The following is a 105497-nucleotide window of genomic DNA, read 5'->3' as shown; positions in this document are numbered from 1 at the left end:
CAAGATCCTCGGCTGGCGCACCCCCGCCGAGGTGTTCGACGAGCAGCTACGCTCGATCCAACATGCCGGTGTTGCAACGACAGGTTGAACCCAAGCAATATTGCTCGCGGGAGTTCGAGCGGGCTTGCCGCAGGCTCGGCGTCGCCCGCTCGCGCGGAGCGGTCGGCACCAGCGCCGACAACGCCTGGCCGAGTCGTTCAACGCGACCCTCAAACGCGAAACCCTTCAAGGCGCACGCCGCTGGCCCGACGCCGGCAACGCCCGCCTGGCAGTGTTCCGATGGATCACCCGATACAACACGGTCAGGCGGCACTCCTACCTCGGCCAGCTGAGCCCGATCGACTATGAGAAGACGGCAGATAGCCTGAGGTCCGTCGCCTGAGATCGGTGTCCACACTCAGGGGGAAAGGCCCCACGTCCGGTTCCGGTCGGCGGCCCGGGGAAACGGACTGGTGGCAACACCGACACGGCCCCCGGCCGACCGCACATCGTAATTGGTCCCGTCGATGCACATACGCCACGGCTGCCGGTTTCAGCGCAGCCGTACGGGCAGCGCGGTCAAACCATTCATGATCACTGATGGGATGCGGGTGAGCGATTCTGCCGGCACGTCGAGCTTGAGGCCGGGGAACCGGTCGAACAGCGCCTCAATCGCGATCCGGGCCTCCAGACGGGCAAGTGGTGCGCCGAGGCAGTAGTGGAGACCGTGCCCGAAGGCGGTGTGCGGCGTGCCCCGGCGAGTGATGTCGAGTCGGTCTCCGTGCGGGAAGTGAGCCTCGTCGCGATTTGCCGCCATCAGGGCTACGAGCACCGTCTCACCAGCAGGGATCATCGTTGCGCCGATCTCAATGGGCTCAGCGGTGTGGTACGACAGAGTGCTCTGTACAGGGCTGTCGTAGCGCAGAAGCTCCTCGATCGCGCCCTCGATCCGGTTCGGCTCGGCGCGCAACAGGGCCATCTGGTCTGGGTGGGTTAGCAGGGCCAACACACTGTTGCCGAGCAGGTTAACCATCGTCTCGTGCCCGGCGAGCACGAGCAGGAACACCATCGAGGTCAGCTCATCCTCGCTGAGACGCTCATCACCGTCCCGCGCGGCGATCAGGTCGGAGAGCAGGTCGTCCTGCGGCGCATCCCGCTTTATGTCGATCAGCCCACAGACGAAGGCGTGCATCGCGGTGGCCGCCTCCACGTAGTCCTCGACGCTGTGGGTCCCGGGGGACATGAGCGGCTGTGTCCAGGAGCGGAAGGCGTGCCGCGACTCCTCCGGGATGCCCAGCAGGTCGCAGATAATGCCGATTGGCAGAGGATAGGCGAGTGTGGTCACCAGGTCGACAACCTCGGCACCATCGAGCGCATCCAGCAGCCCTCCGGTCATCGCCTCGATTCTCGGCGCGAGCTTCTCGATCCTCCGGCGGGTGAACACCGACGCCACCAGTTTGCGCAGCCTGGTGTGGCTCGGCGGGTCGCTCGTCAGCATGTTCATGTGGAGGCCGCGGGCGAGGTGCTCGGGCAGGTCAGAGACGCGCGTTGCTCGTTGCCAGCCCAGTTTGACCAGCCGGGGGTCGGACAACAGGGCCCGGGCTTCGGTATGCCCGGTGACCACCCAGGCCGGCTGGCCTATCGGCATCATTACGCGGTGCACAGGGCCCTTTGCATTGAGCTCGGCATAAATCGCGTGCCGTTCTCCGTCGGGAACCGCAGTAAACGGGGCTGTGGTGGTGTCCTCTGACGGGAAGAGGGACATGAACACTCCTAAGTCTCAGCGCAAAATGTTCTCGAGCGTTAGTTTTGACATCGTCACCATAGACATACTGGCCTATATGGCTGTTCCTTTAGTCCTCGCCATTAGCCTGGTGCGCGTCTCGGTTTGCGGGTCTTCATCCAAACCAAAGCCAACCCGCCCCAACACGCGGGATCCCGGACCGACTGCCGCTGGTCCGGGTCAGGTTTCAATAGTTCCCTCGCGCCGCATTGCCGCGACACCGGCGTCCACGCCCGCGTCGTGGCACTGCGAGATGTTGGCATGGACCAGCACGCCGGCGGGCCACTCCGCAGCACGGTGAGCGGCGTACCGAGTCCTGGTCCATGAAGCGCCTGTGATTGAGAGATGCTCAGCGTCGTCCAGCCGGCTCATTGGAGCGGCACACAGAGTGGGTCGCCGCCCTGAGTGCCTGGCGATGGAGCGTGTCCAACCGTTCCAGCACTGCCCCCGACCCAGTGGCCAAGGCCAACTGCGTCGTGCAAGGGATGGGCTTGTCCCGCAATTCCTCGGTGTTCTTGAGCTCTTGAAGCAGGTCCGTGGTCAGCTGGTCGAGCAGCTCGCGGATCTGGCCAAGGTCGGGGCGCGTCGTGGGCGCTTCCTCCGGGTGAGCGGTCCAGTGAGCGAACAATCCCTTCTGCACGACCTTGCTCGCGGTGATCTGGTCCCGGAAGAACGCGACTGCCGCGTCCGGGTTCACCCCGGCAGCGCCGGCCTTTTTCCGGACCTGTTCCAGTACCTGTTCCTCGCGCACAGGGTCCTCGATGGGCGAGCCGGTGCCGAACTTGGACGCCGCTACGTCATCACCCACGCGAATACGCTCGATGACAAGGTCCGTCAGAGGGCCGAGCCTGCCAAGAGGCTTGGTCGTCTTGACTATGCTGCTGACGGATTCGGCGTTCATATGGGCACTCGTGGCCATGGCCTGAGGGGCGGTCAGTACTGTTGCGGCTCCCAACAATCCGGTGATCACGGCGAAGCGCCTCATTCTGTTTCGCAATTCCAATTGTCTGCCTCGGTTTCGTATTTGCAGGGAGTGGGCTGCCTGTTTCAATGGGCCGTTCACCGGGTTCAGGACCTGACCGGCAGCGGGGTCGCGCGGAAGACGTGGTCCGGATCGAAGCGGCGTTTGACTGTGAGCAGCCGCTCAGTGTTCGGGCCGTAGGCGTGTGCGATCTGCGCGACCTCATCCGGCCCGAGCAGGTTGGGGTAGCCGCCCGGCAGCGCATCGGGCTCGAGGGCGTCGGTCAGGTCGCCGGCCCAGGCGCGGTGATCCGCTGAACGGGTGTCGCCAGGTTCCCAGAGAGCGATGATCTCGATCATGAGGTGCGGGTCGCGGTTGCCGAATGCCGTCTCCGTCACGGGTACCCGTGCTGCGGCTCCGTGCAGGCTGTGCACGGATACGGCTGAATGAGGCGAGGTCAAGGTGGAGCCTGCCAGGCTCAGCATGTCACGCACTCCCGAGGTCAGTGACGGTACTGAACGAGGGCGGATCTCGACGTGCCGGCCGAAGGGGAACTGCGCGTCGATGGACGCGAGCATCTCGGGCATGGTGGTGGGGGCGACCTGGGAGACGAGGGGCGTGCCAAGGGTGTCCAGGCGCGCCAGCGCGCGTTCTCCCGCCGCAGCGTCGTCGCCGCTCCAGGTCGGCGAGAGAAACGCTGCGGGCTTGCCGCCTGGGCCGGACAGGACGCCGAACTGCACGGTCAACTCGTCTGCGCTCTCAGCCAGGACATCCGACAGCCCGGCCAGTACGATCCCGGCCTGGTCCCACGGGAACAGCACCATGCCGGACAGCAGCGTCGGCACACGGTGCAGACGCACGCGCATCGAGATGACGACCCCGAAGTTTCCACCACCGCCGCGCAGTGCCCAGAACAGATCCGGCTCCCGTTCGGCGTCGGCAGTGACGACCGAGCCGTCGGCGAGCACCACGTCTGCGGACAACAGGTTGTCCAGGGCGAGTCCGAAGCGGCTACTGAGCGGTCCGTAGCCGCCGCCGAGTGTCAGGCCCGCCATGCCCACGGAACCGGCGGAGCCGGTCACGGCGGTCAGACCGAAGGGCTGGGCGGTGGCGACGAGATCGGCGGCCGTGGCCCCACCGGACACCTCGGCAACCTCCGCCACGGGGTCCACCGTCACCCGGCGCAGGCCAGAAAGATCAATGGTCAGGCCGCCGTCGCTCAGTGACCTTCCGGCCCAGTCGTGGCCGCCGCCGCGCACCGCCAGCGGTACCCCGGATTCCCGCGCGGCCAGCACGGCGGCCCGGACCTCGGCCGGGTCGGCGCACCGGACGATGACGCCGGGGCGGGCGGACACGGCGCCGTTCCAGATGGTTCGGCCGGCGTCGTAGTCCGGCCCGGTGGTGGCCACTCGTCCTGCGCGGATGGTTCGCCGCAGGATGTCGGTCAGACGGCCGAGTTGTTGGTGTGTCGTCGTGGACATGGCACCTCTATCTTGGGGATCTTGACACGCACGAGTGAACGGCAACTCTTCGTCAGCCACTGCCGGCAGGCGTCGTGAAACGGTCCGGCCGAGGCTGCCCGCATAAAGGGCTTTGGCGGGCGGGGCCGTTCTGGGGGTGCGTTTCACCGGGTGCTGCGGGCAGCATCATCACGTGCGTGACCGTGTCGGGACGGCTGATCATCACGGCGTGGGAGGCCTTGACCTGGCGCCGGCGGCGAGCGCCACGGGGATACGGACACGCACGACAAAGTCGCCAAGAGAGAACGTTCGGTCTCGCAATTAGATCGTACTCAAAAGACCCCTGTCAAGACCGAACGTTCTATCTCCCATGCTGCCAATCTGGCGCGCCGACTTCGAAGGCGGCAGCGCCTCCGAGGCGCGAGTGCGGCTCCGGGCTGTGAAGACATCCCGGAAGGCGGAGGTGAAGAGCGGGTCTCGACCGTGGATCATGGACCGCAGCCTGGAAATACGATTACCAAGATCCATCACGAGATTGCGGGCCTGCTGCCCCGGCCACTGCTTCGAGGGCGCCAGGACAAACCTGCAGCCCGCAACCGTGTATGGAGTATTGACGCCCTTCACAGGCGCTGAGATGGTCTCCCCGCAGAACGGGCCGATGGGCCACGGGTGCAGTTTCCCGTACAACATGCCCGGCGGCCGCGAGCCGGCGGCCCTCCCAGCCGTTTCCGACAGCGTCAGCGATCAACCGCACCCGGCGCTGAGCGGACCCCCGGGCCTGGGCGGGGCTGTGGGCGAAATTCTTGCGTCTCCACACGCATCCGCCGTATATTTCACGACAAACATTGGTCAAGGCCAAAGAACTTTCAGGTGGGCGCGGCTACTCCAAAAAATTTGGAAGCGAACTCGTCCCTCACCGGAGATGGGTGATGGCATAAAAGCAGTCGGCAGCGTCTATGGAGGGGCGACCCCAGCGGTTGCCGTTGTCAACAGCGTCGGCACGGTGATTGCCTGGACCCAGGCCGCCGAGGAGCTCACCGGCTACCCCCGCCGCCGACATCCTCGGCCGCCCCATCGGTTCACTCCTCCCGCCCGCCGGCCACGACCGCGACGGCGAACGGCCCGGTGCGCACCTGCCTCGGGCGGGATTGACGGAGGTGCGACGGCGGGACGGCGAGGTGGTCATGGTGCGCGCCGAGGCCGTCCCGCTCACTCTGGGCGACGGCGCCGGGAGCCGGCAGGAATCCTGGCTGGTGTCGGCGATCCCGGCCACCCTCGACCCGTCCACCGACACCGGCGCCCTGCTGGAGTCGCTCATCAGCAGCTTCCCCGTCGCCATGGCCATCTGGGACAAGAACCTGCGCTGCGTCTGGTTCAACGAGGCGGCCGAGCAGCTCAGCGACGGCTACCCGTACTACCGGATCGGCCGCTCCCTGGCCGAGGCCATCGCGGGGATCGACACGGCAGCGCTGCAGGACACGATGCGCGAGGTGCTCGCCGAATCTCCCTAATCGAGCGTCGCTCCAATTACAGAGAGCTACTTGTCGCTTCGCCGTAGTTTCGGGAGAACAGGGCCGTGACCTACGGCAGCGCGCGCACCTCCTCATGTACCACCTGCATGAGGTTCATCGTCGGCGGCACGGGCGCGCCGGGAACGGCTGCGATGGCCGCGCAGGCTGCCTCGATGGCCGCTTGCGGGTAGGTGATGAAGCCCATGTCGCCGTGCGCGATGAAGAAGTCCGGATCTGCGCTGTCGAACACGATCACCCGGACATCGTTGTCGTGGCGCACCCGGGCGACAAAGGCACGCAGTGACGGCCCAACCGTGCCGTCTGCCAGGTTCAGCGGCGGGTTGTCGATGGGGACGGTGGCGACGCCGTCGGAGATGGCGACCCGGATTCCAGCCAGCTCTTCGTATGTCATGATCAGGTTTTGTGTGCAGGCCCGAGCGCCTGAGCAGGGCCTGATAGACGGAGTGGATCATCCGCTCACGCGACGATGGCAGCGGCGAGTTCGCGCGGCCGGGAGGCGAACGGACTGTGATCGCCGGGAAGAGTGCGCACGGTGAACGCGTTGTCGGGGAAGGACTTGTCGGCTTCCGCGATCATTAGAGCCTGCGCCGCCGGTGTCAGAGCCCGGTCCTGCGCGCATCGCAGGAAGGTCCGCGGTATCCGCCCCCAGCGTGGCGCAGTCAGGGTGATTGGAGCCAGGGGGATGGCCAGCGGCAGATCGGGGCTCAGCGCGGAGCGCCAGCGGTCGAAGCGGTCTGCAGGCGTGTCGTGGTAGTAGGTTTCCCTCAGTCCCTCTACGTAGGTGGGGTCTGGTGACAGCGGATTGATGCGGAGGGCGCCGATTGCTTCAAGATCACCGAGGTACGCGTCTTGCCCGGACGCGGTGGCGTTCTCCGGCGAGCCGAAGTAGTCAATGAACCTCGGCCGTCCGGCGGGGATGAACGCGGACAGGTAGACGACTCTGTCGACGAGTTCGGGCGCTCGCTCCGCGGCCAGGGAGGCGGGGCCGCCGCCGGCGCTGTGCGCGACAAGTACAACTGTGTGGTAGTGGCGTACCTGACGCAAGGTGGTCACGACCGCGTCGGCGCAGGCGTCCATCGTCACGCCAGCGATCGGTGACCTCTCGGTCAGCAGACCAGGCTGGCCGGGCAGCAGGTACCCGGACGGCAGTTGCGCGTCGAACCCGTGCCCGGGCAGGTCTACAGCCACGCTGGCCGCACCCAGTTCGGCGATTGCCCGCTGCGTCGGCGCCCACTGCGCTGAGCTGTGCCAGGCTCCGTGTACGAAGACGTAAACGGTGCTGTGCAAAGGAGATTTCGTCATGGCTGCACGGACCTGAGCCGGTCGAGCTTCGAAGCCCTGGTGAACATCACAAGGGCCCAGACGATGGCGAACGCGAACCGGACGAAGTACAGCCGCCTCAGATTAGAGGCCGTCCCGGTGGCATCGGACGGAGCAGCGATGGTGCTCACTTTGATCCTTTAGTAGATGTTGGAAGGCTTGCGCGAGACTGAACGTTCTGCTCGCGCAGCCTGGCAAGAACATCGCCGTCTGTCAAGACAGAACGTTCTATTCACAAAGAGCGTCATAGGATGTACGATACCGAACGTTCTGTCTCATGATGTAGCCTGTGCAGACCGCGTGGCTCGCCAACGGATCAGGACACTGATCGGGGGTGGACGAGGAGGGGGCGTAGACCTCCAGGGGATCCGGCGACTCGTCCCCCGTGCCCGGCCTGGGTGCGCGATCCTGTCTTTGCCGAACTTTCGGAATGATACGCGGATGGCTGAGGAGCTGCACCTGGCGTGGGACGAGGTCGTCGACGACCCTGGACGACGTGGACGATAAGGAGGGCGGGATCGTCATTGTCGAGGAGCGGGAACTCGCTAGCGTGTTCCCGCTCGACTTGCTCGCCGACGAGGAGTAGACGGGAAGCAGGTCGGTGTGTGGTTCGACCCGAGCTTCAGGCCGGGCGTTCCCCGGGCAGCGCCGGACTCCTGCCGGAACCTCCTGACAGCTACCCGGGCCGGACTCCAGAACCTGATGTGGAGTTCCATGTACAGGAGCCTTTGGCCGAAATCCCGATGTTCGGTTCTTGCGCTCCACCGTCAATGCCAGATGTATCAGGCGGTCAGCCCGGCGCTGACCAGCCAGATGTGTTCGCAGGTCGAGGATGCCTTTTGCAAATTCTCGCGGGACTCCTGCGAGGCGTGGTAGAAGGTGCGCTCGATCATCCAGCACAGGGCGCGTGCCATCGCCGACGCTTGTTCCGGCTCGGTGCCCGCCTGAATGCCGGCTCGCTCCAGGACAGCGGTGATGGCTGTGATGAACAAGCCAGCTGTACGGCTCCACAGCTCGCCGATCTCCGGCACGGTCAACGACAGGTCGATCGCCGTGCGAAAGACGAGGCCGTGCTCGTTCCACAGCTCGACCGTGCGCCGCATGGCCGCTGCGATGGCCTGGCGCGGCTCGTCGGTCTCTGCAGTGGCCCGGGACCGCTCCCACAGGTGCTCCACAGTCCGGGCCACGAGTGCCGTGACCACTTCCTGCTTGGAGCCGAAGTAGAAGTACAGGGCGCCGCGTGTGATGCCAGCGCCCTGAGCGATGTCGCCGACGGTCATGGCGTCGTAGCCCTTCTGCGCAAGCAGAGCTTCGCAGGTGTCCAGAATGGCCCGCTCCCGGACATCGCCTTTGCGTTCGGTGGTGCGCCGACTCCGCGCGGGGTGGTTGCCGGGCATCAGAGCTGAGCACCCTCGGCGAAGTCGGTCGTACGGGACAGCGTCTCCCATACGCGGATGTCCTCGTCCACAGCCGCGCGCGCGGCGGTGACCAGTCGCAGCGCATCCGAACCCAGGACGAGATGGGCCGGCGGCCGGTCGACCGACGCGATATGCACGACGGCCTCCCCGGCCTTAACCGGATTGCCCAACTGGTTCCCGCTGGCCTTCTGCCGCGCTTCACGGATGGGATTGAACAACTCGTCGTAGTCGTCGATGGACCGCGCGGCGCGTGTCATCGACCGTCCGGCCCAGTCGGTGCGGAAGGAACCGGGCTCGATCGCCGTGACGTGGATCCCGAACTGTGCAACCTCCTTGCCCAGCGCCTCGAGGATCCCTTCCAGCGCGAACTTGCTGCCGCAGTAGGCGGACATGCCGGGCACGGCCATGAGCCCGCCCATGGAGGTGACGGCCATCAAATGTCCGCGGCGACGCCGGCGCATGTAGGGCAGCGCGGCCTGCAGGGTAGCCACCGTCCCGAATACGTTGACCTCGAACTGCTGCCGCACCTCGGCCAGCGGGGTCTCCTCGAAGGTGCCCTCCAGGCCGTAGCCGGCGTTGGCGACGACGACGTCCAGAGGGCCGACGCTCTGTTCCACCTCTGCGACCACGCGCGAGACGGCGTCGTCGTCCGTCACATCCAGGATGCGGCCGTGAGCGTACCCGGGTTCGAGCTCTTCAAAGGCCCGCAGGTCCTTCTCGGAGCGGACCGTTCCGACGACAGTGTGCCCGGCGGCCAAGACGGCTTGGGCGAAGGCACGCCCAAGGCCCGTACTGACGCCGGTGATGAGCCACTTCTGTTCCTGCATTGCTCCTCCAGCTAGGGCTCGGAAGGAGTCTGGTTGCTCCCTCGCCTCAAACTCTACATGATGTCGATTTTTATCATCGTCATGCAGATTTCTGATGGCACCTTACGGCTCCGTCAAGCGCTCCATGGCGATCTTCCCCGGGCGAGAGCAGAGGTCGGGCCACCCGACGAGCCGGGGGCCCAATCCGGCGGGGTGTTCAGAATGAACGAGTGTTCCGTAAGTGGAGGCGTTGTTGCTGCACGCGCAACGGACGGGCGACACCGAAGCTCTGGCCGCAGCGGTTGACGCCTACGCGGAGGTGTGCGCCGAACTGTCCCCGCGCGATCGCCACCGCTACACCCACCTGGCCAACTTCGGCAGCGCACGGCGCTGAGGTTCGATGTTCGTGCTGATGCCTCATGCCTCTTTGCCGAGTTTGTTGAGCTGTCAGTTCACGGGGATGAGGGCGTGGGGTGGTTGCCCATGCCCTCATCTCATCTCGGCAACCGGGTGATCGCCGAGCACAACCCGGCCATCGGCAGGGAGGCGCCGCTCACTCGCCCTGATGAAGTCACAGTCCTGGCTGCCCCGGATCACCCCGCGTACGGGCCACCACCCGGATCTGGCCGTCCTGACGGTCTATCTGCTCGATCTCCACCGCCGCCAAATGCGGGAAGAGCACGTCCACCACGTCACGGTTGCACACCGCTCACGGTCTCATCCAGAGCAACCCTAGGTATGCGAAACAGCGCAATCCGTTACCAGGGAAATCTTGGCAGAGCCCCCGTCTATGTGTCGAGAATCCTGTCGTCAGCCCGAAACCATTAATCCGGGGCGGTGTTTCATGCTGCGAAGTCTGATTTTCCGGGCCACGGGGGAGATTCGATGGGGTGTTGGAAATTTTCAAGAGGCGGGGAATATCGAGATCGTTCACAGGAAATCACCCAATCCCGACAGGTGACCCGCGCGGGTTGATGACACTGCAGGTGAGGTCGTCGGCACTGGAGAGGGCCGGTGTGACGGCGCGCAGTTCGGCTGGCAATGCAGGCCGACCCACGAGACGTAGGAGTTGCTGTCCGTGCTGCTGATTGCCGAGAAAGCCGAGGGTGTGCTGTCCGGTGGCAGGGGCGGCGTCGAGGATCTCATGAATAGTGCGGTGCGGAACAGGTCCTGGATCCTCCATCTGGTCGAGGCTCAAGGTGCGGTGGCGAAGAGCCGGTCGAGGTGCTCGTCCAGGACGGCGTGTGCCGTCTCCGGGCTGCCGTGCCCGATGAGTACGTGCGTGCCGAGGCCATCGGCCAGCGCGAACAGCGCCGCCGCCACCCGTTCGGGATCCAGGTCGGTGGAGACCTCGCCGGCGTCTTGGGCGTGACGGATGAGTAGGACCAGCACGTCGTGCAGGGCGTCGTAGCCCGCACGTAGATGGTCGGCCAGCTTCGGGCTCACCAGCGCGCGGGCGGTGAACGCGGTCGCGATGCGCAGCTCGGCGCGGCGCTCGTCGTCGGTGGGCACCAGTTCGGCCAGGATGTCGCGCAGCACGGCGCGCGGCGGCTGCTCGCCCACGCCGAGGCTCTGCCGTACCCTCTCGGTTCCGCGCTCGCTGATGTAGTCCAGGGCGAACAGCAGCATCTCGTCCTTGCTGCGGAAATAGTGCTGGACGGCGCCCAGCGAGACCTCCGCCTCGGCGGCCACGTCTCGCAGGCTCACCGCGTCGAGTCCGTGGCGGTTGATGATCGCCAGCAGTGCCTCCGCGATCTGCCGCCGCCGATCTTCATGCCGGGCACCCAGGCCCCGCGTACGACTGCCCTTACCCACGGCACTCTCCAACATTTCAGTACAACCGACTTGGCCTGCTATCCCCGCTTATGATATTACCGGACGGTTGTATTGATTTGCTGTCTCAGGGTGCCCTGGGAGACCGGAGGATGCGACGTCATGATGATCGCGGGTGTGCTGCTGATGATCCAGGGCTTCGGCAACGCCCTGACCAGGTGGCTCTGGGGGACCGGCTGGGGACTGCTCGCGGTGGCCGAGCGCACGGCCGACCTGCCCCCATGGACCGGCGCGGCGGTGGGCCTGCTGGGCCTCGCACTGGCCGCGGCGGCCCGGCTGAAGGGCCGCCGCTCGTGAACGGGCGATGCTGGGCGGCGCTGGCCGCCTGTGTCGCGCAGCTGATCTCGGCCGCGCCTCCCGCGCCCGCCACGCCCGCCGTCTCTGCGGGCCCGCTGGTCCGCACGGATCTCGGCTGGGTGAAAGGCGCACAGGCCGACGACCACCGAGTGTTTCAGGGCATTCCCTACGCCGCCGCTCCCACCGGCAACCGGCGCTGGCGCTCGCCCGCGCCCGCCCGGCCGTGGCCCGGTGTCCGGAACGCCACCCAACCGGGCCCGCGCTGCGCCCAGCCCGCGACCCCGGGGCAGCCGACCGGCACGTCGGAGGACTGCCTCTACCTCAACGTCACCGTCCCCCGCACCCCCGGCGGGCGCAAACCGGTGATGGTGTGGCTGCACGGCGGAGGATTCATCGAGGGCGCCGGCAGCGACTTCGACGCTCACCACCTGGCCACGACCGGGAGCGTCATCGTCGTCACCGTCAACTACCGGCTGGGCGTCTTCGGACTGTTCGCTCACCGCGGCCTGGCCGGCTCCGGCGGCTTCGCCCTGGAAGACCAGCAGGCCGCCCTGCGCTGGGTGCACCGCAACGCCACTGCGTTCGGCGGCGACCCCGGCAACATCACGCTGTTCGGGGAGTCCGCCGGAGGCAAGAGCGTCTGCGCGCACCTCGCATCACCGCGAGCGGCCGGCCTCTTCCATCGCGCGATCATGCAGAGCGCCCCCTGCACCGGTACGGTGCCTGCCGGCACCATGTTCCCCGGCGTACCCGCCTTCCGCCAGTGGCCGTCCGTCGCCGACCGGCAGGCCGACGGCGCTCGGCTCGCCGCCCGGCTCGGCTGCGCTGACCCGGCGACGGCCCTCACCTGCCTGCGCCGGGTGCCCACCGCGCGTCTGCTGCCCCTGCACGACCTGTTCATCACCCCCGCGGTCGGCAGCCCGGTGCTCCCGCAGAATCCCGAACGTGCCCTGGCCACCGGCACGTTCCACCGCGTCCCGGTCATCTCCGGCACCACCCGCGACGAGATGCGCTACATGGTCGCCCTCTTCTACGAGCTTCCGGGCACGCCGATCACCGCCCGGGCCTACACTCGGTTGCTGCGGCGCGCGTTCGGCGAGCAGGCCGACCGCGTCGCCCGCCGCTACCCCCTCTCCCGGTACGCCTCTCCGGGACTGGCCTGGGCGACGCTGACCACCGACGTGGTGTTCGCCTGCCCGACGTACGAGCGGAACCGGAGCCTGGCCCAGCGGGTTCGCACGTACGCGTTCGAGTTCGCCGGGGACGACGTCCTGACCAAGATCCCGGGCTCGGACTTCCCGCTCGGGTCCGCACACGGCGCGGAACTGGCATACCTCTTCCCCAGCACCGGCCTGGACGCCCACCGGCGGCAGCTGTCCACCACCATGATCGGATACTGGACGGCGTTCGCCCGCACCGGCGACCCCAACGCGCCCGGCCTGCCTCGCTGGCAGACCTTCGACCCCGTCCGCCCCAGCACGCAGTCGCTGGCGGCCCCGCCCGACACGACGGGGCCGACCGACGTCGCCGCCGCCCACGGGTGCGCGTTCTGGGCCGGGCAGCTCGGTTGAGCAACGCCACCGGCTGCTCCTCTTCGTTGTCCGGATGCGCCTGAAGCTCCGCGACGAGCCGGTCCACCCGCGCGCATGCGTGTCCGCCGGAGCCTGACAGGCTGTCCATCGCCAGTACGGGCCATCGCCCGAATGAGGTTGTCCTTGTCCCTTTACATCATCGATGAGCAGGGCAGACAGGCCAGCAAACACCACACCCGCAAGAAGTCGATCTTCAGCACGTTCCAGCCTGGAGGCGAGCACACAGCGCTACCACTGATAACGGCGCACGCCGTTTGCTGGACAGACCCGCCAGAGCACTGGCGAGGTCTCCCGCTCGACAGGCCGGTAGACGATGCCAGGATACAAAAAGGCGAGCCCGAGCCCGAGCACGAAAATCGACAGAGCCATGGTGTCGATTTCGCCGCGCCCCGATTGTCTTAGAGACGACCATCACGCAACCGAGGAGGACACGATGAAGTACATGCTGCTGATCAGCCACGGCGACCCGGACGCGTGGGACCGCCTGTCGCAGGACGAGCAGCAGGCGATCCCCACCGAATACCAGGCGATCGAGCAGACTCCGGGTGTCACCCCCGGGCGATGGATGCAACCGCCGGAGACGGCCACCACAGTGCGGGTGCAGGATGGCAAGACGCTGACCACCGACGGCCCGTTCGTGGAGATGAAGGAGGCGCTCGGCGGCTACCTGTTCTACGAGGCCGACGACCTCGACGCGGCGATCGAGCTGGCCGCCCGCATCCCGGCGGCCCGAATGGGCGGCGCGATCGAAATACGCCCGCTGAACGAATGACCGACGTGCTGGAGCGAATCTTCCGCGAGCAGTGGGGACGCGTCCTGGCGGCGCTGATCGGCTTCCTCGGCGACTTCGACCTCGCCGAGGAAGCCGCGCAGGAGGCATTCGCGATCGCCGCTGACCGCTGGCCGCGAAACGGAATCCCGGCCAACCCGGGCGCCTGGCTGATCACAACGGCACGGAACCGGGCGATCAACCGGATCCGCCGTGATCGCACGCTGGCCGAGAAGACGCGCCTGCTCCAGGTGCAGCACGCCCGGGAGGACGAGAGGGACCCGATGAACGACGAGGTCTTCCCCGACGAGCGACTCAAGCTCATCTTCACCTGCTGCCACCCCGCCCTCGCCATGGAAGCGCAGGTTGCCTTGACGTTGCGCGTGCTCGGCGGGGTGAGCACGGACCAGATCGCACACGCGTTCCTGGTGCCCGAGCCGACGATGGCGCAGCGACTGGTCCGGGCCAAACGGAAGATCAAAGCCTCCGCAATCCCGTTCCGGGTGCCCGCCGACCACCTGCTGCCCGATCGGCTGACCGCCGTGCTCGCGGTCGTCTACCTGATCTTCAACGAAGGGTACATGGGTCGGGTCGACCTTGCCGGCGAGGCGATCCGGCTCGGGCGGGCGCTGGCCGAGCTCATGCCCGACGAGGCGGAGGCGCACGGCCTGCTGGCCCTCATGCTGCTGCACGACTCCCGTCGCCACGCGCGCTTCCAGAACGACGAACTGGTCCTGCTCGCCGACCAGGACCGCTCGTTGTGGAACGTCGCCGCAATCGCCGAAGGCCGCCGCATACTGTCCCGAGCCCTGGCCCTGCACGGCCGCGGCCCGTACGTCATCCAGGCGGCGATCGCCGTGCTGCACACCGACTGGCCCACCGACTGGCCACAGATCGCCGCGCTCTACGGCGAACTCGCGCGGCTCACTGCCTCCCAGGTGGTCGAACTGAACCGCGCCATCGCCATCGCCGAGACACACGGCCCCGAAGCCGGACTGGACATCATCGACCGACTCACCCTTCGAGATTTCCACTACCTGCACGCCGCCCGCGGCGAACTGCTATGCCGCGCCGACCGCATCCCGGAAGCCCGCACCGCCTACCAACGTGCCCTAGCCCTCGTCCACGACGATGCCGAACGGCGTCTACTACAGCGACGGCTGGCCCAGCTCTCTGAACGATCCCCACACGGGTAGCGGCGACCCGCGCGAGCACGTGCACGCCGCCCGCGGCGTCATCCGCGAGGCCGCGTTCACCGTCCTGGACTGTTTGTGCGGCCTCATCGCCGCCTGCCCCGCGCCGCCAGCCGGCGAGCGCTGGACGCCGAGCTCACCGCCCTGCTCGATCAGCAACTCGCCGGGCTCCGGCCGCGAATGGCTGCTGCGGCGCCCGGGACCCTACCGTGTGCGGCACCGGTCGCGGGTGGAAGGGCTTCTGGTTCGCCTTTCCACCCCGCGATCGTACGAGCCGGCAGCTCAAGGCAGCTCCCGTGAGGCCATGCAGTCGCGGCGCTCGGTGAGATTGCGCGCGTGGCGGCGTGATCGCCGTTGCGATGAGCCAGCGGCGATCATTCGAGCCGCTCTCCAGCTACAGAGGCGGGTGGGGACGACAGCCCTTCAGGCGTGCAGGGAGTGCATCTCGGAAGTGGCGCTCGTTCGGCGGCTGTGCTCGAGGAGTTGCTTGTAGTCGCGGGCTACGCCCCGGAGTAGCGTTTCGACTGCGTGCTCGATCTCCCTGTCGTCGATCGGGAGGTGGCTGAACAGGACGCGGTAGTACACGAAAGAGCCGAGGAGGTCGAGGACGATGGCCGGGTCGACCTCTTCGCGCAGGTCGCCGCGCTCGTAGGCTCGGGCGAGCGTCCGCTGGACGGCGGTGCGCGGGGGGTCGAACAGTGTCGTCATGAACGTCTGCCGCAACTCGGGGTCGCCGGCGCAGTCGGCGAGGAGCGGTCCGAGCACGTCTGGCGAAATGCACCGGAATGCCCGAGCGAAGAGCTTCAGGCATTCGTCGAGGTCGCAGAGCGTGCAGCCGGTGTCCGGCGCCTTGATGGCGCCGAGGCGGGAGCCGAGCGCGGCGAGTACGAGGTGCGAGCGGCCTGGCCAGCGGCGGCGGATCGCCGGCTTGGTCGTCCCGGCCTGTCGTGCTACGTCCTCCAGGCTCAGCCGGGTGTAGCCGACGCTGAAGAGTGCCGCCAGTGTCGCCTCGAGCACCGCGACGTCGATCGCGGGGTCGCGCGGACGCCCGACCCGCACGGTGCCTGGGGAGATCTCGCCTGCCGCCATCATCGCGTACCACGATACGGCAGTTTCGTTGCGGTGAGGAACGCAACTGGGCCAGTGTCGCGTCTCCGGAAGAAGCCCCGTTGCATGCCTTGAGGCATTACGTTACGTTTGGTATCGGAACATTATTCAGGGACTTCGCTGTTTCGAGAGCGGAGCGAGACCGAGGGTCAGCCGGTCTCAAGCCGGCACCGCACTCGGCCGGCCGACCGACCCCCAGGAGTGTGCCAGGTATGTCCGTCAGCGCATCGCGGCCCATCGCCATGCGGGCCGGTCCACGGGAGTGGACCGGCCTCGCCGTTCTGTCCGTGGCCAGCGTGCTGATCGCCATGGACAACACCGTGTTGTTCCTGGCGCTACCGCACGTCACCGCAGATCTCGGCGCCTCGGGACCGCAGATGCTGTGGATCCAGGACGTTTACGGCTTCCTCATCGGTGGGCTGCTGATCACCATGGGCACGCTCGGCGACCGGATCGGGCGCAGACGGCTGCTGATCCTGGGCGCGGCCGGGTTCGGGATGGCGTCGGTGCTGGCCGCGTTCTCCACCGGCGCGGAGATGCTGATCGCCGCCCGCGCCGTCCTGGGCATCGCGGGTGCGGCGCTGGTGCCCTCGATCCTGGGCATCCTGCGCAACGTCTTCGCCGATCCGAAGCAGCGCATCGCGGCCATCTCGGTGCTGATGACCTGCTTCACAACCGATGGTGCCATCGCCCCCTTGATCGGTGGTCTGCTGCTGGAGAACTTCTGGTGGGGCGCGGTGTTCCTGGCCGCTGTCCCGGTGATGGCGTTGATCCTGCTGCTCGCGCCGATCTTGCTGCCCGAGTCCGCGGACCCTGGTCCCGGAAGGCTCGACCTGCCCAGCGTGGGACTGTCGGTGGTCGCCATCCTGCCGATCGTCTACGGCGTCAAGGAGTTGGCCGGCCACGGCATGTCCTTGCCCGTGCTGCTCGGCCTCGTGCTCGGCGCCACCTTCACCGTGCTGTTCATCCGCAGGCAGAACCGGATGGACAGCCCGCTGCTGGACCTCCAGCTGTTCCGCGGCCGTGCGTTCAGTGTCGCGCTGTCAGCGTTGCTGGTGGGGCAGTTCGCGATCGGCGGAGTGTTGTTCCTGATGCCCCAGTACTTCCAGTTGGTGCTCCACGAGTCACCGATCCAGGCCGGGCTGTGGCTGCTACCGGGAACCGGGATCTTCGCGCTGATGGCCCTGGTCATCCCTCCCATCGCGGCGAGGCTGCCACGCGCATGGCTGATGGCAGGCGGCCTGATCGTCGCAGCAGCCGGGTACGGCCTGCTCGCCATGGTCGACACAGGGACAGGACACGGGACCCTGGTCGTGGCGATGGTGCTCGTCCTGGCCGGCATGGCCCCGCTGGTGCTGCTGGTCACCGACCTGGTGGTGGCCAGTGCTCCGCAAGACAAGGCGGGCTTTGCCGCGGCCATGTCGAGCACCAGCATCGAGCTCGGGCTCGCGCTCGGCGTCGCGTCTCTGGGCAGCGTCCTTGCCGCCGTCTACGGCAGCGGGATGAGCGACGTGCCGGCCGGCGTGCCCGCGGGGAGCGCCGATGCCGCACGAGCAAGCCTCGCAAACGCGACCGGCGTGGCCCAGCAACTGCCCGGCCCGGCAGCCACGAGCCTGCTCACAACGGCCAGGGAGGCGTTCATCGCCGGGTTCAACGTCGTCGGCGCGATCAGCGCCATAACCGCAGTCGGCGCGGCGGTCGCTGTCGCTTGGCTGCTACGAGACATCACCGCGACCGCTAAGGCTGAACCGGCCAAGGACCCCACACCGTGAGGTCCTCAATGGCACCCAGGCACGACGCAGAAAACGCATCATTCACGAGCTATGCCTGCATCTGCCAGCGCTACCGGACATCCCGCGGATCATATACGCGCGCTTCAACGACACCGTCAAGCGCGTGGATGGACCGTGGCGATGGAAGTCGCTGGAGGTCATACCGGACTTTGTCGGCGACACCAGTCGGCACCTTCCCCATGAACGACGGAGAACGCAGCGAGCGCAGAACTGTCCGCAGGGGAACGCCGACCGCACTCGCATGCGAGGCACCGCCTGGTGCCGTGACGACACTCTCAGCCGTGTAGCGAACGGGTCCCCAGCTGGAGACGGTAAGTTCGAGCCGGCTCTCCGAGGAAGGAGGAGGCATGATCCTCACCATCGCCAGAGTCACCGACTTCGATCAATTCCTGAAGACGTTTTCGACCAAAGGCGTCAAGAAGAGGAAGGAGCACGGGTCCAAGGGTTCTTGGGTCTTCCGCGATCCCGATGATCCCAGCCGAGTGTGGGCGGTCTTCGACTGGGAGGCTGAGGACTACGAGAAGTTTTTCTCCGATCCCGAGATCCCGGCGATCGCCGCGGAACTCGGAGTCCAAGGGCCTCCCGTGAGGGCTGAATCCATCGCCGAGTACGACTCCTGATCGACCGATCGAGCTTGGGTCAGCCGCCAGCATCGAGCTTGGGTCAACTGCCAGCGTGGAGGGGGATATTCCGCACCCCTCATTCCTTGCGCTGTGGACGGGAAGCGAGGGCCCGGGGTACGAGCGTCTCGCAAGCCGATCCCTTAACGGACAGCGTTGAAGGAAGCGCCCTAGGACAACGGGCCTCCCTTCTAGCGGTCGTCGCACCACCGCAGCGCCGGTCGGGCGCGGGCACGGTGAAATCACGCTGGAGCACGCCTCCTGGATCTCCGCCGCCGGAGACATGATCTCCACCACCAAGGATCTCCAGACGTTCTTCTCCGCACTCAACCACGGCAAGCTCATCTCGGCCCGGCTCCTGGCCGAGATGCGCAAGCCGCACCCCGACAGCACGGCACGCTACGGCCGCTACGGCCTCGGGGCGTGGGTGCAGGACATGGGCTCGGGCTGCGGCGGCACCGTGTTCAACAGCAACGGCAGCAACAACGGCTACGCGGCGCTGATGTACAGCACGCCCGACGGCAGCAAGACCATGACCGCCTCGATCACCACCGGGGACGCCGCAGTCGACACGGCAAAGGAGTTCCCGAAGGCGCTGGACAAGCTCGTCAAGGCGGTGTTCTGCGACGGGAAGGCCACGAACTGACGAGGCCAAGCCGGCTCAATAGACGGGGCCGAACACCGCCGATCCGTACACCTTGACGGTGGACCCCTCGCGGTCGTGCATCAGGAAGAGCGCGAACCGGGCCACGCCAAGTTCGCTGAGCTCAGCGTGGCCACACTTGTGTTTTCCGGCCGTCCTGGGTGCTGTTACTTCTCACCGACATTGCGTGCTGGTCATGACTCTTCCTTTCACAGCGCGTCGTCGATGCGTTCGAGCAGGGCGTCGGCGGCGGCGGCTCACTTGCGGCGCCGCTCAGCCTCGGCGTGGTGTTCGCGAGCGCGGACGGCGCCGGGGTCGGATCGCGCTTCGGCTTCGGCCGCCCAGGTGGCAGAGTCATCGGCTTCGCCGCTCTGGCGGGCGGCGAACTCGCGCAGGGCCGCCGTGAGCACGAAGTGGTGCTCGTCGTCCATCAGGTCGATGGTCACCGTGTGCGGCTTGACCAGGGCGGCGGGGGCCGGCCGCTGGCCGTACCACTAATGGCTGTCCCGTTGTTCCTCGGCCCCGGTCTTGCTAGCCGGACTCACTTCGCCGGGCCCACCGGACGCGCACCTTGGCACCGCGCCGAGCAGAACACGGCATCCGCGCGGCGCCGGCCGTGCGTGCACGGTGGAAGTCTGCGGCATTATTCCGTCGCCGCTCAACCATCCGACCGGCTGGAGTGTCCTTGGAGGCCGGAGGTATGAGTGGACGACCCGACGTTTGAGAGATTCGCGGTGCAGCGGCTGCCGGCGCTCTATCGCTACGCCATGGTCTTGACCCAGAACCGGCACGACGCTGAGGACCTGGTGCAGGAAGCGCTCACTCGAACTGGCCTGCGGTGGAACGCGATCAGACGCAAGGACGACCCGGAAGGCTATGTCCGCACCGCCATGGTCCGCATCATGGCCAACCGATGGCGGCGGCCCAAGCGCGAAGTGAGCGTGTCGGCGCCTCCCGAGCCCGCGGCGGAGGATGTGGGGCTGGAACGGCTGCTGGACGGCGACGGCATCCGCTCCAGGATCGCCGGGCTGCCGCCGCGCATGCGGGCCGTACTGGTGCTGCGTTATGTCGAGGAACGCGGCGATGAGGAGATCGCCCGGTTACTGGGCTGCAGCCGCGGGACCGTCAAGAGCCAGGCGTCGCGAGGGCTCGCCCGGCTGCGTGAGGCCGTCAAGACCGAGGAGATCGAGCATGGATGACCTGGAACGCCGTCTTGCCGCGCTGCTCAGCGAGTCTTCCCCGGGTGATCCGCCGCCCGGTCTGGCAGATCGGATCCACCGGGCCGTGGCCACGCGCCGCAGGAACAGGCGAGCCTTGGCGCTGGCCGCCGCGGCGGGTGCAACGGCGATCCTGGTGGCCGTACCCCTACCCGTACGCGGCGGGAACGGCGAGGCCGCAACCACGGCAAACCTCAGCCCGACCCCCGCATCGACCCCCGTATCGACGCCCGTATCGCCCCCGTCTTCTGAGCCGACGGTGACTGTGTCCACGCGGCCCGAGCCGACCATGACCAAGACTGTGACACCCACCCCGGACCAGGCGAACGTCAACATCCCTGCCGGCCTCGGTATCGAACAGGCCCTGCGCCGCCTCCTGAACGTGGCGAGCGTCGTGGACGTCGAGAGCCGCACGGCGCGGGGCGAGCCGTTCACGCCCGCAGCGCTGGGCAGCGACGGAACGGTGCTGGGAACGACACCTGACGGGCAAGTGGCAGAGGCGGGCGCGAGTGGCGGCACGCCCCAGGAACTCGGCTTCCCGGCGCGGTCGGGGCTGGGGACGGCCACGGACTTCCGCACCTGGACGGAGCTGAACGGCTCGTCGGCCGCCCAACGGTGCCGCACGGCGGACGGGAGCACACGCACGATCAGCCCGCAGGGGACAGGGCCCGGGGGGCAGGTCTGGGTGGACGGTGGCGTGATCGTCGGCAACGACGCCATGCGGCAGCCCTGGGCGGCCAAGGGATGCGCGCAGGTGGGTACGGTCGTCAAGGCCGGGGACCCGGCGAGTGGGGTGGCGGTGGCGTTCTCCTACCCCCACCTGTTCACCGCCGACCGGGCGAACGACAAGGTGCTGCGCATCCTCGACGTCGAGACCGGAAAGGTGACGGCCGAGCATCCGCTGCCGGAGGGGGTCCGCGCGCAGACCATGGACGCTCCGGACCAGAAGTGGTACGCGGCCGCGTCCGGCAAGTGGTTCGCCTGGGTGGCCGACGGCACGCTGCGATGGATGCCGCGCGACTCCTGGGGGCCGACGTCCATGCTGCCCGGAGTTCCCACACCGACGCAGGGGGTCTCCCCGTGGATGACGGCGGGCAACCGGCTCATCACCTACAACACCGGGGCCACCTCGCTCCTGCTCGATCCGGTCACCGGCACGCGATACAAGAGCCCGGACATCATGCTGGCGGCGGGCGACTGGCTGCTGTGGCAGAACGGCGACGGCTACCGTCTGGCCAACCTCCGTTGAGGTCTGCGGCAGGTGTCCTGCTGGTGCTCGTCATGATCCCCACGGTCGCGAACCTGGCCGGCGGCGGCCCAATGTACATCTGGACGCCGTCACTCCCCATGCCTCTCCTGCGCCTGGTCACGGAGGCGGGGCTGCTGGACGCCTGGTTGGTCGCCGACCTGCTCGCCGCCCTCGGCATGATCGGCGTACTCGCGGCGGCGGCCACGGCCGTGAGGGAGTACGCCGTGGCCGCGACACTGCTGGCCCTGGTCGCCGCCGTCAGCCTCGCCGCCACGGCGGCCGGCACCCTGCTCCCCCTCGGCTACGCCCTCCTCTACACGGCCGGACTCGTGCTAGTGGCCCGTCACGCAACCTTGGCTGGATAACTGGTCCAGCTTCGGATGGGTGAGCTGGCGGCGAAGCTGGTCTTCGGCTGGGCGCGGGCGTTGCGCCAGCGGACGTGGCCGCCGATCGCCGTGTTCTGCTCATCGTGGGTGCGGTGGTCGGTGCCGTTGAGGGCGTAGTAGCGCAACGCGGCGAATTCGGACTCGATCCAGTTCAGCCATGAGCCGTAGGTGGGCAGGAACACCAGCTCGACGTCGTTGTCGGCGGCCCAGGCTCGGACCTGGGGGTGCTTGTGCGGCGAGTAGTTGTCCATGATCACGTACAGCCGTTCGCCGGGCCACCGCGCGCGCAGGGTCTTCAGGAAGGACAAGAACTCGCGCCACCGCTTGCGCCGGCGAATGCGGTAGTACAGCTTGCCGGTGGCCAGATCCAGCGCGGCGATCATGTGCATGACGCCGCAGTAGCGGTGGTAGGTGGCCCGCAGCCGGGCCGGGCTGCGGCCCGGCCGCCACCGCTTGCCCTTGCGGGGTATCAGGTTCAGCGGGCCGAACTCATCGGCGCAGATGACTCTCCCGCCGGTGGGCGGGTGATCGTATAACTCCAGTACCCGCTGCATCTTGGCGATGAAGTGCGGGTCGTTGGACGCCTTCCAGGTCGTGGTGGTCTGCCAGCTCACCCCGTTCTTGCGCAGGATCCGCCGCAGGTGCTCGCGGCTGACCGCGACCACCACACCGCGGGCGATGAGGTGTTCGGCCAGAGTGCGCAGACTCCAGGTGGAGTGGCCGGTGATACCCCACTCGGCGGGGACCGTCCGGGCGATCAGGCAGATGTGCTCGCGCACCTGCTCACTGATCACCGGTGGCCGGCCCCCGCTCCATTTTGGGTCCAGCGCATCGAACCCCCGCTCGTTGAAGGCATGGATGACATCGCGCACATAATCATCACTGACCTGCATCAACGAGGTGATGTCCGGCACGCTCTGGCCTTGCCCGGACATCATCACCACGATCGCCCGGCGCAGCTTGACCGGGTCCTTGAGGGTCCGGGTGATGCGCTGGATCCTGCGGCCCTCCTCCATCGACAAGGGCCGGACGAACACATCCGGTGGACGAGCCACAACTACCTCCCGGTTTGCAGAGGAAGCCAGCTTTACGGGTTCACCGGTCGAGATCAATTACCCGGTCAACGTTCCGGGACGGGCTACTAGTACGGCAGGCGAGGCCCTTCTCCATCTGAGCGCGACCGGCCTTCGTGGCGTCCCGTCATACCCGGGGTCGAGGAACGACGGGATACCCATTAGCGGGACGGGCTGTTCGAGCAGGGCGGGGGCGGTGCGGCGACGAACAGCGTTGAGTCGGTCTTCGACGCCAACACGGTGGGATACCGCGATCTTGCGTGTTCCCATCTGCACTCGTTTTCAGGTCGCAGCAGAAAGCCCCGCACACGGGGGCTTTCGCGCGCAGCGTGGGAGTGCCAGCCCTAACCTGGGACTAGACCTCACCCATCCCTATTCTTGCAATAGGTCGTCTTTGTTGCGCTGATGTAGATGTGAGTGACCCTGTAACGTTCCAGAGGTATGACGTCCCAGTCGCAGAAGTCGACATTCGCTCCATTCGAGAAGAGCACCTGTCCGGACCAGCCGCCCGCCCTGAGTTCATATCCCAGCGAATTGAGGCCATAGGAGCCGCTGCAATTCCTCGACCAGGTAGCACGTCCGCCGGAGGATGTTCGATAGTCGTATTCGAGCCAGGACGTCTGACATCCCGGCATGGAGGCATTGGCGGGCGACGCAGCCGTAACCCCAGTGGATGCAAGCAACGCGACCATCGCAGCCGCGATCTTTGCCTTGAAGCGCAATTTTTCCCCTGTTCCGAAATCGGGCAGTCGATAATCGACCGAGTTTAATCCGTTGACGGTAAGGGCGTGCACGATTGCCCCGACGGTCTTTGGCGCGCGCCGTGTTCGACCGGGCGACCTTCACCCGCGACGCCGCGTTCGACCGGGCGACCTTCAGCGACACCGGGCTATTCCACGGGACAACCTTCGGCCGCGCCTGGTTCGGCGGAACGACCTTCACCGGCAGCGCCGCGTTCGGCGGAGCGACCTTCACCAGCCACGCCGCCTTCACGAGAGCGACTTTCATCGACGCCGCCTGGTTCGGCGCGGCGACCTTCACCGACGACTCCTGGTTCGGGCACGCGACCTTCACCGGCGAAGCGGCGTTCGACAGGGCGAGTTTCACGGGCGACGCCAAGTTCGGCGCGGCGACCTTCGCCGGCGACGCCACGTTCAGCAGGGCGACAGGGTTGGAGAGCGCGGACCTTACCAATGTGCGCGTGGCGCCGTCGGCCCCGGAGATGCGGCGGCTGTGGCCGCCGTGCTGGCGGGTGGCGCCGGGCGCGGATGGGTGGCAGACGCTGCGCCTGGCGGAACCCGAGCCGGCCAGCGGGGAGAGGGGCGGGGCGGCGGAGCCGGGAGCGGCCAGGGAGGCGGACAGTTGACATAAGGCTCCTTACCAGTTGCGAGCTGCGGGAAACGGCTGAGATCGCGTTATCGCCCTACCGCTCGGGGACCTGGCCGCGGTCGGCGGTGTCGCGATCGCGTTGGACCGGCTGCTGACGGATGGGGGACCGGCCGGGCTGGGTGTCTGGGCCGGGGATGAGCCGGTCCTGCTGAGCGGCGGCTTGGTGTTCGGCGCGGGCGGCCTGTTGGATGTCGCGCTTGTCCGGTGGCAGGTCGGCGCGCCGCGCTTGTTCCTGCTGGATGGCGGTGAGCTCCTCCCGGAGGCTGGCTTGGGCGGCGTGGGCTTCGTGGGCGCGCTGCTCGGCCTCGGTGACGTCCCGGCTTCGGGCGCCGCGTTGGACGGCGTCGAAATCCCGCTCCAGGTCGGCGTGCCGGCGCCGTACCAGGGGCCAGGTGACCTCGGGCGGGACCTGCTGGGCGGCCTGCTGTAGTTCGGTGCTGTGCGCGAGGGCCTGGTCGAGGTGTTCGTGCTGGTGGTCCTGCCGGGCGCGGACCTGGGGCAGTTCGGTTTCCAGTTCGCGGCGGCGGGCCCGTTGCCAGGGCCGCGGCACGGCCAGCTCCTCGATGGTGGCCTGCTCGCTGTGGCGCAGGTCCTGCAGTTGCTGGCGGGCCTGGGTGACGGCCTGGTTGGCCTGCCGGTTCCGTTCGGCGGCTTGCGCGGCTTCCTCGACCAGCTGCCGCTGCTCGGCCAGTTGCTCGTACGTGGCGAGCAGTTCCCGTTCGGCGCGGCCGCCGCCTTCGCGGGCGAAGCGGTCGCGGTCCTGTTCGGCCTGCTGGGCCTCGGCGCGGGTGGCGGCGAGCTGCTCGGTGAGGTCGCGCAGGCGGGCGGCGAGCTCGGACTCTGACAGCAGGCCCACGCCGTAGCGGGATTGTGACAGGGCGAGGAGCGCGCCGGTCCGGCGCTGGGATGCCCGCGCTCGCTGCTCAGCAGCGGGCCGGCCGGCGTCCTGCCGGTCCTGGTCCCGCTCGGGGACGGGGGCGGGGACGGTGGCTGCCGGGCGATCGGGCCCGTCGTCGTGATCGAGTTGCCGGTCGTCTTCGGCCGCGTGGTCGGCTGCGGCCCGTTCGGCCTCCCGGGCCGGTTGCGTCTGGTCGGGCGCGTCGGGTGTGTCGGGGGCGATCGGGTCGGGTTCGGGCGCCAGGAGCACATCGTCGTGTACGCCGTCCAGGGTGGCGGCATAGGCCGCCAGCGCCCGCTCCAGCTCGTCGGCCTCGCCCCGGGCGCGGCCGTGCCGCACCCGGTCGGCGTCGGTTTCCAGCAGTTCGCGCGGCAGATACAGCCGGGCGGTTTCCCGGTCGCGGGTCATCGCCGAGTACAGGGTGTGCGGGTCCAGGCCCATGCCGTAGATGAGCGCGTGGGAGGTGGTCAGCCCTTGGGCGGCCGCCACGGTCATGGCCGTCCCATACGACAGGCCGCCCTCGGCGATGTAGAACGGGCTGATCCACTTGCTGGCCAGCATCGGCCCGTCGGGGCCGGTGTGACGCCATTCCACCTGGACCCGGCCGCGCTCATCGATGGCGGTGACGCGGCCGCGGTAGCCGTTGAGCACGTCGAGGTCGCCTTCGCCGCGGCGGGTGCGGTAGTCGTTGCGGCGTACCCGCACGTGGTCGCCGACGGCCAGGTCGATGCTGCGGCCGCCGGCGATGCGGTAGGTGCGGTCGGGGCCGGTGATTTCGCCCAGTTCCCGGCGCAGGGCGCGGGCGGCGAGGTTGAGCCGGTGCACGGCCGCGTTGGTGCCGGCCAGCACCAGCACCCCGGCCAGCTCGTCGTGTACCTGCTCGGCGCCGTCGGCGGCGAGCGGGGAACCATTGTGGGTTGCAGTCGAAGCTGTCGGTGTCCGCGTGTAGTTGTCGGTGCTCGTGGCAGTGTTCACGTTGAGTTGCCGGATTCCGCCGTCGGCTCCGATCTTGGTGGTGCAGAATGCTCGGCCATGACGGCTTTGCCCATCAGTCGCACTCTCTGATGTGGTGGCGCGATGCGGCCCGCGTCGCCGCCGTCCTCGTACCGCTGGTACTGCTCATCCAGCAGGTCCCCGCGGCTGCCCCCCAGATGGGGATGTACATCCTGCGAGGACCGGAGGAAGGGGTGCTGTCGACGGGCGCCGTCGTCGAGCAGGCACTCGGGCCACTGGTCTACGTCGTGGTCGCGGTGCTCGCCTGGCATGATCACAGGTGGATCGCGGCCAGCTTGGCTTGGGCATGGACCATCTGGCTCGGCGCGGATGTGATCATCCCGAGTTCGCACACCTGGCGGTTGAGTGAGCTTCTCCCTCTTGGGCTGCTCCTGCTTCCGTACGTGACCGGAGCCGTGCTGCTCACGGGAACCGCCCATCTACGGCGCGGAGTGCAGCTGGTCGGCCAACGCAGAATGCTGGTCTGGTTCGCCGTTTTGCTGGGGGCCACCACGACCATACGGCTGTGGCCGGCCACCGGAGTGGCGCTCCTGTTGTTGTGGGAGTTCGTTCCACTCGGTCTGACGGCGATCGTCTGCGGGATGGCCGCACGATCCCCGCTGGGACGCAGGAGCATCGTGCTGCTCGCCCCCGTTTTCCTTCCCGTTGTGCTGATGCCCGTTCTCTTTGTAGCGATGTGGTCGTGGTGGGCGGAGTCATCCACGACCGGTCTCACGCAGGCGATCGTCGTGGTATGTGCGGCTCTGGCCGTCTTCGGGATCACCGTCTACCTCGCCGGCGGCAGGCGTTCTTGCAGGACTTCGAGCGAGATGACGTGACCGACGAGTTCGACGCGCTCCCGCCGGATGCCGACGAGGAGACCCGCGAGCGACTCGCGCGACACATCCTCCCGCAGATGATCGTCCTGAACGGGAAGCACCCGGCGCCGCCCCGCACCGTCGAGCACGCGGCGACCGGTCAGCAGGCGGCGACCGCCGCGGTGATCAACGCCGTGCTCGATCTCTACAACCCGGCACAGCTCGACGTGCTCACGCGCATCTGGAAACAGCTGGGCTGATCCCAGGCCATCGATCGCCCTGACGATCACCTCGCGCGTGCCAAGCAAACCCTGCCCAACGGCTACTGCGGACGTCCCCTGCAGCAGACATGTCCGCATCCCAACGCATGCTTGACCTGCGATGACTTCCTCACCGACGGCCAGTTCCTGGATCAGCACCGCGACCAGCTCGCCCGCACCCGCACTCATCGCCACCGGGCAGACCTGCGGCAACCAGCGCCTTGTCGAGATGAACCAGCGCGTCGAGATCAGCCTCATTCGCGTTGATCGACAGCATCGAGAGGCTGGAATCGTCGTGATGCCCGACAACACCCACTACCTCCGCTCTGCCGAGCAACAGCGACGAACACGACTCATCGAGCAAGCTCAACAAGCAATCCGGCGACTCGACACCGCAGGGGAGGCCATCACGGTCGCCGCGGTCGTTCGGGCCTCAGGCACTTCCAGGGCCTTCCTCTACCGGATCCCCGAACTGATCCAGGAGATCCAGCGGTTTCGCGACCTCCAGCAGCGATCCGGCCAGCGCCAGCCCGTCCAACAGCGAATGACGGACTCCTCCAAGGAGGCCCGCATCCGGCAACTCACCGCCACCAACGGCGAATTGCGCGCCGAGATTCAACGACTTCGCACACAGAACGCGTTGCTTCTTGGCCACCTACGAGAACAGTCGAGCATCCACCACCTCGACCGGCCGCCGAGGCAGGTGGACTGAACTGCCTCACCTCCTGTCGGCGTACGGGTTCCGCTGCAGAGCCAGGCACGCGCTGACGTACAAAGATCGCATGCCCCAAGGAACCGCGTGCCGTCGGCTACCCGCCCGCCTGCCAGACAACCGCGTCTCCCGTCGGCGTGCACCAATAACCGACGTGCTTGCCGTCGCGCAGGCCGACGACCAGTCCGCCGCGGGCGCGTTCCGGTGGCGGCCGAGAAGATGTCGGCCACGCCGTCGGAGTTGAAGTCCGGCGTGGCCGATCCACTCATCGCGGCTTAGCGCGGGTTATTTGCGTGGGTGAGGGTCTCCCAGGCCAGGAAGCGCGAGGCACCGACCGGGCGCTTCTGCATCACCCACTTCTCGGCATGGGGCATGTCGTATCCGAAACGCTGGTGCAGCGCGTTGTAGCCGACTTCGAGGTTCGGCCCGAGGCCGGGGGTGACCTTTCCGCCGCACAGCCACGATGGCACCGTCGCGCCCAGTTGCAGGCGAGCGTGGAAGTTCATCGCGAATCGCAGCCGGTGCTTGGCCTCGGCGTACAGGTCCACGCCCTGGTGGCGGGCCGTCTCCGCGACGTGGGAGATGGCCGCGATGCCCCATCCGGTGTGCCCGAAGTCGCGGCAGGTTTCCTGGGTAAGGCCGTTCACGAACGTGGTCTGCCCGTGCCAGTAGTCGATGATCTCGGCTTTGGTGTCGTGCTTGCTGTTCGGCGGCGCCTTGGGGTATGAGCCATCCGTCTTGAGGTAGATGTAGGCAGGCAGCCGGCCGCGCCAGGTCGTGATCGCTCGGTCGAATGAGGCGCGGTCGTCCAGGTGCACGGCGATGCCGATGGCGGCATCGGTCATGATCAGTTCCCAGTTGCCTTGATTGTTGGGCTTCCCGGCGATCACGGTCGGGAGGTACACGGTGCGCAGCTTGTCGGCGAACCGGCCGGCCTGGGTCCAGCCGGTGTAGGTGTGCTTGATGAGTTCGGCGGCGCGGGAGAAGTTGGCGCCCGCAAAGCCAATCTGTAGCGGCGCGTTGCTCCCGGTGTGTTCGGTGATCACGGCTGACCAGGCGTCCATGATCTGGATCGCCTTCTTGGCGTAACGGGAGTCCTTGGTGAGGTACCACCGCAGGGCGTGCGTGTAGGCCGCATTGGCGTCCTCACGCTCGTCCGAGCAGCCGTGGTCGGGGTTCCCATACATGCCGCACTCCACGACGGCGCGGGGCTTGGCCGCGTAGGACAGCGAGGCGTACGAACTCTTTTGCAGGGCGTTCCAGGCAGACTTCCACGGTTCGTTGCCGAGGTTGGCTCTGACGAAGTCGAGCTGAGCGCGGCTGACCAGGACGCCGGGATGCTTGAATGCGGCCGCCTGCGCGGGCTGCGGGGCGGATAAGGCGGCGGCCACGAGCATGGTGGCGGCGAGAGGGCGAGCGAGACGCACGGGTTTCCTTCCAGACGCGGACGTCTATTCCGCCAGCCGCCGACTCAGCTGTCAACATTTTCGCGCCGTGGACATCGGCCGCCATACCGCCGCATACCGTACCCACGGTTGGACACCCCGCCGGGCAATCGTGGAGGCCTAACGTGCTCCGCCGACAGCGACGGTGACGGTGACGAAAACGATGCGGTGATCCGAGCAGGATCCCGCGGGGCAGTTCTCGGTGGCTGCTATCCCCGTGCCGGTTGTGGCGATGCTGAGCGGAGGGAGGCCTCATGTAGGGGCCGGCGATCCGGTCCTGGCGCACGAAGATCATGTCGATCTTCGCCCGGTGCTGAACGGGGTCACACGGCGGGGCCGGTGACGGTGTCCCCGTTGCTGTCTATTCACCTGTACCGCTTCTTAACTCATCGCGTGGTGCTTGATCTGGGGCTTTGAGCCCCAGCCGCCGTGCGGGCAAGATCGCGGTCTGTGTCGGTTCGTCTGCTGTATCTGACCTTGATTGGGGTGTTCGGTTGGCTGGTGCTGCTGGGACGTGGTCAGGCGTCCAAGGATGTCGAGATGATGGTGCTCCGCCATGAGGTGGCGGTGTTGAAGCGTCAGGTCGTCCGGCCGAAGCCGGACTGGGCCGATCGGGCGCTCTTGGCGGCGTTGGCCCGCTTCGTACCGAAAGTGCTGCGAGCTCATCGACTGGTCACCCCGGGCACCCTGTTGGCCTGGCATCGCCGGCTGATCAAACGCTCCTGGACTTTCCCCCACCGCCCTGGCCGTCCCGGAGCAACCAAGGAGGTCCAAGAGCTGATCCTCCGGCTGGCACGGGAGAACCCGGAGTGGGGGTATCGGCGGGTACACGGCGAACTGGTCAGCCTCGGCGTGCAGGTCAGTGAGGCGACCGTGCGACGAATCCTGCGTTCACGCCGACACCGGTCGGCGCCACGAAACTTCGACACCTCTTGGCGGACGTCCCTACGGCTGCAGGCGAAAGGGCTGCTGGCCTGCGACTTCTTCCACGTTGACACGATCCTTTTGAGACGCCTGTACGTGTTGTTCGTGATGGAGGTGGAAACACGACGCGTTCACATCCTGGGTGCCACCGCCCATTCCACCGGCGCCTGGACCGCCCAGCAGGCCCGCAACTTGCTCATGAACGTCGGGCACAGGGCAAGCTCGTTCCGATTCCTCATCCGTGATCGGGATACCAAGTTCACCGCCGTCTTCGACGAGATCTTCACCAGCCTGGGCGTCACGGTGATGAAGACGCCGCCGCGTACACCTCGAGCCAACTGCTACGCCGAACGCTGGATCCGCACCGTCCGAGCCCAATGCACCGACCGCCTGCTGATCTACGACGAACGCCACCTGCGATCAGCCCTGAGCGAGTACGCCCGGCACTACAACAACCATCGCCCACACCAGTCCCGCCAACAACGCCCACCCGATCAAGACGAGTACGTCGTGGTGCCGCTGGAAGGCCGGATACGGCGCCGAAAGGTGCTCAGCGGAGCCATCAACGAGTACCGTCGGGCCTCCTGACAGACCCGAAGAAACACCAGCTCAGACCATGTCTACAAGTTTTGGAGCAGTACAGGAGAACTCCACCTCGCTGGAGCCGCATCCTTCGCCGGCCGCGAGTGGACCGACGATGGCAGCCTGCGCGAGGAACGCGCCCTCAAGCACCGCGCCAACGGCGAGACGCGCACCGTACCCTGCCCGCCCGCCCTCACCCGGATACTCCGCGCCCACCTCGCGGAGTTCGGCACCGGCCCTGGAGACCGGCTGTTCACCGGTGTGCACGGCGGCTCAACGCCGGCGTACCGGCCCCACAGGTAGCCGAATGGGCAGGTCACAGCGTAGAAGTCCTGCTCAGGATCTACGCCAAGTGCATCGTCGGCCAGGACGCGGTCGCGAGACAGCGCATCGACCAAGCACTGAGGGACGACCAGCGCGACTCGTGATCGTGGGGAGGCATTGGGGAGAGCCACCCGCGAACGATCGGTACCAGCCGTAGACAGCCGGATATGGCAGACCCCCGTCTCCGCGCGGAAGCGCAGATCAGGCGGGAGTTTTGGCTGTTCCGGAGAAGTAGGGCGGGTGGGACTTGAACCCACGACCCACGGATTATGAGTCCGATGCTCTGACCGGCTGAGCTACCGCCCCTGGATTGAGTTGTACGGCGCACGGCAAGGCGACGAGAGGATCTTGTCGAGGCTCCGTGCAAGCTAAGGCTAGAGCATCGGATCCGGTCGTGGTGCCCGGCTGAACGGGAGACAGGTCTCCGCCGACATCATTCCATGCCGAGCCCCGTGGGTGGAGCCCAAGTCGATCTTAATCTCGAAGGGGCCGGGAGCCGGCAGGAAAATGGGGTGTGGTGGGGGGAGGGCCCGGTTAGGGTTTGGGGGATTGGTCGGGTTTGGTGGCGGCACGGGTCGAAGCGGGTCGGTTATCCATCTTCCCATGGGGTGGTCGCGGGTTCGAGTCCCGCTGCGGCTTCGGCTGTGTAGCTCAGTGGCAGAGCACCGAGTGCCGGTTCGCGGTCCCATATCCGTGCCGCCTCCAGAGCCGACCGGCGAGGAAGGGGAGGCGGGCGTTTCGCGCCCGCCTCCAGAGCCGGCCCGGACCGGCCCGGACCGGCCCGGGCCGGCCCGGGCCGGACCGGGCCGAATCGAGCCGGGCCGAATCGAGCCGGGCCGAGCTGAGGCGGGTTATGGACGGTTCAGGCCCAGCGTGTACGAGCCGGAGCCGCTGTACGCGTGCACGCGATACCGGTAATACCCGGACGTACCGCTGTAGCTGATCGTCTCGTCAGGGTTCGGGCTGTCGCCCCTGGCCACCACGGACCAGGTCGAGCCGTTCCACTTCTGCAGGTAGACGTCGAAGTCCACGCCGCTGGGCCCGTCGAGGCAGGCCGCGTGGGTGCCCGAGACCGTCGCCTGGTAGTAGGAGCCGTTCGGCTGGTACGCGCTCTGATTCGAGCTCAGCGACCCACTGTACGTCTCCTCGTACCCCTGGCATCCCGGCGGCGGCGGGTCCGTGCCGCCGGCCGTCACCAGCGTCAGGCCGCCCGTCGAGAGGATCTCGCCGATGGGCTGGAAGTACGTGGTGCCGCCCACCGAGCAGTTGCCCGAGCCGCCCGACGTCATGCCCTGGGCCTGGTCGCCCGAGATGAACGAGCCGCCCGAGTCCCCGCCTTCGGCGCACACCGTGGTACGCGTCAGGCCCGACACCGTGCCCTCCGGGTAGTTGACGGTGGAGTTGAGCGCGGTGACCGTGCCGCAGTGCCACTGGGTGGTGGAGCCCGAGCGGCAGATCGAGCCCTGGGGCTGGGTGACGGCCGAGCCGCGTACGGGGAGGATGCCGGCGCTGTAGCCGTTCACCACGCCGGGGGCGGTCCAGTTGGAGTTCGTGGCCACCCAGGCGTAGTCGTTCCCGGGGAAGGACGAGATCTGGAACGTGCCCTGCGCCACCCGGTTGAAGCCGGTCGTGGTGACGCCGTTGGAGCCGCAGTGGCCGGCGGTGGTGAAGCCGAGCTGGGTGCCGCGCCTGGCCGCGAAGCCGACCGAGCAGCGGTAGCCCTCAGAGGTGTAGTAGGCGTCCCCGCCCCGGATGTCGTAGAACAACCGCGGGCGTTCGGCCGACTGCTCGAACTTCACGGCGGCGGCGTCCATGCCGCTGGCGGCCACCCAGGAGCGGGCGGCCTGCTCGTCGCTGGTCAGGACGACGACGGAGTTGTCGCGGGGTGAGACGGCCCAGCTGTGTACGGAGCCCGGCGGCGCTGTCCGGTCCAGACCCTCCTTGACCGCGGTGAGCTGGGCGAACGAGCGAGGTACGATGGCGGCCCGGGCGCCGGCGCGGGTGATCTCGGCCGTGTCCGCGGCGTCGACGCTGGCCACGACCAGCGCGCTCTCGGCGCCCTCATACCAGATTCCGGCATAGCGGTCGCCGAGCCTCTTGCTCAGACCGGGTGCGGCGGCGTTGCCGCGGGCCTCGTTCGCCAGGCGGTTGAGCGCCTGCTCCTTCGTGATGCCGAGGTCGCGCTGCACGGCGTCGACCACGCCGGACGGCGGTTTCGCGGTGGCGACGGCAGGGGTTGCCGTCATGACTAACGCGCCGATCGCGATCGCGATCAGCGCCGGGGTCCGGAGCATGATTGTCTCCTCGTTGCTGGGGGTGCCGTCACGGTAACGGCGGGCCCGGAAGCGGAGGAGTACTACTTTGCCCCTATCACCGTGTTATGGAGCGGTGCCGTAACCCGGGTTTCGTACCAGCCAGTCGTAATAGACGGGACTGCGGCGTACCGCGTCCATGTGGGCCTGCTTCGCCTGCGCCACCACCCAGGACGCCTCGGGCGCGGTGGGATGCCGGCCGAGGAGTTGCCGCCAGCGCAGTGGCGCGCCGACCAGCGGCACCATGGTCAGGCCCTGGGCGGCCTGGTGGGTGGCCTGGCAGAGCACGACGGCCCGGCCGACCTGCGCGAGGTGGGCACAGGTCGGTACGTCGGTCTCGTAGATCGTGCCAGGCGTGAAACCCGCCCGCGCGCACGCCATCGCGAAGCAGTCCGCGAAGCAGCCGTCGCCCGGCGTCACCGCCCACTGCTCCCCGGCCAGGTCGGCCAGCGCCACCTCCTTCTCCTTGGCGACGGGATGTTCCTCCGCGACCAGGCAGAAGACGGGGTCGTTGCTGATCGTCTCCCACAGGAGCGTGCCGGTGGGGGTGCCGGAGTCGCCGCAGGCGCCGGTCAGCACGTAGTCGAGGCGGCCGAGCTCGACCATGCTGTTCAGCTCGTGCGTCGACCAGGACGTGTACGTGCTGACCGTCCGCTCCGCGGCGAGCCGGTCGACCAGGCCGCCGAGTATCGGCCCGTTGGTGGCGCCGATGCGGAAGCCGGGGGAGGGGGCGTGAGCGAAACGTACGGCTTCGTCCTGCAGCTCTTTGGCTGCGGGGAGAAGCACCCGTGCCCGGGCGAGCACGAGCTCGCCGAGGCGGGTGGGCCGGGCGCCGTGACGGTCACGCTCGAAGAGGGCGCCGCCGAGCACCCTCTCGATGCGCTTGAGCTGTGCGGTCAGGGCCGGTTGTGCCAGCCCGAGCAGGGACGCGGCCTTGCTCACACTTCCCGCGTCCGCGACCGCGCGGACGATCCTGAGGTGCCTGAGCTCGAGGTCCATAACGGGAAGGTAAGGCGGCGATCTCTTACAAACAATGGCTAAATGTCAGGAAATGTGACAGATATTGTTTGAGAGTTCCTGGGGTAGGGGGAGCCCATGACGACGATGGGAATAGATGCTGCCCAGCTCAGCGACGATGATCTCGTACGCGAGCTGCGCCAGTTGCACCTCACCCGCAGCGATACCTTTTTCCACGGGTCGGACGACGCACTGTCCACGCACACCGCCCGTACGAGCGAGCTGGAGGCGGAGTATCTCCGCCGCAACCCGGATCGCGAGGTCGATCCCCTCCGGTTGAGGGAGGGAGCGAGGCAGCGCTCATGACCGAGGGTCACGATGTCCAGGCCCTGTCGGACGTGGACATCCACGTGTACGAGGCCGTGGCGTCCAAGGCGGTCGTGTCCGGCGGTGCCGGGCTGGCGGGCCTGGTGCGGGCTTCCGGGCTGACCGAGGAGGAGGTGCGGGCGAGCCTGGCCACGCTGGTCGAGCACGGGTACGTGGTGCCGAAGGGCGACGGGTACGGGCTGGGACCGCACACGTTCGAGGTCGAATACTGAGCCCGATTACTGGGCCCGATTACTGGGCCCGAACACCGGCCGTACGCGGGTCAGGCCGGGTCGGGGCCGAAGGCCGACAGCGCGCGGAGCACGCGTGCCCGGTCCGCCGTGACGCCTGCCGCCCGCTGGCCGGCCGCCTCCTCCGGCGTGAACCCGGCCGCGCACCAGGTCGCCACCTCCGCCATGGGGACGGCGCCCCACCAGGCGGCCATCACCTCCACCGCGGGCAGCCCGGTCCGCGCCGCCTCCGCGGCCGTGAACCCGAGTGCCCTGAACACCCTCGCGTCCCCCTGGTCCACCCGGCGCCGCGCCCACTCCTCGGCCTCGGCGCCTGGCCAGCCCGCGTCGGCGTACGCACGGGCCACGTCCGCGGGCACGCCGGCGCGCAGCAACCGGCGCAACGCCTCGGCCAGCGCGGGGTCGGGCTCGGCGGCCGGCTCCGGAGCGGCCAGCCAGGCCAGCCGGGCCAGCCAGGGGACCCGGCGCGGCCGCTCGCCGGCCAGGTGCCTGCGGGCCGCGTCATGCGGGGCGACGCCGAGCTCGTGCCAGCGCACCGCCTCCACCGGCGTCATGCCGGCCCGCTGCCAGACGATGACCGTGTCGGGGGTGGCGGCGGCGGTACGCCAGAGGCGGGCGTCGGCGGGCGCGGTCACACCGGCCGCGCGCCAGGCCGCCGCCTCCTCGGGCCCGAACCTGGCCGCCCGCCACCGCCGCACCTCTCCCTGGGTGAAGCCCTCCTCCGAACCGTCCCACCGTGCCACACCGAGCTCCTTCCCTATCTGCCCTGCCCTGGCAAGAGGACCGTTCGGGGTGCCCGGCCGGCGTGCTGCCGCGTCTGAGGTCGTCCGGTCCTGTGCGGCGGGGTGTTCCGTCATGCGGCGGCGTCCGTCGGGCGGGGCGGGAGGCGGACCGTGTTCGCCCAGGGCGGTGCCGCGTGGCGGTCGCCGAACAGGCACAGCACGACGTGGGGACGGGGGCGCCGGTCCGGCCACGGCGTGTCGCCGTCGGTCAGCACGATCAGCAGGTCGGCTCCGGTGGCGGCGGCCGCGGCGAATCCCGGCCGGAGGTCCGTGCCGCCACCCCCGACCGGCTCGATCCGGGCCGCGGCACGCACGCGCTGGGCCGGGTGGGCCTCGGTGTCGCAGCAGATCACGTCGACCTGGCGGTTCCCGGCCGCCCGCAGCACGCCGTCCAGCTCGCCGAGGGCCTGCGCCAGCTGGGTACGGGTGACGCTGCCCGAGGTGTCGACCAGGACGGCGATCCGGGGGAGCGGGCGTACCAGCGCGGGCAGGACGATCGACGGCACGGACGCCGCCCGCCTGGACGGCCGGGTGTAGCTGTAGTCCACCCGGCCCGCCGCCAGCGTCAGGCCTCTCCTGACGAGCCTGGCCAGCCTGGCCCGCCAGTCCACCTCGGGGCGCAGCGTCGCCTCGGCCCAGCGCCGCCAGCCGGCGGGGGCCGTGCCCCGGGCCTCGATCTCGGCGGCCACGGCTCTGGCCAGGAGCTCGCGCTCCAGGGCCGTCATCGCGCTCGGTCCGGTGAATGGGGGAGGGGCGCAGGGGGCCAGGTGAGGCGGGACGTCTATGAGGTCGAGCAGCTCGGCGTAGCGTTCGGCGAGCAGGCCGTCGGGCAGGCCCAGCGTCTCGGGGGAGATGGCGTCACCGGGGGTGTCTTCCAGGTCGCCTGCGAGATCGTCGTTGATCTCGGCGTCGGCGGCCTGGGCCCAGCGCAGGCGCGGCTCCGGCTCCCGGTACGGCTCCGCTCGGGTGTGGTGGTCCCTGAGCAGGTGGCCCACCTGGTGGAGCAGCCACCAGCCGAGCTCGGGCACGGGGGTGGCGGCGGTGGCCGCGGGGTTCACGTGCACGTTCCAGTGCTCGTCGGCGGGGAGTCGGGGCGGGGCGGCGTCGTGGACGAGGGGCGTCAGGGCGAAGAGCGCCGAGGCCAGGTACGGCGCCCGCGCGGCCGCCCACAACCGCGCCCCGGCGAACCGCTCGCCCGCCGCCCGTTCGTGCTCTTCCGGGCGGTTCATGGCATCAGCCCGGCGGAGCGGAGGATCGGGGCGAGGTCCAGGACGGTGGACGGCAGGGTCGCGCCGTGCGGGCGGCGGGCGGCGAGGGAACGGGCGGCGCTGGCGGCCACGTCGGGGGTGCGCCTGGCCACCCGCGCGATGAGCGCCCACGCCCGCTGCCACGAGTCCGCGCCTCCGTCGGCGGCCACGTGCGCCACCACCGACCCGAGCACGGCATGCACCCGGTCCACGCGGTCGGGCAGCGGGGCGGTGGGATCGGCGAGCAGGGTCTCGGGGTCGGGCAGGTCCAGGTCCCGGAGCCAGGACAGCAGCTCGAACCCGGCGGCCTCCCCGACGGCACCGACCACCAGCTCGGCCCGCACCCGCTCCACCTCGACCGGCCCCACACCGAAGGGGGTGCCCGTCTCGGAGGCGCCGGAGGTGGGGCCGGGCGCGGAAGCGCGGGTGGGGCCGGGCGCGGAAGCGCGGGCAGGGCCGGTGCGCAAGGCGGTGGGGGAGGTGCAGGCCAGGGCGGTGGCGGCCAGCTCCCACGTACGGGGACTCGGCCACGCCCGCCCCGCCCCCTCCGGTACGGCGAGCACCAGCTCGGGCCGTACCCGCAGAAAGGCACCCACCAGCGCCCGAGCCCGCCCGATCTCGCCGGCACCCAGCACGAGGTCGTGCGCCGACGGCGCGGCGAACCCGCCGGTGAACCCCTCGGCCACCGAGGCGGCGCTCACCTTCCAGTCCAGGTGGATCAGCCGGTTGGCCAGCGGCGCCGACAGGTCCCACCCGTCGGCCGCCTGCTCCGGCGGGTTCGCCGCCGCCACGATCCGCACCGAGGGCGGCAGCGTCAGGTCTCCGACCGTTCGCTCCAGCACCACCCGCAGCATCGCGGCCTGGACGGCGGGCGGTGCGGTGGTCAGCTCGTCCAGGAACAGGATCCCCGACCCCGCCGACGCCAGCCGTTCCGCCCATCGCGGCGGCGCGAACCAGGTCCGCCCGTCACGCAGCACCGGCAGCCCGGCGAAGTCGCTCGGCTCTCTGATCGAGCCCACCACGACCTCCACCGGCAGCCCGAGCCGCTCCCCGAGCGCCAGCACGGCCGACGTCTTCCCGGTCCCGGGCGAGCCCCAGAGGATCACCGGCAGGTTCGCCGCCACCGCGAGGGACAACGCGTCCACGAAACACACCCCCGTCAACTTTGATTGACCAAGCAAGAGTCAACGTAGGTTGACGCGAGGTGGATTGTCAAATCTCCAGCACGAGCTTGCCGACGAAGTCGCCACTTTCCATCAGCGCCTGCGCCTTGGCGGCCTCGGCCAGCGGGAAGACCCGGTCCACGTGCACGGCCAGCCTGCCGTCGGCCACCAGCTCGGCCAGCGCGGCCAGCCCCGCGTGGTCGGGCTCCACGACGAAGACGTTGTGCCGCAGCCCGGCCTCCGTGTACGCGGCCACGTCCTCGGGTGTCATCCCCGACACGCCGATGAACGCGCCCCCGGGCCGGATCAGCGGCAGCGACCTGGCCGGATAGTCCCGGCCCACGATGTCCACCACGAGATCCACCTCGGACACCGCCGACGCGAAGTCCACGCCGGTGTAGTCGATCACCTCGTCCGCACCCAGCCCCCGGACGAACTCGTGCTTGGCGCCACGGGCCGTGCCGATCACGTACGCCCCGCGCAGCTTCGCCAGCTGCACGGCCAGGTGCCCCACCCCGCCCCCGGCGGCGTGCACCAGTACCCGCTGCCCCGGCGAGACGTCGGCGATGTCGGAGAACGCCTGCCACACCGTCAGCCCCGGCATGGGCAGCGCCGCCGCCCGCACGTGATCGATCCCGGCCGGCTTGAGCGCGAACTGCCGCGGCCGGGCGACCACGTACTCGGCGTAGGCCCCGGCGTAGAGCGGGAAGTTGAGCATGCCGAACACCTCGTCGCCGGGCTTGAACCGGCCGACGTAGGCCCCGACCTGCTCGACGACGCCGGACACGTCCCAGCCGGGGGTCAGCGGGGGCGTGGTGTAGTCCGGCGGGTACGGGGTGCGCCGCAGCTTCCAGTCAGGCGGGTTGACCCCGGCGGCCTTCACCCGCACCAGCACCTCGTGCGCCTGCGGCTCCGGCCGCGGCACTTCGGTCAGTTCCAGCACCTCGGGCTCGCCGAACGAACGGTAAACGATCGCACGCATGTTCTCTGTCACGGGATCCATGCTGGTCACCCGAGGTACCTGTTGTGAAGAAGGCACCTGTTTGGTATTCAGGTACCTGATGGATACTACCTTTCCCGATCTCCGGAGCTTCGGCGGCGCCGACGCCTTCCTCCAGGCGTGCAAGCCCCGCACCGTGCTCGACATCTTCACCAACAAGTGGACCGGGCTCGTCATGGGAGCGCTGCTCGACGGGTCCAGGCGGTTCAACGAGCTGCGCAGGATGCTCGACGGCATCACCCAGAAGATGTTGTCGCAGACCCTGCGCACCCTGGAGCGCGACGGCCTGGTCACCCGCACCGTCTACCCGACGATCCCGCCCAGGGTCGACTACGAGCTCACCGACCTCGGCCGCAGCGCGATCGGCGTCCTCCAGGCCATCGGCGTCTGGGCGGGCGAGCACGCCGACCAGGTGCACGCCGCCCGGCAGGCGTACGACGAGCGGGCCAAGGAGCCGGTCAGAGCCGTCTGAACGCGTACGACGTGCGGCCGAGGAGCCGGTCAGAGCCGTCTGAACCGGGCCCACGCCACGAAGGCGCCGCCGAACACGGCCATGGCCAGGCCCGTCCACAGGTTGATCGCGCTGCCCAGGACGCCCACCACGATCAGGATCACGCCGTACAGCAGGAACAGCCCGCCGATCATCATCCGGATGTCGCTCACAGGATCACCCCGTACATCAAGGCCGCCAGGACGACCGCGCCGGTGCCGAGCAGCACGGGCGAGCGGTACCACCGCGCGTCCCCGGCCAGCGCGTCGTCCTCCAGGTTCACGGCGCTGAGCCCGTACACCAGCCCGCGCAGCTCCTCGGCTGGCTTCGGCGTGGTGAACAGCGTGACCACCACCGACACCACCACGTCCACGAAGAAGGCCAGGCCCGCGCCCCAGAAGCTGGCGTTCAGCTCGGTGCCGAAGTCCACTAGCCCCGCCTTGTACGACAGGTACGAGGCGAAGGCGGCCACCGTGCCGGCGAGCAGCCCCCAGAACCCGGCCCACGGCGTCATCCGCCGCCAGAGCAGCCCCACGATGAACGTCGCGAACAGCGGCGCGTTGAAGAACGAGAACAGCGTCTGCAGGTAGTTCATGATGTTGGAGTAGCCGGCCGCGATGAACGCCGTGCCCACTCCCAGCGCCACGCCCGCCACGGTCGCGATCCGGCCCACGCGCACGTAGTGACTGTCGTCGCGGTCCCGCGCGAGGTGCGCCTGCCAGATGTCGTTGGTGAACACCGTGTTGAACCCGCTGATGTTGGCCGCCATCCCCGCCATGAACGAGGCCAGCAGCCCGGTCACGGCGATCCCCAGCACCCCGTTCGGCAGCAGGTCGCGCATGAGCACCGGGATCGCGTAGTTGTACTCCCGCTGCTGGCCCCACCCGCTGAACAGCACGAGCGCGATCAGGCCGGGCAGCACCGTCACCAGCGGGATGAGGATCTTCGGGAACGCGGCGACGATCGGCGTCAGCCGGGCCGCGTTCGTGTTCCTGGCCGACAGGGCCCGCTGTACCTCGGCGAAGTTCGTCGTCCAGTAGCCGAACGACAGCACGAACCCCAGCCCGAACACGATCCCGATCCAGTGCGCCTGCATCGGGTTGTCACCGGTAGCCGTGTTCGCCCAGGTGTGCAGGCCGCCCTCGCCGAGGGTGCTCTGGCGTACCTTCTCGAACAGGCCGGAGAAGCCGCCCACCTTGATCAGCCCGAGCACGGTGAGCGGGATCAGGCCCGCGAGGATCACGAAGAACTGCAGGACCTCGTTGTAGATCGCCCCGGAGAGCCCGCCGAGCGTGATGTACGTCAGCACGATCACCGCCGACACCACCACCGAGACCACCAGCGGCCAGCCCAGCAGTAACTCGATGACCAGCGCCAGCGCGTAGAGGTTGACCCCGGCGATGAGGACCTGCGCGACCGCGAACGTGATCGCGTTCAGCAGCTGGGTGGCGCCGTTGAAGCGCCTGCGCAGGAACTCGGGGACGCTGCGCACCTTCGAGCGGTAGTAGAACGGCATCATCACGATGCCGAGGAACACCATCGCCGGCACCGCGCCGATCCAGTAGTAGTGCAGCGTCATCGCGCCGTACTGCACGCCCTGCGCCGCCATGCCGAGGATCTCGATCGCGCCCAGGTTCGCCGACACGAACGCCAGCCCGGTGATCCACGCCGGCAGCCCGCGCCCGGCCAGGAAGAAGTCCAGGCTGGAGCTGATCCGTTTTCGTGCGGCGAACCCGATGGCGAGCACGGTGGCGAAGTAGATCGCGATGAGGACGTAGTCGAGGAGGTTCACGTCGAGTCGCACGGCCACCCCGCTACCCCGAAGGTGGACCGGTGAACGCCGCTCACTTTACTGTCAGGGGGTGGATGTCGCCGATCTGAGTCCCGCCCAGGCGCGGGAGCGCTTCCGCGCCGGCGAGCGCAGGCCCACCGCCGGCTGGTGCCGGGGCTGGGCCCAGGCCAATCTCATCGCCGTGCCCAGCGAACTGCGGTACGAGCTGCTGCTGTTCGCCCACCGCAACCCCCAGGCGTGCCCGGTGCTCGACGTGGGGGAGCCCGGCGCCTGGTCCACCACGTTGTTCGCCGGCGACCTCCGTACGGACCTGCCCGGCTACCGCCTCTACCGCGACGGCGCGGCCGTCGCCGACGTCGCGGACGTGGTGGCGGAGTGGCGCGCGGACCTGGTGCCGTTCCTCATCGGCTGCAGCTTCACCTTCGAGCGGGCGCTGCTGGCCGCCGGGGTGCCGGTGCGGCACCTGGAGGCGGGGACGAACGTGCCGATGTACGTCACCGACGTGCCCTGCGAGGCCACCGGCCGCCTGTCGGGCCCGCTCGTCGTCTCGATGCGGCCGGTGCCCGGAGAGCTGGTGAAGACCGCCGTCGAGGTGAGCGGCCGCTACCCGATGGTGCACGGCGCGCCCGTGCACACCGGCGACCCGGCCGGGATCGGGATCGCCGACCTGGCGCGGCCCGACTACGGCGATCCCGTGGAGGTGCGGGCGGGGGAGGTGCCGCTCTTCTGGGCCTGCGGGGTGACCCCGCAGGCGGCGGTGCTGGCCAGCGGCGTCGAGTACGCGATCGGCCACCTGCCGGGGCACATGGCGATCATGGACGTCCGCGACGACCACTATCTAGTGACTTGACGAGATATTTCGCCGTGTAGGTGGATGCTTCGGTCAGCTCGGCCGGGGTGCCCTCGAACACCACCCTGCCCCCGTGCTGCCCGGCCTCCGGCCCGAGGTCGATCACCCAGTCGGCGTACTTGACCACGTCGAGGTCGTGCTCCACCACGATCACCGTGTTACCCTCGCCCACCAGCCGGTCGAGGAGCGCCAGCAACGTGTCGACGTCGGCCATGTGCAGGCCGGTGGTCGGCTCGTCGAAGACGTACACCTGGCCGTGCTCGCGCAGCCGGTGCGCCAGCTTCAGCCGCTGCCGCTCCCCGCCCGACAACGTGCTCAGCGGCTGCCCGAGCGTCAGGTAACCGAGCCCCAGCTCGCCCAGCCGGCCCACGCCCGGCAGGTCGAACACCGCCGCCGCCTCGTCCGCCGTCATCGCCAGCACGTCCGCGATAGTCCGCCCGCCCACCGTGTACGACAGCGCCTCCGCGTTGTACCGGCTGCCCCCGCACAGGTCGCACACCCGCGTCACCGGGTCCATGAACGCCAGGTCGGTCCTGATCTCGCCGCGCCCCTTGCACACCGGGCACGCCCCGGCCGAGTTGAAGCTGAACATCCCCGGCGCCACCCCGTTGGCCCCGGCGAACATCCTGCGCAGCGGGTCCATCGCGTTCAGGTACGTGGCGGGGGTCGAGCGGGCGGAGGCGGCGATGGCCGACTGGTCGATCAGGACGGTCCCGGGGTGCTGAGTCACCAGCTCCTGACGCATCAGCGTGCTCTTGCCCGACCCGGCCACCCCGGTCACGGCGGTGAGCACGCCGAGCGGCACGCGTACGGTGACGTCCTTGAGGTTGTGGGCGCTCGCGCCCGCCACGGTCAGCCACCCGGACGGCTCGCGCACGCGCTCCTTGAGCCCGGTCGTGCGCCGCAACATGCGGCCGGTCAGCGTGCCGCCCGAGGCCAGCCCGGCCACCGTGCCCTCGAACACCACGCGCCCGCCGTCGGCGCCCGCGCCCGGCCCCAGGTCGACGACGTGGTCGGCGAGCGCGATCAGGTCGCGGTCGTGCTCGACCACCAGCACCGTGTTGCCCTTGTCGCGCAGCTCCACCAGCAGGTCGCCGAGGCGGTGCACGTCGCGCGGGTGCAGGCCGACGCTGGGCTCGTCGAAGATGTAGGTCATTCCGGTCAGGCTGCTGCCCAGGTTGCGCACGGTCTTGAGCCGCTGCGCCTCGCCGCCCGACAGCGTCGGCGTCTCGCGGTCGAGGCTGAGGTAGCCCAGCCCGATGGCGTCGATCCGGCGCAGCGACTCCACGGCCGCCTCCGCGACCGGGTCGCCGAGGCGTTCGAGCACCCCGATGAGGTCGGTGACCTCCATCGCGGCGTGGTCGGCCAGGTTGCGGCCGCCGATCCTGGAGGCCAGGGCGGCGGCGTTGAGCCGGGCGCCGCCGCAGGTCCCGCAGGTGCGCTCGCGCACGTAGGGCCGGGCCTCGGCGTCCACCTGCTCGCGGGCCCGCTTGAGGTAGAGCCGGTCGAAGCGGACCACCACGCCCTCATAGGTGTTCATGTACTCGCCCCGCCTGACCTTGAACCCGCTCCCGTGCAGCAGCAGCTCCCGCTCCTGATCGGTGAACTCGCGCAGCGGCTTGTCCGGGTCGAACAGCCCCGAGGTGGCGTAGATCTGCCACGGCGCCGTGCCCACCGGGTGCAGGGCCAGCGCGCCCTGGTTGAGCGACAGGTCCGGGTCGATCAGCCGGTCGAGGTCCAGCTCGACCGTCCGGCCCAGGCCGTCGCAGCCCGGGCACATGCCCTGCGGGTCGTTGAAGCTGTAGGCCGTGGCCAGGCCCGCCGACGGCTCGCCGCGCCGCGAGAACAGCACCCGCAGCAGCGCCTGGACCTCGGTCATCGTGCCCACCGTCGAGCGGGCCCCGCCGCCGACCGGCTTCTGGTCCACGACGACGGCCGCCGTCAGGTTCGACATGCGCTCGGCCCTGGGCCGCTCATGCTTGGGCAGCCGGTTCCGGACGAACGCGCTGAAGGTCTCGTTGAGCTGCCGCTGCGACTCGACGGCGATCGTGCCGAACACGATCGACGACTTGCCGGAGCCCGACACGCCGGTGAACACCGTGAGCCGCTCCTTGGGCAGGCGCAGCGAGACGTCCTTGAGGTTGTTCTGCCGCAGTCCGGTGAGCTCGATGTCGCGAGACACGTGCCTACCTCCCATAGCTTTGGCTACTACTATTAGCTTAAGCTATCCGGCATGGCAGAAATTCCCGACCGCCGGGCCCGGCGGAGAGCCGAGACGCAGGCCGAGATCCTGCACATCGCGCTCGACGTGATGGCGGAGGAGGGGGTCGCGGGGCTGAGCCTGGCGACCGTGGCCAGGCGGCTGGGGGTGCGGCCGCCCTCGCTGTACAAGTACTTCCCGTCGCGGCACGCGGTCTACGACGCGCTGTTCAAGCTGGGGCAGGAGGGCTATCTGGCCGCCGTACGCGGGCCGGCGGAGCCGGGGCTGCGCGGGATGGGGGCCTCGCTGGAGGCCGGTGCCCGGTGGATCATGGACAACCAGGTGCTGGCGCAGCTCCTGTTCTGGCGGCCGGTGCCCGGATTCACCCCTTCGCCGGAGTCGTACGCGCCCGCCCTGGCCATCCACGAGCACTTCGCCACGCTGATCAGGGACGCCGTCGAGCGCGGCGAGCTGCATCCGGACGCCGCCGGCGAGGAGGGCCTGGCGCTGGCCGCGAGCCTGATCGCCGGGCCGATCTCCCAGCAGCTCGCCAACGAGCCCGACGCCACCTACGAGGAGGGGCGCTTCACCCGGCTCGTTCCCCGGCTGCCGGCCGTGTTCGCGGCGGTATACCCGCCGCCGTGAGCTGCCGCCCGACCGGCGCCGCGCCCCGCCGGTTGTCGACCTCCAGATACGGGACGGCCGGCGGCTCGTCCACCCGGATGTTCCTCAGGTAGTCGCCGAACGCCGCCAGCTTGCCCGCGTCCCTGGCCAGCCCCCTGGCCAGCAGCCGCTCCCGCAGCGTCGGCGCGTCGGAGCGGACCCACAGCAGGCGCACCGGCGGCCCGCCCAGCTCCGCCACCCACTCCGCCCACCGGGCCGCGTCGTGCACCTGCGTGGTGAACGGGCCGTCCAGCACGACCGGGCAGCCGTGCTCGCGGACCTGCCGGGCGATCCCGGTCAGGCCGGCGTACTCGTGCCGCTTGACGTGCTCGTCGTACCAGGGTCCCTCGCGCTCGCCGTCCGGCCGGCCGTGGGCGCGCAGCACCTCCGCCACGATGCCGCCGTACACGGTGTCCTTGTCGAGCAGGGCGGGCACGGGGGACAGGCGGCCGAGCAGCTCGGCCGCCACCGTCGACTTCCCGGCCCCCGGCGGCCCGCTGATCACCCAGACGGCAGCGCTCATACGATCAACCTACGGTGTGCCGGGATACGCAGATTCGCGTACACGGGTGCCTCGTCTGAGCGGACGACCCCGCCCCGGCCCTCGGCCAGACTCCTTGCCCATGCTGACCGTCTTGACGCGGGCGTTCCGAACCCCGGAGCTGCGCCGGAAACTCCTGTTCACCCTCGGGCTCATCGGCCTGTTCCGGCTGGGGCAGGTCATGCCCGCGCCGGGGGTGGACGTGCGGGCGGTGCGCGAGTGCGTCGGATCCGCCACGGGCGGCGTGTTCGACATGGTGCAGATGCTCAGCGGGGGCGCGATGCTGCAGCTCTCGGTGTTCGCGCTCGGCGTGATGCCCTACATCACCGCCAGCATCGTCATGCAGCTCCTGTCCGTGGTGGTGCCCCGCCTGGACGCCCTCAGGAAGGAGGGCAAGCAGGCCAAGATCACGGAGTACACCCGCTACCTGACCGTCGCCCTCGCCGTCCTGAACGCCGGCACGGTCGTCGCGCTGGCCCGCGCCGGCCTGCTGCTGCCCGGGTGCTCCCGGCCGCTGCTGCGCGACGAGGGCCTGCTCGCGGTGACGGTGATCGTGCTGACCATGGTGGCGGGGGCCTGCGCGGTCATGTGGCTGGGCGAGCTGATCACCGAGCGGGGGATCGGCAACGGGATGTCGCTGCTGATGTTCACCCAGGTCGTGGCGGTCTTCCCGGCGTACATGTCGAAGATCTTCGTGCTGAGCCCGGTGAGCTTCGTGGTGATGATCATGTCGGGGCTGTTCCTGGTGGCGGCCGTGGTGTTCGTGGAGCAGGCGCAGCGGCGGGTGCCGGTGCAGTTCGCCAAGCGGATGGTGGGGCGGCGCATGCACGGGGGTCAGAGCACCTACATCCCGATGAAGGTGAACCAGGCCGGGATCGTGCCGGTCATCTTCACCAGCTCGCTGCTGTACCTGCCGACGCTGGCGGCGCCGCTGCTGGGGGCCGAGGCGCGGGCGTGGGTGGAGCTCAACCTCACCTCGGGGACGCATCCGGTCTACATGCTCGTGTACGTGCTGCTCATCGCGGGGTTCGCCTACTTCTACGTGTCGATCACCTTCAATCCCGTGGAGGTGGCCGACGGCGTGCGCCGGTTCGGGGGGTTCGTGCCGGGGATCCGGCCCGGGCGGCCGACGGCGCAGTACCTGGCGTACGTGCTGTCCCGGCTGACCGCTCCCGGGGCGGCGTACCTGGCGGTGCTGGCGCTGCTGCCGCTGGTGGCGTTCGCGATCCTGAAGGATCCGGGGACGCAGCAGAACTTCCCGTTCGGGGGGACCAGCGTGCTGATCATGGTGGGGGTCGGGCTGGACACCGTCAAGCAGATCGAGGCCCAGCTCCAGCAGCGCAACTACGAGGGTTTCCTCAGGTAGCCGCTCGCCGGGTTCAGGCGGGGAGGGCGAGGCCCGCCCGCATGGCGAACACCACGAGCTGGGCCCGATCCCTGGCGTGCAGCTTCACCATGGCGCGGCTGACGTGGGTGCGCACGGTGTCGGGACTGATCGTCAGCTCCCTGGCGATCTCCTCGTTCGACCGCCCGGTGGCCACCCACGCCACCATCTCCCGCTCGCGGGGCGTGAGCGTCTCGATGCCCTCGACCGGCTCGGCGCCGTGCCGGCCGAACAGCCCGATCACCTTCCTGGTGATGGCGGGCGACAGCAGCGCCTCCCCGGCGGCGACCACGCGCACGGCGTTGACCAGCTCGTCGGGGGCGCTGTCCTTGAGCACGAAACCGCTGGCCCCCGCCTGGAGGGCGGCGAAGACGTACTCGTCCACGGCGAACGTCGTCACCACGACGATCTGGGTGCCGCGCAACCCGGGGTCGCCGGCGATGGCCCGCAGCGTGGCCAGGCCGTCCATGCCCGGCATGCGGATGTCGAGCAGCAGGACGTCGGGCCTGGTCCGGCGGATCAGCGCCAGCGCCGCCTGCCCGTCACCCGCCTCCCCGGTGCACTCCATCCCGGGCTCCCGCTCCAGCAGCGCCCGCAACCCCATCCGTACGACGGCCTGATCGTCGGCGATGGCCACCCTGATCACGCTTTCCGCCGGCTCGCTCGCGGCGCCGCGTACGCCCTCCGGCGGTCCGCTCGCGGAGTCGCGCACGCCTTCCGCCCGCTCGCTCGCGGCGCCGCGTACGCCCTCCGGCGGTCCGCTCGCGGTGTCGCGCACGTCGTCTGCCGGTCTGCTGCTGGGGCCGTTCACGCTTGGACCTGCGGGAACCTGGCCACCACCCGGAAGCCGCCCGCTTCGCCGGGCCCGGCGGCGAAGTGGCCGCCCGCCTCGGTCACCCTGGCCCGCATCCCGGCCAGCCCGCGCCCTTCGACCACACCCGCCCACCCGGGACCGGTCGGCTCGGTGCCGACCGGCTCGGGGTGCGTCCGGGCGGCGCCCTGGTCGGACACCTCCAGCACGAACTCCCGCGGATCCGCGACCGCACGCACGAGCGCCCTGGTCGGGCCCGCGTGCCGCAGCACGTTGGTGAGCGACTCGCGCACCACCCGGTAGACGGCACCCTGAAGGTGAGCGGGCACCACCAGGTTCGCGGGCTCGACGTCCACGGGCAGGCCCGCCGCCCGGACGCCGTCGATGAGCCCGGCCAGGTCGCCACCCGGCGGGTCGATCCCGTCGAGCGCGGCCCGCAACTGCGCGAGCGCCGTCGTGCTGGTCTCCCTGATCGCCCGCAGCGAGGCCCGCGCCTGCTCGGGGTCGTCGTCGAGCGTGACGAGCGCGATGCCGGCCTGCATGGCGATGGCGGCCAGCCCGTGCCCGGCCGCGTCATGCACCACCCCGGCGATCCTGGCCCGCTCCACCGCGACCGCGTCCACGGCGTTCGAGAGCGCACCACCGCCCCGCTGCGACCCACCGACCAGCCCGTCCGGCCCTGCGGCGTCCGGCCCTGCGGCATCCGGCCCTGCGGCATCCGGCCCTGTGGCATCCGGCCCGGTGGTGACCGGCCCGGTCGCCACCGGCGCTGTGGGGACCGGCGCCGTGGCGTGTGGAGCTGCGCTGCCGGGGGCGGCGGGCGGGGCGCCGGGCAGGCCGTTGTCGTGCGTGGGCCACGGCGTCTTGACCTGGACGGGCCGGACCGAGGGGATCCGCCAAGCCGCCCTCCCGTGCGCCACCCCGGCCACCGTGCCCTGCCGGGCGGCCCCGTGGCGGGCGGTCTTCGCCGCGCCCTGACGCGCGGACGACCCCTCGCGGACGGCCGGTGCGACCTCCCCCGGAGGGTGGTCGCGGGTGGCGGCGGCGGGGGAGTGGAGGTGTGGCGGCTCGGTGTCGGCGGCGGCCGCCGCGGCGGCCGCTCGGGCCTGGGCCAGGCCGCTGAAGGACCACGGGACGGCCAGCCATCCGGCCCACGCCAGCATCAGCACGACCGGCACGTCGCCCAGCCGGCTCAACCGCGACAGCGCGGTGAGCGGCCTGCGCGGACGCCCGGCCTTCCGCGTCTCCTCGGTCGCCATCCCCACCCGCCCAGGCTCGTGTAGCCCCGATCCTAGCGAGCTTTCACACCGTCCGGCTCTGCCGAGGCCCGTCCAGGCCCCACGAGATGATCTTGTTCGGGCTGATCCGGATGATCTCCCGGGAGAAGTACGGCAGGGGCGGTTCCGCGTCCGTCAGCGCCTCCGCCGTGCCCCGGATCTCGATGCCCCGCGCCACCCACGGGTCGACCGAGGCGAGGTCGTCCACGACGAGCGCGACCGTGCTGCCCTTCTGGACGTTCCTGAACTTCTTGGACTTGCCGAGGGCATGCCCGCCGATGACGATCGTGCCGCCCTCCGCGTCCACGAAGAAGCCCACGGGGTTGTTCTGCACCTGTCCGTCGGGCGTGACCGTGGCCAGGCGGGCGAGCCGCCGGCCGGCCAGATATTCGATTTCCGCTGGTGAAAAGACCATGCGGGTCAGTCTGCAACCTTGACATCGGTTGAGGTCAAGTCGCGGGACGGGCTCCGGGTCAGGCGAGTCCCTCGGTCAGCCAGCGCAGCGGGTTGTCGTGCGTGACCAGGCGGATCACGTCCTCGCCGGTGCCCGCCTCGCTCAGGCGCGGCAGCAGCTCGTCGAACAGGTGGGCGTACCCCGGCCCCTCGTACCTGCGCACCTGCGCCACCCGGCTCAGTCCCGTGCTGATCAGCAGGCGGTCGGCGTGGCCGTCCTCGACGAGGCCGAGTGCGATCCTGGACACCTGGTCCGGGCCGAGGCCGAGCAGGCCCAGGCTCACGTACGCGCCCGCCTCGGCGATCTTCCTGGCCGCGCCCAGGTCGGTGCCCGCGTAGCCGACGGCCACCCGCGAGGCCGGCAGGTTCTGGCCGAGCAGGATCTCCAGCAGCGCCAGGGCGTTCCTGCCGTGCGTGGCGACGGGCAGGCGCGAGCGCAGGGAGGCGCGCGCGGCGGCGACCAGGCAGCGCTCCTCGCCCGCCGTGGGCTCGGCGCCCCAGCTCCCGACCTCGCCGATCACGCCGGGGAACACCCCCGTGCCGTCCACGCCGCTGACGATCTCCTCCATCAGCCGGGCGGTGAGCGCGTCCACGCCCTCGTCGCCCACGTTCGTGAACGGCTCGGCGAACAGGCCGGTCGAGGCGATCACCGGTACGCGGCTGCCGGCCGCGATGCGGGCCAGGGCGGCGGCGTCACGTCCCATCCCCATGCACGTCAGGTCGACCACCAGGCCGAGCCGGCCGGACTGGCGCAGCTCCCGGAGCTCGCCGGTGACGGTGGTCTCCTCGTCGAGCCAGCGGTAGGGGTCGGAGTCGATGCCGACCGCCCAGCGCATGTCGGTACGCAGGTGCTCATGGGGAAGGACGGCACCCTCGACGGCGGCCGCGCGTACAGGGCCGGTGACGGTGCGGAGCAAAACCTCGGGCATACCAGACATTAACCGACGTTTGCCGGAAAGGTCCTGATCAGACAGGAAATTTTACTCAATATGGCGTTTGGTGATTTGCTACCCGACTGCAAGTGGGCACAGCGGCGGGAGCCGTATCCTGGGTGGCACACCGACTGCCGGGGGGAATTGTGGCGATTCAGAACTCCGACACCGGCGATGCCGACGTGATCAAGGACGAGGCCGCCGGGCACTCCGGCATGCCTGAGCGCCGCACCGGCATCCAGGGCTGGCTGGACGGGGTCCGGTCCACCCGCACCGGTGCGCTCACGCTGAAGATCGTGATCGGCGTCATCGGGACCGTCATGGTGGCGGGCGGACTGGTCATGGTGCCGTTCCCGGGGCCGGGGTGGCTGGTCGTGTTCGCCGGGCTGGCGGTGCTGGCCACGGAGTTCCACTGGGCGCACAAGACGCTGGAGTTCGGCAAGCAGACGCTGCACGCCTGGACGGAGTGGTACAAGCGGCAGGGCTGGACCGTCCGCATCATCGTGCTCGTCGTGACGGTGGCCGTCGCCGGGGTGATCGTCTACTTCGGCCTGCGCACGCTCGGCATCGATGTGATCGAGATCGCGCAGCGCTTCGTCTGACGGCCCCTTCGGGGCCCATCCAGACCCGGTCGTTATCGCGCCCGGAATCTCGGGGACCGCCCGCCTATCCTGCGGGCGTGATCGCTCACATCGCCGTCGCGCTGTCCCTGACCGTCGCCGCGCCCCTTCCCGCGCAAGCGCCCCTCCCCGTAGGGGCGGATCTGGTGCTGCCGGGCACCGGTAGCGTGAAATATCGCGAAAAAGCGGGCGATCCGGTACGCCTCGCCTCCTACGGCCTCGGCACCAGGCGCACCTACCTCAGAGCCGCCACCGGCAACGCCTTCGCCTGGGAGAAAACCCTGTCGGAGGTGTCCGTCTCGCCGGGCAACCGCCTGACGGCAGGCGTGCCCGCCGCGTACCGGTCCGGCTACGACACCCTGCTCGTCACCGACCGCACCACTGGCCGCACCTCCGCCGTCCGCACGGTGAAGAGGCCGATGACCGCCTCCTACGCCTCGTGGTCCCGCGACGCCAAGCGCGTCGCGCTCACCGTCGAGCGCAAGGTGGGCGGCAAGTGGCGGGTGCTCGGCTTCACGGTCGTGGACGTGACCGCCAAGACCGCCCGCACGGTGCGGGTCTCGGGCCTGAGCGCGGACGCGGGCTTCTGGTGGAGCCCCGACGGCAACCTCGTCACCAGGCACGGCACCGGCCTGCGCGTCCACCGGCCCTCCGACGGCGCGGTCGTGCGCACGTACGCGGGCGCCGGCCTGCCGACGGGCCCGGAAGATCCCTTCTCCCCGTCGGGCAAGAGGCTGGCCACCTGGTGCCCGTCGCGCTTCAAGGAGCAGCTCTGCCTGGTCGACCACGCCACGGGCAGGATCGCCCAGCGGGTGAGCGCGCGGCCGGAGGCGTTGTTCGGCTGGTGGGACGACAGCCACCTGGTCGCCGTCATGGCCCACCGGGGCGCCTACCGCCTGTCGGTTCTCGACCTGCGGGGCAAGGTCACGCGCGTGCTCGCCGACCTGCCCGCCGGAACGTGGGCCAAGGACCTGTGGCTCTCCTTCAGCCGGGTGACACCGTCATAGGTAGAGGCCGGTGCCGTGGTCGGTCTCCTGCGTGGCCACCGCGTGCAGGTCGCGCTCGCGCATCACCAGATAGACCTTGGCGTGCACCTCCACCTCGAACTGGTCCTCGGGGTTGAACAGCACCTTGTCGCCCACCTTGACCGAGCGCACGTTCGTGCCGACGCCGCAGACCTCGCCCCAGGAGAGCCGGTTGGCCATCTTGACCGTCGCGGGGATGACGATCCCGGAGCCGCTGCGCCGCTCCTCGGCCTCCTGCTCCAACCTGATCATGACCCGGTCGTGCAGCATCTGTATCTCGAACTTGGGCTCTACCACAGGCCCAAGTTTACGAGCAGGCGAACGCGCAGGTCTCCAGGACGGCGACGCGGGCCGCTTACACCTGTCCCGCGATCGTGGCAGGATGGCCGTCATGATCATGGCCTTCGGCGAGACCGGCTGGGAATGGCTGAACGTACCGCGCGAATGGGCCGCCGACGACGGCCTGAGCCTGTTCTGCGACCCCGGCACGGATCTGTGGCGCGAGACCCACTACGGCTACTCCTACGACACGGCCCACCTGTTCGGCCGCACGGTCCCCGGCGACGCCCGCCTGACGGTCACCTTCTCCGGCGACTACGCCGAGCAGTACGACCAGGCGGGCGCCGTGCTGAGGATCGGCCAGGACGACTGGATCAAGGCCGGAGTCGAGTACGTCGACGGCGGCTTCCACCTCAGCACGGTCGTGACCAGGGGGTTCTCGGACTGGTCGGTGCTCCCGCTGGGCCGCTCGGCGCGGCGGGTGACGTTCGGCCTGGAGCGGGCGGGCGACGCGGTGACCGTGCGCTACGGCCTCGACGACGACCCGCCCGAGACCATGCTCCGCCTGGCCTACTTCCCGCCGGGGCGGCCCGCGCTGGCCGGTGCCATGGCGGCCGCGCCCGTCGGCAAGGGGTTCGCCGTCCGCTTCAGCGACATACAGATCAGCGAGGCGCCCAGGGAATCCTGAGCCGGGCGAAGCGGGTCAGGGGAGCCTGAGCCGGGCGAAGACCGGGCGGTGGTCGGTGCGCGCCAGCGCCGCCACCTCGAAGCCGAGCACCGCCATCCGCGAGTCCGCCAGCACGTGGTCGATCGTCACGCCGGGCGAGTGCGTCCACGGCGAGCCCTGCGGCCAGGTCGCCCGGAACCCGAGCCCCATCACGTCGGCCGCGTCCCGGTATCCGGAGTCCAGCAGGTCCCGCATCGGGAGGTGGTCGAGCGTGGCGTTGAAGTCGCCCGCCAGCACCCGCAGCGCGTCGCCGCCGGCACGGGGCAGCGCGTCCAGCCCGCCCTGCCAGCACGGTTGCCGCCCGGTGCGCTTGGGCGCGCACGGATGCACCGACACGATCTCGATCCGGGCCCCGTCCGGATGCGTCAGCCAGGCCCTGGCCTGCCCGAATGAGCCCAGCTTGATCAGCCCGCCGTCCTTGAGCGGGTGCCGCGCGTACACGGCGGACCCGCCCACACCGGGCAGCGGCCGGGTCACGGCGTGCGCCAGCGTGCGGCGCAGCCCCGCCTCCTCCAGCCGCCGCATGGAGTCCGGGGTGAGCTCCTGCAGCGTCAGCACGTCCGGCTTCAGCCTGGTGACCAGCGCCATCAGCTGGTCGGTGGCCGCCTGTCCGACCATCAGGTTGGCCGCGAGCACCCGCAACTCCGGCCCCTTCGCGTCGGGGTTGCCGTCGGTGAGCGCGCGGGGCAGCACGGCCGGCACCATCGCCAGCACCGACACCAGCGCGACCGTGCCCGCCGCCCACCGCCGCAGCGCGCAGGCCAGCACCAGCCCGAGCCCGGCCGCGCACACCGCGTACGGCGTGTACGCCACCAACGGCACCCACGGCCAGTCCGGCTCGAACCCGCTCAGCCGCACCACCGCCCACAAGGCGAAGGGCACCACCACGATCCAGCTCATCCATGTACGCACGCCCCTGTATCGCCACAAGTCCTGATTCGAGTTCATGAGAAGGTGTGCACCATGCACGACGTGGAAGCCCGGGTCCTGACCGCCATCGACGAACCCGAGACCGTGAACCTGCTGGCCGAGACCGTCCGGGTCCCCAGCGTCACCGGCACCGACGCCGAGTCCGACCTCCAGCACCGCCTCGCCGGCCTGCTCACCGAGGCCGGCATGGACGTGGACGTCTGGAAGCTCGACCTCCCCGCACTGACCGCCCGCCCCGGCTTCCCCGGCACCGAGGCCCCCAGGACCGAGGGGTACGGCGTCGCGGCCGTCACCCCCGGCGGCGAGGGCCCGCCCGCGCTCGCGCTGCAGGGCCACGTGGACGTCGTGCCGACCGGGGACCTGGCCAAGTGGGAGGGGAGCGACCCGTTCGCCGCCCGGATCACCGGCGACGTGCTGCACGGAAGGGGCGCGTGCGACATGAAGGCCGGTCTGGTCGCGAACCTGGCCGTGGCCCGGGCCGTCCACAAGGCCGGGATCAGGCTGGCCAGGCCGCTGGCCGTGCACTGCGTGATCAGCGAGGAGGACGGCGGGCTCGGCGCGTTCGCCACCCTGGCCAGGGGCCACACGGCCGAGGCCGCGGTCATCAGCGAGCCCACCAGCGGCGCGGTCATCACCGCCAACGCGGGGGCGCTGACCTTCCGGCTGGAGATCGCCGGGCGGGCCGCGCACGGCGCCACCCGGTACGAGGGGGTCAACGCGATCGAGGTGTTCTGGCCGGTGTTCGAGGCGATCAGGCGCCTGGAGGCCGAGCGCAACCGCGACGTCCACGGGCTGTTCGGCGGCAACGCGATGCCGTACCCGATCGAGGTCGGGACCGTGCGCGCGGGCGACTGGGCCAGCACCGTGCCCGACCTGCTGGTCGCCGAGGGGCGACTCGGGGTGCGGCTGGACGAGGACCCGGCGGCGGCGCGGGCGGCGTTCGAGGAGGCGGTCATGGAGGTCGCGCACCCGTGGCTGCGCGGCAACCCGCCGGTGGTGACGTGGCCGGGCGGGCAGTTCGCCAGCGGCCGGCTGCCCGCGGGGCACGAACTGCTGGAGCAGGTCGGCCGGGCGGTCGAGGACACGACGGGCGCGCGGCCGGCCGAGGCGGCGGCGCCGTACGGGAGCGATCTGCGGCTGTACGCGGCGGGCGGGATCCCGACGCTGCACTACGGCCCCGGGGACGTGCGGTTCGCGCACGCCCCCAGGGAGCAGGTCGAGCTGAGCGAGCTGCGCGCGGTCACGCGGGCACTGGCACTGCTCGCTGTGCGCCGCTGCGCAGCACTCTGATCAGCGCGGCGGGGGCCATCAGCGACGGCGGCGGGTCGTACAGGTTCGTCACCCGCAGGAAGCGCCGCGTCAGCTCGGGGTCGTGCGCGGCGGCCGCGTGGAAACGGTCGAGGTAGGCGCCCACCATCCGCATCTTCGGCGTCAGGTTGCCTTCCACCCCGGGCATCCGCAGGTCGCCGCCGACCGTGATCTCCCAGGGTGTGTCCACGATCCCGGCGATCCGCCGGAAGAACGGCAGGGGGTTCAGGTCCGGGTCGAGCAGCGCCCTGGCCTCCATGGCGGCGACCGTCATGCCCTGGCCGTACAGGGGGTTGAACGCGCAGACCGCGTCCCCGGTGACCAGCAGGCCGTCGGGGAAGCGGGTCAGCCGCTCGTAGCGGCGCCGGACCGCGGCCGGGGTGCGGTAGGCGCGCGGCTCCCCGATCGGTTCGGCCAGGTTGACCAGGTGGTGCAGGTCGGGGGCCGGCAGGGTGCCGGCGTAGGCGGCGAAGCCGTCCAGGGTGAGCGGCGGGCCCTCGCCGTACCCGACCAGGGTCACGATCCAGCGGTCGTCCTCCAGCGCCAGCGCCACCCCGGCCCGCGGCGCGCCGGGCGTGGGGCCGACGATGACCACCAGGTCCCCGTTGAGGTGGTCGTGGCGGCGGCGGAACTCGTACGTCCCGTAGCGCACGTCGATCGGCACCTGCTCCTCCTGCGGCGGCCGGTAGCCCAGCTCGCCCAGCCATGACGGCATGCGCGAGCCGCGCCCGGCGGCGTCCACGACGAGATCGGCCGGGATCAGCTCGCCGTCGGCGAGCCGCACCCCCGTGACCCGGCCCTCCTGGGACAGCAGACCGGTGACGACGCGCTCGGACAGGATCCGCACCCCCGGCAGCCCGCCCACCCTGCGCCGTACCTGGCCTTCGAGCAGCGGCCGGCTCACCAGCAGCCCGGTCAGGCCGCTCTGCCCCCTGGCCAGCCGGTGCCCGCCGTGGATGTGGCGGGCCTGCTCCTGCAGGTCCCCCTTGAGCGCCCCCTGCGCGACGAGTTCGGCCGTGATGCCGGGCAGCAGCTCGTCCATGACCTCGCGGCCCTTGGCGAGCAGGCCGTGCGCGTGACGGCTCTGCCCGACGCCCCGGCGGTGCGAGTCCACCGCCGGGAGCGCGTCGCGGTCGAGCACCGTGACCCGGGCGAACAGGCGGTGCAGGGCCGCGGCGGACAGCAGCCCCGACATGCTCGCGCCGATGACGACGGCATGGTCCATTTCGATTCCCCCTGAAAAAGGTGTTCTGAGCATTCGGCAGAGGGTCTCCCGTGGACGGCCGGGCCTCCACGTCTTTTGGCACGTTCCCGGAGCGCCTTCGGCACTGCGCATTGACTAGAGTCCGGATGGTGCGGGAAACGTCGCTGGAACTGCTCATGAGCCGCCCCGTCCAGGAGCGCGCGGACGCGGCGCGCAACAGGGAGAAGGTGCTGGCCGCGGCCGCTCGCCTGTTCGCGGAGAAGGGCGTGGACGCGGTCTCGATGGACGCCGTCGCGGCGGAGGCCGGCGTGGGCAAGGGGACGCTCTTCCGACGGTTCGGCGACAAGTCGGGGCTGGCGGTGGCGCTGCTGGACTCCCGGGAGCGCGACCTGCAGCAGCGCATCCTGTCCGGCCCGCCGCCCCTCGGCCCGGGGGCTCCCGCGCGGGAGCGGCTGGCCGCGTTCGTGGCCGCGTACCTGGACTACCTGTTCGCCCACCTCGACCTGGTGCGCATGTCGGAGACGGCCAGCCCGGGGGCGCGGTACCGCATCGGGGCCTACTGGTTCTGGCACCGGCACGCGGCGATGTTGCTGGCCGAGGCCCGGCCGGCTGCGGGCTCGGCCACAGGGCCGGCCACAGGGCCGGCCGCGGGGCCGGGGAGCGACGCCGACCTGCTGTCCCACGTGCTGCTGGCCGCCATGGGCGCGGAGGTCGCGGCCATGCTCAAGGACGACTACGGCCCGGATCGCGCGATCCGGGCCGTCCTCACGGTGGCCACCGCCCTGACCTCTTGAGCTCCTCCGGGAAGGGTCAGGAGGAAGTGGCGGGCACCCGGCGCCGGGCCTCGGGGACGATGAGCGGGGTGCCCGACTGCGGGTCCTGGATGATCTCGCACCGCAGGTCGAACACCTGGTGGACCAGCTCGGGCGTGACGACCTCGGTCGGGTCGCCCTCGGCCACGATCTCGCCGCCCCGCATCACGATCAGGTGCGTGGCGTACCGGCACGCCTGGTTCAGGTCGTGCAGCACGGCCACCATGGTCCGGCCGGCCTCGTGCAGGTCGGCGCAGAGGTCGAGCACCTCGATCTGGTGGGAGATGTCCAGGAACGTGGTCGGCTCGTCCAGCAGCAGGATCGGCGTCTCCTGCGCCAGCGCCATGGCCAGCCACACCCGCTGCCGCTGCCCGCCCGACAGCTCGTCCACGATCCGGTCGGCCAGCTCCGACACGTCGGTGGCGCGCATCGCCTCGGACACCGCCGCCTCGTCGGCCTTCGACCACTGCCGCATGAGCCGCTGGTGCGGGTAGCGGCCGCGGGCCACCAGGTCGGCCACGGTGATCCCGTCGGGCACGATCGAGCTCTGCGGCAGCAGCCCGAGCCGCCGCGCGACCTCCTTCGACGGCAGCGACGTGATCACGCTGCCGTCCAGGTGCACGGTGCCCGTCCTCGGCTTGAGCATCCTGGCCAGCGCCCGCAGCAGGGTCGACTTCCCGCAGGCGTTCGGACCGATGATCACGGTGAAGGACTCGTCCGGGATCGCCACGCTCAGGTCGGTGGCCACGACCCGCTGGTCGTAGGCGAGGGTGAGATCGGTGCCGGAGAGGCGGGAGGAGGCCATCAGTGGCGGTCCTTTCGCAGGAGCAGGACGAGGTACGTGCCGCCGATGGCGGCGGTCAGCACTCCGACGGGAAGTTGGGTGGGGGCGAGGATCCGCTGCGCGGCCAGGTCGGCGGCGGTCAGCAGCACGGCGCCCATGAGCGCGGAGGCGCCCAGGGTGACGCCGGGGGAGCGGGTGAGCCGCCGGGCGAGCTGCGGCGCGGCCAGCGCGACGAAGACGACGGGCCCGGCGGCGGCGGTGGCCACCCCGGACAGCAGCACGCCGGCCGTGATGGCCATCGCGCGCACGACCTCGACCCTGATGCCCATGGCCTTGGCCGAGTCGTCGCCCATCTCGATCATGCGCATCGGCCGGGAGATGTACGCGCACAGCGGCAGCAGCACGACCAGCGCCAGCGCGACGGGCATCGCGTGGTCCCACCCGCGCCCGCTCAGGCTGCCGGTGAGCCAGGCCCCGGCGGTGGCCGCGTCGTTGATGTTGGCCCGGGTCAGGATGTACGAGTTGAGCGCCAGCAGCAGCGCGTTGGCCCCGATGCCGACCAGGACCATCCGGTAGCCCTGCACGCCGCCCCGGTAGGCCAGCGCGTAGACCAGCGCGGCCGTCACCACGCACCCGGCCAGCGCGCCGCCGGCGATCATCGCGGCGGAGCCGCCCGCGACGACGGCGATGATGCCGCCCGTGGAGGCGCCGGCGGTGAAGCCGATGAAGTCGGGGCTGCCCAGGGGGTTCCTGGTCAGGCTCTGGAAGATGGCGCCGCTCACCCCGAACGCGGCCCCGACCAGCAGCCCGGTCACCACCCGGGGGGCGCGGAGCTTGGCGACGATGAGCTCGGCGACCGGGGTGCCCTGGCCGAAGAGCGCGGCGATGATGTCGGGCACGGGGACGGTGAACTCGCCCGTGGACAGCGCCGCCACGGTGACCCCGAACCCGACCACGAGCAAGATCGCGGTGACGAGCAGGGCGCGGGGCGCGAGCCGTACGGACCAGGCTCCGACGCGGACGTTCACAGCGCCGCCACCCGCTTCCGCCGGGCCAGCATGATGAAGATCGGCGCGCCGACCACCGCCCACACGATTCCCACCTGCACCTCGCCCGGCCGGGCGATGAGCCGGCCCACCACGTCGGCCCCCAGCAGCAGCACCGGCGCGGCCAGCGCCGAGTACGGCAGCACCCACCGCTGGTCGGGCCCCACCAGCGCGCGCACGGCGTGCGGCACGATCAGCCCGACGAACCACAGCGGCCCCGCGGCGGCCGTGGCCGCGCCGCACAGCAGCGTGACGGCCACGCCGGTCAGGATCCTGGTCCGGTTCACCGCCACGCCCAGCGCCTTGCCCGCGTCGTCGCCGAGCGCGAGCATGTTGAGCGGCCTGGCCAGCAGCAGGCCGAGCACCAGCCCGGCCACCATGAACGGCGCCAGCCGCACCACCGTGTCCTCCGTCTGCCCGGCCAGCGAGCCGGTCAGCCAGAACCGCATCCGGTCGAAGGTCTGGGTGTCCATGCGCAGGATGGCCGAGGCCACCGCCGTGCACACCATGCCGAACGCCACCCCGGCCAGCGCCAGGCGTACGGGGCTGGAGCCCGAGCGGCCGGCGGAGGCCAGCGCGTAGACGGCGGCGGAGGCCAGCGCGGCCCCGCCGAAGGCGAACCACACGTACACCGTGGGGTCGGTGAGCCCGAACACGCCGAGCGCGAGCGTGACGCCCAGCGCGGCGCCCTCGTTGATGCCCAGCAGCCCGGGGTCGGCCAGCGGGTTGCGGGTCAGGCTCTGCATGAGCGCGCCGGCCAGCCCCAGCGTGGCGCCCACACCGAGGCCGAGCAGCGTACGCGGGACCCGCAGCTCGCGGATGACCGTGTGGTCGTTGGAGCCGTTCGGGGCCAGGAAGGCGTCGATCACCGTGGAGAACGACACCGAGCGCGCGCCGAGCGCCACGCTGGCCATCGCGACGAGCGCGAGCACCCCGAGCGTGACGACCAGGCCGGCGACCAGCACGGACGGGCGCCCCTTGGCCTTGCGCTCACCGCCCTCCCCGGGTGTGGCCCCCGGACCGGTGGCGGTCACCGCCATCTCCTCAGCCGGGCGCACCCGACCCCCTCTCGTAGCAAGTCAAACTTAGGCAAGGCTAATCTAATGGTCTGACAAGAAGGCAAGCCTAACCTTAGGAGATGTGCATGTCGGGACCGGTACTGGCTCGCAGGGGCTTCCTGGCGGGCGCGGCAGGACTCGCGGCGGCCCTGACACTGGCGGCGTGCGGCGGCGACGGCGGCACGGGCGCCGCCGCCCCCGCCACCTCGGGCTCGGCGGCGGCCCCGGCCGCCCGGAGCTGGACGTTCACCGATGACCGCGACAAGAAGCTCGAGCAGCCCAAGGTGCCCTCCCGGGTCGTCGCCCAGGTGGGCGCGGCGGCCGCCCTGTGGGACTTCGGCGTGCGCCCGATCGGCGTGTTCGGCCCGCACAAGCTCAAGGACGGCAGCAAGGACCCGCAGGTCGGCAACGTGGACATCACCAAGGTCACGGGCCTGGGCAACGTGTGGGACGAGTTCAACGTCGAGCAGTACATCGCGCTCCAGCCCGACCTCCTGGTCAGCAGCATGTACGTCAAGGGCGCCCTCTGGTACGTGCCCGAGAAGTCCAAGGACACCATCGAGCAGGTCGCCCCCACCGTGGGCGTCATGCTCACCGGCAAGAGCGCCACGCAGGTGATCGGCAAGTACGAGGAGCTGGCCAAGTCCCTCGGCGCGAGCATGGAAGGCGTGCCCGAGGCCAAGGCCCGCATGGAGGCGGCCACCAAGGAGCTCGCCCAGTTCAAGGACCTCAAGATCCTCATGGTGTCGGGCGGCGCGGACGCGTTCTGGGTGGTCAACCCGCCGGAGTACCCGGACATCGTGCACCTCAAGGACGCCGGCCTCGACGTCGTCACGCCCGCCAAGGTCGACGAGGGCGGCTTCTTCCAGACGCTGAGCTGGGAGAACGCCGACGAGTACGACGCCGACGTGATCCTCTACGACACCCGCACCCAGGCGCTCAAGCCCGAGGAGATGATGAAGAAGCCCACCTTCGCCAAGCTCCCCGCGGTCAAGGCCGGCCAGCTCTACCCGTGGAACGCCGAGGCGCCCTACAGCTATCAGGGCTACGCCGGCTTCCTCGAGGGCCTGGTGGCCAACCTGAAGAAGGCCCAGCCGCTCAAGTAAGGGGCCCTTTCAGTAGGCCCCGCGCACCTCGACGATCTCGGCGAGGGGGAACTCCAGGTAGTCGCCTGCCTCCTCGCACCAGGCGTCCAGCGCGCCGCCCTTGAGCTCGCCGTGGCTGATCGTGGCGGTCAGCCCGTCGGTCAGCGTGATGCCGGCCCGCACGCCCCGGTCGACGACGAACCCGAGCAGCGACTGCTGCGCGGTGGGCAGCCGGGTCGCCATCCTGCCGATGATCGCCCACGTGCGGCCGCTCTTCTCGTCGTCCGGCCGGCCGGCGGACAGCAGGCGGCGGGCGTGCTCGTAGGGGTCGGGGGCCGGCTCGGCGAACATGTAGGGGGCCGCCTCCAGCTCCTCGATGCCGGGGAACTCCGACAGCTCGGCCACCTGCCCGCCCGGCAGCAGGATGAGCTTGCCGTTGGCGGGCTCCTCGGGTCTGGCCCGGTGGATGGTGATCTCGCCGGTGTCGGCGACCGGCACGGGGGAGTAGCCGACGTCGCGCAGCGCGGCCAGCGTGCGATCGGCCGGGGCCGTGCTCACCAGCACCGTGGGGGCCAGCAGCCGCAGGCCCAGCCGGCCCAGCCGCCGGTGGGCGGCGATCTCGGCCAGCAGGGCCGGGTCGGTCGCCTGCACGACACACCCCACCGTGGTGACCGTCACCTCGCCGTGCCTGCGGGCGGTGTCGCGGACCAGGTATTCGAGCGGCTGCGGGATGGTGCCCACCCCGGCCAGCTCGTCGAGCAGGTCGTCGGCCTCGTAGCCATGGTCGAGCGCCCGCCGCACGCTCTCGGTGGTGAAACGCCACACCGAGGCCGCGCCCCGCGACTCGCGCTCGGCGGTCCGGTCGAGCAGCGCCGCCAGCTCCGCCGACGGCGGCCCCGTGACGACCGCGGTCAGGTCGGGGCCGAACAGCGCGCTCCTGCGCACGCTGGCCAGCGCCCGGGTGGCCGCCTCGGCCAGCACCGGGTCGTGCTCGACCATGGGGACGGCGTCGTCGTTCTCGTCGCCCGCCTTCGCGGACAGCCCCGCCAGCGCCCGGCCGAGGTCGGTGAGCGCGTTGTTGGCCAGCAGCCCGAGCAGCCTGGCCTCGTCGAGCACCGCGGGCGCGCACTCGCGCAGCAGCGGCTGGTCGATCAGTGGCGCGTGCCAGTGGACGTTGTTCATCAGGCTGTCGCGGTCGGCGAAGGCCGTGCCGGACGGCAGGTGGGCCAGTGCCGAGATGACGGCCCTGCGCACCTGGGCGATCGCGCTGCCGGCCGGGTCGTCGCCGAGCACGGTGCCGTATTTGCCGTCGACCTTGCGCAGCGAGGAGCGCTCCATCCGCCACCACGCCGCCAGCAGCACCCGCAGCCGGGCCGAGCCCTCGTCGAGCCGCCAGCGGTCGAAGCGCTCGGTGGGGATCATGCCGCCGGACGGCTCGTCCCAGGCCAGCAGCCGGGCCACCGTGCACACCTCGAGCAGCAGCCGCGTCTCGTCCTCGTCGCAGCCGGTCTCCTTGGCCACCCTGCGGACCTCGCGCACGCCGACGCCGCCGGTCTTGAGCAGCGGCAGGGGGGTCTTGGAGGCGTTGTCGAGCAGCGCCGCGCAGCGCTCGACCACGTGCGGCGCGGCCAGCGTCATCAGGTGGTCGACCTCCTCGGGGTCGACCGGGATCGCGGCCACCTCGGGCGCCACCGGGCGGTAGGCCGGGTGGTAGCCGGGGCCGCGCAGGCAGATCGCCACCTCGCGGGGGATCTCCGCGACGTGCCAGCTCGGCCGGAAGAGCAGGCCGTGGTCGGCGCACCACTTCTCCGGCGTGCCCGGGCTGACGAACCTCCCGCCGTCGACGTCGAGCGCGGGGCCCTCCCACGCGAACCGGTCGAGCAGCGGCACGGTGCCGTCAGGGGCGTTGCGCATCAGCGCCCTGATCCGCTCGAGGTCGCTGAGCGACTCGATGACGCGGGCGATCGTCCGGCGCTTGTTGCCGTGCGCGGGCAGCCCCAGGGCCCGGGCGAGCGAGTGCAGCGCGTCGTTGCTGATGGACCAGGAGTTGAGGTAGTGCTCCAGCGGCTCGCCCAGGCCGAGCGGCGCGGACCACCAGCGCGTGACGCCCTCGGCGAGGTGGATCACCCCGTCGTCGTCCGGCCAGGCCAGCGCGTGGTCGTAGAGGTGCTCCAGCCAGGGGGTGACGTCTTCCGGCTCCATGCTGACGAAGCGCGCCAGCGTCTCGGCGGTGGGGCGGGTCATGGCCAGGGTGGTCTCGGCGAGCTGCAGGCAGGGCAGCGGCAGGCCGCGCAGCGTCTCCATCACGGCGAAGCCGTTGCCGAGCCGCTGGGCCAGAGTGTCCAGCCGCCTGGGCCAGGGCGCGGCGATGGCGTCGGGCCGGTTGGCCAGGATGCGGCCGAGCCGGTCCTCGTCTAGTGTTCGCAGCCAGCCGAGCAGGTGATCTTCCATCTGTCAGCACTCTCATGGGGTCGCGCGCGGGACTCACCGTGAGCCATGACCATCCACGGTAATGCAGATCACCCCCGGTCAGGAGAGGACTGCCCAGACGATCTTTCCGTGGGGTGCGAGTGCGGACCATCCCCAGCGGAGGCTGAGCGATTCGACGATGTGGAGTCCGAGGCCGCCGGTGTCGAGGGGGCCAGGATATCGCAGCACCGGCACCGAGGAGCCGGGATCGGTGAAGGCGCTGGTGACGAGTGGTCCCCGCCGGACGAGGGACATGTGGACCGCGCGCTCGCGGCGCGGGTCGTCCAGGCACAGGCCGTGACGCAGGGCGTTGGTGGCCAGCTCGGAGACCACCAGCTCCATGTTCTCGGTCAGCTCGCCGAGGCCCCAGCCCGACAGGGCGCCGGCCGTGAAGCTGCGGGCCGAATGGACGGAGGACGCGGCGGGCGGGAGCACGAACGTGGCGCTCGCGGACGGGCCGGGGACCAGCAGATCACGGGCCGCCTCCGGCCACCAGCCGACTGGGGGCCACCAATCGAACGTGGTCCACTGGCCGTGTGCCGTGGTGGATTGCACGTAGATCATTCTGCGGGAAACTCTCGTGCAGTTGCAAGAGCGAATGCACGTGCAGACAACTCGTGCAAGCGCTACGGTTGCCCTCAAATGGTCAATATGGGGGAAAGGGGATCTTGTCCGCGGCCCATGATCTTTCGGCCGTGAAGTGACAGACTGTGTGGCAAGGAAACGACCAAGGAGCAAGCACGTGTCCATTGATCCGCCCGGTTCCGGTTCGACCGTTCGGCGCATCATGCTGGGGGCGAGCCTCAGGCGCCTCCGCGAGGCCAGCGGCCTCGACCGGGCACAGGCCGGATTTCACATCCGGGCGTCCGAGTCCAAGATCAGCCGCATGGAGCTCGGCCGCGTCGGCTTCAAGACACGTGACGTGGAAGACCTGCTCACCCTGTACGGCGTCGTCGACGATGCCGAGCGCCGTGCCCTGCTGGAGATGGTTCGCGAGGCCAACACCCCCGGGTGGTGGCACAAATACTCGGCCGAACTGCCGTCTTGGTTCACCACGTACATCGGCCTGGAGGAGGCCGCCAGCGTGATCAGGACCTACGAGGTGCAGTTCGTGCCCGGCCTGCTGCAGACGGCCTCGTATGCGCGTTCGGTCTTTCAGCTTGGCAACCCCGATGCGAGTCCGGAGAGAATCGAGCGCCGCGTGCATATGCGCATGCAGCGTCAGGAGCGCTTCACCCAGAAGGATGGACCCCGGCTGTGGGCCGTCATCGACGAGGCGGCGCTCAAGCGGACCATCGGCGGGCGGGAGGTCATGTCCGAGCAGCTCCAGCATCTGCTGGAAGTCGCCGCTCTTCCCAACATCACCATCCAGGTGATGCCCTTCAGGTTCGGCAAGCACGCCGCCGAAGGGGGCGCTTTCAGCATCTTGCGGTTTCCCGAGTCCGATTTGTCGGACGTTGTCTACGTCGAGCAGCTCTGGGGTGCCCTGTACCTGGACAAACGTGAGGACATCGATCCATACCTCACGGCGATGGAGCAGTTGTGCGTGGAGAGCACCACGCCAGGGGGCACCGTCGAGCTCATCGGCGGTCTTCTCAGAAAGATGTAGATGAACCAGACCTACAACGGCATGCCCGCGGCGGACCTGACGCAGGTCGCCTGGCGCAAGAGCCGCTACAGCAACTCGCAGGGCAACTGCGTCGAACTCGCGGCGCTCCCCGACGGGGGCATCGCGGTGCGCAACTCGCGTTTTCCCGACGGCCCTGCCCTCATCTATACCCGCGACGAGATCCGGGCCCTGGTGCTCGGGGTGAAGGACGGAGAGTTCGACGGCCTGCTCGTTTAACAGCGTGTTTACCTCCGGCGCGCCCGCTTAACGGGGGCGCGCCGGAGGTGTAACCGTCCGGCCTCGTGCCACGGTCAGGATCAGTCCATGCTCGACCAGATGACCCTGTATCCGATCGCCGACGACGTGCTTTTCGCACCGGGCGGCAAGGTCGTGATCCGCACTTACGGCGTGGCGCCCGCCACCACGGGAGCCTCCGTCTCCTACCGGACCTGGGTGACCGGCATCCGCGACCAGCCGCGGTACTGGCACTGGGGCCACTTCGAGGACGCCACCTCCGGGCACCGCAGGGTCCTGGAGTGGCTCACGGGACGGGGGCCCCAGCCTTCCCAAGCGCCGGCCTGATCGCTATCCTCAGGCCAAGCAACCGCTTGGTAGAGGAGGCGTGGTGCGGCGCGCGATCCACCTGATCGAGGAGGTCGACTTCAGGCCGATGAACTCCAGGCGTCCCCTGGAGTACCTCACCTGGCTGACCCGCTACAAGCGCGAGGACGAGACCCGCACGGCGCCCTCGCTCACCTCCGGCATGTCCATCAGATCCCGCGAGATCGACCTCGTGGGCGCCTTCTACGCGGTCGGCATCACCGGCCATCCCCAGTTCAAGGCCGTCACGCTGTGGGACTGCCACGGCGGCTGGGACGGCGGCTGGCGGCAGATGATGGAGATCTACCAGGGCGTGGACGAGCGCCTGTTCCTGTCCGACATCGACGACCTGCGCTTCTCGGCGTTCTCCCGGCCGCTCGGCGCCGCGCCGGGCTGCCCGCCGCTCGCCGAGGCCCCCGCCGCCGAGCTCTACCTCTTCGAGAGCGCCCGCGTACGCCCCGGCGCCGCACTCGACTACCTGGACGCCGTACGCACCGAGCGCGCCCCCTTGCTCGCCGAGCACGGCCACACCCTCGTCGGCCTGTACGAGGTGCTGTTCTGCGACACCGAGGCGGTCACCCTCTGGGCCGTCTCCCTCGACGACCACCTGGCCACCCAGCGCGCCCGCGACGCGGCCCTGGGTCTCGACGACGAGGCGACCTCCGACTCCCGGCTGCTGGACTGGGGAAAACGGGCGCGCGACTACCTGGAAGGCCCCTGGCGTGAGACGCTTCTCGCACCGTTCCCCGGTTGCCGCCTGGCGCCAGGGGGCCTGCCGGGTTAGCGTCGGCTGCGGAGGTGGCCATGACGGACTCATACCTCTACAACGGGCAGAGCCCAGACGAACACGTCGCATCGTGCCCTGACTGCACCGCGGCGATCGCGCTGCTCGACCAGCCGGAGACGGCGGTCGCGCCGCCGCCCACGCTGCGTGAGGCCGTGCTGTCCATGGCGCGCCGCCGCCGCACCCCGGCCGTGATGGCCGTGACCACCGTGGCGGCGCCGTACGCCGAGCAGGTCGCGATCATGGACGAACTGCTGGCCGAGCTGAGCGAGCCGCAGTGGGAGCTCCCGATCGCCAGGCACGGCACGGTCAGGGGGCTGGTCGAGCACCTCATGGCCAACGACTCGACCGTGGCCACGTTCATGGGGGTCCCGGGTCCCGGCGCGGCCGCCGCGCCGTTGCACCGGCGCTGGCGCGAGCAGGCCGGTTCCGTGCTGGAGCGGGTCTCGTGCAGCAGCGAGGTGCTGCTGGGCGTCGAGGTGGCGCTGGCGGGGGCCCGGCCGGCCCGCGCGCCGCTGCGCCAGGCCATGATCCAGCGCACGTTCGAGACATGGACGCACGCCGACGACATCAGGGTCGCCACCGACCGGTCCAAGGCCGCCCCGCGCCCCGAGCACGTGCACATGATCGCCGAGTTCGGCCTGGCCCTGCTGCCCCGCGCGATGAAGGGGCCGCGCCGCGACGTCTCGGCCACCGTGGTGCTGACCGGCCCGGGCGGCGGCACGTGGACGATCCCGCTCTCGCCCACCTCCGACCACCTCGCCGTGCTCATCTCGGCCGAGGCGGTGGACTTCTGCCGGCTGCTGGCCAACCGGTGGCCGGCCGACTCCTTCCCGTACGCCGCCGAGGGCGACCCCGCGCTCGCCCGCGACCTGATCCGCGCCGCCGCCACGCTGGGATGCGACTGATGAGCGACATGGACCTGTGCGCACGGCTGACGGCCGGTGACCTCGACGCGCTGGCCGACGCCTACGACCAGCACGGCTCGTACGTCTACGGGGTCGCGGTCAAGGTCACCAAGAGCCAGGCGTTCGCGGAGGAGGTCACCCAGAACGTGTTCGTCGCGCTCTGGGAGCAACCGCTGGCCTACGACCCCAGCCTCGGGTCGTTACGCGGCTGGCTGGTGAGCAGGGCCATGCACGAGGCGGCCCTGCGCACGAAGGTCGGCCAGGGGCCGTTCCAGACGCGCGTTCCAGACGGGTTCTAGACCGGGGCGTTCCAGGTCAGGAGCACCGGCTCGGCGTGCTCGAAGCCGAGCCGCGAGTAGGTGCCCGTGTCGAGCTTCAGCAGCCGGCCCTCCTCGGGCGCCAGGCCCAGCCAGCGGGCGGCCAGCACGCGCAGGAAGTGCCCGTGCGCCACCAGCGCCACCCGCCCCTCGACCCCGCGGGCCAGCTCGATCACCCGGTCGGCGCGCACGGCCACCTCGGAGGCGCTCTCGCCCGGGTGCTCGGCGTCGCCCGGGATCACGCCGTCGCGCCACAGGTACCAGCCGGGGTGGGTCCTGCGGATCTCCGGCGTGGTGATCCCCTCGTAGCCGCCGTAGTCCCACTCCCACAGATCGGCGTCCACCTCGTAGCCGGACAGCCCGGCCAGCTCCGCCGTCCGCCTGGCGCGCTGGGCGGGGGAGACCAGCACCAGGTCGAACGGCTCCTTCACCAGCGGCGCCAGCGCCCTGGCCTGCTCCTCGCCGTGCTCCGTCAAAGGCAGGTCGGTACGTCCGGTGTGCTTGCCCGCCTTGCTCCATTCGGTCTCTCCGTGCCGGAGCAGCAGCATCTCGTTCATGGGTCCCATCATCCGGCACGGCCCTCTCCCGGCCGCGGTCAGGTGGCCAGGTCCTCGACGACGGGTTCGAAGGCGGGCAGGTCACGCTCGTGATGCACCACGAAGTACGAAATATCGTGCTCGTCCCGCCAGTAGCGGAGTTTGTCGGCGATGTCGTGCCGCGTACCCAGCAGGACCTGGGGTGTCTCGTCCAGTGCGGAGCTGTCGGCCGCGCTCCACGCCTCCTCCGCCTTCCGCTCGCCCACCTGCACCACGCTGGTGCCGAGCTCCAGCTCCGGGTAGCGGTCGCCGGCCGCCGCGCGCACGGCGGCGAGCTTGCCCAGGAGCGCGGGCAGCCCCCCGTCCCGCACGTCGGGCCCGCTCCCGTCGGCCTTCACCCGCATCCCGATGTTCACGACGTCGGCCTCCTCGGCCGCCAGCCGCAACATCCGGGCCCCGCCCGCGCCGATCACCAGCGGGGGACGGGGCCGCTGCACGGGCTTGGGCTGCTGGTCGAGGCCGGAGATCCGGTAGTGCCGCCCCTCGAAGTCGAAGGGCCCGTCGCCCCAGAGCCCCTTGAGCACGGCGAGCGCCTCCCGCAACCGCTCGACGCGCACCCCCGGGGGCTCCAGCGTGAGCCCGGCGCCGGCGTAGTCGCCCGCCAGCCACCCCGTGCCGATCCCGACCTCCAGCCGCCCGCCGGACAGCAGGTCGAGCGTGGCCGCCTCCTTGGCCAGCACGGCCGGGTGCCGGAAGTCGTTGGCGAACACGAGGGTGCCGACGCGCAGCCTGGTGGTGGCGCAGGCGGCCGCGGTCAGGGCGGCGACGGGCGCGAACCTGGGCCCGACGAGGTGATCGGGCACCAGCAGCACGTCGAACCCGGCCCCCTCCAGGCGCCTGGCCTTCTCGGCCCACGCCTTCCCGGACCCGGCCTCCCGTACCACCGCTCCGAACCTGAACCGCCGCACGGCCGCCTCCTACCAAGTGCTTGGTTGGGATTGTAGCCGCCTCACGCCTTCTCGCGCGGCTGGGGCAGCGCGAGGGCGACGCCGCCCATCGCGGCGGTGAGGATGAGCCAGGCCGCGCCCGCCGCCACGTTCGACAGCTGCGCCAGCCAGGCCACCGGGATGAGCAGCGGCGCCACGATCAGGGCGATCGCCGCCCACTTTGGCGCCGCGCTGCTCAGCGCCGCGACGCCCAGCAGCACCAGCCCCAGCAGCGCCAGGAAGAACGTGAACCCGAGCGCCGAGGTCGGCAGCCCCTCGTTCACCTCGGTGACCAGCCGGTGGGTCGTGGGCACGTCGAGCCCGGCGCGGATGGCGGCGTAGATGACCTCGTCGGTGTCGATCGCCGGGAGGGTCAGGATGAAGGCGAGGATCGTGCCCACCAGGCCGAGCACGGGCCGCCCGTCCCTGGCCACCCTGCTCACCGCGAGGAGGCCGGGGATGAGGGTGGCGAAGCTCAGCACGCCGAGCCAGCTCAGCAGGGCGTAGCCGTCGAGGTGGGCGGTGAAGGCCCGGATGTACGGCTCGCCTTCCAGTGTGGCCGGATACGGGGCGAGCAGCAGCGACAGGGCGATGAGGAGAGGCGAGGCCACCGCGCAGGCGATCATCGCGGTGCGGGTGAACCCGGCCGTGGCGGTGCGTGGGTGAACTGCGGTCATGTCCCCGAGCTTCGGACGTGGCGGGCGGAGGCGCATGAGTAGGGGCTACTCAATCCACGGGGCTTACCAAGCGCTTGCTTTAGGTGCGAGACTGGGGACATGGAGATCCCCGTACGCCAGGCGACAGACGACGAGGCGGCGTTCTTCACCGAGCACGGCTGGGTGCGGCTCGGCCGGCTGATCGACCCGGACACCACCGCCGAGCTGCGCGAGCGCGCCACGGGTTTCCTCCGCGCGCGCTCCAGGAGCCACGAGACGCTGGTCGACCAGGCGTTCGGCCAGTCCAGGGACATCGCGGCGAGCGACGAGCTGTTCGGCGCCCTGACCATGAGCCCCGCGATGGGCCGCAACGCCGTGCGGCTGCTGCGCGGCGTGCGGGCCGTGCGCGTGCAGGTCACCAACCTGCTCGTCAAGGAGGCCGGGGAGCACGGCGCCACCGAGTTCCACCAGGACTTCCCCTGGATGCCCATGGACCGCTCGGCCATGCTGACCGTCTGGCTGGCCCTGGCCGACGTGCCCGCCGACATGGGGTCGCTGCGCTTCTACGACGGCTCCCATCGGTACGGCCTGCTCGGGCGCAGCTTCACCCGCCCGGGCGACGACCAGCTCAGCCAGCACCCGTGGCTGAAGGAGCTGGAGCTGTCACCGCCCCTGGACCTCAAGGCCGGCGACGCGACCGTGCACCACGCCCTGATCGTGCACGGCGCCCCCGCCAACCGCCGCGACAGCCCGCGCCTGTCCTTCACCGCCACGTACTTCGACGCCGACGCCCTCTACACCGGCCTGCCGTACAAGCAGACCGACGGGCTCGGCCTCGAGGTGAACCGGCCCTTCGAGCACGAGAGGTTCCCGTGCCTGAGACCGTGAGGGGCCCGGTCGCCGACCTCGGGGCGACGCTCATGCACGAGCACGTCTTCGGGCTCAGCCCGGAGATCCTCTGGAACTGGCCGGACATCCCCGAGGAGTGGGACCTGGAGGCGCGGGCCTTGGAGGCGGCGGGCAAGCTGGACGCGCTCAAGGCCGGGGGCGTCGACACGATCGTGGACCTCACCGTGGTCGGGCTCGGCAGGTACGTCCCCGCCGTGCGCCGGGTGGCCGAGCTGACCAGCGTGAACATCGTGGCCGCCACCGGCCTCTACACCTACGACGCCCTCCCGCCGTACTTCGCCAACCGGGGGCCCGGATCGTTGTTCGGGGGACCGGACCGGCTGGCCGAGTTCTTCGTCCGGGACATCACCGAGGGCATCGGGCGCACCGGCGTCAAGGCGGCCATGCTGAAGTGCGCCTCCGACCACCTGGGGATGACCAAGGGGTGCGAGCGGGTGTTCCGGGCGGTCGCCGAGGCCCACCTGGAGACCGGCGTGCCGATCACCACTCACTCCCACAGCGCCTCCAGGGGCGGGCTGGCGCAGCAGGAGCTGCTCGCCTCGCTCGGCGTGGACCTGGGCCGGGTGGTCATCGGGCACGCCGGCGACTCGACCGACGTGGCCTACCTGGAGGAACTGGTCGCGAACGGGTCCTACCTGGGCATGGACCGCTTCGGCATCGAGACGATCAGCTCGTTCGAGGACCGGGTGGCGATCGTGGCGGAGATGTGCGGGCGCGGGCACGCCGGGCGGATGGTGCTGGGGCACGACTCGTACTGCTTCAACGACCGGTTCGACGCCGACGTCGTACGCCGCCGGCACCCCAACTACCACCTGCTGCACATCTCCCGCGACGTGCTGCCCGAGCTGCGCAAGCGGGGCGTCACGGACGACCAGATCGACCAGATGCTCGTCGGCAACCCGCGGAGGATCTTCGCATGATCGAGGACTTCGACGTCACCTCGGACTGGCACGTCGCCGCCCCCTATGAGTTCCTGGCCAGGCTCCGCCGGGAGTCGCCGGTGTTCAGGAGCGAGCACCTCGGGGCGTACGTGCTGACCCGCTACGCCGACGTGCGGGCCGCGTACGGCGATCCCCGGCGCTTCTCCTCCAAGGGCTCGCTGACGATCTCGCGCAGCCTGACCCGCGAGACGAGGGAGAAGCTGGGCGAGCACGGCTCGTTCCTGTCCAGCTTCGTGGCCAACGTCGACCCGCCCGACCACACGCGGCTGCGCCGGTCGGTGTCCAGGGCGTTCACGCCGCGCGCGGTCGCCGCCATGGAGCAGCAGTTCCGGCGGCTCAACGAGGACCTCCTGGACCGGCTGGTCCCGCGCGGCCGGGCCGACTTCGTCACCGAGATCGGCCACGAGCCGTCGATCAAGCTGACCGCCCGCTTCATCGGGGTCCCCGAGGCGGACGAGGCGTTCGTGCAGTCGCACGTCAAGGACTGGTTCCAGCTCTTCCTGTCGCCCCAGCCGCCCGCCCGCCAGCTGGAACTGGCCGGCAGCTTCCTGACCTACCTCGACTACGTGGACCGGCTGGTGGCCGCCCGCGCCAAGGATCCGAAGGACGACTTCACCTCCTTGATGACCTCGCTCATCGGCGACGAGCTGACGCATCGCGAGGTGGTGGAGCTGATCTCCACGATTCTGCTCGGGGGCAACGACACCGTCCCGAACCAGCTCGGCAACACCGTCCTGCGGCTGCTGCGGGAGGACGCCTGGCCGGTGCCGCCGCCGCTGGTCGCCAACGCCTCGGAGGAGTGCATGCGGATCGACGGGGCCTCGCTGGGCTCCTTCCGGTACGCGGTGACCGACATCTCCCTGCACGGCGTGACGATCCCGGCCGGGGCCCTCGTCCTGCTGTCCACCGACTCCGCCGCCCACGACGAGAGCGTCTTCCCCGACCCCGACCGGTTCCGCATCGACCGGCCGAACGCCGCCGACCACATGGTCTTCGGGTACGGCATCCACTTCTGCGTCGGGGCCGCGCTCGGCCGGCTGCAACTGCGTACCGCGCTGGAGGTGCTCGGGCACCGGTTGCCGCGGCTGCGGCTCGTACCCGGCCTGGAGATCTCCTACCGCAGGTCGATCGTGGGCCGCGGCCTGCCGTCCCTGCCGGTCGAGTGGTGAACGGGCGCCCGGACGGGCGCTTCGACGGGCGCTTCGACGGGCGTGTCGCGCTCGTGACCGGCGCCGGGTCCGGCATCGGCGCCGGCTGCGCCGCCCGTCTGGCCGCCGAGGGCGCCTGCGTCGGAGTGCTCGACCTCCGTGCGGCCGCCGCGCGCGCCACCGCCGCCGGCATCCGCTCCCGCGGCGGCACCGCGATGGCGCTGACCTGCGACGTGTCCGACGAGAAGCAGGTGGAGGAGGCGGTGGCGACGCTGGTGGCGTCGTTCGGGCGGGTGGACGTCCTGCACTCCAACGCCGCTGTTCTCGACGCCGACGTGTACGGCCGGGACCGCGAGCTGGACTCCCTCGACGTGGCCGTGTGGGACCGCACCATGGAGGTCAACCTGCGCGGGGCCATGCTCGCGGTCAAGCACACGGTGCCCGCGATGCCCGACGGGGGCGCCATCGTCATCACGTCCTCGGTGTCCGCCCTGGTGGGGGACACGGTGCATGCGGCGTACGGCGCCTCGAAGGCCGCCCTGATCGGCTTCACCCGCTACGTGGCCACCATGTACGGCTCGCGCGGCGTCCGGTGCAACGCGGTGGCCCCGGCCCTCGTCCTCACCCCGAACGCGCAACGCGCCCTGACGCCTGCCCAGCTGGCCGACAAGGCGGCGGAACGGCTGCTGCCGTGGGCGTGCACGGTGGAGGACGTGGCCGCCCTGGTGTCCTTCCTGTGCTCCGACGAGTCCCGCTGCCTCACCGGCCAGACCCTCGTCCTCGACTCCGGCACCCTCGCCCACCGCCCCCAGCACGCCGTCCACCAGTCCCGCCACCCCTTCTGACCCCCCGGCCGCCACCGGCTCGCGCTGCCTGGCTCGGCCCCGCCTGGATCGCCACCGGTTCGCGTCGCCGCCGCCCCACGGTTCGCGCCGCCCGGCCCTGGCGCCGCCCGGCCGCTCCGGCGTGCGCCATGGCGCTGCCCCGCCGCGCCGGCGTGCGCCGTTCCGCCTCTCCAGCGTGCGCCGTCCCACGTGCCATCCCCCGTTCGGGTCCCAGCCCGCGAAGCGGGGCGGGAGGTGGGAGGTGATCTTTGGGGGAATGTCCCCTATGGTGTGGTTTTGAGGTGAGGAGGGCGTATGGAGCCGGTGGCGGTGGGGCTGGTCGGGGCGGGGCCGTGGGCGCGGATGGCGCACGGGCCGATGCTGGCCCGGGGGCCGCACACGCGGCTGGCCGGCGTGTGGGCCCGGCGTCCCGAGCAGGCCGCCCAGCTGGGCGCCCCCGTCTTCACCAGGGTGGAGGAGCTGTTCGACCACTGCGAGGCCGTCGCGTTCTGCGTCCCGCCCGCCGTGCAGGCCGAGTACGCCGTCCTGGCCGCCCGCGCCGGCAAGGCGCTGCTGCTGGAGAAGCCCCTGGCCGACTCCCTCGACGGCGCACGGCGGCTGGCCGATGCCGTGGCCGAGGCGGGCGTGGCCTCCCAGATCGTGCTCACCCTGCGGTACGCCCCCCAGACCCGCGCGTTCCTGGCCCGCTGCGCCGAGATCGAGCCGTTCGGCGGCCACGCCGCGAACGTCTCCGGCGCCCTCCTCGGCGACCACCCCTTCGCCACCCCCTGGCGGCTCGAGCGCGGCGCGCTGCTCGACGTCGGCCCGCACGTGATCGACCTGCTGGGCGCCGCCCTGGGCCCGGTCACCGGCGTGCGCGCGCACGGTGACCCGCTCGGCTGGACCGGCCTGCTGCTCGACCACGAGGGCGGCGCCGTCAGCGAGGCGTCCCTGTGCATGGCCACCGCCGGCGACCCGCCCCCGCCCATGTTCGCCGTGTACGGCCGCACCGGCAGCGCCGTGCTGCCGCACTTCGACGACGACCCCCTGGAGACGGTCGCCGAGGAGTTCGCCAGGACCGTGCGCGCCGGCGGCGGGCACCCCCTCGACGCCGCCCACGGGCTCAGGCTGCAGGAGATCATCGCCGACGCGGAGCACCAGCTGACCCGTTAGGCCCGGCCGGCCCAGCAGGCCCCTTGACGCGGCCGGCGCTGGGGCGATTGATAGCCTTCCCTTTACTCACGCGCAGAGCGCAGCGAAGTCCGGTGCGATTCCGGCGCTGTCCCGCAACTGTCATAGCCAGGTCGCCTGCCTCCGCGCTGACGTCATCAACCCTCGTGGAAAAGGGTGATCCGTCGCTCAACGCGGGTCTCTCGGTTCCGAACAGTGTGAAAGGACTACTCGTGAGGCCCGTACGCACGGCCTTCGCGGGCGCGCTGCTGGGAACGCTCGTCCTGGCCGGTTGCGGTCAGACCGGCACCACAGCATCCCCGTCGGCAACAGCCCCCACCTCCACCTCCGCCGCCACCGGTGGCTTCCCCGTCACCATCGAGGCGGGCAACGGCCAGGTCACCATCGCCAAGAAGCCGGAGCGGATCGTCTCGCTGTCGGCCACCCACACCGAGACGCTGTTCGCCATCGGCGCGGGCCCCCAGGTCATCGCGGTGGACGCCGCGTCGAACCACCCGCCCGAGGCCCCCAAGACGGACCTGTCCGGCTTCAAGCCGAACGTCGAGGCCATCGTCGCCCAGAAGCCCGACCTGGTCATCGTCTCCGACGACCTCGACCAGGTGGTCAAGGAGCTGGGCAAGGTGAACGTGCCCGTCCTGCACCAGCCGTCCGCCACCAAGCTCGACGAGGCGTACGAGGAGATCGCCGAGCTGGGCGCCGCCACCGGCAACAAGGCCAAGGCGGACGAGGTCGTCGCCGGCATGAAGGCGGCCATGGACAAGCTGGCCGCCGAGGCGCCCAAGGCCGGCAAGCTCACCTACTACCACGAGCTCGACCAGACGCCGTACGCCGCCACGTCCCAGACGTTCATCGGCCAGATCTACGCGATGTTCGGCCTGACCAACGTCGCCGACAAGGCGCCCGAGGCGGCGGGCGGCTACCCGAAGCTGTCGGCCGAGTTCGTGGCCCAGGCCGACCCCGACCTGATCTTCCTGGCGGACGTCAAGTGCTGCCGGCAGAGCAAGGAGACCCTGGCCGAGCGGCCGGGCTGGAAGAACCTGTCCGCCATCAAGAACGACCGGGTGGTCCAGCTCGACGACGACATCGCCTCCCGCTGGGGCCCGCGCGTCGTGGAGCTCGCCGAGACGATCGGCGCCGCCGTGGCCAAGGCCGGCGCGAGCTGAGATGGTGACGCAGGCCGGCCCGGCCAGGGCGAGACCCCTGTGGGTGGCGGGCGCCCTGGGCGTGCTGGCCGTCTCCATGATCGCCGGGCTGCTCGACGGGGCGGCCGACATCTCGCCGTGGCAGGTCGTGCTGCAGGTGGTGGACTGGCTGCCGGTCACGCGGGTGGACTCCGGGCTGGCGCCGGTCGAGCAGATGCTGCTGTTCGAGCTGCGGCTGCCGCGGGTGCTCGTCGCCGCCGTGGTGGGCGGGCTGCTGGCCATGGCGGGGGCCGGCTACCAGGGCGTGTTCCGCAACCCGCTCGCCGACCCGTACCTGCTCGGCGCGGCGGCGGGCGCCGGCCTGGCGACGACCGCGGCGATCGTGCTGCTGCCGTCCGTGGCCGGGAGCATCCCGGTGGCGGCCTTCGTGGGGGCCGTGGGCGGGGTGTTCCTGGCGTACACGCTGGGCAACACGGCCGGGCGGGCCGGCGGCACGGCCACGCTGGTGCTGGCGGGGGTGGCGGTCACGTCGTTCCTGACCGCGATCCAGACGTTCATCCAGCAGTTCAACGTCGAGGAGCTGCAGCGCATCTACTCGTGGATCCTCGGCGACGTCGGCGGCGGGTGGGACCAGCTCTGGCTGGTCCTGCCGTACGCCGTCGTCTCCACCGTGGTGCTCCTGCTGCACGGGCGGATGCTGGACGTGCTGTCCGTGGGCGACGAGGAGGCCACGAGCCTGGGCGTGCGGGCGGGCCGGGTGCGCTTCACCGTGCTGCTGGCGGCCTCGCTGGCCACCGCGGCGGCCGTGGCGGTGAGCGGGCTGATCGGGTTCGTGGGCATCGTCATCCCGCATGTCGTGCGGCGGCTGGCGGGCGGGTCGTACCGGATCGTGCTGCCGCTCTCGCTGATCGGCGGCGCGGCGTTCCTGGTGCTGGCCGACCTCGTCGCCCGTACCGTGCTGGCGCCGGCCGAGCTGCCGATCGGCGTGGTGACGATGTTCGTGGGGGCGCCGTTCTTCGTCGGCGTGCTGCGCATGACCAGGCGGACGGTCACATGATCAGCGCACGCGGCCTGTCCGTACGGCTCGGGGAGCGCGAGGTCCTGACCGGCGTGGACCTGGAGGCGCGGCGCGGCGAGTGGGTGGCCGTCATCGGGCCCAACGGGGCCGGTAAGTCGACCCTGCTCAAGGCCGTCATGGGGCTGGTCGCGCACCGGGGGGAGGTCGTGCTCGGCTCCCGGCCGGCCGGCGCGCTGAAGCCGCGCGAGCGGGCCCGGCTGGTGGCGTACGCGCCGCAGACGCCCGCCCTGCCGCCCGACATGACGGTCTTCGACTACGCGCTGCTGGGGCGGACGCCGTACATCCCGTATCTGGGGCGGGAGAGCAGGCACGACCGGGCGGTGACGGAGAGCGTGCTGGACCGGCTGGACCTGACGGCGCTGGCCATGCGCCGCGTCGGGGAGCTGTCCGGCGGGGAGCGGCAGCGCGTCGTGCTCGCCAGGGCGCTCGCCCAGGAGGCCCCCGTGCTGCTGCTCGACGAGCCCACGACCGCGCTGGACCTCGGGCACCAGCAGCAGGTGCTGGAGCTGGTGGACCGGCTCCGCCGGGCCGACGGCCTGACCGTCGTCACCACCCTGCACGACCTGACCGTCGCGGGCCTGTACGCCGACGCCCTCCTGCTCCTGGCCGAGGGCCGGGCCGCCGCCGCGGGCGAGCCCGCCCAGGTGCTGACCGAGGAACTCGTGGGACGGCACTTCGACGCGCATGTGAAGATCGAGCCCGGGCCCGACGGGCGGCCCGTCGTGCACCTGGTCAGGGGAGGATCGTGAAGCTCACGTATCGGGTGGAGGAGGGGGCCCGGCTCGGGGCGCTGCTGTGGGAGTTCGGGCCGGGGTGGCGGATGATCTCCTCGGCGATGCTGGGCGGGGGGATCGGGGCCCGGCAGTGGGTGCTGAACGCCCAGGTGGTGGCGGGCTACTCGCGGATGGACCCGATCGATCACCTCGCCTCGCTCGGGCCCGCCACGGGGGACGGGGTCGGGATGATGACCGCCGCGTCCGTCGACCGGTACGTCCGGGCGGCGGACGGGGGCGTGGAGGCGTACGCGACCGTGGGGCTGCGGGTACCCACCTGGGCGGCGGCCCCTGAGGGGCACCAGGATCCGGAGCTGGCCCCGATACGGGTGGGGACGATCAACATCGTGGTGGTCGCCCCCGTCGCGATGACGGACGCGGCGCTGGTGAACACGGTGATGACGGTCACGGAGGCGAAGTCGCAGGCGCTGATGGAGACGGGGTTCGCGGGCACGGGCACGGCGTCGGACGCGGTGTGCGTGGCGGTCGCGGCCAACGGGCCGCAGGAGGTGTTCGGCGGGCCCCGGTCGGAGTGGGGCGCCCGGATGGCGCGGGCCGTCCACGCCGCGGTCCGCCGCGGGGCCGAGGCGTGGCGGCCCGGTCACTCAAAGTGAGGGAATTCGGGGAAGTAGCATGTGGGCGAGGGCGAGACTCCCGATACTGAGCAGGTGACCGCAATGGCGATCGAACCGAAGAAGCACACGGCGCCCGCTAAAGCGCTCAGTGCGCCATTCACTGTCGATGACCTGCTCAAGATCCCGGATGACGGGTTCCGTTACGAGCTCTTCAACGGGAGCCTACTAGTGAGCCCTGCCCCCACCCCCCAGCACCAGCGTGTGATCACCAGGCTGCTTCTCATCCTCCAAAGTGCCGCGCCACCCGAGCTGGAGTGCTTGACCACAGTCAACGTCAGGTTCAGCAACGAGGACTTCTACATTCCGGACCTCGTCGTCGTGCCCGAGGAAGTGTCCGAAGGCGTAGACCTGATGTACTCGCCCAGCGATCTGCTGCTCGCCGCCGAGGTGGTCAGCCCGAGCAGCAAGGCCGTTGACAGAGCGGCCAAAGTGCAGGCCTACGCGGATGCGGGCATTCCCCTCTACTGGCGCATCGAGCCGTTGGAGGGGCCGAAGGTCTATGTCTACGAACTCGACGGTCGCACCTATGCGGGACCCGTCGTCCACAAGGCGGGAAGCGTCGCCACCCTGCCGGCGCCCTTCCCCGTGACCTTCGACCCTGCCCATTTGATGGGTCTCAGACACTGATCCCGTAGTCGTCCGCCGCGCCTCGCGCCGTGACGCGCCCGGCGTCCAGGTCGGCGGCGACCGCCTCCCGGTCCCGTTCCTCCGGCGGCCCCAGCCCGCCCCCGCCCGTCGTCTCGACGATGAACGCCTCCCCGGCCGCGAACCGCACGTTGTTCACCTTGGACGCCAGCCGCTCCACCGTCCCGTCCAGCCGCCGCCGGTAGAACCCGCCCAGCCGTCCCGGCAGCCCGCCCTCCCGTCCCGGAGGGGCCAGCCGGAGCCGGTCGCCCCGGGTGGTGACGTGGCAGTCCGCCAGGAACCGGTACACCGTCCGCGAGCCCAGCCCGCCCCGGTGCCGTCCCGGCCCGCCCGAGTCCGGGATCGTCTCGATGGACTCCACGACCATCGGGCAGCGGCTCTCCACCGGCTCTACCTGCGGCACCGAGTTGCGGCCGATCCCGAAGTGCACGCCCGTCGCGTCCGGCCCGTCCAGGCCCCGGCGCGCGCCCACGCCGCCGAAATCGTACGACAGGTGGATCCAGTACGGCGCCCCGACCGCCGCGATCGAGAACGGCTGCAGGATCCCGCTGGCCGCGATGGCCCGTTCGGGCACCGCGTCCGACATGGCCTGGAAGACGGCCTCCATGGCGGCGTAGATGGGGACGTACCGGCCGCCGCACGGGTAGGGGGAGCGGGCGTTCAGCAGGGAGCCCTCGGGCAGGTGCACGTCGATGGCCCGCAGGGAGCCGTCGTTCATGGGGATGGTGGGGTCGAGGAAGCAGCGGATCGCGAAGACGGCGGCGGCCAGGGACTGCGAGGCCGAGGCGTTGACGGCCGCCGGGACCTGCGGGTCGGTGCCCGCGAAGTCGAGCTCGGCCCGGTCGCCGAGCGTGACGGCCACCCGGATGTAGTGGGATTTTTCGGGGTTTATGCCGTCGTCGTCGATCGGGTACGCCGCCTCGAACCGGCCCCCCGGCAGTTCCTCCAGGGCCGCGCGGGTCCTGGCCTCCGTGTAGTCCAGGTAGTCGTCGACGCCCTCGGCCAGGCCGCGCTCGCCGTACTCGGCGATCAGCGACTCCAGCCGGGCGGCGGCCACCGCCGTCCCGGCCACGAGCGCTCGCACGTCTCCCATGACCTTGTCCGGGGTGCGGCTGTTGGCCTTCAGGATCGCCTCTACGGCCGGGTCGAGGCCCTGGCTCGTGGCCAGGCGTACCGGGGGGAGCTGGAGACCCTCCAGGAAGATGTCCGTGGCCAGTGGCGCCATGCCGCCGGCCGAGAGGCCGCCCAGGTCGGAGACGTGGATCATGGTGGCGGTGAAGTAGGCCGGGCTCCCGCCGACGAAGACGGGGCGGTAGACGAGCAGGTCGTTGGTGTGCACGCCGCCGCGGTAGGCGTCGTTGAGCGCGTACACGTCGCCGGGGCGCATCGTGTCCGGGGGATGGTCATCGAGCAACTCGGGAAGGGCGATCTTGAGCGCCATGCTGTTCATGAGCGTGGTGGCCATGGAGTGGGCGATCAGGCGCCCCCGCGCGTCGAGCACGGCGGCCGAGGCGTCGGAGCCCTCGACGATGAACGTCGAGTACGCCGAGCGCACCACCACGATGCTGGCCTCCTCCGCCGCCACGACCAGCGCGTTCCTGAGCACCTCGGCGGTCAGCGGATCGGTCATGCCCCGCTCCTGGTGAGGTGCACGGCGCGGGTGGCGGCCAGGGCGGCGCTCCAGCCGGGCGGCACCACGATCGTGGACTCGTCGTCCTCGACGACGGCCGGCCCCCGGAGCTCCCCGCGCAGGGTGTCCCTGGTGTGGACGGGCACCTCGGTGTGGCCCCCGCACTCCGGGAAGTACGCCGTCCGCGCCCCGGGCTCCCCCCGTCGGTGCGGAGGCGGCCCTGCGGCGGGTGGCGAGTTCTCCCCGGCCGGGCCCTCCCCGGCGGGGCCCTCCCCGGCGGGGGTGGTCACGCGGACGCGGTAGCTCACGAGCTCGACCTCCCCTCGCTGGGTGATCCCGTAGACCTCCGCGTACCTGCGGAAGAAGCGGGACTCCAGCGTGCCCCGGTCGCCGGCCCAGTCCACGGTCAGATCGTGGGACTGCCCCTTGAACCGCACGTCCACGGAGCGCAGCACCCGCACGCCGGGCGACGTGAGCGAGACGCCCAGGTCGGCGGCCGCCTCCGCGGCCAGGGAGTCGAAGACGGCCGGGGGGTCCGGCTCGTCCAGGCGCGACAGGACGCGGTCCGTCGACAGCGCCCCGGCCAGCAGCCCGGCCGCCGAGGCCACCCCGCAGTACGCCGGGACCACCACCGTCCCGATCCCGAACCGCTCCGCCACCCGCGCCGCGTGCATCGGCCCGGCGCCGCCGAAGGCCACCAGGGCGAAGCCGCGCGGGTCGATCCCGCGCTGCACCGTCACCACGTGCACCGCCGAGGCCATGGAGGCGCTGACGATCTCGTGCACGGCGTACGCGGCCTCCTCCCGGGACACCCCGAGCGGTCCCGCCAGCCGGTCCAGCGCCTTGTCCGCCAGCGCGGGCGACAGCGGGATCGACGCCGAGGACAGGTAGCCGAGCACGAGGTTCGCGTCCGTGACGGTCGGCTCGGAGCCGCCCAGGCCGTAGCACGCGGGCCCGGGGGAGGAGCCGGCCGAGTGCGGGCCGACGCGGAGCGCGCCCGCCGGGTCCAGCCAGGCCACGCTGCCCCCGCCCGCGCCCACCTCCGCCAGGTCGATGGCCGGGGTCTTGATCGGCACGCCGGTGCCCGCCCGCCGCCCGCCGAAGCTGCCCTTGCCCCCGACGTGGAACTCGTGCGTGATCTCGGGCCGGCCGCCGCGCACCACGCATGTCTTGGCCGTGGTCCCGCCCATGTCGAACGAGATCGCCTCCGCGAACCCGGCCCCGGCCGCCGCCAGCACCCCCGCGGCCGGGCCCGACTCGATCGTGGCCACCGCCCGCCGGGCGGCCAGCTCGGCGGAGATGACCCCGCCGCTGGACTCCATGACGTGGATGGGCGCGCGGATCCCGAGCTCGGCCAGCCGCTCCCGCAGCCGCGTGAGGTAGGAGGCCATCAAGGGGCCGACGTAGGCGGAGATGATCGTGGTGGTGGCGCGCTCGTACTCGCGGATCTCCGGCCAGATCTCCGACGAGACCACCACGTTGGGGATCGACGCGCGCAGGATCGCCGCCGCCTGCCGTTCGTGGGCGGGATTGGCGTAGGAGTGGAGGAGGCAGACCGCCGCCGACTCGATGCCGCGGGCGGCGATCTCGGCGGCGGCGCGGCGTACCGAATCGGGGTCCAGCGGGGTCAGCACGTCCCCGCGGGCCGAGATCCGCTCCACCACCTCGAAGCAGTCACCCGGGGCGACCGGGGGAGGGGGCGGGGTGAAGCGGAGGTCGTAGCGGTCCTCCTCGACGCGGGCGTAGCGGCCCAGGGGGAGGACGGCACGAAAGCCCTGTGTCGTGACATAGGCGACACGTACGCCCTTGCGTTCGAGCACCGCGTTGGTGGCCAGCGTCGTGGCGTGCACCACCCGCGTGACCTGCGACGGGTCGCGGTCGCCGAGCGCGCGCGTAACGCCGGTGACGATCCCCGCGATGGGGTCGTAGTGGGTGCTCAGACATTTGGCTACGGACAGCGCGCCCGACGTGCCTCGAACGACCACGTCGGTGAAGGTACCGCCGACATCGACGCCGATCGTGTAACCCATTCAGGTACGTTATGTCCCCGAGCAAGCGCTTGTCTACGAAGTGGTCTATTGACTTACGGCAGGTGATTGGGACCCTGGTCCTAGTCCTGCGTTTGGAGCGGAGATGGCGCGCCTCATAGCTCTTGCCGGTGGCGTCGCGGTGGCACTGGCGCTCACCGCGATGCCGGTCGCGGCGCACGAGCACCCGAGCGGGATCACCGACCTGGTGAGCCCGGCCCTGGTGCGCGTGGAAGCCGTGTCCCACGTGGAGATCACCCTGCTCGACCACGTCGGCGAGCTCCAGCATGTGGAGCGGTCCTACGACCTCCCGTTCGGCCAGGGCACCGGGACCGTCGTCAGCCCCGACGGCACGATCGTCGCGCTCAGGCGCCTGGCGGTGAACCCCGACGACGTGGCCGTCTACGCGGCCAACAAGATCTTCGCCGAGCACCACGACGTGAAGATCCCGGCCGACTACGAGAAGCACAAGCTCTCCGACGACCTGCTCAACCGCCACCTGCAGGCGTGCTACCCGCCCAAGTCGGCCACCGCCACCTGCATCATCGAGGTCACCACCGAGATCACGGCCTTCCCCAACGTGTCGCCGGCCAGCGCGGAGGGCTTCAAGGTCAAGTGCATCAAGGCCGGCCCCGACCCCGACAGCCCGGCGGTGCTGGTGCCGGTGACCCCCGTCGCGGGCGGCGTCGGCATGCCGACCGCGCCGCTCGCCGACAAGGTGCCCGACCAGGAGGGCGCGCCCACCAACGTGGCGGGCTTCCTGGGCCGGCCGGGCCCGACCGTCGCGCACACGGTCGCGATCGCCCACCTGGCCAAGGGCGGCGCCGCGGGCGAGAGCGGCAGGCCGTTCTCCGACCCCGAGAAGAAGGTGGACGAGCCGGTCAAGCTGGGCGGCCTGGCGGACAAGGGCCTGGTCGGCGCGCCGGTGATCGGCGACAAGGACGGCCACGTGATCGGCCTGCTGGTCGGAGGCGGCAAGGACGGCAAGATGATCGGGGTCAGGGAGATCACCGGCATCCTGGCCGCCGCCAAGGTGGTGCCGCGCAGGGGCGCGATCGACACGGCGTTCGAGGCCGCGCTGACCCGCTATCACACCAAGTACTACACCGAGGCGGCGCCCGGCTTCCAGCGCGTGCTGGAGCTCTACCCGGGCAACGTGGTGGCCGCCGCGCTGCTGAAGACCTCGCTGGCCAAGCGGGGCGGCCCGGAGGACCAGGGCACCAGGAAGGCGGCGAGCGAGCCGGCGGGGTCCACGCCGCTGTGGCCGCTCATCCTGGCGGCCGGGATACTTTTCGTAGCCGCCGCGGGTGGAGCGTATTTGTTGTGGCGTCGCCGCACTCCTGAGAAACCGACAGAACTGCCGCAACCGCTGGCGGCGGGTCCATCGTTCGACGACGGGGCCAACCAGACCGTCGCGGTACGCCGGTCCCAGCCGTTCCAAGTGGTCCCGCAGCAGCAGCAGGTGATGACCGCGCCTGACCCGGGAGTCAAATACTGCACCTCGTGCGGGATGAGGCTCGGGCCGGCGCACCGCTTCTGCGGCTACTGCGGCCACCCCATCGAGACGTGATGCCATTGAACGAAAGATCGCTCATCGGCCAGGAGGTGGCCGGGTACTACATCGAGGACATCGTCGGCAAGGGCGGCATGGCCGTCGTCTACCTGGCACTCGACCCGAGGTTGAGCCGCCGGGTGGCGCTGAAGATCCTCAACCCGGTGCTCAGCGTCGACGACCGGTTCAGGCAGCGGTTCATCCTGGAGTCCAGGACGGTCGCCAGCATCGAGCACCCCAACATCATCCCGATCTACGAGGCGAACGCCGACGCCGACGGCGTCCTGTACATCGCCATGCGCTACGTCGACGGCCTCGACCTGCGCCGGCTCATCTACGACCGCGGCCCGCTGCCGCTCGGCCAGGCGAACCAGATCTTCGCCCAGGTGGCCGCCGCGCTCGACGCCGCCCACGCGCACGACCTGATCCACCGCGACGTCAAGCCGGCCAACATCCTGCTGGCCGGGGACCACGTCTACCTGACCGACTTCGGCATCACCAAGCACCGCTCGTCCATCTCGGGGCTGACGCAGACCGACCAGTTCATCGGCACGCCCCGGTACATGTCGCCCGAGCAGATCAACAAGGAGCACATCGACGGCCGCTGCGACCAGTACGCGCTGGCCTGCGTCGTCTACGAGGCGCTGTCGGCGCGGCTGCCGTTCCAGCGCGAGAACGACATCGCGCTGCTCTGGGCCCACCTGGCCGAGCAGCCCACGCCGCTGTCGCAGCTGCGGCCCGAGCTGCCGGCCGAGATCGACGCCGTGATGATGCGGGCGCTGGCCAAGTCGCCCGACCAGCGCTACGCGACGTGCACCGAGTTCGTGACCGCGCTGCGCGACGCGATCAGCGCCCCGCAGCACGACCCGTACGCCGGGCCGGGCTCGGGCCCGCACCTGGTGCCCCGTCCGAGCCAGAGCCCGCACTCCGGGCCCTACCCCGTCCAGCGTTCGGGCCCCCGTGCCGTGCCCTCCTCCGGCCCGGGCTCCGGGCCGCACTCCCTGCCGGGGCCGGGCTCCGGTCCCCACTCCCTGCCCCAGCCGCCCCCGCAGGTCGCCTCCCCGTTCGGGCGGCCTCCGGCCACCGCCGGGGTGTCCGGGCAGCCGACGCGGGCGTCCGTGGGCAAGGGGCGGCCGGGCCGGGTCCCGATCGTGGCCGCCACGCTGGTGGCCGCCGTCGCGGCGCTCGCGCTGGTCGCGTTCGTCATCATGAACAACCGCGGCGAGACCTGGACCGACTACAAGACCAGCGCCGCCGCGCCGCTCACGTTCGAGTATCCGGGCGACTGGACGGTACGCACCCACCAGGACCTCTTCGCGGTGGCCTCGCCGCACGCCGCCGAGTTCGAGGAGCTGTTCGTGGCCGGCCCGGGCGCCGACTGGTCGAAGATCAAGGAGATCACCGACGGCGACCCCGACAGCGTCGCCGGCGTGTACGTCCAGGTCTCCGACACCCTCGACGCCAGCGGCACCTCCGAGCTGATGAAGCCCAAGATGGAGGCCCTGCTGCCCGGCCAGGTGGATCTCGGCAAACCCGTGCAGGACCAGGCGGGCAACAGCCCCGCCACCCGCTTCGACGGCACCCTGCACGACCCCGCCAGCGGCACCCGGCTCGCCTTCGTGAGCTACGTCATCGACCGCGAGCCCAAGACCATGCTGATCATGTACTTCTGCGCCAAGGCCACCTGCGACGACGCCACCCAGGCGAGGATCAGGCAGAGCGTCCACCTGTCCTGACTTGGAACTCACTTGTGTCCGGCTTGGCCACGGTGGATGGGCGGTGTTCAAGGCGGCCACCCGGCGTCTACCCTCCGGCGTGTGGGCATTCGTATAGTCATCGCGGACGATCAGGCGATGGTCAGGGCCGGGCTGCGCATGGTCGTGGAGAGCGACCCGGGCATGGAGGTCGTCGGCGAGGCGGCCGACGGGCGTGAGGCCGTCGCCGTGGCCCGGCGCACGCGGCCGGACATCGTCCTCATGGACATCTCGATGCCCCGGCTCGACGGGCTGGCGGCGGCCAAGGAGCTGCTCGACAGCCCGTCGCCGCCCAAGGTCATCACGCTGACCACGTTCGACACCGACGAGAACCTCTACGCCGCCCTGCGCGCCGGCACCAGCGGGTTCCTGCTGAAGGTGTCGCCGCCGGAGCAGCTCATCGAGGCCATCAGGGTCGTGCACGCCGGCGACGCGCTGCTCGACCCGGCCGTGACGAGCCGGGTCATCGCCACCTTCGCCGGGCGGGCCGAGCCGCGGCCGGCGCCCGCGCTGGCCGAGCTGACGCCGCGCGAGCTGGAGGTGCTGCGGCTGCTGGCGCGCGGCCTGACCAACGCGGAGATCGCCAGGGATCTGTACGTGGGCGAGGCCACGGTCAAGACGCACGTGGCCCGGGTGCTGATGAAGCTGTCGCTGCGCGACCGGGCGCAGGCGGTGGTGTTCGCGTACGAGAGCGGGGTCGTGCGGCCCGGCGCCTGACCGTCTCGCCATTCGGGAGGGATTGGCGAGGCATGCCTGACCTGTGTGTATATTTTTCGGCATAAGGCGGTAGATACAGGAGATATTTCATGCGATCGTTTCCCCGAGTGCTGTTCGACGAGGCCCACAGCGAGTCGTGGACCGTCCGGCGTGAGGTGGCCGAGGCCATCAACCCCGCCCACCCCGACGACAACAGCTACGCCCGCGCGGCCGGGCTGCTGCGGCACCTGGGGCACACGGTCACCGCCCACACGGCCGGCGCGCTCGACGCCGCCGTCCTGGCGGAGCGGGACGTGCTGGTGATCGCGCACCCGTCGGGGGAGCGCTGGGAGCGGACCACCGGGCAGGGCAGCCCCGTCTTCGCCGCTGCCGAGCTGGACGCCATCGAGTCCTTCGTGGCCTCCGGCGGCGGGCTGGTGGTGCTGGCCGAGGAGGAGCAGGACAAGTACGGCAACAACCTCGACGAGCTGCTCGCCCGGTTCGGGGTGCGCGTCGTGCACGGCACCGTACGCGACCCGAAGCACGCCCACCGGGGCGTGGCCACCTGGGTGCTGGGGGAACGTGCCACGAACTCCGGGCTGCTGGCCGGGGTCAGGACGGCCTGCTTCTACCGCGCCGGCACCCTGGCCGCCGAGGGGGCTGCCGAGGAGGCGAGCGTGCTGTTCAGCACCTCCGCGGCGGCCGACCCGGCGGGCGCGCCGCTGGCCCTGGCGGTCCGGCACGGGCGCGGGCGCGTGGTGGTGTTCGCCGACTCCGACCTGTTCGGCGACGACTCCATCGAGGACCACGACCACCGCCGGCTCTGGGAGAACGTGATCACCTGGGCCGCCCGCGTCCCCGGCGACGAGCGGGCCGGTGCGGCCCGCGACGAGGCGAAGGCGAGGCTGTTCGCCCGGCTCAAGGCGGCCGTGGAGGAGCTCAGGCCGCTCCAGGTCAAGGACGGCTCGGTGCCGGAGGGCAAGGAGCGGGGCAAGGAGCTGGTGGCGGAGATCGGGGCCCGTGTGGCCGAGATCGCGCCGTACTTCCCGCATGACGCCGCCTACCTCCAGGCCGTCCGCGACGACCTCGCCACGTGGGCCGATCAGGACCTCGGCGTGCCTGACTTCCTCGGCTCGCTCGACCGCTTCCACCCCGACACCCAGCGCCAGGACGGCCTGGAGCACGTCGTGGTCTTCCCCATGTACACGCAGAACGGCAACCCGAACCGCAACCTCGAAGCGGTCTGGATCCGGACGATCTGGCCGGACTGGCTGGCGGAGCTGGAGGCGGGCGGCTACGACAACCCGATGTTCGTGCCGATCGCGTTCGAGGACTTCACCTCCGGCTACGACACGCACTCTGCCGTGCTGTTCCCCGAGACGGTCGCCGTCCGGCAGGCGCCCGCCCGGTTCACCTGGGGCGGGATCTTCGCCGACCGCGAGGCCGCCCGGTTCAGGCGGGTCTCCAGGGCCGCCACCGAGACGCTCAAGCTGGACCTGCCGCCCGACGCCGACCGGCTGCTGGAGTCGCAGCAGCTCGCGCAGGACACGTTCGTGCTGTGGGACCTGGTGCACGACCGCACGCACAGCCACGGCGACCTGCCGTTCGACCCGTTCATGATCAAGCAGCGGATGCCGTACTGGCTGTACTCGCTGGAGGAGCTGCGCTGCGACCTGACCGCGTTCGGTGAGGCCGTGAAGCTGGCGGAGCGGGGGGTGCCGCACGCCCGTTACGTCCAGCACGCGATCCTGTTCGACCGGCTGTTCAGATTCCCGATCACCGGGGAGCGGGTGCGGAACTACGACGGGCTCGGCGGGCAGTTGCTGTTCGCCTATCTGCACCGCAACGACATCGTGCGGTGGACGGACAACCGGCTCGCGATCGACTGGGAGCGGGTGGCCGACGGGGTGGCGGACCTCCGGGGGGAGGTCGAGAAGCTGTACCGCGACAGCATCGACCGGTCCAAGCTGGCGCACTGGCTGGCGGCGTACGAGCTGGTGAGCGCGTACGTGGCGCCGCATCCGGCCTCGACCTGGGCCAAGGGGATCCAGGCGCTGCCGGAGGAGCAGAAGGCCAAGGTGGACGCGGTGCTGCCGGACGAGTTCCCCCTGAGCATGTTCTACGAGGCGCTGCGCCGTAAGCTGGCCGATGTGGTCGAATCGACTAAGGGACTCCGAGCATGATCATTGTGGTTACCGGGGCCGGAGGGCCCACGGGTGAGGCTGTTTCCGGATATTTCCGGAAAAATGGTCACACCGTGATCGGGGTCGGCAAGCAGCACGTGGACCTGCTCGACCGCGCCGCCGTACAGGCTCTCGCCGACAGCGTCGAGGGCGAGCACGGCCGCGTGGACGGCGTGGTGCACCTGGTCGGCGGCTGGCGCGGGTCCTCCTCGTTCGCCGAGACCAGCCTCGACGACTGGGACCTCCTGCACGACCTGCTGATCCGCACCCTCCAGAACGTGTCGCTGGCCTTCGAGCCGCTGCTGCGCCGCAGCGACGACGGCCGCTTCGTGATCGTCTCGGCCAAGGCGGCCGAGCGCCCGAGCGCCGGGGGCGCCGTCTACGCGGCGGCCAAGGCGGCGGCGGAGGCGTGGACGCTCGCGCTGGCCGACTCGCTGAGGGGCACCCACAGCGCGGCGGCCATCCTCGTCGTCAAGGCCCTGGTGAACGACGCCATGCGGGCCGCCAGCCCCGACGCGAAGTTCTCCGGCTTCACCGACGTCAACGACCTGGCGGCGGCCATCGGCGGCCTCTACGACCGCCCGGCCGCAGAGATCAACGGCACCAGATTGGACCTCACTTCTTGATCCCCCGGCACGACCCCCGGCTCAAGTCCTTCGCCAGCGACAACTACGCCGGGGTACACCCCGAGATCCTCGAGGCCATCGCCTCGGCCAACGGCGGACACCAGATCTCCTACGGCGACGACGTCTACACCGACGCCCTGCAGGACGTCTTCAAGCGGCACTTCGGCGAGCGCGCCCAGGCGTGGCCGGTGTTCAACGGCACCGCCGCCAACGTCGTCTCCCTGCGCGCCATGACCGCGCAGTGGGAGGCGGTCATCTGCGCGGAGAGCGCCCACATCAACACCGACGAGGGCGGTGCGCCCGAGGTGGCCGGCGGCATCAAGCTGCTGACCGTGCCCACCCCCGACGGCAAGCTCACCCCCGAGCTGATCGACCGGCAGGCGTGGGGCTTCGGCGACGTGCACCGGGCACAGCCGAAGGTGGTGTCGATCTCGAACACCACCGAGTGGGGCACCCTCTACACCCCCGCCGAGATCGCCGCGATCTGCGCGCACGCCCACGACCTGGGCCTGCTCGTCCACCTCGACGGCTCCCGCCTGACCAACGCCGCCGCCGCGCTGGACGTGCCGATGCGCGCGCTGACCACCGACGCGGGCGTGGACGTGCTCTCCTTCGGCGGCACGAAGATCGGCCTGCTGTACGGCGAGGCCGTCGTCGTGCTCAACCCGGAGGCGGCCACCGGCGTCGACTACCTGCGCAAGACGTTCATGCAGCTGTCGTCGAAGATGCGGTTCGTGTCGGTGCAGTTCGAGGCGCTGCTGTCGGGCGACCTGTGGCTGCGCAACGCCCGGCGGGCCAACACCATGGGACAGCGGCTGGCCGAGGCGGTCGGCGGCATCCCCGGGGTCGAGCTGGCCCGGACGGTCGAGGCCAACGCCGTGTTCGCCGTCCTGCCGAAGGACGTCGCCGAGCGGCTGCGCAAGCGGTTCAGGTTCTACACCTGGAACGAGGCCACCGGGGAGGTGCGGTGGATGTGCGCGTTCGACACGACCGAGGAGGACGTCGACGCCTTCGCCGCCGCCCTGGCCGAGGAGATGGCCGCCGCGGGCCACTGACGCCTCACCGGGCCGTCAGGGGGCGCGCAGGGCGAGGCGGGCGGCCTGCCAGCCGCCCATCCCGTGCGCCCCCGGCCCGGGCGGCGTCGAGGACGAGCAGAGGAACACCCCCGGCAGCGGCGTGCGCCACGGGGCCGGCGACCAGACCGGGCGGCGCAGGAACTGCCCCAGGCTCGCCAGCCCGCCCCCGATGTCGCCGCCCACCAGGTTGGGGTTGGCCGCCTCCAGCCCGGCCGGGCCCACCGCGTGCCGGGCCAGCACGCGGTCGCGGAAGCCCGGCGCGTACCGTTCGATCTGGGCCTCGATGGCGTCCGTCATGTCCACGGGCGAGCCGTTGGGGACGTGGCAGTAGGCCCACAGCGTGTGCCCGCCGCGCGACGGGTCGGCCGCGTACGGCTGGACGAGCAGCACGTACGGGCGGGGCGAGTGCCGCCCGGCGGCCGTCTCAGCCTCGCTGAGCGCGATCTCCTCCAGCGTCCCGCCCAGGTGCACCGTGCCCGCCCCGGCCACCGCCGGATCCTGCCACGGCACCGGCCCGTCCAGCGCCCAGTCCATCTTGAACACCCCGGGCCCGTAGCGGTAGCGCTCCAGCCGGTGCCGGTAGCCGGCCGGCAGGTCGGCCATCGCGAGCAACTGCCGGGGCGTCACGTCGAGCACCACGACCGGCGCCGCCAGCTCCGCCAGCCGGCGCACCCGGTGCCCGGTCACCGCCTCCCCGCCCAGCGAGCGCAGCTCGGCCACCAGCGCGTCGGCCAGCACCTGCGACCCGCCCCGCACCACCGGCCAGCCCACGAGGTGGGCCAGGGCCGCCAGCGTCAGCCCGTAGCCGGCGGTGATGGGGGAGCGCAGGTCGAGCATCGAGTGCGCGGCCATGCCCGCGATCAGCGCGCGCCCCTCGACGGTCCGGAACGCCCGCCGGGCGAACGTCGTGGCCGGCAGCGCCGCCGCCAGCCCGAACCTGGCCGCCCGCGCGAACGTCAGGGGCGCCATCGGCCACGGCCCCAGCGGCTTGAGCAGCAGCTCCATCAGCGGGAACCCGGCCTGGGCCGCCGCCCCCGCGGTCGCCAGCCACGCGCGCCCGTCACGCCCGAGCCCCTCGGCGGTGCGCCGCGCGTCGCGGTGTACCAGCACGGCGGGACGGCCGTCGAGCGGATGGGCCGCCGCCACGGGCGGGTGGGCGAACTCGACCCCCTTGAGCCCCTGCTCGCGCAGCTCGCGGAAGGCCGGGGAGGCCAGCGTCATCGCCATCACGGTCGCGCCCAGGTCGTGGATCCGGCCCGGCAACGTCAGCTCGCCGGACCGCAGCCCGCCCCCGAATGTCTCGGCCGCCTCCAGCAGCAGCACCCGGCGCCCCGCACGGGCCAGCGTGACGGCGGCGACCAGCCCGTTGGGCCCCGACCCCACGACGACCGCGTCGGCGCTCATCGGCCTATGAGGTCTTGAGGATCGAGGGAAGAGGCTGCGCCCCCCGCTGGGCGAGCAACTGCGTCATGAGCTTGATCTCCCCGCTCTGCCCGTCGACGATCTTCTGGGCCATGCTGACGACCTCGCTGCGGGTGGACAGCTGGAGCAGCCCCTCGGCCATCTGCACGCCGCCCTCGTGGTGGCGGATCATGAGCTGCAGGAACAGCACCTCGGCCTGCGTGCCCTGAGCCTCCTTGAGGCTGGTCAGCTCCTGCGGCGTGGCCATGCCCGGCATCGCGCCCGACGCGGTCGTGGCGGCCGGCGCGGTCGTGGCGGCGCCGTGCCCGTGGCCGGCCATCCAGGCCATCGGCCGCTGGTCGGTCGCCTGGCTGAGCCCCCACTGCTGCAACCAGCCCTGGAACATGCCGCGCTGGTTGGCCTGGGTGTTGATGATGTCGAAGGCCAGGCTCCTGATCTCCCTGGCGGGGCCCTTGTCCCTGATCGTGAAGGCCATGTCCACGGCCTGCGCGTGATGGGTGGCCATGTCGCGGGCGAACCCGGCCTCGGCTGAGGTGTCGGACGGCGTGCCGTCGCGGCCGAACAACACGAACGCGGCCACGGCGAGCACCAGCACGCCGCAGATGACCAGAACGGGTTTTCTCACGGGCTTTTCCATGGCCAGTCCAGCGTACCCACCTGCGGGCGGGCTCGTGATCGGACGCTTATGGGGCGCTTATTCTCCACATACGGCCGGAGGGCATAGGGTGACCCGGAGTTGGTACGCCGATGGAGGAACGATGACGAAGGAGAAGGCGCAGGCGCGGCGCGAGCATCTGCAGAAGATGCGGGCCGAGCAGCAGCGCAAACAACGCCGCGCCGCGCTGCTCATGTGGGGCACGGGCGGGCTCATCATCGTGGTGCTCGTCGGCGTGGTCGGCTTCTACCTGATCAATCAGGCGCAGCAGACCTCGCTCGACGCCGTGAAGAGCGTCAAGTACGAAGCCGGCCAGCACGTCTGGAACACGGTGGCGTACAAGGAGACGCCCCCGGTCGGCGGCGAGCACAACAACTACTGGCAGCAGTGCGCGATCTACGACAAGCCGATCCACAGCGAGCACGCCGTGCACTCGCTGGAGCACGGCGCGGTCTGGATCACCTATCGGCCCGACCTGGCCAAGGCGCAGGTCGACAAGCTGAAGGAGGTCGCGGGCTCGACGGGGCAGCAGGACTACATGCTGATGAGTCCCTTCCCCAACCTGCCGTCGCCGATCGTGGTCTCCTCCTGGGGCCACCAGCTGCAGCTGACCGACGCGGCCGACCCGAAGCTCGGGGCGTTCATCAAGCGCTACCAGAACGGCGCCGACACGCCCGAGCCGGGCGCCACCTGCGGCGGTGCCGACGCGATCACCACCACGGCCGACCAGGCGCCGCTCCCGCCGGAGCCGACGGGCCAGCAGCAGGCGCCGACGGAGACGATCGCGCCGTCGCCCACCCAGTCCCAGCAGTAGGAGCGCCCCCCGCAGGGCCCCGCCCCCGCAGGGCCCTGCGACCGTGCTCCTGTCAGGCCTCGCCGGTGAGCAGGCCGTGCCGGGCCCGGGCGTACTCCTCGAAGGAGATGCGCCCGTCGCCGTCGGCGTCCGCCCTGGCGAAGACCGCCTTGAGGTCGGTGCCCGGGCGGTTCCACAGGGAGCCGAACTCCTCGGCGTCGATCCAGCCGTCGCCGTCGCGGTCGGCCACGGTGAACGTGGCCCGCGAGATCGGCGCCAGCACCGCTTCGAGCGCGCCGGTGCGCACCAGCGTCTCGAAGGAGCGCACGTACTCCTGCCTGCTGATCCGCCCGTCGCGGTCGGTGTCGAGGGCGCGGGCGTGGGTGTCCCAGGCGTTCAGGAAGGCGTCGACGACGGCCCCGCCCTCGGGGGTGTCGGCGCGCACGCCGGTCTGCTCCAGCCGCCGCTGGGCCAGGGCCAGGTAGTCGTACCTGGTCAGGAAGCCGTCGCCGTCGGCGTCCAGGTCGTTGAAGTTGCGCTCGGCGCTCTCGCGGAAGTTGGGCTGGGACATCACCACTCCGATCGTCACGGTAAGTAGCTGATCGCAACTTAGCGTAACTGTTCGGGACGGTGATGGACAGCAGGCTCACGAAACCGGGTCAGCCGAGCAGGCCCTCCGGAGCGGTCCACTCCAGCCCGTGCGCCTGGGCCACCGGCCGGCTGGTCAGGTGGCCCTCGTGGGTGTTCAGGCCGAGCGCCAGCGCCGGGTCCTCCCGCATGGCGCGCCGCCAGCCCAGGTCGGCGATGGCCAGCGCGTACGGCAGCGTGACGTTCGTCAGGGCGAACGTCGAGGTGTGCGGCACGGCGCCGGGCATGTTGGCCACGCAGTAGAAGATCGAGTCGTGCACCCGGTAGGTGGGCTCCTCGTGCGTGGTCGGGTGGGAGTCCTCGAAGCAGCCGCCCTGGTCGATGGAGATGTCCACCAGCACCGAGCCCGGCTTCATCCGGCTGACCAGGTCGTTGCTCACCAGCTCGGGAGCCTTGGCGCCGGGCACCAGGACCGCGCCGATGACCAGGTCCGCCTCGACCACCGCGCGCTCGATCTCCAGCGTGTTCGAGGCGACCGTCTGGCAGTGGCCCTGGTAGATCATGTCGGCCTGGCGCAGCTTGTCGATGTTCTTGTCGAGCAGCACCACCTCGGCCTGCATGCCCAGGGCGATGGCGGCGGCGTTCATGCCCGACACCCCGGCTCCGATCACCACGACATGTGCCGCCCGTACCCCGGACACGCCGCCCATCAGCACGCCCCTGCCGCCCGCCGAGCGCATCAGGTGGTAGGCGCCCACCTGCGGCGCCAGCCGGCCCGCCACCTCCGACATGGGCGCGAGCAGCGGCAGCGCGCCGCCCGGGGTCTGGACGGTCTCGTAGGCGACCGCGGTGCAGCCCGACGCCAGCAGCGCCCGCGTGCAGGCGGGCGAGGCGGCCAGGTGCAGGTAGGTGAACAGCACCTGCCCCTTGCGCGGCCGGTGATATTCCTCCGCCACCGGCTCCTTGACCTTCATCACCAGGTCCGCCACGCCCCAGACCTCGTCGGCCTCGGGGACCAGCACGGCGCCCGCGGCCGCGAAGTCGTCGTCGGGAATCGAGGAGCCTGCGCCGGCATCGCGCTCGACGAAGACCCGATGGCCGTGGCGCACCAGCTCGTGCACCCCCGCCGGGGTCAGCGCCACTCGATATTCGCTGTTCTTGACCTCTCGGGGTACACCGACCTTCATGGTCAACTCTTCTCGGCTATCTGCGATCCTGCCTCCATTCTTCCTCTCGTCTCACGGTTGAGTGTGGATTGCCGCGCTGATTACCCCGGTGCGGCTTCTCCTCGATAGGCTCACCGGCAGTCCGAACGTCAGGATGGGATCGTCATCGATGGACAAGCCGGAAGAGCCGCCACCCGCGGACCCCGGGGAGCCGAAGGCCAGCAGACTCACCACCATCGTGTTGCTCGTCTCGCTCGTCCTCGTCGTGCTCGTCGCAGGCGTGCTCGGCACGGTCGCCGTCCTCATGACCAGGAGCCCGGACACGCCGCTGTTAGGCGGCACACCCCCGCAGCGCCTGGCCGTCCCGATCCACTTCGCCCCGGTCAGGGAGACCAAGCAGGCACCCTGCCCCGGTGACCAGGCCGTGCTCGACGAGCAGCAGACCACCTGCTACCTGCTGGAAGACGGCGTCACGGTCGCCTCCGTGCAGGAGGTCGAGCCGCTGCGCGAGAACGACGGGCAATATTCCGTGCGCATCGCGATCGCCCCGGCGTTCAAGCAGCGGCTGGTCGACCTCATCGACGAGCTGGTGCCCGACCAGCGTGCGGTCGCCATCGTGCTGGCCCCCGAGCAGGCCGACCAGCCCAAGGTCGTGCTGGCCGCACCCATCGTCACCCAGCCGATGGACGGCGACAGCATGAGCATCGCCGGCTTCACCAAGGAGGACGCCGACGCGCTGGTGGCCCGCCTGGTGGGCAGCACCACGGGAGGCACGACACCCCCGACCGGAGCACAGACGGGAGCCCCGACCGGCACCCAGACTGGAGGCCCGACCGGCACTCAGACCGGCCCGGCCACACCCCCCGCCGGCCAGCCGACCACGGGCCAGACCAACCCGCAGCCGGTCAACCCCGGCACGACGGGCGGCACCACCGGCAGCACGGGCGGCGCCCAGCGCCCCGTCGACAAGCGCTACGCGAGCTGCAAGGAGGCCGTGGCCGCCGGCGACGGGCCCTACTCCAAGGGCACCCACGAGGAATACACCTGGTACGTCGACGTCGACGGCAACGGCGTGGCCTGCAACAGCGGCGACCTGCGCTAGCCGAACAGCTCCTCCAGCCAGTCGATGGCGAAGTACGCCAGGAAGATCAGCGAGACGATCCAGAGCAGCCAGGGGATCTCCGAGAACCGCCCCCTGACCGCCTTGACCAGCGTGTAGACGATCACGCCGGCGCCCACCCCGTTCGTGATCGAGTACGTGAACGGCATCAGCGCGATCGTCAGGAACGCCGGGACGGCCAGCTCCAGGTCGTCCCACGGCACGTTCTTGCACTGCATCATCATCAGCGCCCCGACCAGCACCAGCGCGGGCGCCGCGGCGGCGGCCGGCACCACGGCGGCCAGCGGCGTGAACAGCAGCGTCAGCCCCAGCAGCGCCCCGGTCACCACGCTGGCCAGCCCGGTACGCGCGCCCTCACCGACACCCGCGGCCGACTCCACGAACACGGTGTTGGCCGAGGAGCTCACCGAGCCGCCCACCACCCCGGCCACGCCGTCCACGGTCAGGACCCGGCCCAGCCGGGGCACCCGGCCCTGCTGGTCCACCAGCCCGGCCTCGTCGCTCACACCGATGATCGTGCCCATCGCGTCGAAGAACCCCGACAGCACCAGCGTGAACAGCACCACGGTCGCCGTCAGCGCCCCCGCCCTGGCGAACCCGCCGAACAGGTCGAACTCGCCCACCAGCCCGAAGTGCGGCGCGGAGACCAGCGACTCGGGCACGCGCGGCGTGACCACTCCCCAGCTGCCGGGAGCGACCGTGGCCAGCGAGTTCACCAGGATGGCCAGGACCGCGGTCGCGGCGATGCTGATGAGGATGGCGGCCGGGATCCTGCGCACGTACAGGAGGATCATCAGGAGCAGGCCGAAGCAGAACACCGCGACCGGCCAGCCCGTGAGGTGCCCGGTGGCGCCGAGCTGCACCGGCGTGCCGGAGCCGGCCGCGACGAAGCCGGCGTCCACCAGCCCGATCAGCGCGATGAACAGGCCGATCCCCACGCTGATCGCGTGTTTGAGCGCCAGCGGGATCGCGTTCATGATCAGCGTGCGCAGGCCGGTCACGGCCAGCACGATGATCACCAGACCTTCGAGCACCACCAGGCCCATCGCCTGGGCCCACGTCATGTGCGGGGCGGCCTGGTAGGCGACCACCGCGTTCAGGCCGAGCCCGGCGGCCAGCCCGAAGGGGGCGTTGCCGACGACGGCCATCAGCAGCGTCGAGATCGCGGCGGCCAGCGCGGTGGAGGTGGTCAGCTCGGCGATCGAGAGCCGGGCGCCGGTGACGTCCTTGGCGCCGGCCAGGATGATCGGGTTGAGCAGGATGATGTAGGCCATCGCCACGAACGTGGTCAGCCCGCCACGCACCTCGCGGCCGACGGTGCTCCCCCGCCCGGTCAGCTCGAAGAATCTGTCGAGCACCGGCAATCCCCCCTCTTGATCAGGGGGAGTGCCGGGTGCCTACCCCGTCGGCGAGGAGGTCAAGCCTTCTCGTGGCGGCCGTGGCCCACCAGGGCGACGAACTCGTCCAGCTTGACGGTGCCGTCGCCGTCGCTGTCGGCGGCCTCGATGAACGCCTCGATCTCGCTCTCCGACGCGCCCTGCCCGCCCAGCGCGTCGTTGGCCTGCCTGATCTCGTCGGCCGTCAGCAGGCCGTCGCCGTCCGTGTCGAAGCGCCTGAACTCCGCCTCAGCCGCCTCACGCGCGGTTGCCATGAATGCCCCCTAGTCGAGCCTGTCGAACAAGGCGATATCTTCCGGCCTAATCGGAACGCGAGTCAACCGAAGCCCGGTAGCCGCTCTGACGGCGGCGGCGATGGCGGGGGTGGAGGAGAGCGTCGGCGGCTCGCCGGCGCCGCGCAGCCCGTACGGGGCCGCCGGGTCCGGATTTTCCAGGATCTTCAGCGTCATGGGCGGCATATCCAGGATGGTGGGGATGAGGTAGTCCGTGAACGACGGGTTCAGCACCTGGCCGTCGCGGACCTGGACCTCCTCCATCAGCGCCAGGCCGAGGCCCTGGGCGGACCCGCCGTGGATCTGACCTTCCAGCGCCTGCGGGTTCAGGATCCGCCCGACGTCCTGCACCGCCGCCAGCTCGACCACCTTCACCAGGCCCAGCTCCACGTCCACGTCCACGACGGCCCGGTGCACGCACAGCGCGAGCTGCGTGTGCGAGTCGCCCTGGCCGGTGTGCGGGTCCAGCGGGTAGGTGGGCCGGTGCCGGAACTCGCGCGTCTCCTCGATCGGCCCGAACCGTGCCAGCGCGTCCCTGGCGGGCAACCCCTTGAACCGCTCCCGCACGGCCTCGCAGGCGGCCTTGACCGCGCCGCCGGTCACGTACGACTGGCGGGAGGCCGACGAGGAGCCCGCCGAGCCGACCGAGGTGTCGGCGGTGGCCACGGTGACGTGCTCGACGCCTAGCTCGGTGCGCGCGATCTGGGCCTGGATCGTCACCAGGCCCTGGCCCACCTCGGCAGCCGCCGTGTGCACGGTCACGTGCGGCTCGCCGCCGACCAGCTCGGCCCGCACCCGGGCCGTGGAGTAGTCGTCGAAGCCCTCGGAGAAGCAGATGTTCTTGATGCCCACGCCGTAGCCGACGCCCCGGCGCACGGACTCGCCGTGCGTGGTCTGTGAGACGCCGCCGGGCAGCGCCCGCAGGTCCCGCCCGGCCCGCCCCGGAGGCATCGGCATCGCCTCCAGCTCGCGCAGCATGCCGGCGAGCGGGGCCGGGGAGTCGATCACCTGGCCGGTGATCAGGTGGGAGCCCTGGGAGACGGCGTTGCGCACGCGGATCTCGACCGGCGACAGCCCGCACGCCTCGGCCAGGCGGTCCATCTGCGACTCGTAGGCGTAGCACGCCTGCACCGCGCCGAAGCCGCGCATCGCCCCGCACGGCGGGTTGTTGGTGTAGACGCCGATGGCGTCCACCCGCACGTTCGGCACCTCGTATGGGCCCACGCCCAGCGACGCCGCGTTGCCCACGACGGCGGGGGAGGAGGAGCAGTACGCGCCGCCGTCCAGCAGGATGTCGGCCTTGACGTAGACCAGCTTGCCGTCGCGGGTGGCGCCGTGCTCGTAGCGCATCCGGGCCGGGTGGCGGTGCACGTGCCCGAAGAACGACTCCTCCCGGCCGTACACGATCTTGACCGGGCGGTCCAGCCGCAGGGCCAGCATGCAGGCGTGGATCTGCATCGACAGGTCCTCGCGGGCGCCGAACGCGCCGCCGACGCCCGACAGCGTCAGGCGTACCTTGTCCTCCGGCAGGCCCAGGCAGGGCGCGAGCTGGTCGCGGTCCACGTGCAGCCACTGGGTGGCGATGTACAGGTCGACGCCGCCGTCCTCGGCGGGCACCGCCAGGCCGGACTCCGGGCCGAGGAAGGCCTGGTCCTGCATGCCGACCTCGTACTCGCCGGTGACGACGACCTCGGCCTCGAACGTGTCCCCGCGCCGCACCGGCTGGTGGCGGACGAAGTGTTGCGACAGGCGGGGGTCGGTGATGGCCTCGCGGGGCTCGTACTCGACCACGATGGCCGCGGCCGCCCTGCGGGCCGTCTCCGGATGGTCGGCCGCCACCAGCGCCACCGGCTCGCCCTGGTGGCGGACCTGGTCGATGGCCAGCACCGGCTGGTCCTTGTGCTCCAGGCCGTAGAACTTCGCGCCCGGCACGTCCTCGTGCGTCAGCACGGTCAGCACCCCCGGCATCCGCAGTGCCGGGCCCACGTCGATCGAGCGGATCCACGCCGACGGGTGCGGGCTGCGCAGCGTCACACCCCACACCATGCCGTCCAGCCACAGGTCGGAGGAATAGGCGAACTCGCCGGTCACCTTCAGCGTGGCGTCGGGCCGCCGGGCGCTCTCTCCGACCCCGTACCGGGTCGCGTCAGCCGTCTCCGTCATCTTCCGAGTAGAGCACCGCGACCCCGGCCGCTCCTATGCGCCCGACGTGAAATCCAGGTCAGCGGTTGTCATATCGGGCTTGTATATTCCTCCAAGTGCGCATATCTGACCTGCTGGCCATCGACGATCTGCGCCTGACGCTGCTCACCGGCGATCCCGCGCGCGAGTTCGGCACGGTGCACATCACCGACCTGCCCGAGCCGGGCCGCTACCTGGGCGGTGGCGAGCTGGTGCTGACCGGGCTGATGTGGTGGCACGGGCCGGAGGACTCCGCGCGCTTCGTGGCCGCGCTGGCCGAGGCCGGGGTCGCCGCGCTGGGGGCCGGGCAGGCCTGGCTCGGCCACGTGCCCCCGGATCTGGTGGACGCGTGCCGGGCCGCCGACCTGCCGCTGGTGGAGGTGCCGGTCGAGGTGTCGTTCCGCACGGTGGCGGAGCTGGTCCTGCCCCGGCTGGCCGGCGACGTGCGCGACGCGCTCGGCCGCCACCGCAGGCTGGTCGCGGCCATCGCCGAGGGCGTCGATCTGCAAGAGCTGTTCGAGCTGACCGCCGCCGAGCTGGGCGTCACCGGCGCCGTCCTGTCCGCGTCGGGCGAGGTGGTGGTCGGCGCGGCCGAGGATCCGGTACGCCTGGCGAAGGCGTACCTGACGGCCCCGCGGCTGCCGGTCCTGGTCGGCGAGCACACGATCTTCGCGGTCGGGCGCGGGCACCGTGCCGCCGGCTGGGCGCTGGCCTGCGACGGCGACCTGATGGGCCGCGCCGACCTCGGCTACGAGCTGGCCGCCTGCGTGGGTCTCGAACGCAGCCGCATGGAGGAGGGGCGCAGGGTCGAGCGCCGCCTGACCGAGCAGCTCATCATGGGCGCGCTGGCCGAGGCCGACGCCGCCGAGCTCAACGCCAGGCTGCGCACGTGCGGGATCGACGCGGCGGAGCCGTACGCGATCGTGAACGTCACCGCCCCCAGGCCGGGCGCCACCCGCGGGCCCGACCCCGCCACGCTGGGCGGCCAGGTCGTGGAGGAGCTGCTCGGCCGCGAGGTCGTGGCGGCGGCCGGCGCCGACGGCGCGGTGGCCGTGGTGCCGCTGCGCGAGCGCACCACCGCCGAGCTGGCCGGCCTCCTGCGCGCCGGCGCCACGGTGCTCGCCGCGCTGCCCGACACCCGCCTCTGCGTCGGCCTGAGCGGCGCGCTGACCGGCGCCGCCGCCGTCAAGGGCGGCGTGGAGGAGGCCGGGCACGCCCGCCGGCTGGCCGAGGCCCGCGGCGGCGGGGTGGTGACCAGCGACGAGATCTACACCCACGCGCTGCTGCTGGCCACGGTGCCGGGCGACGTTCGCCGCTCGTTCGCCGCCCGGCTGCTGTCGCCGCTGCTCGACTACGACCGCCGGCACCAGTCCGACCTGGTGCGCACGCTCGGCATCTTCCTCGACTGCGCCGGCTCGTGGAACGCCTGCGCCGAGCAGCTCCACGTGCACGTCAACACCGTGCGCTACCGCATCCGCCGGATCGAGGAGCTGACCGGCAGGAACCTGGCCACGATGGCCGACCGGGTCGACTTCTTCCTGGCCCTGAGGGACACCGGGACGCCCCGCTAGCCGTCACGCCCTGGCCGCGCGCTCGCGGGCCGCCCGCACGGCCGCCTGCTCCTCCCTGAGCTCCTGCTCCCAGCGGACGTGGCCGTGCCCCCCGCCGCCGAAGGCGGCCTCGGACAGCCACGACTGCGCCTGGGCAAGGTCTCCCAGCGTCCGGTACGCCCGCGACAGTCTGATCAGGCAGCGGACGAGCGCGATCCGGTAACCCGTGAGCTTGAGCAGGTCATGGGCGTCCAGCAGATGGGGCAGGGCTTGCCCGGGGTCGTCCAGGTCGAGGTGGCACTCGCCGATCGCCAGCTGGATCTGCCCCTTGTGCCCGGCGTCGCCCACGTCGTCGGCGTCGGCCAGCCCTTCGTACAGCGGCTTGAGCGCCTCCTCTGCGCGGCCCGCCCCCCGCAGGGCGTTGCCCATGGCCATCATCGCGTACCGCACGCCCACGCGGGCCCCGATGCTCCTGGCCAACGGGAGCTGGCGCTCGGCCCAGGGCAGCGCCTCCGCATGGCGCTCGGCCGTGTTGTAGGTGGTGGCCAGGTTGCCGAGCGTACGCATCTCGCTGAAGGCGTCGCCGAGCCGCCTGGCCAGCTCCAGCTCGGCGTGGAGATGCTCGACGGCCTCGTCGATGCGTCTCAGCATGCGCAGGGAGTTGGCGAGGTTGTCGTGCGCGAGCAGCACGCTCGCGTGGTCCTCGAGCCGCAGGGCGACCCGCAGCAGCTGGGTGTCCAGCTCCAGCGCCTCGGTCATGTGGTAGGCCCGCTCCAGGTGCCAGTGGAGGCCGAGGGCGATGTTGGCGCCGAGCGCGGCGACCGCGTCGTCGGGGGACCTCAGCGCCTGCGCGGCCGCGGCGAGCAGGACGCTCTCCTCCTCGAACAGCCACGCGACCGCCTCCTCGCGGTCGGCCACGGCGTGCGGGACCGCGTCGACCGGGGCCGACATCTTCGTGCGGTGCGGCTCGCTGACGTGACTGGCCAGGCGGGTCGAGGCGGCGTAGTAGGACAGCACGCGGATCAGCGGCTCCCGGGCGTCGTCCGGGCGCAGCTCGACGGCGAACAGCCGGACGAGGTCGTGCAGCCGGTAGCGGCCCGGGGCGCCGCGTTCGAGGAGATGGGCGTCCACCAGCCGCTCCAGGGCCGCCTCGGCCTCCGGCACCGGGGCCCCGAGCAGCGCGGCCGCCGGCTCGGCGGTCACCTCGGGCACGTGCAGGACGCCCAGCAGCGCCAGGGTGCGCGCGGCCAGCCGGTCCACCGGGCGCGAGCCCCGCTCCAACGCGTTGAGGCTGGCCGCCAGGCTGGAGCGGACGGCCAGGTCGCCCACCGAGAGCTCGTGCAGGCGCCGCCGCTCGTCGCTCAGCCGCGTCGCCAGCGCCGACACGCTCCAGTCCGGGCGGCTGGCCAGGCGGGCCCCTGCGATGCGCAGGGCCAGCGGGAGGCCGTCGCACAGCCGTACGAGCCTGGCCGTCTCCGCCTGGTCGGCCGCGACCCGGCCCGCGCCGGCGAGCTTGGCCAGCATCGTCGCCGACTCCGCGTCGGACATCCTGCGCAGCTCCATCTCGAAGGCGTCCTCGCCCCAGATCATGCTCTCGCGGCTGGTCACCAGCAGGGTGCTGCCGGACGGCACCGACAGCAGCGGCCGGATCTGCGCCAGGTCCGCGGCGTCGTCCAGGAGCGCCAGCACCCGCCGGCCGTGCAGCCGGGTGCGCCACATGGCCGCCGCCTCGTCGAGGTCGGCGGGCACGGCCTCGGCCGGCACGCCGAGGCCCCGCAGGAAGCGGCCGAGCACGTCGAGCGCGGTCAGGGCGGACAGCTCCGGGGTGGCGCCGTGGCAGTTGACGTACAGCTGGCCGTCGGGGAAGTGGTCCTTGACCTGATGGGCGACCTGCGCGGCCAGCGCCGACTTGCCGACGCCCGGGGGCCCGGAGACGATCACCAGGGGTCCCGGCGGGGCGGCGTCCCAGGGGGCCAGGCGCGCCTTGAGCCGTACGCACTCGCGGGTCCTGCCCACGAACTCGGTGAGCGGGCGGGGGAGCTGGTGCGGCACTCCAGAGGTCCCGGGCTGCGTTTCCGTGGAGGTTCCGGCGGACGTCTCACCGGACGTCGTCGCTTGGGTTTCCGCAGTCGGCGCTTCGGTCGTCGCCTCGTGGGTGGCCTCTGGTGTGGCGGGGGAGACGGTGTCGGCGCGCAGCACCATCTCGTGGCAGCGGCGCAGCCCCTCGCCCGGTGACAGGCCCAGCTCCTCGGCGAGCAGCACCCGGCCCCGCTCGTAGACCTCCAGCGCCTCCGCCCGCAGGCCCGAGTGGAACAGGGCCGTCATGAGCAGCTCGCGCACCCGCTCGCGCAGGGGATGGCGCCGGGTCAGGTCCCGCAGGTCGTCGGTGACCTCCTGGTGGCGGCCCAGCCGTAACAGGCTGTCGGCGCGGAGCTCGAGGGCGGCCAGCCGCAGGTCGTCCAGGCGGGCCCGCTCGGTCTCGGAGAAGGGACCCGACAGGCCGCTCAGCGCGGTGCCGCGCCACATCGCCAGGGCCTCGTCGAGCTGCCGCACCGCCTGACGGTCGTCGCCTTCGCCCTGCGCCAGCCGGGACCGCCTGACCAGGTCGGCGAAGAGCAGCGCGTCCACCTGCGTGGGCTCCAGGCGCAGGACGTAGCCGGCCGTGGTCCCGGCCAGCACCCGTGACGGCTCGCGGTGGCCGCGATCGGGCTCGAAGGCGCGGCGCAGGCCCGCGATGTAGGTGTAGACGCTCTGCTCGGCGTTGCGCGGGGCACCGTCGCCCCAGATCCCGGCGACCAGGCGGTCCATCGGGACGGGACGGGCGGCCGATGAGGCGAGGACGGCCAGGACGGTCTGCTGACGGGGCGGGCCGACGTCGAGGGGCCGGGAGCCGCGGGTGGCCGTGACCGCGCCCAGGACGCGGATGAAGATCT

Annotated in this window: 103 protein-coding genes, 1 tRNA gene and 2 pseudogenes (1 of these 106 only partly in view); 55 read left to right on the top strand and 51 right to left on the bottom strand. The window is 70.9% G+C overall.

Annotated features, from left to right (window positions below; genetic code table 11):
• Positions 1-95 precede the first annotated feature (95 nt).
• Positions 96-382 (top strand): annotated as a pseudogene (locus AB0J69_RS07375) (integrase core domain-containing protein); the annotation flags it as partial.
• 150 nt (positions 383-532) lie between these two features.
• Here the strand turns inward: AB0J69_RS07375 and AB0J69_RS07370 are convergent.
• From AB0J69_RS07370 to AB0J69_RS07360, 3 genes are all read right to left on the bottom strand, one after another.
• The gene (locus tag AB0J69_RS07370) at positions 533-1744 is read right to left on the bottom strand and encodes a cytochrome P450 (protein ID WP_364113869.1); all 1212 of its coding nucleotides are present in this window, start codon (positions 1742-1744) and stop codon (positions 533-535) included.
• 367 nt (positions 1745-2111) lie between these two features.
• Positions 2112-2732 carry a chorismate mutase gene (locus AB0J69_RS07365; RefSeq protein WP_364113867.1) on the bottom strand — a complete coding sequence of 207 codons (621 nt, stop codon included), beginning with the start codon at positions 2730-2732 and terminating at the stop codon, positions 2112-2114.
• 98 nt (positions 2733-2830) lie between these two features.
• Entirely contained in the window at positions 2831-4204 is a 1374-nt protein-coding gene (locus tag AB0J69_RS07360; RefSeq protein WP_364113865.1) for an FAD-binding oxidoreductase, read from the bottom strand.
• 1136 nt (positions 4205-5340) lie between these two features.
• Here AB0J69_RS07360 and AB0J69_RS07355 point away from each other — a divergent pair.
• Entirely contained in the window at positions 5341-5694 is a 354-nt protein-coding gene (locus AB0J69_RS07355; protein ID WP_364113863.1) for a PAS domain-containing protein, read from the top strand.
• Positions 5695-5764: 70 nt separating this feature from the next.
• On the opposite strand, the gene AB0J69_RS07350 is transcribed toward AB0J69_RS07355, so the two are convergent.
• The 4 genes from AB0J69_RS07350 to AB0J69_RS07335 form a co-directional block, all read right to left on the bottom strand.
• On the bottom strand, positions 5765-6106 hold the full coding sequence (locus tag AB0J69_RS07350) for a hypothetical protein (RefSeq protein WP_364113861.1): 342 nt from the start codon (positions 6104-6106) through the stop codon (positions 5765-5767).
• A 65-nt stretch (positions 6107-6171) separates the two neighbouring features.
• Positions 6172-7017: an alpha/beta hydrolase gene (locus AB0J69_RS07345; protein ID WP_364113859.1), complete on the bottom strand. Its 846-nt coding sequence runs from the start codon at positions 7015-7017 to the stop codon at positions 6172-6174.
• Positions 7018-7817: 800 nt separating this feature from the next.
• Complete coding sequence (locus tag AB0J69_RS07340) at positions 7818-8432, bottom strand: TetR/AcrR family transcriptional regulator (protein WP_364113857.1); 615 nt, start codon at positions 8430-8432, stop codon at positions 7818-7820.
• Positions 8432-9280, bottom strand: coding sequence for an oxidoreductase (locus AB0J69_RS07335; RefSeq protein WP_364113855.1), 849 nt, complete (start codon positions 9278-9280; stop codon positions 8432-8434). Before AB0J69_RS07335 ends, AB0J69_RS07340 begins: the two co-directional genes overlap by 1 nt.
• Before the next feature lie 220 nt (positions 9281-9500).
• Between AB0J69_RS07335 and AB0J69_RS07330 the strand changes: the two genes are divergently transcribed.
• Positions 9501-9653: a hypothetical protein gene (locus AB0J69_RS07330; protein WP_364113853.1), complete on the top strand. Its 153-nt coding sequence runs from the start codon at positions 9501-9503 to the stop codon at positions 9651-9653.
• Between the two features lie 177 nt (positions 9654-9830).
• Here AB0J69_RS07330 and AB0J69_RS07325 read toward each other — a convergent pair whose 3' ends face one another.
• Positions 9831-9965 carry a hypothetical protein gene (locus AB0J69_RS07325; RefSeq protein WP_364113851.1) on the bottom strand — a complete coding sequence of 45 codons (135 nt, stop codon included), beginning with the start codon at positions 9963-9965 and terminating at the stop codon, positions 9831-9833.
• 488 nt (positions 9966-10453) lie between these two features.
• Positions 10454-11074 (bottom strand): TetR family transcriptional regulator C-terminal domain-containing protein, encoded by a 621-nt coding sequence (locus tag AB0J69_RS07320; protein WP_364113849.1) that lies wholly within the window; start codon positions 11072-11074, stop codon positions 10454-10456.
• Positions 11075-11194: 120 nt separating this feature from the next.
• Here AB0J69_RS07320 and AB0J69_RS07315 point away from each other — a divergent pair, with 120 nt between their 5' ends.
• The 4 genes from AB0J69_RS07315 (at position 11195) to AB0J69_RS07300 (ending at position 14946) form a co-directional block, all read left to right on the top strand.
• The gene (locus AB0J69_RS07315) at positions 11195-11389 is read left to right on the top strand and encodes a hypothetical protein (protein ID WP_364113847.1); all 195 of its coding nucleotides are present in this window, start codon (positions 11195-11197) and stop codon (positions 11387-11389) included.
• On the top strand, positions 11386-12960 hold the full coding sequence (locus AB0J69_RS07310; protein WP_364113845.1) for a carboxylesterase family protein: 1575 nt from the start codon (positions 11386-11388) through the stop codon (positions 12958-12960). The genes AB0J69_RS07315 and AB0J69_RS07310 overlap by 4 nt, the downstream gene beginning before the upstream one ends.
• 454 nt (positions 12961-13414) lie before the next feature.
• Positions 13415-13753, top strand: a complete 339-nt coding sequence (locus tag AB0J69_RS07305) for a YciI family protein (protein ID WP_364113843.1) — start codon at positions 13415-13417, stop codon at positions 13751-13753.
• Positions 13750-14946: a DUF6596 domain-containing protein gene (locus tag AB0J69_RS07300; RefSeq protein WP_364113841.1), complete on the top strand. Its 1197-nt coding sequence runs from the start codon at positions 13750-13752 to the stop codon at positions 14944-14946. The genes AB0J69_RS07305 and AB0J69_RS07300 overlap by 4 nt, the downstream gene beginning before the upstream one ends.
• Positions 14947-15366: 420 nt before the next feature.
• On the opposite strand, the gene AB0J69_RS07295 is transcribed toward AB0J69_RS07300, so the two are convergent.
• The gene (locus AB0J69_RS07295) at positions 15367-16035 is read right to left on the bottom strand and encodes a TetR/AcrR family transcriptional regulator (RefSeq protein WP_364113839.1); all 669 of its coding nucleotides are present in this window, start codon (positions 16033-16035) and stop codon (positions 15367-15369) included.
• A 302-nt stretch (positions 16036-16337) separates the two neighbouring features.
• Here AB0J69_RS07295 and AB0J69_RS07290 point away from each other — a divergent pair, with 302 nt between their 5' ends.
• The 3 genes and pseudogenes from AB0J69_RS07290 to AB0J69_RS07280 all read left to right on the top strand — a co-directional run.
• Complete coding sequence (locus tag AB0J69_RS07290) at positions 16338-17822, top strand: MFS transporter (RefSeq protein WP_364113837.1); 1485 nt, start codon at positions 16338-16340, stop codon at positions 17820-17822.
• 368 nt (positions 17823-18190) lie between these two features.
• Positions 18191-18463, top strand: coding sequence for a hypothetical protein (locus AB0J69_RS07285; protein ID WP_364113835.1), 273 nt, complete (start codon positions 18191-18193; stop codon positions 18461-18463).
• A gap of 175 nt (positions 18464-18638) precedes the next feature.
• Positions 18639-19109: pseudogene (locus AB0J69_RS07280) on the top strand (serine hydrolase); the annotation flags it as partial.
• Positions 19110-19363: 254 nt separating this feature from the next.
• On the opposite strand, the gene AB0J69_RS07275 reads toward AB0J69_RS07280, so the two are convergent.
• Complete coding sequence (locus AB0J69_RS07275; RefSeq protein ID WP_364113833.1) at positions 19364-19552, bottom strand: hypothetical protein; 189 nt, start codon at positions 19550-19552, stop codon at positions 19364-19366.
• Between the two features lie 258 nt (positions 19553-19810).
• On the opposite strand from AB0J69_RS07275, the gene AB0J69_RS07270 reads away from it, so the two are divergent.
• The 3 genes from AB0J69_RS07270 (at position 19811) to AB0J69_RS07260 (ending at position 21937) form a co-directional block, all read left to right on the top strand.
• Complete coding sequence (locus tag AB0J69_RS07270) at positions 19811-20305, top strand: SigE family RNA polymerase sigma factor (protein ID WP_364113831.1); 495 nt, start codon at positions 19811-19813, stop codon at positions 20303-20305.
• Between the two features lie 307 nt (positions 20306-20612).
• The gene (locus AB0J69_RS07265; protein ID WP_364113829.1) at positions 20613-21572 is read left to right on the top strand and encodes a hypothetical protein; all 960 of its coding nucleotides are present in this window, start codon (positions 20613-20615) and stop codon (positions 21570-21572) included.
• Between the two features lie 23 nt (positions 21573-21595).
• Positions 21596-21937: a hypothetical protein gene (locus AB0J69_RS07260; RefSeq protein WP_364113827.1), complete on the top strand. Its 342-nt coding sequence runs from the start codon at positions 21596-21598 to the stop codon at positions 21935-21937.
• Here the strand turns inward: AB0J69_RS07260 and AB0J69_RS07255 are convergent.
• Together AB0J69_RS07255 and AB0J69_RS07250 are read right to left on the bottom strand one after the other, a co-directional pair.
• Positions 21916-23013, bottom strand: coding sequence for an IS630 family transposase (locus AB0J69_RS07255; protein WP_364113825.1), 1098 nt, complete (start codon positions 23011-23013; stop codon positions 21916-21918). The genes AB0J69_RS07260 and AB0J69_RS07255 overlap by 22 nt on opposite strands.
• 380 nt (positions 23014-23393) lie before the next feature.
• The gene (locus AB0J69_RS07250; protein WP_364113823.1) at positions 23394-23825 is read right to left on the bottom strand and encodes a hypothetical protein; all 432 of its coding nucleotides are present in this window, start codon (positions 23823-23825) and stop codon (positions 23394-23396) included.
• Positions 23826-23854: 29 nt separating this feature from the next.
• Here AB0J69_RS07250 and AB0J69_RS07245 point away from each other — a divergent pair, with 29 nt between their 5' ends.
• Complete coding sequence (locus AB0J69_RS07245) at positions 23855-24397, top strand: pentapeptide repeat-containing protein (protein ID WP_364113821.1); 543 nt, start codon at positions 23855-23857, stop codon at positions 24395-24397.
• 57 nt (positions 24398-24454) lie between these two features.
• On the opposite strand, the gene AB0J69_RS07240 is transcribed toward AB0J69_RS07245, so the two are convergent.
• Positions 24455-26293 (bottom strand): hypothetical protein, encoded by a 1839-nt coding sequence (locus AB0J69_RS07240; RefSeq protein ID WP_364113819.1) that lies wholly within the window; start codon positions 26291-26293, stop codon positions 24455-24457.
• A 47-nt stretch (positions 26294-26340) separates the two neighbouring features.
• Here AB0J69_RS07240 and AB0J69_RS07235 point away from each other — a divergent pair, with 47 nt between their 5' ends.
• The 3 genes from AB0J69_RS07235 (at position 26341) to AB0J69_RS07225 (ending at position 28101) form a co-directional block, all read left to right on the top strand.
• Positions 26341-27150 carry a hypothetical protein gene (locus tag AB0J69_RS07235; RefSeq protein ID WP_364113817.1) on the top strand — a complete coding sequence of 270 codons (810 nt, stop codon included), beginning with the start codon at positions 26341-26343 and terminating at the stop codon, positions 27148-27150.
• Complete coding sequence (locus AB0J69_RS07230) at positions 27147-27389, top strand: hypothetical protein (protein ID WP_364113815.1); 243 nt, start codon at positions 27147-27149, stop codon at positions 27387-27389. Before AB0J69_RS07235 ends, AB0J69_RS07230 begins: the two co-directional genes overlap by 4 nt.
• A 121-nt stretch (positions 27390-27510) precedes the next feature.
• A complete protein-coding gene (locus AB0J69_RS07225) occupies positions 27511-28101 on the top strand; it encodes a DUF6262 family protein (protein WP_364113814.1) in 591 nt (196 codons plus the stop codon).
• A gap of 275 nt (positions 28102-28376) precedes the next feature.
• Here the strand turns inward: AB0J69_RS07225 and AB0J69_RS07220 are convergent, their stop codons facing one another.
• The gene (locus tag AB0J69_RS07220; RefSeq protein WP_364113812.1) at positions 28377-29498 is read right to left on the bottom strand and encodes an alginate lyase family protein; all 1122 of its coding nucleotides are present in this window, start codon (positions 29496-29498) and stop codon (positions 28377-28379) included.
• A gap of 498 nt (positions 29499-29996) precedes the next feature.
• Here AB0J69_RS07220 and AB0J69_RS07215 point away from each other — a divergent pair, with 498 nt between their 5' ends.
• Entirely contained in the window at positions 29997-31058 is a 1062-nt protein-coding gene (locus tag AB0J69_RS07215; protein ID WP_364113810.1) for an integrase core domain-containing protein, read from the top strand.
• 550 nt (positions 31059-31608) lie between these two features.
• Here the strand turns inward: AB0J69_RS07215 and AB0J69_RS07210 are convergent.
• The 3 genes from AB0J69_RS07210 to AB0J69_RS07200 form a co-directional block, all read right to left on the bottom strand.
• A tRNA-Ile gene (locus AB0J69_RS07210) sits at positions 31609-31682 on the bottom strand.
• Between the two features lie 545 nt (positions 31683-32227).
• A complete protein-coding gene (locus AB0J69_RS07205) occupies positions 32228-33670 on the bottom strand; it encodes a S1 family peptidase (protein WP_364113808.1) in 1443 nt (480 codons plus the stop codon).
• 84 nt (positions 33671-33754) lie between these two features.
• Positions 33755-34687: a LysR family transcriptional regulator gene (locus AB0J69_RS07200; protein ID WP_364113806.1), complete on the bottom strand. Its 933-nt coding sequence runs from the start codon at positions 34685-34687 to the stop codon at positions 33755-33757.
• A gap of 96 nt (positions 34688-34783) precedes the next feature.
• Here AB0J69_RS07200 and AB0J69_RS07195 point away from each other — a divergent pair, with 96 nt between their 5' ends.
• A complete protein-coding gene (locus AB0J69_RS07195) occupies positions 34784-35011 on the top strand; it encodes a DUF6158 family protein (protein ID WP_364113804.1) in 228 nt (75 codons plus the stop codon).
• A complete protein-coding gene (locus tag AB0J69_RS07190; RefSeq protein WP_364113803.1) occupies positions 35008-35244 on the top strand; it encodes a hypothetical protein in 237 nt (78 codons plus the stop codon). Before AB0J69_RS07195 ends, AB0J69_RS07190 begins: the two co-directional genes overlap by 4 nt.
• 50 nt (positions 35245-35294) lie before the next feature.
• Here the strand turns inward: AB0J69_RS07190 and AB0J69_RS07185 are convergent, their stop codons facing one another.
• The 4 genes from AB0J69_RS07185 to AB0J69_RS07170 all read right to left on the bottom strand — a co-directional run bounded on the left by AB0J69_RS07185 (position 35295) and on the right by AB0J69_RS07170 (position 39457).
• Positions 35295-36005, bottom strand: a complete 711-nt coding sequence (locus AB0J69_RS07185) for a hypothetical protein (protein WP_364113801.1) — start codon at positions 36003-36005, stop codon at positions 35295-35297.
• A 110-nt stretch (positions 36006-36115) separates the two neighbouring features.
• On the bottom strand, positions 36116-37273 hold the full coding sequence (locus AB0J69_RS07180; protein WP_364113799.1) for a VWA-like domain-containing protein: 1158 nt from the start codon (positions 37271-37273) through the stop codon (positions 36116-36118).
• Positions 37270-38436: a MoxR family ATPase gene (locus AB0J69_RS07175; RefSeq protein WP_364113797.1), complete on the bottom strand. Its 1167-nt coding sequence runs from the start codon at positions 38434-38436 to the stop codon at positions 37270-37272. Before AB0J69_RS07175 ends, AB0J69_RS07180 begins: the two co-directional genes overlap by 4 nt.
• A gap of 67 nt (positions 38437-38503) precedes the next feature.
• A complete protein-coding gene (locus AB0J69_RS07170; RefSeq protein WP_364113795.1) occupies positions 38504-39457 on the bottom strand; it encodes an NADP-dependent oxidoreductase in 954 nt (317 codons plus the stop codon).
• 58 nt (positions 39458-39515) lie between these two features.
• Between AB0J69_RS07170 and AB0J69_RS07165 the strand changes: the two genes are divergently transcribed.
• Positions 39516-39926, top strand: a complete 411-nt coding sequence (locus AB0J69_RS07165) for a helix-turn-helix domain-containing protein (RefSeq protein ID WP_364113793.1) — start codon at positions 39516-39518, stop codon at positions 39924-39926.
• Between the two features lie 29 nt (positions 39927-39955).
• On the opposite strand, the gene AB0J69_RS07160 is transcribed toward AB0J69_RS07165, so the two are convergent.
• The gene (locus AB0J69_RS07160; RefSeq protein WP_364113791.1) at positions 39956-40117 is read right to left on the bottom strand and encodes a hypothetical protein; all 162 of its coding nucleotides are present in this window, start codon (positions 40115-40117) and stop codon (positions 39956-39958) included.
• On the bottom strand, positions 40114-41748 hold the full coding sequence (locus AB0J69_RS07155) for a sodium:solute symporter family protein (protein ID WP_364113789.1): 1635 nt from the start codon (positions 41746-41748) through the stop codon (positions 40114-40116). The genes AB0J69_RS07160 and AB0J69_RS07155 overlap by 4 nt, the downstream gene beginning before the upstream one ends.
• Before the next feature lie 58 nt (positions 41749-41806).
• Between AB0J69_RS07155 and AB0J69_RS07150 the strand changes: the two genes are divergently transcribed.
• Positions 41807-42586, top strand: a complete 780-nt coding sequence (locus AB0J69_RS07150; protein WP_364113787.1) for a putative hydro-lyase — start codon at positions 41807-41809, stop codon at positions 42584-42586.
• Here the strand turns inward: AB0J69_RS07150 and AB0J69_RS07145 are convergent.
• On the bottom strand, positions 42549-44768 hold the full coding sequence (locus AB0J69_RS07145) for an excinuclease ABC subunit UvrA (RefSeq protein ID WP_364113785.1): 2220 nt from the start codon (positions 44766-44768) through the stop codon (positions 42549-42551). The two genes, AB0J69_RS07150 and AB0J69_RS07145, sit on opposite strands and share 38 nt — an antisense overlap.
• 51 nt (positions 44769-44819) lie before the next feature.
• Here AB0J69_RS07145 and AB0J69_RS07140 point away from each other — a divergent pair, with 51 nt between their 5' ends.
• On the top strand, positions 44820-45431 hold the full coding sequence (locus AB0J69_RS07140; RefSeq protein WP_364113783.1) for a TetR/AcrR family transcriptional regulator: 612 nt from the start codon (positions 44820-44822) through the stop codon (positions 45429-45431).
• Here the strand turns inward: AB0J69_RS07140 and AB0J69_RS07135 are convergent.
• Positions 45373-45972: an ATP-binding protein gene (locus AB0J69_RS07135; protein ID WP_364113781.1), complete on the bottom strand. Its 600-nt coding sequence runs from the start codon at positions 45970-45972 to the stop codon at positions 45373-45375. The two genes, AB0J69_RS07140 and AB0J69_RS07135, sit on opposite strands and share 59 nt — an antisense overlap.
• A 100-nt stretch (positions 45973-46072) precedes the next feature.
• Here AB0J69_RS07135 and secY point away from each other — a divergent pair, with 100 nt between their 5' ends.
• Entirely contained in the window at positions 46073-47356 is a 1284-nt protein-coding gene (gene secY / locus AB0J69_RS07130) for a preprotein translocase subunit SecY (protein ID WP_364113779.1), read from the top strand.
• A gap of 13 nt (positions 47357-47369) precedes the next feature.
• Here the strand turns inward: secY and AB0J69_RS07125 are convergent, their stop codons facing one another.
• The 4 genes from AB0J69_RS07125 to AB0J69_RS07110 all read right to left on the bottom strand — a co-directional run bounded on the left by AB0J69_RS07125 (position 47370) and on the right by AB0J69_RS07110 (position 50844).
• Complete coding sequence (locus tag AB0J69_RS07125; RefSeq protein WP_364113877.1) at positions 47370-48020, bottom strand: response regulator transcription factor; 651 nt, start codon at positions 48018-48020, stop codon at positions 47370-47372.
• 161 nt (positions 48021-48181) lie between these two features.
• Positions 48182-49444: a sensor histidine kinase gene (locus tag AB0J69_RS07120; protein ID WP_364113875.1), complete on the bottom strand. Its 1263-nt coding sequence runs from the start codon at positions 49442-49444 to the stop codon at positions 48182-48184.
• Between the two features lie 43 nt (positions 49445-49487).
• Positions 49488-49877 (bottom strand): PPOX class F420-dependent oxidoreductase, encoded by a 390-nt coding sequence (locus AB0J69_RS07115; RefSeq protein WP_364113777.1) that lies wholly within the window; start codon positions 49875-49877, stop codon positions 49488-49490.
• A 58-nt stretch (positions 49878-49935) separates the two neighbouring features.
• Positions 49936-50844, bottom strand: coding sequence for an aryldialkylphosphatase (locus AB0J69_RS07110; protein ID WP_364113775.1), 909 nt, complete (start codon positions 50842-50844; stop codon positions 49936-49938).
• 149 nt (positions 50845-50993) lie between these two features.
• Here AB0J69_RS07110 and AB0J69_RS07105 point away from each other — a divergent pair, with 149 nt between their 5' ends.
• Both AB0J69_RS07105 and AB0J69_RS07100 read left to right on the top strand, forming a co-directional pair.
• The gene (locus AB0J69_RS07105; RefSeq protein WP_364113774.1) at positions 50994-51449 is read left to right on the top strand and encodes a TIGR02611 family protein; all 456 of its coding nucleotides are present in this window, start codon (positions 50994-50996) and stop codon (positions 51447-51449) included.
• A gap of 77 nt (positions 51450-51526) precedes the next feature.
• A complete protein-coding gene (locus AB0J69_RS07100) occupies positions 51527-52474 on the top strand; it encodes a hypothetical protein (protein WP_364113772.1) in 948 nt (315 codons plus the stop codon).
• Here the strand turns inward: AB0J69_RS07100 and AB0J69_RS07095 are convergent.
• Positions 52469-52789 (bottom strand): co-chaperone GroES, encoded by a 321-nt coding sequence (locus AB0J69_RS07095; protein WP_364113770.1) that lies wholly within the window; start codon positions 52787-52789, stop codon positions 52469-52471. The two genes, AB0J69_RS07100 and AB0J69_RS07095, sit on opposite strands and share 6 nt — an antisense overlap.
• 85 nt (positions 52790-52874) lie before the next feature.
• Here AB0J69_RS07095 and AB0J69_RS07090 point away from each other — a divergent pair, with 85 nt between their 5' ends.
• The gene (locus AB0J69_RS07090; RefSeq protein WP_364113768.1) at positions 52875-53459 is read left to right on the top strand and encodes a DUF1349 domain-containing protein; all 585 of its coding nucleotides are present in this window, start codon (positions 52875-52877) and stop codon (positions 53457-53459) included.
• 15 nt (positions 53460-53474) lie between these two features.
• On the opposite strand, the gene AB0J69_RS07085 is transcribed toward AB0J69_RS07090, so the two are convergent.
• Positions 53475-54398: an endonuclease/exonuclease/phosphatase family protein gene (locus AB0J69_RS07085; protein WP_364113766.1), complete on the bottom strand. Its 924-nt coding sequence runs from the start codon at positions 54396-54398 to the stop codon at positions 53475-53477.
• Between the two features lie 63 nt (positions 54399-54461).
• Between AB0J69_RS07085 and AB0J69_RS07080 the strand changes: the two genes are divergently transcribed.
• A complete protein-coding gene (locus AB0J69_RS07080) occupies positions 54462-55718 on the top strand; it encodes an ArgE/DapE family deacylase (protein ID WP_364113764.1) in 1257 nt (418 codons plus the stop codon).
• On the opposite strand, the gene AB0J69_RS07075 is transcribed toward AB0J69_RS07080, so the two are convergent.
• Positions 55669-56961: a tryptophan 7-halogenase gene (locus tag AB0J69_RS07075; RefSeq protein ID WP_364113762.1), complete on the bottom strand. Its 1293-nt coding sequence runs from the start codon at positions 56959-56961 to the stop codon at positions 55669-55671. The two genes, AB0J69_RS07080 and AB0J69_RS07075, sit on opposite strands and share 50 nt — an antisense overlap.
• A 128-nt stretch (positions 56962-57089) precedes the next feature.
• Here AB0J69_RS07075 and AB0J69_RS07070 point away from each other — a divergent pair, with 128 nt between their 5' ends.
• Positions 57090-57734 (top strand): helix-turn-helix domain-containing protein, encoded by a 645-nt coding sequence (locus AB0J69_RS07070; protein WP_364113760.1) that lies wholly within the window; start codon positions 57090-57092, stop codon positions 57732-57734.
• A 16-nt stretch (positions 57735-57750) separates the two neighbouring features.
• Here the strand turns inward: AB0J69_RS07070 and AB0J69_RS07065 are convergent, their stop codons facing one another.
• The 3 genes from AB0J69_RS07065 to AB0J69_RS07055 are packed head-to-tail and all read right to left on the bottom strand — an operon-like array spanning position 57751 to position 60622.
• The gene (locus AB0J69_RS07065) at positions 57751-58557 is read right to left on the bottom strand and encodes an ABC transporter ATP-binding protein (RefSeq protein ID WP_364113758.1); all 807 of its coding nucleotides are present in this window, start codon (positions 58555-58557) and stop codon (positions 57751-57753) included.
• The gene (locus AB0J69_RS07060) at positions 58557-59564 is read right to left on the bottom strand and encodes an iron chelate uptake ABC transporter family permease subunit (protein WP_364113756.1); all 1008 of its coding nucleotides are present in this window, start codon (positions 59562-59564) and stop codon (positions 58557-58559) included. The genes AB0J69_RS07065 and AB0J69_RS07060 overlap by 1 nt, the downstream gene beginning before the upstream one ends.
• On the bottom strand, positions 59561-60622 hold the full coding sequence (locus tag AB0J69_RS07055; protein WP_364113873.1) for an iron chelate uptake ABC transporter family permease subunit: 1062 nt from the start codon (positions 60620-60622) through the stop codon (positions 59561-59563). The genes AB0J69_RS07060 and AB0J69_RS07055 overlap by 4 nt, the downstream gene beginning before the upstream one ends.
• 104 nt (positions 60623-60726) lie before the next feature.
• Between AB0J69_RS07055 and AB0J69_RS07050 the strand changes: the two genes are divergently transcribed.
• Positions 60727-61746 (top strand): ABC transporter substrate-binding protein, encoded by a 1020-nt coding sequence (locus AB0J69_RS07050; protein ID WP_364113754.1) that lies wholly within the window; start codon positions 60727-60729, stop codon positions 61744-61746.
• A gap of 9 nt (positions 61747-61755) precedes the next feature.
• On the opposite strand, the gene AB0J69_RS07045 is transcribed toward AB0J69_RS07050, so the two are convergent.
• The gene (locus tag AB0J69_RS07045) at positions 61756-64176 is read right to left on the bottom strand and encodes a helicase-associated domain-containing protein (RefSeq protein ID WP_364113752.1); all 2421 of its coding nucleotides are present in this window, start codon (positions 64174-64176) and stop codon (positions 61756-61758) included.
• A 78-nt stretch (positions 64177-64254) separates the two neighbouring features.
• Positions 64255-64758 carry an ATP-binding protein gene (locus tag AB0J69_RS07040; protein WP_364113750.1) on the bottom strand — a complete coding sequence of 168 codons (504 nt, stop codon included), beginning with the start codon at positions 64756-64758 and terminating at the stop codon, positions 64255-64257.
• 223 nt (positions 64759-64981) lie between these two features.
• On the opposite strand from AB0J69_RS07040, the gene AB0J69_RS07035 reads away from it, so the two are divergent.
• The 6 genes from AB0J69_RS07035 (at position 64982) to AB0J69_RS07010 (ending at position 68394) form a co-directional block, all read left to right on the top strand.
• Positions 64982-65803, top strand: coding sequence for a helix-turn-helix transcriptional regulator (locus tag AB0J69_RS07035; RefSeq protein ID WP_168010388.1), 822 nt, complete (start codon positions 64982-64984; stop codon positions 65801-65803).
• Positions 65804-66040, top strand: coding sequence for a DUF397 domain-containing protein (locus AB0J69_RS07030; RefSeq protein WP_080041320.1), 237 nt, complete (start codon positions 65804-65806; stop codon positions 66038-66040).
• A gap of 87 nt (positions 66041-66127) precedes the next feature.
• Positions 66128-66385, top strand: coding sequence for a hypothetical protein (locus tag AB0J69_RS07025; RefSeq protein WP_127931727.1), 258 nt, complete (start codon positions 66128-66130; stop codon positions 66383-66385).
• A gap of 43 nt (positions 66386-66428) precedes the next feature.
• Positions 66429-67187, top strand: coding sequence for a hypothetical protein (locus AB0J69_RS07020; RefSeq protein ID WP_364113747.1), 759 nt, complete (start codon positions 66429-66431; stop codon positions 67185-67187).
• Between the two features lie 20 nt (positions 67188-67207).
• Complete coding sequence (locus AB0J69_RS07015) at positions 67208-68095, top strand: hypothetical protein (RefSeq protein ID WP_364113745.1); 888 nt, start codon at positions 67208-67210, stop codon at positions 68093-68095.
• Positions 68095-68394 (top strand): sigma factor, encoded by a 300-nt coding sequence (locus AB0J69_RS07010; protein WP_364113743.1) that lies wholly within the window; start codon positions 68095-68097, stop codon positions 68392-68394. The genes AB0J69_RS07015 and AB0J69_RS07010 overlap by 1 nt, the downstream gene beginning before the upstream one ends.
• Here AB0J69_RS07010 and AB0J69_RS07005 read toward each other — a convergent pair.
• The 3 genes from AB0J69_RS07005 to AB0J69_RS06995 are packed head-to-tail and all read right to left on the bottom strand — an operon-like array spanning position 68391 to position 70611.
• Positions 68391-68969: a histidine phosphatase family protein gene (locus AB0J69_RS07005; RefSeq protein WP_364113741.1), complete on the bottom strand. Its 579-nt coding sequence runs from the start codon at positions 68967-68969 to the stop codon at positions 68391-68393. The two genes, AB0J69_RS07010 and AB0J69_RS07005, sit on opposite strands and share 4 nt — an antisense overlap.
• Before the next feature lie 38 nt (positions 68970-69007).
• A complete protein-coding gene (locus tag AB0J69_RS07000) occupies positions 69008-69916 on the bottom strand; it encodes a TIGR03621 family F420-dependent LLM class oxidoreductase (RefSeq protein ID WP_364113739.1) in 909 nt (302 codons plus the stop codon).
• Positions 69917-69957: 41 nt separating this feature from the next.
• On the bottom strand, positions 69958-70611 hold the full coding sequence (locus AB0J69_RS06995) for a hypothetical protein (protein WP_364113737.1): 654 nt from the start codon (positions 70609-70611) through the stop codon (positions 69958-69960).
• 99 nt (positions 70612-70710) lie between these two features.
• On the opposite strand from AB0J69_RS06995, the gene AB0J69_RS06990 reads away from it, so the two are divergent.
• The 10 genes from AB0J69_RS06990 to AB0J69_RS06945 all read left to right on the top strand — a co-directional run bounded on the left by AB0J69_RS06990 (position 70711) and on the right by AB0J69_RS06945 (position 79858).
• Positions 70711-71478: a phytanoyl-CoA dioxygenase family protein gene (locus AB0J69_RS06990; protein ID WP_364113735.1), complete on the top strand. Its 768-nt coding sequence runs from the start codon at positions 70711-70713 to the stop codon at positions 71476-71478.
• Entirely contained in the window at positions 71463-72419 is a 957-nt protein-coding gene (locus AB0J69_RS06985) for a phosphotriesterase-related protein (protein ID WP_364113733.1), read from the top strand. The genes AB0J69_RS06990 and AB0J69_RS06985 overlap by 16 nt, the downstream gene beginning before the upstream one ends.
• Positions 72416-73609, top strand: a complete 1194-nt coding sequence (locus tag AB0J69_RS06980; protein WP_364113731.1) for a cytochrome P450 — start codon at positions 72416-72418, stop codon at positions 73607-73609. The genes AB0J69_RS06985 and AB0J69_RS06980 overlap by 4 nt, the downstream gene beginning before the upstream one ends.
• Positions 73606-74433, top strand: coding sequence for an SDR family oxidoreductase (locus AB0J69_RS06975; protein WP_364113729.1), 828 nt, complete (start codon positions 73606-73608; stop codon positions 74431-74433). The genes AB0J69_RS06980 and AB0J69_RS06975 overlap by 4 nt, the downstream gene beginning before the upstream one ends.
• 294 nt (positions 74434-74727) lie before the next feature.
• Positions 74728-75585, top strand: a complete 858-nt coding sequence (locus AB0J69_RS06970) for a Gfo/Idh/MocA family oxidoreductase (protein ID WP_364113727.1) — start codon at positions 74728-74730, stop codon at positions 75583-75585.
• A 230-nt stretch (positions 75586-75815) separates the two neighbouring features.
• A complete protein-coding gene (locus AB0J69_RS06965; RefSeq protein WP_364113725.1) occupies positions 75816-76766 on the top strand; it encodes an ABC transporter substrate-binding protein in 951 nt (316 codons plus the stop codon).
• Between the two features lies 1 nt (position 76767).
• Positions 76768-77802 carry an iron ABC transporter permease gene (locus tag AB0J69_RS06960; protein ID WP_364113723.1) on the top strand — a complete coding sequence of 345 codons (1035 nt, stop codon included), beginning with the start codon at positions 76768-76770 and terminating at the stop codon, positions 77800-77802.
• Positions 77799-78572 (top strand): ABC transporter ATP-binding protein, encoded by a 774-nt coding sequence (locus AB0J69_RS06955; RefSeq protein ID WP_364113721.1) that lies wholly within the window; start codon positions 77799-77801, stop codon positions 78570-78572. Before AB0J69_RS06960 ends, AB0J69_RS06955 begins: the two co-directional genes overlap by 4 nt.
• Positions 78569-79210, top strand: a complete 642-nt coding sequence (locus AB0J69_RS06950; protein ID WP_364113719.1) for an adenosylcobinamide amidohydrolase — start codon at positions 78569-78571, stop codon at positions 79208-79210. Before AB0J69_RS06955 ends, AB0J69_RS06950 begins: the two co-directional genes overlap by 4 nt.
• A gap of 63 nt (positions 79211-79273) precedes the next feature.
• Positions 79274-79858, top strand: a complete 585-nt coding sequence (locus tag AB0J69_RS06945; RefSeq protein WP_364113717.1) for a Uma2 family endonuclease — start codon at positions 79274-79276, stop codon at positions 79856-79858.
• On the opposite strand, the gene AB0J69_RS06940 is transcribed toward AB0J69_RS06945, so the two are convergent.
• A complete protein-coding gene (locus AB0J69_RS06940; RefSeq protein WP_364113715.1) occupies positions 79848-81506 on the bottom strand; it encodes a hydantoinase B/oxoprolinase family protein in 1659 nt (552 codons plus the stop codon). The two genes, AB0J69_RS06945 and AB0J69_RS06940, sit on opposite strands and share 11 nt — an antisense overlap.
• Positions 81503-83536 (bottom strand): hydantoinase/oxoprolinase family protein, encoded by a 2034-nt coding sequence (locus AB0J69_RS06935; RefSeq protein ID WP_364113713.1) that lies wholly within the window; start codon positions 83534-83536, stop codon positions 81503-81505. The genes AB0J69_RS06940 and AB0J69_RS06935 overlap by 4 nt, the downstream gene beginning before the upstream one ends.
• A gap of 103 nt (positions 83537-83639) precedes the next feature.
• Between AB0J69_RS06935 and AB0J69_RS06930 the strand changes: the two genes are divergently transcribed.
• The 6 genes from AB0J69_RS06930 (at position 83640) to AB0J69_RS06905 (ending at position 91399) form a co-directional block, all read left to right on the top strand.
• Entirely contained in the window at positions 83640-85103 is a 1464-nt protein-coding gene (locus AB0J69_RS06930) for a zinc ribbon domain-containing protein (protein WP_364113711.1), read from the top strand.
• Positions 85103-86821 carry a protein kinase gene (locus AB0J69_RS06925; protein WP_364113709.1) on the top strand — a complete coding sequence of 573 codons (1719 nt, stop codon included), beginning with the start codon at positions 85103-85105 and terminating at the stop codon, positions 86819-86821. The genes AB0J69_RS06930 and AB0J69_RS06925 overlap by 1 nt, the downstream gene beginning before the upstream one ends.
• An 81-nt stretch (positions 86822-86902) precedes the next feature.
• Positions 86903-87556 (top strand): response regulator transcription factor, encoded by a 654-nt coding sequence (locus AB0J69_RS06920; protein ID WP_364113707.1) that lies wholly within the window; start codon positions 86903-86905, stop codon positions 87554-87556.
• Positions 87557-87645: 89 nt separating this feature from the next.
• Positions 87646-89718 (top strand): DUF6421 family protein, encoded by a 2073-nt coding sequence (locus tag AB0J69_RS06915; protein ID WP_364113705.1) that lies wholly within the window; start codon positions 87646-87648, stop codon positions 89716-89718.
• Complete coding sequence (locus AB0J69_RS06910) at positions 89715-90344, top strand: SDR family NAD(P)-dependent oxidoreductase (protein ID WP_364113703.1); 630 nt, start codon at positions 89715-89717, stop codon at positions 90342-90344. The genes AB0J69_RS06915 and AB0J69_RS06910 overlap by 4 nt, the downstream gene beginning before the upstream one ends.
• The gene (locus tag AB0J69_RS06905; protein ID WP_364113701.1) at positions 90341-91399 is read left to right on the top strand and encodes a low specificity L-threonine aldolase; all 1059 of its coding nucleotides are present in this window, start codon (positions 90341-90343) and stop codon (positions 91397-91399) included. Before AB0J69_RS06910 ends, AB0J69_RS06905 begins: the two co-directional genes overlap by 4 nt.
• Positions 91400-91414: 15 nt before the next feature.
• Here AB0J69_RS06905 and AB0J69_RS06900 read toward each other — a convergent pair whose 3' ends face one another.
• Together AB0J69_RS06900 and AB0J69_RS06895 are read right to left on the bottom strand one after the other, a co-directional pair.
• Entirely contained in the window at positions 91415-92824 is a 1410-nt protein-coding gene (locus AB0J69_RS06900) for an NAD(P)/FAD-dependent oxidoreductase (RefSeq protein WP_364113699.1), read from the bottom strand.
• 4 nt (positions 92825-92828) lie between these two features.
• Positions 92829-93467 (bottom strand): DUF305 domain-containing protein, encoded by a 639-nt coding sequence (locus AB0J69_RS06895; RefSeq protein ID WP_364113697.1) that lies wholly within the window; start codon positions 93465-93467, stop codon positions 92829-92831.
• 133 nt (positions 93468-93600) lie between these two features.
• Between AB0J69_RS06895 and AB0J69_RS06890 the strand changes: the two genes are divergently transcribed.
• Complete coding sequence (locus AB0J69_RS06890; RefSeq protein WP_364113695.1) at positions 93601-94311, top strand: DUF3105 domain-containing protein; 711 nt, start codon at positions 93601-93603, stop codon at positions 94309-94311.
• A gap of 52 nt (positions 94312-94363) precedes the next feature.
• On the opposite strand, the gene AB0J69_RS06885 is transcribed toward AB0J69_RS06890, so the two are convergent.
• Together AB0J69_RS06885 and ald are read right to left on the bottom strand one after the other, a co-directional pair.
• Positions 94364-94879, bottom strand: a complete 516-nt coding sequence (locus AB0J69_RS06885; protein WP_364113693.1) for an EF-hand domain-containing protein — start codon at positions 94877-94879, stop codon at positions 94364-94366.
• A 70-nt stretch (positions 94880-94949) separates the two neighbouring features.
• Entirely contained in the window at positions 94950-96065 is a 1116-nt protein-coding gene (gene ald / locus AB0J69_RS06880; RefSeq protein ID WP_364113691.1) for an alanine dehydrogenase, read from the bottom strand.
• Positions 96066-96213: 148 nt separating this feature from the next.
• Here ald and AB0J69_RS06875 point away from each other — a divergent pair, with 148 nt between their 5' ends.
• Positions 96214-97146 (top strand): excalibur calcium-binding domain-containing protein, encoded by a 933-nt coding sequence (locus tag AB0J69_RS06875; protein ID WP_364113689.1) that lies wholly within the window; start codon positions 96214-96216, stop codon positions 97144-97146.
• On the opposite strand, the gene AB0J69_RS06870 is transcribed toward AB0J69_RS06875, so the two are convergent.
• Genes AB0J69_RS06870 through AB0J69_RS06860 form a run of 3 tightly spaced genes read right to left on the bottom strand, consistent with a single transcriptional unit; the run spans position 97143 to position 100996 of the window.
• Entirely contained in the window at positions 97143-98522 is a 1380-nt protein-coding gene (locus AB0J69_RS06870; protein WP_364113687.1) for an NCS2 family permease, read from the bottom strand. The two genes, AB0J69_RS06875 and AB0J69_RS06870, sit on opposite strands and share 4 nt — an antisense overlap.
• Before the next feature lie 59 nt (positions 98523-98581).
• Entirely contained in the window at positions 98582-98815 is a 234-nt protein-coding gene (locus tag AB0J69_RS06865; RefSeq protein WP_364113685.1) for an EF-hand domain-containing protein, read from the bottom strand.
• A gap of 9 nt (positions 98816-98824) precedes the next feature.
• Positions 98825-100996 (bottom strand): molybdopterin cofactor-binding domain-containing protein, encoded by a 2172-nt coding sequence (locus tag AB0J69_RS06860; protein ID WP_364113683.1) that lies wholly within the window; start codon positions 100994-100996, stop codon positions 98825-98827.
• Positions 100997-101091: 95 nt separating this feature from the next.
• Between AB0J69_RS06860 and AB0J69_RS06855 the strand changes: the two genes are divergently transcribed.
• A complete protein-coding gene (locus AB0J69_RS06855) occupies positions 101092-102585 on the top strand; it encodes a helix-turn-helix domain-containing protein (protein ID WP_364113681.1) in 1494 nt (497 codons plus the stop codon).
• A 3-nt stretch (positions 102586-102588) separates the two neighbouring features.
• On the opposite strand, the gene AB0J69_RS06850 is transcribed toward AB0J69_RS06855, so the two are convergent.
• Positions 102589-105497, bottom strand: partial view of a BTAD domain-containing putative transcriptional regulator gene (locus AB0J69_RS06850; RefSeq protein WP_364113679.1) — the 3' portion only. The gene runs 10 nt beyond the window's last position; only the last 2909 of its 2919 coding nucleotides appear in the window; its start codon lies beyond the right edge, outside the window — the gene reads right to left on this strand; its stop codon occupies positions 102589-102591.

The organism is Nonomuraea sp. NPDC049709 (genome assembly GCF_040674815.1).
Taxonomy (GTDB): Bacteria; Actinomycetota; Actinomycetes; order Streptosporangiales; family Streptosporangiaceae; genus Nonomuraea.
The sequence above is the reverse complement of the archived record's forward strand: the minus strand, read 5'-3'. Positions and strand labels throughout refer to the sequence as shown.

Excerpts from the sequence above, each read along its gene's own strand:
- AB0J69_RS07025 (WP_127931727.1), top strand. The coding sequence starts at position 66,128 with ATGCTCGACCAGATGACCCTGTATCCGATCGCCGACGACGTGCTTTTC.
- AB0J69_RS07165 (WP_364113793.1), top strand. The coding sequence starts at position 39,516 with ATGGATACTACCTTTCCCGATCTCCGGAGCTTCGGCGGCGCCGACGCC.
- AB0J69_RS07350 (WP_364113861.1), bottom strand. The coding sequence starts at position 6,106 with ATGACATACGAAGAGCTGGCTGGAATCCGGGTCGCCATCTCCGACGGC.
- AB0J69_RS07265 (WP_364113829.1), top strand. The coding sequence starts at position 20,613 with ATGACCAAGACTGTGACACCCACCCCGGACCAGGCGAACGTCAACATC.
- AB0J69_RS06935 (WP_364113713.1), bottom strand. The coding sequence starts at position 83,536 with ATGGGTTACACGATCGGCGTCGATGTCGGCGGTACCTTCACCGACGTG.
- AB0J69_RS07030 (WP_080041320.1), top strand. The coding sequence starts at position 65,804 with ATGAACCAGACCTACAACGGCATGCCCGCGGCGGACCTGACGCAGGTC.
- AB0J69_RS06860 (WP_364113683.1), bottom strand. The coding sequence starts at position 100,996 with ATGACGGAGACGGCTGACGCGACCCGGTACGGGGTCGGAGAGAGCGCC.
- AB0J69_RS06995 (WP_364113737.1), bottom strand. The coding sequence starts at position 70,611 with ATGACCGCAGTTCACCCACGCACCGCCACGGCCGGGTTCACCCGCACC.
- AB0J69_RS07140 (WP_364113783.1), top strand. The coding sequence starts at position 44,820 with ATGGCAGAAATTCCCGACCGCCGGGCCCGGCGGAGAGCCGAGACGCAG.
- AB0J69_RS07200 (WP_364113806.1), bottom strand. The coding sequence starts at position 34,687 with ATGGACCTCGAGCTCAGGCACCTCAGGATCGTCCGCGCGGTCGCGGAC.
- AB0J69_RS07285 (WP_364113835.1), top strand. The coding sequence starts at position 18,191 with ATGATCCTCACCATCGCCAGAGTCACCGACTTCGATCAATTCCTGAAG.
- AB0J69_RS06900 (WP_364113699.1), bottom strand. The coding sequence starts at position 92,824 with ATGAGCGCCGACGCGGTCGTCGTGGGGTCGGGGCCCAACGGGCTGGTC.
- ald (WP_364113691.1), bottom strand. The coding sequence starts at position 96,065 with ATGAAGGTCGGTGTACCCCGAGAGGTCAAGAACAGCGAATATCGAGTG.
- AB0J69_RS07195 (WP_364113804.1), top strand. The coding sequence starts at position 34,784 with ATGACGACGATGGGAATAGATGCTGCCCAGCTCAGCGACGATGATCTC.
- AB0J69_RS07090 (WP_364113768.1), top strand. The coding sequence starts at position 52,875 with ATGGCCGTCATGATCATGGCCTTCGGCGAGACCGGCTGGGAATGGCTG.
- AB0J69_RS07305 (WP_364113843.1), top strand. The coding sequence starts at position 13,415 with ATGAAGTACATGCTGCTGATCAGCCACGGCGACCCGGACGCGTGGGAC.
- AB0J69_RS06990 (WP_364113735.1), top strand. The coding sequence starts at position 70,711 with ATGGAGATCCCCGTACGCCAGGCGACAGACGACGAGGCGGCGTTCTTC.
- AB0J69_RS07015 (WP_364113745.1), top strand. The coding sequence starts at position 67,208 with ATGACGGACTCATACCTCTACAACGGGCAGAGCCCAGACGAACACGTC.
- AB0J69_RS07085 (WP_364113766.1), bottom strand. The coding sequence starts at position 54,398 with ATGAGCTGGATCGTGGTGGTGCCCTTCGCCTTGTGGGCGGTGGTGCGG.
- AB0J69_RS07135 (WP_364113781.1), bottom strand. The coding sequence starts at position 45,972 with ATGAGCGCTGCCGTCTGGGTGATCAGCGGGCCGCCGGGGGCCGGGAAG.
- AB0J69_RS06930 (WP_364113711.1), top strand. The coding sequence starts at position 83,640 with ATGGCGCGCCTCATAGCTCTTGCCGGTGGCGTCGCGGTGGCACTGGCG.
- AB0J69_RS06955 (WP_364113721.1), top strand. The coding sequence starts at position 77,799 with ATGATCAGCGCACGCGGCCTGTCCGTACGGCTCGGGGAGCGCGAGGTC.
- AB0J69_RS06915 (WP_364113705.1), top strand. The coding sequence starts at position 87,646 with ATGCGATCGTTTCCCCGAGTGCTGTTCGACGAGGCCCACAGCGAGTCG.
- AB0J69_RS06980 (WP_364113731.1), top strand. The coding sequence starts at position 72,416 with ATGATCGAGGACTTCGACGTCACCTCGGACTGGCACGTCGCCGCCCCC.
- AB0J69_RS07055 (WP_364113873.1), bottom strand. The coding sequence starts at position 60,622 with ATGGCGGTGACCGCCACCGGTCCGGGGGCCACACCCGGGGAGGGCGGT.
- AB0J69_RS07300 (WP_364113841.1), top strand. The coding sequence starts at position 13,750 with ATGACCGACGTGCTGGAGCGAATCTTCCGCGAGCAGTGGGGACGCGTC.
- AB0J69_RS07065 (WP_364113758.1), bottom strand. The coding sequence starts at position 58,557 with ATGGCCTCCTCCCGCCTCTCCGGCACCGATCTCACCCTCGCCTACGAC.
- AB0J69_RS07075 (WP_364113762.1), bottom strand. The coding sequence starts at position 56,961 with ATGGACCATGCCGTCGTCATCGGCGCGAGCATGTCGGGGCTGCTGTCC.
- AB0J69_RS06940 (WP_364113715.1), bottom strand. The coding sequence starts at position 81,506 with ATGACCGATCCGCTGACCGCCGAGGTGCTCAGGAACGCGCTGGTCGTG.
- AB0J69_RS07170 (WP_364113795.1), bottom strand. The coding sequence starts at position 39,457 with ATGGATCCCGTGACAGAGAACATGCGTGCGATCGTTTACCGTTCGTTC.
- AB0J69_RS07010 (WP_364113743.1), top strand. The coding sequence starts at position 68,095 with ATGAGCGACATGGACCTGTGCGCACGGCTGACGGCCGGTGACCTCGAC.
- AB0J69_RS06890 (WP_364113695.1), top strand. The coding sequence starts at position 93,601 with ATGACGAAGGAGAAGGCGCAGGCGCGGCGCGAGCATCTGCAGAAGATG.
- AB0J69_RS07360 (WP_364113865.1), bottom strand. The coding sequence starts at position 4,204 with ATGTCCACGACGACACACCAACAACTCGGCCGTCTGACCGACATCCTG.
- AB0J69_RS06925 (WP_364113709.1), top strand. The coding sequence starts at position 85,103 with ATGCCATTGAACGAAAGATCGCTCATCGGCCAGGAGGTGGCCGGGTAC.
- AB0J69_RS07315 (WP_364113847.1), top strand. The coding sequence starts at position 11,195 with ATGATGATCGCGGGTGTGCTGCTGATGATCCAGGGCTTCGGCAACGCC.
- AB0J69_RS07005 (WP_364113741.1), bottom strand. The coding sequence starts at position 68,969 with ATGAACGAGATGCTGCTGCTCCGGCACGGAGAGACCGAATGGAGCAAG.
- AB0J69_RS06960 (WP_364113723.1), top strand. The coding sequence starts at position 76,768 with ATGGTGACGCAGGCCGGCCCGGCCAGGGCGAGACCCCTGTGGGTGGCG.
- AB0J69_RS07110 (WP_364113775.1), bottom strand. The coding sequence starts at position 50,844 with ATGCCCGAGGTTTTGCTCCGCACCGTCACCGGCCCTGTACGCGCGGCC.
- AB0J69_RS07235 (WP_364113817.1), top strand. The coding sequence starts at position 26,341 with ATGCTCGGCCATGACGGCTTTGCCCATCAGTCGCACTCTCTGATGTGG.
- AB0J69_RS07050 (WP_364113754.1), top strand. The coding sequence starts at position 60,727 with ATGTCGGGACCGGTACTGGCTCGCAGGGGCTTCCTGGCGGGCGCGGCA.
- AB0J69_RS07115 (WP_364113777.1), bottom strand. The coding sequence starts at position 49,877 with ATGGTCTTTTCACCAGCGGAAATCGAATATCTGGCCGGCCGGCGGCTC.
- AB0J69_RS07205 (WP_364113808.1), bottom strand. The coding sequence starts at position 33,670 with ATGCTCCGGACCCCGGCGCTGATCGCGATCGCGATCGGCGCGTTAGTC.
- AB0J69_RS06875 (WP_364113689.1), top strand. The coding sequence starts at position 96,214 with ATGGACAAGCCGGAAGAGCCGCCACCCGCGGACCCCGGGGAGCCGAAG.
- AB0J69_RS07370 (WP_364113869.1), bottom strand. The coding sequence starts at position 1,744 with ATGTCCCTCTTCCCGTCAGAGGACACCACCACAGCCCCGTTTACTGCG.
- secY (WP_364113779.1), top strand. The coding sequence starts at position 46,073 with ATGCTGACCGTCTTGACGCGGGCGTTCCGAACCCCGGAGCTGCGCCGG.
- AB0J69_RS07335 (WP_364113855.1), bottom strand. The coding sequence starts at position 9,280 with ATGCAGGAACAGAAGTGGCTCATCACCGGCGTCAGTACGGGCCTTGGG.
- AB0J69_RS07080 (WP_364113764.1), top strand. The coding sequence starts at position 54,462 with ATGCACGACGTGGAAGCCCGGGTCCTGACCGCCATCGACGAACCCGAG.
- AB0J69_RS06910 (WP_364113703.1), top strand. The coding sequence starts at position 89,715 with ATGATCATTGTGGTTACCGGGGCCGGAGGGCCCACGGGTGAGGCTGTT.
- AB0J69_RS07045 (WP_364113752.1), bottom strand. The coding sequence starts at position 64,176 with ATGGAAGATCACCTGCTCGGCTGGCTGCGAACACTAGACGAGGACCGG.
- AB0J69_RS07295 (WP_364113839.1), bottom strand. The coding sequence starts at position 16,035 with ATGATGGCGGCAGGCGAGATCTCCCCAGGCACCGTGCGGGTCGGGCGT.
- AB0J69_RS07180 (WP_364113799.1), bottom strand. The coding sequence starts at position 37,273 with ATGAACCGCCCGGAAGAGCACGAACGGGCGGCGGGCGAGCGGTTCGCC.
- AB0J69_RS07035 (WP_168010388.1), top strand. The coding sequence starts at position 64,982 with ATGCTGGGGGCGAGCCTCAGGCGCCTCCGCGAGGCCAGCGGCCTCGAC.
- AB0J69_RS06945 (WP_364113717.1), top strand. The coding sequence starts at position 79,274 with ATGGCGATCGAACCGAAGAAGCACACGGCGCCCGCTAAAGCGCTCAGT.
- AB0J69_RS07345 (WP_364113859.1), bottom strand. The coding sequence starts at position 7,017 with ATGACGAAATCTCCTTTGCACAGCACCGTTTACGTCTTCGTACACGGA.
- AB0J69_RS07120 (WP_364113875.1), bottom strand. The coding sequence starts at position 49,444 with ATGGCGACCGAGGAGACGCGGAAGGCCGGGCGTCCGCGCAGGCCGCTC.
- AB0J69_RS07190 (WP_364113803.1), top strand. The coding sequence starts at position 35,008 with ATGACCGAGGGTCACGATGTCCAGGCCCTGTCGGACGTGGACATCCAC.
- AB0J69_RS06970 (WP_364113727.1), top strand. The coding sequence starts at position 74,728 with ATGGAGCCGGTGGCGGTGGGGCTGGTCGGGGCGGGGCCGTGGGCGCGG.
- AB0J69_RS06865 (WP_364113685.1), bottom strand. The coding sequence starts at position 98,815 with ATGGCAACCGCGCGTGAGGCGGCTGAGGCGGAGTTCAGGCGCTTCGAC.
- AB0J69_RS07220 (WP_364113812.1), bottom strand. The coding sequence starts at position 29,498 with ATGCTCGTGGCCGCCGCCTTATCCGCCCCGCAGCCCGCGCAGGCGGCC.
- AB0J69_RS07225 (WP_364113814.1), top strand. The coding sequence starts at position 27,511 with ATGACTTCCTCACCGACGGCCAGTTCCTGGATCAGCACCGCGACCAGC.
- AB0J69_RS07040 (WP_364113750.1), bottom strand. The coding sequence starts at position 64,758 with ATGATCTACGTGCAATCCACCACGGCACACGGCCAGTGGACCACGTTC.
- AB0J69_RS07340 (WP_364113857.1), bottom strand. The coding sequence starts at position 8,432 with ATGCCCGGCAACCACCCCGCGCGGAGTCGGCGCACCACCGAACGCAAA.